Here is a 108,289-nt window from a genome sequence, read left to right on the forward strand (position 1 = left end):
CCACGCTGGCTTCACGTAGTGAATCCCCTCATGATGGGATTTGTGCAACAAAGCCGTACTACACCGAAAACACACCCTATGAGCAGTATGCGCATCAACTTGCTCAATCACTCGACCATTATGGCTTGCCACATCGTATAGAACCGATCCAGTCTCTTGGAAGTTGGGTTGCAAATACCGGTTTAAAAGCGGCTATCATCGAAAAGATATGGAACGAGAGTGATCGCCCTATCTGTTGGATTGATGCCGACGCCGAAATAATAAGGACTCCTAGTTTCGTATTTGGCCATCCGTTTGACGTCTCATTTGTTCGTCGATATGGCTGGTATGATCTAGCAGGCTTCATCTATTTGAATAAGTCGGAACCAGCTCGCCAGCTTATCACGGAGTGGGCGCGCTTGTGTCGCGAAAATCAACATGTGTGGGATCAAGTGTTGTTATCCCTCGCATGGTATCGAACTGCACAAAGTTTTGACCTGTCTAGCTATTTTTTGAATGATGGAATTTTTCGATTTCCCAGACCTTACATTCGAGATATTCGTGATAAAATATTTTATTATTCAGCAAATAAAAAAATCAAACCATTTATTAACCAAAAGCAAGCATCCCGAAAGCTAAAAGAGTTTATTAACTCTTCCCGAGATATTGGCAGGGAGTATACTTCTAACGATATAGGTGATGGCTTTAAAGTATCACTAGCGGAATTTAAACTTCAAGAAATAAAAGGTGTAACAAGCATCTTCCGTTGAGTGACAAATTTGCTTATACTGTGTAACGCAACAACGGTGAGCGACATAGGTCAATCTCACTTTATCCAGCCGCTAGGACATGCCTGAATGAAGAATAAAACTATTTTCAAAAGCAAGGCTGTTAGGTCAGGCAATTTCATTCAAGACACAATAAAGCGTTTGATTGAAAAGAAGCTCAATAAGATTTCAAATCAATATGCAATAAATAGTCACATTACAGCTATATTTGCTCACGACTTTGTGGGGAATCAGATAAATTTATATGGATGCTTTGAGCGAGATGATTTAGATGATCTGTTCGCTTTTCTTGAGCCATTATTAAGTAAAGAGCGCAAGGGAATTGCATTGGATATTGGTGCAAATATAGGAAACCATTCTATTTACTTCTCAAATATTTTTTCTCATGTGCGGGCATATGAGCCAAATCCTGAAGTCTATGATCTTTTGAAACTAAATATTCAGAAAAAAAATAATATAACTGCTTACAATTATGGCCTTGGGGAAGCCCGTGCGAGAGCTGAACTCATTGGTGTGGACGGAAACCGTGGTGGATCCTTTATAATGCGAGATAGCGCCGGAGCGAATGATAGAATTCCAATCCGATTGCAAACCCTGGACACTGTTCTGGACGATCTCGCAGAAGACATCACGTTAATCAAAATAGACGTCGAAGGCTACGAGGCTCAGGTGCTGCGAGGAGCTACAAATACGTTATGTAGACACCAACCAGTAGTCGTTTTCGAGCAACATCAAACCGAGTTTTGCGATGGATCAACCCCCAGCATTAATTTCCTCCGTTCGCTTGGCTATTCCATATGCTGGGCAGAGTACCCACGTGAACACACGAAATACTCACTAGTTCGCGAAATTAGAAAACTTTTGGACAAAATAAATCGGAGGCGACCAAACATAGTTTTTGGTTTGGATATACCGAAAAAATCACACTCTATGATGGTTGCCATCCCTAAACATTTGAAAGATTCTTTGGGGGTAACAGAGTAAACGATGAACGGTTTACTCTCGAGTAACGCGTATCTGTAGCGGTGATTTTTTGGAATTATATTCCTTCTGACGATTTGGCGGATCTTGTAACGATGAAATTGAAGAAATTTATCCAGTATAATGTGAGGCTTATTTTTAGAATAGTGAGATCTCTTCTTATAGGCCCTATTTTTGATGCTGCGGTTGTGCTTGTTCAAGTTAATAGAGGCTATATTTTTGAGGATTGGGTGCGTTTTCGGAAATTAAGGCGAAATACAGATATTGCGGTTTCACTCAAAGAAGCTGTTATGAGAAGGAAAACATACTTCTTCCATCCTCACGGAATTGTTATTGGTACAGAAAATTTTGGGAAGTATTGCGCATTTGCGCAAGGCGTAACTATTGGTTATAAAAAAGGCTTCCCAACACTCGGCAATCATGTGACCATGTATCCAAACAGTATGGTTCTAGGGCCAGTAAGTATCGGAAATAACGTTATTATAGGCTATCAATCAGTAGTGACTTCGAATATTCCTGATGGCCAGGTGTGGGCCGGTAATCCTGCTATCTACATCCGCGATATAGATCCGAGTAAGGATTTGGAGCCCAATAAGTACTTGATGATAGATGTGAACGGAGAAGTAGCGAGAGTCCCTTACATCGTGTACTCCGAATAAATTATTTCAAGTTTCGGAATCTAGCGGCCTTTATGGAAATGCAGTAGGTAGTAGTATATTTACAGTCAATATAATTTAGTAATTTTTGCGGCTAACTTCATGTGAGGGCTGAGTAGACATCTTTTAAGAAAGTTAAAGTTCTTAAATGGGGGATTGACAAAAACAAGTTACAGATCGGTAGTTGAGTGTGGTGGAATGCCGAGAGCTTGCCTTTGGGTTGCGTAACGTCATTTCAAATGGATCGGTTGTGTTGTTTCTGCGAATACTGTTTTTACGGATGAATTCGGTCGATGCTCATTGAGCTTCGTAGTTGGTGGCGGCGCATTGTTTTTAGATATAACAAAAAGGTGAAATGGGATGAAGATACCTAGTAAATTCCACCGCCGTTTGTCATTCAATCGGTATCGTAAGCGCTGGGGTGCTTTGCGCCATGTTCGTACTGAATATGATTTTGCAGCAATGAAAGAAAATGTTATTCAATTAGGCGATGCTGTGCAGACGCGTGGCTCGGAAAAATCGCTTGATCAACATTTGGATAATTTGCGGCGGGAATTTTCGAACCAGCCAGAATTGCTATGGCACCATGCAAAGTTGATTGTGTTAATCCGCCGTGAGTTTCAAATTCCCAAGATATATTCGGAGTTTCGGCTGCTTTGGGAGGAGGAGACTGATTTTCTTTGTGAACATTTGAACATGCGGTGGCTCATTGCGGCGAGCGATACATTTGCAGAACATGATGACGATATGGCTGTGCGTGGTGCGGCTATGGTCACTTCAGCGCTCGTGAACACTGTAAAGATGTACGAAAGTGAGCGACTACTTGGACATGCAGATGAATTGGCTCTCGATCCAAAATCAATGGAAAGGGTGCAAAAAGAGCTAGTTCCGCTCTTCGAAGGCATGTCATGCTTTACCGTCGGCACGGATGATACTCTCCGAAATATGCTGTGGCGACTTCAACCGTTTATGACTGTGCAACTTGCAGGATCAATTTTAGCCGAGATTTGGCGTAGGCTGCAAGTTGAAGATACAGTATTCAAACGTATGCGCGCTGTGCACACACGTGAGAAGACCCGTTGGTGGTAAGTCAGAATGAATCGTCTTAAAAATCGCTAGAACTGAGTTCAATCTCGCGGCATTCAGAAACATGTGCGTATCTGAGCTTGCGAATAGCCATGCGAAGTTGCGCAGTAACTCGACGAGCGCGAAAATGAAGCCCGCCTTTGTCTTTTGGCCCCAATTGGGCAATGTCAATCTGTGATACTGTCTGAAAATCGGATTGTATTCCGTACAGCGAAGCCCGGTCGAGCTGAACCGCACAGGCTGGTTCGATTTGAAAACTTTTTAGTTCGTATGACTTACATATCATTGCATCCGCGAGGGCGGTCTGTTTCCTCGAGCGCTCGACCAACTTGCGTGCACCGGAAGGCGAAAGGATATATGCTGCAGCGCCGCTTCTGTCCTGATACAAGCGCAATAAGGAGTGGCTTGGCCCCGACGATATCTTTTGCTTGGCCACGACCTTCTTGCGCTTCCGTACCTCGAGTGTAACGTGATCAAACGCACCTGTCGTAGCCAAATGCTGAAAAACAGTCTTTGTCTGGTGAGATAGCAAAGCATCATCTTCAAGGATGAGAGCACAGTGGTCATCGGTAGCGACTTGTTCCCATGCTGCTAGATGACTCAGAAAACAAGCTTTTTCGGTGTTCTTTAGCGGTCGCTCCCAGCTATTCCAATTAAGCTTGTATTTTGGGTCGGGAAGATCACTGGGCGTTACTGCTTCAATTCTTTGGAACGGTATAGACAGAGCTTCTAGCTGAGAGGACATGAAAGCCATTCGCTGCTTAGCAGTAGCAAGATTAATTACTATGCACCTCATGTCGAAACCGCTCTCCGATTTTTCTAAGCGACGATACGTATATCCTCGGCGTTCAAATGAAGGTGTCGTTTCAAGTTTCCCGCCCAGTGGCCATTAATACGCCTAACACGAAGATCGAACAGGTTCAAAGTTGAGTTTGCTGGAATTTCCTGTGACGGGCTTGCAACATCCCATTCCGCTTCCACGGCGCTTCCACAAGATCGCGGTTCACTAGTCACCAGAGACAGCTCACGTCTAAATATTTGATTCTAAGATAAAAGTGGTGAGCCGTACAGGATTCGAACCTGTGACCCGCTGATTAAAAGTCAGCTGCTCTACCAACTGAGCTAACGGCCCTCACTGGCGGGGTAGCTATCCGCCACTCTCGCAGTGGTCAACCCGGAATCATCACCTTTTTTGCCCATGGCTAGCAAAAGGTTCACGACAGGCGTATACGCCGCGCCATGCAGTCCACTTCTTTCCCTAATGGCCTGCCCTTCATGAAGATGCATGGGCTGGGCAATGACTTCGTCGTGATCGATGAGCGCGCCACTGGTCCGGTGGTCGACGCAGCCCTTGCTCGCGCGATCGGTGATCGGCATCGCGGGGTTGGTTTTGATCAACTCGCGGTCATTCGACACTCCGCGCAGGCGGATGTTGAGCTGGTCTTTTGGAACGCCGATGGCTCAACCGCCGGGGCCTGCGGGAATGCCACGCGCTGCATTGCGGCCTATGAAATGGGGCGTACGGGCACGGATACACTGACATTGCGCACGGAACGCGGCATCCTGTTTGCGCGCGATCTGGGGGATGGGATCACCTCGGTGAACATGGGGCCTCCGTTGCTGAACTGGCAGGACGTGCCGCTGGCGCGTGAAATGGATACACTGGAACTGCCGATCGAGGGCGGGCCCACAGCCACCGGTATGGGCAATCCCCACTGCACCTTTTTCGTTGAGGATGCCGAGGCCCTCGACCTCGCGGCCTTTGGTGCCGCCCACGAACATCACGAATTGTTCCCAGAGCGTACGAATGTGCAGATAGCGCACCTGATCGCGCCAGATCACCTGCGGATGCGCGTGTGGGAGCGTGGCGTGGGAATCACTTTGGCGTCTGGCTCTAGCTCGTGTGCGACGGCCGTCGCGGCTGCGCGGCGGGGCCTGACCGGGCGTCACGTGCGTGTCACCCTGGACGGCGGGGATATCGTGATCGACTGGCGCGACGATGGCGTCTGGATGTCCGGGGCCACTGCCCATGTGTTCAATGGGGTCTGGCTATGAACGCCCCGGTATTTTCCAACCACGGCTGCCGCCTGAACGCCTATGAAACCGAGGCGATGAAGGAATTGGCAACGCAAGCCGGCCTAAAGGACGCCGTGATCGTCAACACCTGCGCCGTCACCGCCGAGGCTGTGCGCAAGGCCCGCCAAGATATTCGCAAGCTGCGCCGCACCCATCCCGATGCCAAGATCATTGTCACCGGATGCGCGGCCCAAACGGCGCCCGAAAGCTTTGCCGCCATGGCAGAGGTCGACCACGTTGTCGGCAATACCGAGAAAATGCAGCCCCAAACATGGGCCGCCTTTGGGATTGGCGCGACCGAACAGGTGCAGGTCGATGATATCATGTCCGTCACCGAAACGGCGGGCCATCTGATCGACGGCTTCGGCACGCGATCCCGCGCCTATGTGCAGGTCCAAAACGGCTGCGATCACCGCTGCACGTTTTGCATCATCCCCTACGGTCGCGGCAATTCCCGCTCGGTGCCTGCGGGCGTTGTGGTTGAACAGATCAAGCGGCTGGTGGGACGCGGCTACAATGAGGTCGTTTTGACGGGCGTTGACCTGACTTCATGGGGGGCGGACCTGCCCAGCACGCCGAAACTCGGCGATTTGGTCATGCGTATCCTCAAGCTGGTGCCGGACCTGCCGCGCCTACGGATCAGCTCGATCGATTCGATTGAGGTGGACGAAAACCTGATGCAGGCCATCGCGACCGAGCCTCGCCTGATGCCGCATCTACACCTCAGCCTGCAACATGGGGCGGACCTGATCCTCAAGCGGATGAAACGTCGCCACCTGCGCGATGACGCGATCCAATTCTGCCAAGAGGCCCGCCGCCTGCGCCCCGGCATGACCTTTGGCGCCGATATCATCGCAGGCTTCCCGACCGAGACTGAGGCCCACTTTGCCGATAGCCTCAAGCTGGTTGAGGAATGCGATCTGACGTGGCTTCATGTCTTTCCCTATTCCGCGCGTGAAGGCACGCCAGCTGCCAAAATGCCCCCCGTGGATGGTCGCATTATCAAGGACCGCGCCGCTCGGCTGCGCGCCGCAGGGGATGCGCAGGTGCAAAAACATCTTGCGCACTGGGTGGGCACCACGCAGCCTGTGCTGATGGAAAACCCTCGTATGGGCCGCACGCCCCACTTCGCCGAAGTCACGTTTGATGCCGATCACCCTGAGGGGCAGATCGTGCAGGCGCAGATTACGGGTGCAGATGGCGCACAGCTTCGCGGGCAGGGCTGCTAGCGTTGCATCCCAATCCTGCCTTCCGCAAATCCAGTGATACGCGCAATCGGGACTACGCGCGGGAACGCGGATTTGGTGTTCTCAGCCTCAACGGATCTCACGGACCGCTGATCTCGCATGTCCCTTTTTTGCTGAACGCGGAGGGCGATAGCCTCGACCTGCATCTCGTCCGCTCCAACCCGATCCTGCGGCAGCTTAAGGACGGCGCGCAGCCCGCGGTAATCGCCGTGGCCGGCCCGGATGGATACGTCTCACCCGATTGGTACGAAGTCCCGGATCAAGCACCGACATGGAATTATGTCGCTGTGCATCTGCGCGGCACGCTCGATGTTTTGCCGCAAGAAGCCATGCACGAAATGCTGAACCGTCAATCAGCGCATTTCGAAGCACTCCTGCCGCATAAAACCCCTTGGACCACCGATAAAATGACGCCCGAGGTGCTGGAAAGTATGATGCGCCAGATCGTACCCTGCCGGATGGCCGTTACCACGACCGAAGGGACATGGAAGCTTAATCAGAACAAACCTGATGATGTGCGCCTGCGCGCCGCCGATCAGATGGAGGCCTTTGGCACCGGCTCAGAGGTCCGACTTTTGGCGGCTCTGATGCGCGGACCCTTTTCTCCGTAGGGACACCGCGCTAGCTTACCTCAGGATAAGATTTCCCAGGGAGGGGACATGAAACTTTTGGCGTCTGACGCATCGCCCTACGCGCGCAAAGTCCGCGTGGTGCTTTTGGAAACCGAACAAAGCGACGTAGAGGTCGTGGACACCAAAACCAACCCCATGGCCAACGTGCCCGAGTTGTCTGCGGCGAACCCTGTGGGCAAAATCCCCGCGCTTTTGCGCGATGAGGGGCCTGCACTGTACGATAGCCGCGTGATCAGCCGGTTCTTGAATGCCCGCGCCGACGGGGCGTTGTACCCCGATGCCCGCCTGTGGGAGACCCTGACCCTAGAGGCTACAGGTGACGCGATTATGGATGCCGCCATTGGCATCGTCTATGAACAGCGTCTTCGCCCCGCGGAGCTGCATTGGCCCGCGTGGTTTGACGCGCAATGGGGCAAGGTTGAGCGCGCCCTTGATGCGCTGGGCGCCCGTTGGATGAGCCACCTGCACGGTCCCGTTGATGCCGGCCACATCGCCGTTGGTTGCGCGCTGGGCTATCTGGACCTGCGCCATGCGGATCGGAACTGGCGCGCTGGGCGTGATGTGCTGGCCGCGTGGGAAAAGGATTTCGCCGCGCGCCCCGCCATGCTGCAAACCAAACCAGCATGAAGGACCAGCCGCACATGCGCGTCGAAGAAACCCACGATATCGCGGCCTGCCAGGCCATCCGCCGCGCCGTGTTCATCGAAGAACAGGGCGTCAGTGAGGCCGAAGAAATGGACGGTCTCGATGACGATTGCCATCACTACCTGTTGTGGGAAGGCGAAATCGCCATCGCCACACTGCGGGTCAAGCCGATGGATGAAACGGCGAAAATTCAACGCGTTGCCGTTCTCAAGGCGCATCGGGGCAAGGGGGCAGGCGCATTGTTGATGCAAACCGTCGTGCGCGAACTTCCCCAAGACGGATTTTCCAAGGCGGTCTTGGGCAGCCAAGTCACCGCGATCCCGTTTTACACCAAGTTAGGGTTTGCGGTTTATGGCCCCGTCTACGATGACGCCGGGATCGATCACCGTGAGATGGAAATGACGCTCGCACCCCCCGTTTGGGATTAAGTTACGACCGCTCCGCGACAATCGGGCGCACCTGCGCGCGTTTGTCCGCTGGGCACTGCTCGCTAGGTCCTGCTAGAAGGCACCAAATTTGGGCGCAAAGGGATTCCCGCGCGCCCTGTTTCGTTTGAACCGCTGGGGCGCGCGAGGCGTCCGGTACACAACACGGGAGATACCTACGTGTCACACGCAGACGATCAGACCGACACTCGTCGGGATTTTCTCTACTACGCCACCGCTGGTGTGGGGGCTGTCACGGTTGGCGCCGGGGTTTGGCCCCTTGTTAACCAAATGAACCCATCCGCGGACGTGCAGGCTCTGTCCTCCATCGAGGTGGACGTTTCGGGCGTTGTTGAAGGAACGCAGATTAGCGTTCTGTTCTTGGGCAAGCCCGTGTTCATTCGCCGCCGCACAGCCGAAGAAATCGAAGCTGCGCGCACCGTTGAGCTGGGCGACCTGCTTGATGGCGAAGCTCGGAACCGCAACATCAGCGGCGCAGACGCTGCCGATGAAAACCGCGCGCTGGATGAAACCGGCGAATGGCTGGTGATGATCGGGGTGTGTACGCACCTTGGTTGTGTACCAATCGGCGACGGTGCCGGCGACTACGGTGGGTGGTTCTGCCCCTGCCACGGGTCGCACTACGACACCTCAGGCCGGATCCGCCGTGGCCCGGCGCCCGAAAACCTGCCCATCCCCGTTGCGTCTTTCGTCAACGAAACAACAATTAAACTCGGTTAATCAGGGAGAAATACGACCATGTCCGGAATTCCCCACGACCACTACGAACCAACAACCGGCGGTGAAAAGTGGCTGCACAAGCGGCTGCCAATCGTAGGTTTGTTGTACGATACACTGATGCTGCCCACCCCCAAGAACCTCAACTGGATGTGGATCTGGGGCATCGTGCTGACATTTACGCTGGCACTGCAGATCATCACCGGTATCGTTCTGGTGATGCACTACACGCCCCATGTGGACTTCGCGTTCGCCTCCGTTGAGCACATCATGCGCAACGTGAACGGCGGTTGGGCACTGCGGTATCTGCACATGAACGGCGCGTCGCTGTTCTTTGTTGCTGTGTACCTGCACATCTTCCGCGGCCTCTACTACGGCTCGTACAAAGCACCCCGCGAAGTCACGTGGATCATCGGTATGCTGATCTATCTGTTGATGATGGGGACTGCGTTCATGGGATACGTGCTGCCATGGGGCCAGATGTCCTTCTGGGGCGCGACCGTGATCACCGGCCTGTTTGGTGCCATCCCGTTCATCGGTGAAGGCCTGCAAACATGGCTGCTGGGCGGACCCGCCGTGGACAACGCCACGCTGAACCGCTTCTTCTCGCTGCACTACTTGCTGCCGTTCGTGATTGCCGGTCTCGTGATCGTGCACATCTGGGCCTTCCACACCACGGGTAACAACAACCCAACCGGTGTCGAAGTCCGCCGCACGTCCAAAGCAGAAGCCGAAAAAGACACGCTGCCATTCTGGCCCTACTTCGTGATCAAAGACCTGTTCGCGTTGGCCCTGATCCTGGCTGTGTTCTTCGCCATCGTGGGTTTCATGCCCAACTACCTTGGCCACCCCGATAACTACATCGAAGCCAACGCTCTGGCGACGCCCGCACACATCGTGCCCGAATGGTACTTCTTGCCGTTCTACGCGATCCTGCGCGCATTCGATGACACGGTCTGGCTTGTGCAGCTTGTGGGCTTCCTCACAGGTGGCATCGTCGATGCGAAGTTCTTTGGTGTGGTTGCGATGTTCGGCGCGATCGTGGTGATGGCTCTGGTGCCATGGCTCGACACGTCCAACGTCCGCTCCGGCCGCTACCGCCCGATGTTCAAGTGGTGGTTCTGGATCTTCGTGGTGAACTTCGTGGTTCTGACTTGGGTTGGCGCAATGCCTGCCGAAGGCATCTACCCGGTCATCGCTCTTATCGGTGCAACATACTGGTTCGCCTACTTCCTCGTGATCCTGCCCCTTTTGGGTGTCCTCGAGAAGCCAGACGTTCAGCCTGCAACGATCGAAGATGACTTCAACGCCAAATTCAAGTCCTCGGATGGCAAAGACGGCGCTCCTGCCGCCTCGCCAGCCGAATAAGACAGGGGACTCTGACACATGTTCAAGAAACTTGCGATCACCGCAGCGGCGCTTACGGCCTTGGCAGGAACTCCTGCCATCGCCGCCGGTGGGGCTGGTTATGTGACCGACTACGCCTTCTCCTTTGAGGGTCCATTCGGTAAATTTGACCAAAACCAACTGCAACGCGGCCTCAAGGTCTACACCGAGATCTGCGCCTCCTGCCACGGCCTTCAGTACGTGCCTTTCCGCACACTGTCGGACGAGGGTGGCGTTGGTCTCCCCGAAGACCAGATGAAAGCCTACACCTCCAACTTCGAAGTCTGGGATTCGTCCCTGAACGACGGCGAAGGTGACTTCCGTCAGGCGGTTCCGTCCGACAACTTCCCCGCCGTGAACGGCGTTGGCGCACCTGACCTGTCGCTGATGGCAAAGGCACGCGCTGGTTTCCACGGCCCCTACGGCCTTGGTACGAACCAGTTGTTCAAAGGCATGGGCGGCGCGGAATACATCGCCTCCCTGCTGGCGGGTTACACCGGTGAGGAAAAAGAAGAAGCTGGCACTGTTTTGTACGAAAACAAAGCGTTCCCCGGCGGCTGGATTTCCATGGCCCCCCCACTTTGGGGTGACGACCTTGAGTTCGACGATGGTGCGGCAACGGACCTGGAATCGATCTCGCAGGACGTCTCCGCATTCCTGATGTGGACGGCTGAGCCCAAGATGATGGCACGTCAACAGATGGGTCTGACCTCTGTTCTGCTGCTGTCTTTGCTGACGGTTCTGCTCTACCTCACCAACAAACGCCTCTGGGCGCCGGTGAAGAAGAAAGCCAAAGCTGCTGGCCAACCCGCTGAATAAGCGCGTTAGTTATGATTGAAAAAGGGCGCGGGCTGGTCTCGCGCCCTTTTTTCATGTTGAGGGCCTGCTTGCTGCCCGCTAGACCAATGCTCGCAAAGGAGCACTGCCCATGTCGATGAATTCTTTCGGACATCTCTTCCGCGTCACCACTTGGGGCGAAAGCCACGGGCCCGCCTTGGGCGCCACGGTTGACGGCTGCCCCCCCGGTATCGCGGTGGATGAGGCGTTCCTTCAGCAGTGGTTGGACAAGCGAAAGCCCGGCCAGAACAAGAACACTACCCAGCGGAAAGAACCCGATGCCGTGCGTATCCTGTCCGGCATGTTTGAGGGCCGCACGACGGGTACGCCGATCCAACTGATGATCGAAAACACCGATCAACGGTCCAAGGATTACGGCGACATCGTCGAGAAATTCCGCCCCGGCCATGCGGACATCACCTATTGGCAGAAATACGGTATCCGCGACTATCGCGGGGGCGGTCGGTCCAGCGCGCGCGAAACGGCCGCGCGGGTGGCTGCTGGCGGTATTGCCCGCGCGGCCCTTGCGCAGATGGTGCCGGACCTGCAAATCACGGGCTACATGGTGCAGATGGGCGCGCTTGGCATTGATCGCGCGCAGTTCGACTGGGATGAAATCGACCGTAACGATTTCTGGTGCCCCGATGCGCAAGCCGCCAGCGCGTTTGAGGCGCATCTCGATTGGCTCCGCAAGGATGATCACAATTCCGTCGGCGCCGTGATTGAGGTCACTGCACGCGGCATGCCCGCCGGCCTCGGTGCGCCGATCTATGGCAAGCTGGACACCGATCTGGCCGCCGCGATGATGTCGATCAATGCCGTCAAAGGCGTTGAGATCGGTGAGGGCATGGCCGCAGCCGCCCTCACGGGTCGTGACAACGCAGATGAGATTTTCATGGGTCCAAACGGGCCGGAATACAGCTCAAACCACGCAGGCGGTATTCTCGGTGGGATCAGCACGGGCCAAGACGTCGTTGTGCGGTTCGCGGTCAAACCAACGTCGAGCATCCTGTCTGAGCGGCGCACAATCACCAAGTCCGGCGAAGAGACGACGATCATCACCAAGGGTCGCCACGACCCCTGTGTCGGCATCCGCGCTGTCCCCGTAGGTGAGGCGATGATGGCTTGCGTCCTGTTGGATCATATCCTGCTGCACCGTGGCCAAGTTGGCGAAAACCAAGGCGCGATTGGCTAGGTGCTAGGCGCGCATCCGGCTGACTTGTACGGCCAGAATACCGCCGGCGATCACAATAACGCCCACGGCGTCCGCGATGCCCATCCGCTCACCCAGCAATAGGGCCGCGACGACCACGCCAAAGAACGGGTTGAGAAAGTGAAATGTCGCGGCAGGTGTCGCGCCGATCCGGTCCACCAGCGTGAACCAAACCCACGTTGCGGCCAGCCCCGGCACCAGCGTCGTATAGGCAAGCGCCGTGATCAGGCGCGGGGTCCACGTGACGTCCCATGTCTCAAGCGCAAAGCCGAGCGGTGTCAGCACGGCAGAGCCCACCAGCATCTGCAAGCCCACGACCATCATCAAATTGCCGCCGCCCGACACGCCCCGCATCGCAAGCGTTGCGGCCGTCAACGCCATGACACCGATCAGGCAAAATACGATGCCCAGCATATCCGCGCCGCCTTGCACCCGCGTGCCCATAATCAAAGCAACACCTAATGTGCCCGCGATCAACCCGGCCACGCCGAGCGGGCGGGTGCGCTCTCCGAACAAGACCCAGATACAGACAGCGACCAGTAGGGGCATGACGCTTGCCACGATCGCGGCAAGGGACGCTTCGATCCACTGCATCGCCACAAAATTCAGGCCCAGATACAGCGCGTTTTGACAGATGCCGAACACGACGACCGCGGTCCATTGCCCGCGTGTCAGCCGCGCGGTCTGCCCCATGGCCAACGCCAAGGCCACACCAACACCACCCGAAATCGCGAACCGCAATGCCAGCGCCAGAATGGGCGGTGCCTCGGCCACGATGATCCGCGCCGACGTAAAGGCCGACGACCACATTAGCGCAAAGGCCAGCCCCAGAAAAAGTGCGCGAAAATCCATAGGTTTCTATCACATGGATATCTGCAAAGAAAAAGGGCCGCCCGAAGACGACCCTTAAATTCTACGCTCAAGAAGCGATTAGCCGTTCACGCTGTCTTTCAGCGCTTTGGCGATGGTCATTTTCACGACCTTGTCTGCGTCTTTCTTGAACTGCTCGCCAGTGGCGGGGTTGCGAACCATACGCTCGGGACGCTCACGGCAGGCGATTTTGCCGATGCCGGGCAGGGTCACTGCGCCACCGCCGGAAACTTCGGTCGTAATCAGTTCGCAGATTGCGTCCAATGCGGCGCCTGCGGACTTTTTGTCCGTGTCCATCTTCTCTGCCAATGCGGCCACAAGCTGGGTCTTTGTCATTGGTTTAGTTGCCATGTCGATCTCCTCAAAGCTTTAACCCTGGCGGTTGTTTCATATGATTCTAGCCGAATGATGTGGGGACACACAACAAGTTGTGTGCCCTGACCCCCAGTTTTCTACGTTATTTTGCCCTTTTAGAGGAAAGCGGTCTCTTCAAAGCTGCGCAATTTGCGCGAATGCAGCCGTTCGAGGGGCATTTCGCGCAAGCTCTCCATGGCGCGGATCCCAATCAGCAAATGCCGACTGACCTGCGACTTGTAGAAACTCGACGCCATTCCGGGCAATTTCAGCTCCCCGTGGAGGGGTTTGTCCGACACACACAGAAGCGTTCCATAGGGCACGCGAAAGCGGAAACCGTTGGCCGCGATGGTCGCGCTTTCCATATCCAGCGCGACGGCCCGCGACTGGCTCAGCCGCTTGACCGGGCCGGATGTCTCTCGCAATTCCCAGTTTCGGTTATCAATCGTGGCGACGGTGCCCGTGCGCATGATCCGCTTTAGCTCATACCCCTCCAGCTCGGTCACCTCGGCCACGGCGGTTTCCAGCGCGATCTGCACCTCGGCCAAGGCGGGGATCGGCACCCATACCGGCAGGTCATCGTCCAGCACGTGATCTTCGCGCAGATAGGCGTGCGCCAACACGAAATCCCCCAGCGATTGCGAATTTCGCAGCCCCGCGCAATGACCGACCATCAGCCAAACATGGGGGCGCAACACGGCAATATGGTCCGTCGCGGTTTTGGCGTTGGACGGGCCCACGCCGATGTTGACCAACGTAATGCCCGCCTCTTTGCCCCGCTTTAGGTGATAGGTCGGCATTTGGGGCATTTTGGCAGGCTCGGGCAGATCACCGTCGGGGTCCGTCAGGACCACGTTGCCCGGCCCCACCAGCGCGGTGTACCCCGACGCAGGGTCCCGCAGGGCCGCACGGGCATAGGCCACGAACTCATCCACATAGAATTGGTAGTTCGTGAACAGGACGTGGTTTTGAAAATGCTCCGCGTCGGTCGCGGTGTAATGCGCCAACCGCGCGAGCGAATAATCAATCCGTTGCGCCGTAAAGGGCGCCAGCGGTTTTGCACCATCCTCAAACGCAAAACCCACGCCATTGGCGATATCGTCGTTTGTGGTGCTTAGGTCCGGGACATCGAAAATATCCCGCATCAAAAACGGCAAAACCCCGTCTTGGGGCACGCTGAGGCTGTCGTCGTTTAGCACCGCAAAGTGGATCGGGATCGGTGTCTGCGACCACCCGATCCAGACGCCCACATCATGGTTTTTGATCAACAGCGCGATCTGCTGCGTCAGGTAATGCGCAAACAGATCGGGGCGGGTGATCGTGGTCGCATAGACCCCGGGTTCGGCCACATGCCCAAAGCTGAGGCGGCTGTCAGCATGCCCGTAACTGCGCGTTGTTAAACGAATTTCCGGGTAATAGGCGCGAAAACGGCAGCCGGGATCACCCTCCGCCGTGGCGCGGTTGAACGCGCCGTTCAAAAAACCGGTGGCCTCGGTGTAAAGCCGTTGAAGCTCGGCCACAGCGGCAGCAGGATCGGTGAAGCGTTTTGGCTCCGCGTCAGGCGGGCTAGAGATTTTGGTCGTCGCGCGGGGGGCGTTCATAGGGTCAATTCCGTAAGCTCAAATTTCGTGACATCCACCAGCCCAAGGTCACTGATCCGCAGGGCGGGGATGACCACAAGAGCCAGCAGAGAATGCTGCATATAGGCGTTGTTCAGGGTGCAGCCGCAGGCCTGCATCGCGGCCACCATGGCGTCTGCTTTGGCCGCGACTTCATGGGCGGGGCTGTCGGACATGAGGCCCGCGATGGGCAGTTCAACCAAGGCCAACTCGCGCCCGTCCTGCCACACGGTGACCCCGCCGCCGACCTGCGCAAGGCGGTTCGCGGCCAGTGCCATATCCGCGCGCGATGTGCCCACGACGATCATGTGGTGACTGTCATGCGCCACGGTTGAGGCCATCGCCATCGGCCCGCTATAGCCAAATCCTGCGACGAACGCGTTGCTCACGCCGCCCGTGCCTTTGTGCCGCTCCACAAGCGCGATTTGGCAAGTATCGCCCGTGCCCTCAATCAGGCCGTCGCGAACGGGTAGCTCGCGGATCAAGGCCTCGGTGGGGGCTTGGTTTTCGACCACGCCAATGACGCGGCAGGTGGCGGTTTCACCGCTGCCCGTGATCTCAAAATCCGGCGCAGTCAGGGGTTTACCCAGATGAACGGTGTTTCGCGCAGCTGTGGGCCAGTCGATATGCGGGCAGGTTGCGCGCAGCTGACCGCCCTCTGCCACGACCTCGCCGAGGGCGATGACCGTCTCAATCGGCAGCTCCTCCAGCGAGGAGGTCAGGATCAAATCTGCACGCCGCCCCGGCGCAATGGAGCCTAATTCCCGTTCCAGCCCGAAATGCGTGGCGGTGTTGATGGTGGCCATTTGCAGGGCGATCAATGGGTCGCACCCGCAGGCAATCGCGTGGCGCACAACCCTGTCCATATGCCCGTCATTCACCAACGTGCCAGAGTGGCAATCATCCGTGCAGAGGATGAAATTCCGCGGATCAAGGCCGCGCTCCGTGATTGCGGTGATCTGGCTCTCGACATCATACCACGCGGAGCCAAGCCGCATCATCGACCGCATCCCTTGGCGCACGCGGGCAACAGCGTCGTCCTCACAGGTGCCCTCGTGGTCATCCGCCGGACCACCCGCCGCATAGGCATGAAACGCAGGCCCCAAATCCGGCGAGGCATAGTGCCCCCCGATGGTTTTGCCCGCCCGCGCGGTCGCAGCCATTTCGGCCAGCATCTTGGGGTCGCCGTTCACGACGCCGGGAAAGTTCATCATCTCACCCAGACCAATGATGCCGGGCCACGCCATCGCCTCGGCCACGTCGTCCGGAGTGATCTCATGGCCGGTGGTTTCCAAGCCGGGCGCAGAGGGCGCGCAGGAGGGCATCTGGGTGAAAATGCTGATGGGCTGCAACAGCGCCTCATCATGCATCAAGCGCACACCGCTCAGGCCCAAAACATTCGCGATTTCATGGGGATCAGTGAACATAGAGGTCGTGCCGTGGGGGATGACCGCGGCGGCAAATTCAGCCGGGGTCAGCATCCCGCTTTCGATGTGCATATGGGCATCGCACAGGCCCGGAATGACATATTGCCCAGCCGCGTCGATCACGTGGGTATCTGGGCCAATACAATGGCTTGCATCGGGGCCGACATAGGCAAAACGCCCTTGCGCGATGGCAATGTCCCACTCAAGGATTTCACGGGTGTGCACGTTCACCACGCGGCCGCCACGGACCACGGTTTGCGCAGGTGTTCGCCCGGCGGCTACGGCGATTAATGTAGGGGCGCAGTCCGCCCAAGACGTAATATCTTTTGCTTGCATAACTTAGGCTGACACGGGCAGGCTAAAGGCGCAAGACGGGAGCGCGGCCAATGGACTATGATACGATCTCTGCCGAGGCGTTCGGTGCGGGTCTGCGTGGTTTCGGGATCAACCTTTTGGTTGTGGATGTCGCCGATGAGGTGGCGTTCTTGACCGAGGTGTTCGAGATGACCGCCCACCGCGTATCGGATGATTTCGCGATTTTGGTATCGGGGGGAACGGTGCTTCAGCTGCACAGTGATGGCACCTATCATGCTAACCCTTTGCTGGGTCTGGTGCCCGAAAATCCACCGCGCGGGGGCGGGGCGGAATTGCGGCTGTACGACATTGCGCCAGAGCCTGCGGTGGCCCGCGCGACGATTCGGGGCGACGTGGTTTTGCAGTCTCCGACGGACAAACCCCATGGTCTCTGCGAGGCTTACATTCTATCGCCCAGCGGGTACGCTTGGGTGCCATCAAGGCCCCTGAAAAACTAGGGCCACAATGTATACATTAATGTATACATTAAACGGGAGGAAAAACATGGACGGTGCCGGCGCGAATATCGGGAATTGGACGGAGCGGGTGGATATGGCTGCGGCCTTCCGCTGGACGGCTCGGATGGACATGCACGAGGGGGTGGCCAACCACTTTTCGCTGTCGATCAATGAGGACGGGTCCAAGTTTTTGATGAACCCGAACATGATGCATTTTTCGCGCATCCGGGCGAGCGATCTGATCGTCGTCGATGCAAACGACCCCGAGACATTGCAGGGCCCGAATGCCCCCGATGAAACGGCGTGGGGGTTGCACGGTGGGTTGCACCGCCTGTGCCCGCACGCGCGGTGCGCGATGCACGTCCATTCGCCCTATGCGACGGTTCTGGCCTGCCTCAAGGATCCGGTCCTGCCCCCGTTGGAACAGAACGCTGCAATGTTCTTTAACCGGATTGCGGTGGACCCTGCTTATGGCGGCTTAGCGCTAGAAGAAGAGGGCGCGCGCTGTGCCAAACTGTTGGACGACCCGCGCAAGAAGGTCCTCGTGATGGGCAATCACGGCGTGATGGTGATTGGCGACACCGTGGGTGAGACGTTTGGCCGGCTCTATTATTTTGAGCGCGCCTGCGCCAACTACATCCGCGCCCTGCAAACCGGTCAGCCGCTGAACATCCTGTCGGATGAGGTCGCAGAGAAAACCGCCCGTGAGATTGAAGAGTATTCCGGCGACGATGAGAAATTCTTGTCAGAGCTAAAGGCGCTTCTTGACGCAGAGGGCGATGCCTACGCGACTTAGCGGTTCAATTCTGCCGCGAAGTGGCGGATTATAACGATGATTTTTTCACCCGCGCGGAGGTCTGCGCGGGGTTAACAAGGAGCCTATTATGCATTTGAGAACGATTGCCGCCGCTACATTGACCGCCGGTGCGCTCAGCACCACTGCCGCATTCGCCGATTGCGGCGAGGTTTCGATCACCGAGATGGACTGGGCCTCTGCGGCGGTGGTTACATCGGTGGCGAGCTTCTTGATCCAACAAGGCTACGGCTGTGACGTGACCGTGGTGCCCACGACAACGGTGCCGGCCATGGCGTCCGTTGCGGAAACGGGCCAGCCTGACATTCTGACGGAATTGTGGACCAGCTACACTGAGGTTTATGACGACCTGATCGCCGAGGGCAAATTGACCGAAATGTCCAAAGTCCTGTCGGATGGCGGCGTTGAGGCATGGTGGGTCCCCGCCTATTTGGTGGAAGAACACCCTGAACTGGCCACGCTGGAAGGCATCCGCGCGAACCCCGAACTGGTCGGTGGGATGTTCCACGACTGTGTCACGGGCTGGGGTTGCGATGTGACAAACTTCAACAATCTCAAGGCCGCAGGGCTGGTTGATGCGGGCATTGAGCGGTTCAAGCACGGCTCCGGTGAGACCTTGGCCGCCGCATTGGCCGCCGCATATGAAGCGCGTGAGCCGTGGTTCGGCTACTACTGGGCGCCGACATCGGTGCTGGGTAAATACCCGATGGTTCAGGTCGAATTTCCGCCCTACGACGCGGAGATCCACACCTGCAACGGGCTAGAGGATTGCGCCACGCCGGGCCTTTCGGCTTATCCCCGCGCCAACGTCGTGACCGCCGCGACCACCGCATTCGCGGAGCGGGAGCCTGCGGTTGCGGAGTTCCTGACCAAAATGTCCTTTACCAACGCTCAGATGGGCGCAGTTTTGGCCGCTCAAGAGGCCGACAGCCTGTCAAACGAAGAGGCGGCGGTGTTGTTCCTGACGACCTACCCCGAGGTTTGGTCCGCATGGCTGAACGACGAGGCAAAGGCCAAACTGGCCGCGCTGATTAAGTAAGCGCGTGGCATACGAGGGGGTTTTTGACGCGCTGGGCCTGCGGGCCTGGTGCGATGCTGCGGGGGACAATGCGCCCCTGTCGATGGCCGATTTGTTGGCCAGCACAGGTGCGGAAAATGGGGGGGGCGGCGTGCCGTTCCCCTCGCTTGATGTGTTGCATGAGGCCTGCCCCCAGATCGCCCAAACCCGCGATGTGACCGCCGCGCTAGAGGACGGATTTCTAGCGATGCGGCCCGAGCTAAAGCTAGTGCTGGACCCGGTGACGCAGCCCCTTTCGTGGATGCTGGATAGCGCGTTGTGGTTTTTTACGAGCGTGCCGTGGTGGGTGCTGTTGCCGGCGTTGATCTATCTGGCGTGGGCTGTGTCGCGGTCCCGTGGGGTGACGCTGTTTGTGGCGCTATCGTTCTTGGGGCTTGGGGTGATTGACCACCTTGAGGTGGCGCTTGAGACGCTCTCGATTATCTTTGTTTGTACGTCGATATCGGTGGTCTTGGGCGTGCCCATCGGCATCGCGATGTCGCGCAGCAAAGCGGTGCAGCGGGGCATTTTGCCTGTGTTGGACCTGCTGCAAACGCTGCCGACGTTTGTGTATCTGATCCCGCTGATATTCCTGTTTTCGGTCACGGAATCAAAGCTGTATGGGATTGCTATTATTCTATACGCGATTGTCCCAGTGATCCGATTAACGGACCTTGGCATTCGTTTGGTGGACCGCGATGTGATTGAGGCGGCGGACGCCTTTGGCATGTCGCAGCGTCAAAAGCTGTGGAAAGTGCAACTGCCTCTCGCGCTGCCGAACATCATGGCAGGAGTGAACCAGACCATCATGATGAGCCTTGCGATGGTCGTCATTGCCAGCCTTGTATCCGCGCCAGGATTGGGTGTGCTGGTCCTGCGCGGCATTCGCAATCTAGAGCTTGGCGTGGGGCTGGTGGCGGGCATCGGCATCGTGTTGTTGGCGGTCATTTTGGACCGCACGTCCAAGGCGGCGTTGGCGCGTGTAGACCGGGCAGGAAAAGCTGAATGAGCATGCCGAAAATTGCCCTGCGCGGGCTGTACAAAATCTTTGGTCCCGATGACGCGGCGATGATGGCGCATATCCGTGCGGGCATGGGAAAGACCGAGCTTTTGGAGCAGCACAAACACGTGCTTGGGTTGCAGGATATCTCGGTCGATATGCAGCCCGGCGAGATCACGGTTGTGATGGGCTTGTCTGGCTCGGGCAAGTCGACGCTGATCCGCCATTTGAACCGGTTGATTGAGCCGACGGCTGGCGAAATCCTGTTGGATGGTGAGGACGTGACCGCGCTGGGTCCGGATGCGCTGCGCCAATTGCGCCAAAAACGCATGTCGATGGTGTTTCAGAAGTTTGCATTGCTGCCGCATCGGACGGTTCTGCAAAACGCGGCGACCGCGTTAGAGGTGCAGGGCGTCGACCGCCCGACCCGTGAGGCGGAGGCGCAAAAGTGGCTCAAACGCGTGGGGCTGGATGGCTATGAGGGGCGGTATCCCGCGCAGCTTTCGGGGGGGATGCAGCAGCGTGTCGGCATCGCGCGGGCGCTGACCTCAAACGCTGATATCATGCTGATGGATGAGGCGTTTTCCGCGCTGGACCCGTTGATCCGGACGGATATGCAAAACCTGTTGCTGGAGCTTCAGGTTGAGCTGCAAAAGACGATTGTCTTTATCACGCATGATCTGGATGAGGCCCTGAAGCTGGCGGATCATTTGGTGATTTTGAAGGACGGCGCGGTGGTCCAGCAGGGTGAGCCGCAGGGGATTCTGCTGGCCCCGGCTGATCCGTATATCGAGGATTTTGTGCGCGATATTAACCGCGCGCGGGTGCTGCGTGTTCGTTCAGTTATGGAGCCTGTGCAGGACCGCTCCTGTGCGGGTGACGTGGACCCGGACGACACGCTTGAGGCGTTGATTGCCCGCTCTGGCGGAGAGACAAGCCTATGCTACCGCGTTGTAAAAAATGGTGAAATTCTGGGTCAGATTGACATGCGGGATCTCGTGCGCGCCTTGGTGCCACGCGGGGTGACGGGGACCCATTAACCCCAAAAGTTACAGAAAACCGCCGCCGATCACGGACCTGAATTTTTTTCTTGATCGGTTTTGAAATTGGCCCCATATGCGCGATTATAGACGCCAACGCACGCGCCTCTGGCGAGGTGGGCATAGCACCCACGCGGTTACGTAGCGACGGTAACGTCTCTGTTTGGAAGTGAGCGGTCTGAGCCGGGGGAACCCGGAATGGCCGGGTCTGATTGGAGATGACCATGAACGCATACGTAGCCGACCTGTCGGGTCGTACCCCTATCCGTGCGCGCACCCGCGCCGAAACTTATATCGATACCAACAGTTTTGATCGCCCGACCCTTGTGGTGGACGTGGACGCGGTTGAGACGCAGTTTCGCGCGTTGGCGGCGGGCCTTGGGCGCGCGCATATCCATTACGCGGTCAAAGCGAACCCGCATGAAGCGATCTTGGCCCGTTTGGTTGCGCTTGGATCCGGGTTTGATGCGGCGTCACGCGGCGAGATTGCGATGTGCCTTGATGCCGGCGCGCGCCCTGACCAGATTTCCTTTGGTAACACGATCAAACGCGCCTCGGACGTGGCGTGGGCCCATGGTGTGGGCATCTCCTTGTTTGCCGCCGACGCAGAAGAAGAGCTTGAGAAAATCGCCGCCAACGCCCCGGGCGCGCGGGTGTATATTCGTGTGATCGTCGACAACCCAGAGGCTGATTGGCCCCTTTCGCGCAAGTTTGGCTGCGCAGCGGATAAGGTTTTGTCGCTGTTGGGTCATGCGCGGATGCTGGGGCTAGACCCGCATGGGCTGTCGTTTCACGTTGGTTCGCAAACGCGCGAGGCCCGCATGTGGGAGGGCACTTTGGATCAGGTGGCGGCCATTTGGCATCGTGCCTTGGGCGAAGGGTTTGCGTTGGAATTGTTGAACATTGGCGGTGGATTTCCTGCGTTTTACGGCCAAGACATTGAGGCCCCAACCGCCTATGCCGCCCGCGTGATGGAGCGTGTGACCGCTCGCTTTGGCGACGTGCCGCATATCATGGCAGAGCCGGGTCGCGGCCTTGTGGCAGAGGCCGGGGCGATTGCCGCTGAGGTGATGTTGGTGTCTCGGAAATCGGACGATGACCTGCACCGCTGGGTGTATTTGGACATCGGCAAGTTTTCAGGGCTGGCGGAAACCATTGATGAGGCGATCCGGTATCAATTCATCACGCCCCGCGATGGGGATGAGGTGGGGGCCTGTGTTTTGGCGGGGCCGTCGTGCGACAGCGCCGATGTGTTGTATGAAAACCGCCCGATCCAATTGCCGCTATCGCTGCAGGCGGGTGATAAGGTGATTATCCGCAATTGCGGGGCCTATACCTCGACCTACAGCTCGGTTGGGTTCAACGGGTTTCCGCCGCTGGATGTGGTTGTGATCTAGGCGAAGGCCGCCTCAAGCGCGATTTCGACCATGTCGCCAAAGCTTGATTGGCGCTCCTGCGAGGGGAGCGCCTCATGCGTCAGGAGGTGGTCCGAGACCGTTAGGACCGAAAGCGCGCGACATTGGTGGCGGGCGGCAAGGATGTAAAGTTCCGCCGTCTCCATCTCAACCGCGAGAATGCCGTGGCGGGTCATCTGCTCATTCAGGTCGGGGCGTTCATCGTAGAACGTATCAGAGCTATAGATGCCACCGACGTGGACGGTGCTGTTCTTTGCCTTGGCGGCGGTGTGGGCGGCGTTCAATAGGTTGAAATCGGCGCATGGGGCGAAGTTGAGTTCCTTGAAGATGGTCGAGGACGGGGTGGAAACCGTGCTTGCTGTCATCGCAAGGATCACGTCGCGCATGCGGACATTTTCTTGCATCGCGCCGGTTGAGCCGATGCGGATCAGCGTTTTGGCGTCGTAGGTGGTGATCAGTTCATTGGCATAGATCGAGAGGCTGGCCATACCCATGCCAGAGCCGTGGATCGTGACGGGGTTGCCGCGCCATGTGCCGGTATAGCCCAGCATGCCGCGCACCGCGTTGACCTCTTTGGGGGCGTCGAGAAAGGTCTCGGCGGCCCATTTGGCGCGCATCGGGTCGCCGGGCATCAGAACGGTTTCGGCGATATCGCCGGGTTGGGCGGAAATATGAGGGGTCATGGCGCGTCTCCTGTTGTTGGACCACCTCTAGCGGATTGCGCTAATCTGGCAAACAGGCCGCGAGGGCTTCGAAGCTTTGCTCGATGCTAAGGTGCCGCCCGTCGCCGAAAAACGCCTCCAACTTGGGGAGAGCGGCGATCGCTTGGTCCAGTTGAGGGTCGTTGCCCCGTTCATAGAGGCCGGATTGCACCATCATTTCGGCCCGATCATAGGCGCCAATAAGGCGGCGCGCTTGGCTGAGCAGGGCATTTTCCGGTTCGGTCGCGGCGTCGGGCAAGCACCGAGAGACGGAGCGCAGCACGTCAATCGCGGGGTATCGGCCCCGTTCTGCGATGTCGCGGTTCAGGAGGATGTGCCCATCAAGGAGCCCGCGCAGGATGTCGGCAACGGGTTCCTCCATGTCGGAGCCCGCGACAAGAACGGACATCACCGCCGTGATCATGCCCTGGCCCTTTGCGCCCGGTCCGGCCCGTTCGCTAAGCGCGGCGAGCGCGTGGGTCAGGCTGGGGGGGAAGCCGCGCATATTGGCCTCTTCGCCGGCGGAAACGGCCACCTCGCGGTAGGCTTCGGCAAAACGGGTGAGGCTGTCAGCAAGGAAGAGGACATGCGCGCCCTGATCGCGGAAATGTTCGGCGATGGTCATCGCGGTCCAAGCCGCGCGGCGGCGCAGGTTGGGGGCCATATCAGAGGTCGCGGCAACAATAATGCTCCGCTCCATTCCTTCGGGGCCGAGGGCTTTTTGGATGAATTCCTGTAGTTCGCGCCCGCGTTCGCCGATCAGCGCGATGACCGTGACATCGGCAGGCACACGTTTCGCCAGCCGCCCCAAAAGCGTTGATTTTCCTACGCCAGAGCCTGCAAAAAGGCCGATCCGTTGCCCTTTGGCCAAGGGGAGAAAGGTGTCCATGACGCCGACCCCGGTCTGGAGCCGTTCGCCCATGATCTGACGCGCGTGCGCGGGGGGCGCGGGCGCGTGGACGGATTTTGACAGGGGGCCCATTCTGACCGTTGAGCCATCCATCGGGACACCGAACGGGTCCAGCACGTGGCCAATCCAGCTGTTGTCCGGGGCCAAAAGCGGCGCGCCCAACAGTTTGACAGGGGTGCCAATCGCCACGCCGTCAAGCGATCCGTAGGGCATGATTGTCACGGTATCCTTGCTGAGCTGGGTGATCTCACCGTGGTGATTCTGTCCATGTTCCGCTGAAAAGCTGACCTCATCCCCCTGACGCGCGACCTTTGACAGCCCCGCAACCACAAGGGCGTTGGCGTTGATTTCAGTGACATATCCCAAATCATACACAGGCTTCAGGCGCGCGACTTCCTTGCGCAAGGTCGTGAAAAGCTCGGCGGTAACCATAATGATGTTTTCCGTTTGTTCCTTACTCTTTCTAAAGGAATCACAGTTAAGGCTTGGTTGAGATTAATCGGAGGAGAAGCCCCGATGCTTGAGAAAATTGGAATACTAAATCTAGCGACTGACAAAGCCCGCCATGCAGCGGCCCGTCAGGAAGTGGCGGCACGTAATGTCGCCAACGCCGACACCCCGGGGTATCGCGCCCGGGATGTGACTGAGTTCAAGGCTGAGCTTGATCCAGGCTTTCGGGCGCGTCGCACCCATCCTGCACATTTTGACTTTTCTGAGCCGCGTAATGAGTGGCGTGAGATCGACGCCGGTGGCGCGGCTGATCCCAATGGAAACAGCGTTTCCTTGGATGAAGAGGTGCTGCGATCCGTTCAGGCGGAGCGTGACCATAGCCGCGCTATCACCGTTTATCAGGCTTCGCTTGGCGTTTTGCGCGCCGGGCTAGGCCGTAGGTAAGGAGTTTAGATCATGGGTTTTTCCAACACACTTGAGGTTCTTGCGAGCGGCATGAAAAGCCAGTCCCAGCGGCTGCGCCATGTCTCTGAGAATATCGCGAATGCCGATACCCCCGGCTACCGCCGCAAGATGGTGTCGTTTGAAGCGATGGTGAAGGCTGGTGAGAAGTCTGGCGCGGTTCAGTTGGGGCCTGTGCAGTTGGATCAGAGCGACCTTCCAAAGGTGCATGACCCTTCCCATCCGTTGGCGAGCGAAACGGGCCATTATGACGGGTCCAACGTCGATCTGCTGATTGAATTGGCCGACGCCCGAGAGGCGCAACGGTCCTATGAAGCAAACCTCAAGATGTTTGAGCAGACACGCAAGATGTCGAACAAACTCAATGAGATAATGAGACAGTAAGGGGGAGATGAGAGATGGATATTCGTTCTTCTTTTGCGCAGCAAGCCTATGGCGCTGGGCGGTCAATTGCGCAGCCCAAGCCCCAAGAGCAAACGCCTGCAGGATCGGACTTTGCCAAGATCGCGCAGAACTTTGCGCAGACGGTTCAGCAGGGTGAGGCGCAGGCCCAAGCGGCCATGACAACCGGGGCCGACCCGCATGCTTTGGTCACCGCTTTGGCTGAAACCAGCCTTGCGGTCGAGACGGCCGTGACCGTCCGCGACAAGGTCGTCGAAGCCTATCAAGAAATCTTGAGGATGCCGGTATGAGGGGTCTGTTTCATGGATGAGTTTATCTTTTACGACACAATGCGGCAGGGGCTTTGGGCGGCACTTTTGATGTCCACGCCGATCCTGACCGTGGCCCTTGTTGTGGGTTTGATCATCGGCTTAGTCCAAGCGCTGACGTCTATTCAGGAAATGACCCTGACCTTTGTGCCAAAACTGGGGGCCATTATGGTCGTGTTTTGGGCGACAATGGGTTTCATGAGCACGGTCCTTACGGACTTTTTCGGGGATACGATCATTCCCCTGATTGTGAGCATCTGATGTCAGACGGGATTTATACCACGCTGACGCGGCAGTCCGGCCTGATGCGAGAAATGAGCATGGTGGCCAACAACATCGCCAACGCCTCGACGACGGGTTACCGCGCTGAGGGGCTGATCTTTTCGGAGCATGTGAAGGATTTGGGCGAGGGTCAGCCTTCGCTGTCCATGGCTACGGGCAACGGGCATGTCACCCGCTCGGTGCAGGGTGCGCTGAGCCAGACGAATGGCACTTATGATTTGGCCATCGAAGGGGATGGTTTTTTCCAAGTTGAGGGCCCCGAGGGCGAGATCCAACTGACCCGCGCGGGTGCGTTTTTGCCCAATGATGCCGGGGATCTTGTCACGCCCGAGGGCTTGCGGGTGTTGGATGCTGGTGGTGCCCCGATCTTTATCCCACCCGACGTGAGCGATGTGCACATCAGCAGTGATGGCACGCTTAGCGCGGATGGCCGGCTGCTGGCGCAGATCGGTTTGGTGATGCCCGAAGATATCAATTCTCTCGACCGGACGAATGGGGTGAGCTTCACGACCGACGGCGCCCTTGGGCCGGTTGAAAATGGGCGCGTCCTGCAAGGGTTTCTTGAGGGATCAAACGTCGACGCGGTCTCTGAGATTTCTCGGATGATCCAAGTGCAACACGCCTACCAGATGGGCCAAGGCTTCATGGAGCGGGAGGACGAGCGGATGCGCTCTGTGACCCAGCTCATTGGCCGATAGAAAAAGGAGACCAACATGCGTGCACTCCAAATCGCAGCCACGGGCATGAGCGCCCAGCAGACACGAGTTGAGGTGATTTCCAACAACCTCGCGAATATGAATACCACTGGTTATAACGCCCGACGGGCTGAGTTTGCGGACCTGCATTATCAACAGGTGACGCGCGCGGGCTCTATCGCCGCGTCTGACGGGACGGTTGTTCCCGCAGGTGTGCAGTTGGGGCTTGGTGTGCGGCCGACCGCTGTGACGATGAACGTGAACCAAGGGGCGCTGTCCGCAACGGGCGGCGATCTGGACCTCGCGATCGAGGGCAAGGGCTACATTGAAGTGACGCTGCCCTCGGGTGTGTCGGGGTTCACCCGCGATGGCGCGCTCAAGATGACGGGCGATGGTCAACTTGTCACGAGCGATGGCTACCCTGTGGTGCCCGACATCACGGTGCCCGAGGACACACAATCGCTATCGATTAACCCTGAGGGTGAGATTTACGCCTATTTCAACGACCGGACCGAGCCGGAGCTTTTGGGTCAGCTGACGCTTTCGGGGTTCTCGAACGAAAAGGGTCTTGAGGCGATTGGTGGCAATCTGTTCCGAGAGACCGGAGCGTCTGGCGCGCCATTGGTGGGCACGCCCGGCGAAAACGGGTTGGGGTCCTTTCGCCAAGGCTATCTTGAGGACAGCTCCGTCGATGCGGTGAAAGAAGTTACCGACCTGATCGAGGCGCAGCGTGGGTATGAGTTGAACGCCAAGGTCATCACTGCGGCGGATCAAATGCTTAGCGCGACAACGCAGATCCGGTGATGTCATGAAACTAATCTTAATGATGTTTGTCTTGTTAATGCCCGCCGCGGCCCGTGCGGATGCCGTGTTGGCGGCGATGACCATTCGCAGCGGTACGATCCTTACGGCGGATCACCTCAGCCTCAGCGAGATGACGTTGCCCGGCGCGGCCACCGACCCCAAGGCACTGATCGGGATGGAGGCGCGGGTGAACCTGTATGCGAACCGCCCCATTCGCCCCGAAGACGTTGGGCGCCCCACTTTGGTCGAACGCAACGCAATCGTGCCGCTGGTTTTCAACGCGGGTGGTCTTTTGATCACGACAGAGGGGCGCGCGCTGGGCGCCGCGGGTGTGGGGGAAACCTTGCGCGTCATGAACCTTGCCTCTCGAACCACTGTCTTCGGCACCGTGACTTCCGATGGTTCCGTCATCGTTAACCCCAACAGATTTTAATTGGACCTTCCCATGCTTTTGAAACGTTCCCTGCTTATCCTGTGTGCATTGTCTGTAACGGCCTGTGATCGCCTGTCCGAGGTGGGTAAGGCGCCGGAATTTACGCCCATTACGGGCGGTTATGAACACAGCGCCATGGTCAGCAACAGCTTTCCAGAGATGGCCGAGCAAAGGCCGGGTGTGCAGCGGGCCTCGCTTTGGTCCGGGGATCGGCAATCCCTATTGGGAGATCGTCGGGCCAGTCGCCGGGGCGATATCATGACCGTTGTAATTGAGATTAACGATCAGGCTGAGATTTCGAATAGCACGGATCGCTCACGCTCGGGTTCGGAGGCGATGGCGATTCCGCAGTTCCTTGGGTTGCCGCAGTTAATTGATCGTCAACTGCCGGGTGATGCGACCCTTGGCAATGGCGTGAATGCGAGTGGATCTAGCTCATCTTCGGGCGATGGGTCTGTGCGGCGCAATGAAAAGCTGACCCTGCGCGTGGCGGCGACGGTTGTTGATGTTCTGCCCAATGGGGTGGCCCGGATTGAGGGCTCGCAGGAGGTGCGCGTTAACTTTGAAGTCCGCGAGTTGCTGGTCAGCGGATTTGTGCGGCCTGAGGATATCTCACGGCAGAATGAGATCACCTACGACAAGATCGCTTCGGCGCGTATTTCCTACGGTGGTCGTGGGCAAATCTCTGACATGCAGCAGCCGCGCTATGGTCAGCAGGTTGCCGATATTCTCTTGCCGTTCTGAGGTTTGACATGATGAAATTCATTCTCCCGCTTTTGTTGGTGGTTCTTGGTGTCGGGGGCGGGGCGGCCGCCGGGTTTTTCCTTAAGCCTGCCCCGGTGGAGGTTGTCGACGAGGATGGTACGCATGATTGCCTGCCGTCAGAGACCACTCAGACGCTCAAGGCCGTAGAAGCTGAGACGCCATCGGAGTTGGAGTATGTTAAGCTTAACAACCAGTTCGTTATTCCAGTGCTGAAATCTGGTCGGGTGGCTGCGCTGGTGATCCTGTCGCTGAGTGTTGAGGTCAGCGGTGACCAGGATGCGACTGTCTATGAACGTGAGCCAAAGTTGCGCGATCTGTTCAATGAAGTGCTGTTTTTTCACGCCAATACTGGTGGTTTTGATGGCGTTTTTACGGATTTCAGCAAGATGGAGATGCTGCGAAAGGGTCTATCTGAGGCTGCGCACAAGGCGCTGGGAGGCACCCATGTTGGGGTGTTGATCACGGATATCGTGCGTCAGGACGCATAGGGCTTTAGGTCGTCGGCAGTGAACAGAAATGCTTTGCCAAAGCCGCCGTTCAGGAATGCGTCATCAATGCTAAAGCGGAACGCGATGAAGTCGGTGAAATCGAAATAGAGGGCTGATTTGGGCAGGTGGGTTAACCATGCGTCCCGGATGGTGGATTTATCGACGGGTTCAGGTTGGACGTGCAGGGTGGCCCGCGGTGCCGTCAATGCGTCGCCCTTGGCCGCGGGTTCCCCGACCAATAGGGCGCATTTTGCGCCGGATTGTAGGGCGGGTGTGTGCAGAGATAGCTCCGACACCAGTGTGACGAGGCCGTGCCCCGGCAGGCAGAGAAGTGCAATTCGGCTGGCCGATGGCGTTACGCGCTTGGGGTCTAGGTACGACAACACGCCATGCCGCATCTCCGCAAGCAACCTGTCCATGGTTGCGCGGGCATCGTCATCAACTGGGCGAAACGGGTCGGTCATACGAGAAAGATGGGCCACAGCCGCTACGCGGGCAAGCGGCAAACGTCTGATGCATATCAAAGACGTCTCTTTGGGGTCGATTATTGTGAGGGGACTAGAGAGAGGGATTGATCATGTACTCCAATATCCTTGTTCCAATCGCGTTTGACGATGAACGTGATGTTTCGCAGGCCTTGAACGTGGCGCGCAAATTGCTTGATGAGGGCGGCAAAATCACGGCGATTCACGTGCGTGAGCATCTGCCATCTTATGCGACCGAATACCTGACCAAAGAGCAGATGGAGGGAAATCGGGCTCAGCTGGTGAATGGATTACTCGAAAAAACCGGCAACAGCCCGGATATTGATGTGGTCGTGGTGGAGGGCCGCTCGGGCCATAGAATCTTGGAGGAGGCTGAGCGTCGTGAGGCGGATTTGATCGTGATCGCCTCGCATTGCCCGTCGGTCCAGGATTATTTCCTAGGCTCTACCGCTGCGCGTGTGGTCCGGCATGCGAAATGTTGCGTGCACGTTGTGCGCTAAAGGGCTGTGATTGGCCATCGGTACCTCTGGGCTTGAGCCGCCCTGACACCGCGCCTAAGCTCCGCCCAAATAGGGGAGGCGCAGATGGCAACGGGTACAAACATTCGCACATATTTTGAGGGCCGCTGGCATGACGGAGATGTGCCCGTTATGCGCGCGGCTGATCATGGTATGTGGCTTGGGTCTAGCGTGTTTGACGGCGCGCGGTGGTTTGAGGGGCGCGTGCCCGACCTTGCGGCGCATTGCGAACGGGTCAACCGATCCGCCGAGGCGTTGATGATCACGCCCACGGTTTCCCCCATAGATATGGTGCAGATCGTTGAGGAAGGGTTGAAATCCTACGGCCCCAATGACGCCGTTTATATCAGGCCAATGTATTGGGCGTTGGAGGGTGGCCCGCTGGGCGTTTTGCCCAAGATGGGTGCCACGGGGTTTGCGATCTGCCTTGAGCAAATTCCAATGGCCCCGCAGGACACGACCACGACCCTGACCACCACCCAATTCCGCCGTCCCGTCCTTGAGGATGCGGTGTGTAATGCCAAAGCGGGCTGCCTTTATCCAAACAATGCGCGCATGTTGGCTGAGGCTACGCGCAAAGGGTTTGGCAATGCGTTGGTCGCGGATGCCATGGGCAATGTGGCCGAAACCGCCACCTCAAACGTGTTCATGGTGCGTGACGGTGAGGTGTTCACCCCCATCCCCAACGGCACATTTTTGGCGGGCATCACGCGGGCGCGGCACATGGATAACCTGCGTCGTGATGGGGTTAAGGTGCATGAATGTGTGCTTAGCTTTGATGATTTTCGCAGCGCAGATGAGGTGTTTTTGACCGGCAATATGACCAAGATTACGCCGGTTACCGCGTTTGATGACGTCCCGTATCAAGTCGGCCCCATCGCCCGCCGCGCGCGTGAGTTGTATTGGGATTGGGCGCTGAGCGAGGCCTAGCCCGCGTATTTGCCATTGCCAGAGGTGGCCGGAGCATGCACAGTCCGAGCCGATCAATCGGGAGGATCCGATGCGCAAGTTTCTTGTTGTGCTCGACGACAGCCGTGAATGTTTGAATGCGATCCGCTTTGCCGCGATGCGCGCCGCCAATACGGGGGGCGGGGTCGAAGTGCTGGCCGTGATCCCGCCAGAAGAGTTTAACCACTGGATCGGCGTGGGCGATATCATGCGCCAAGAGGCGCGCGAACGGATTGAGGCACATTTCGAAGTGTTCGCCAAATGGATGCGGGACCGTCAGAATATTGATCCCGAGTTGGTCATCCGTGAGGGCGAAGTGTTCGATGAAATCCTCGCTCAGGTAAAGGCGGACACGGATATTGGGGTCCTTGTTTTGGGCGCTGGCATCGACAAAAACGGCCCCGGCCCGCTGGTGACACAACTGACGCGAATTGCGGGCAACCTGCCCATTCCCGTGACGATCGTCCCCGGTGAGATGTCGAAAGAGCAGCTAGAAGCTGTAACCTAAGTTAGAACCGTTCCAAATATCTTGACCTTTTGCCTTTGGATTTGCATATAAGAAGTCCAATCGAAGGAAGCTGCCCATGTTTATCCAAACGGAATCGACGCCAAACCCTGCGACCTTGAAATTTCTGCCCGGTCAGCCCGTGATGGACCTAGGCACTGCGGATTTCACCACTGCTGAGGCGGCACAGACCTCTCCGCTTGCGACCCGTTTGTTCGGGGTTGAAGGCGTGACGGGCGTGTTCTTTGGTACGGATTTTGTGACCGTGACCAAGGATGAGCCCGTAGAGTGGGACCATATCAAGCCCTCGATTTTGGGTGCGATCATGGAGCATTACCAGTCCGGCGCGCCCATCATGGAAGGCGATGCAGGCTCGGGCCACACGGATGTGGATCACGGTGAGGACACTGTAATTGTCGGCCAGATCAAAGAGTTGTTGGACACACGCGTGCGCCCAGCGGTGGCCCAAGATGGCGGTGATATCACGTTCCACGGCTTTGACCGGGGTGTGGTTTACCTGCACATGAAAGGCGCCTGCGCGGGCTGTCCGTCTTCAACCCTGACGCTCAAGATGGGGATTGAGAATTTGCTGCGCCACTACATCCCAGAGGTGCTGGAGGTCCGGCCCGTTGCCGTCTGACCCCCTTGTTTTAGGCTTTGACACATCGGCCGCGCATTGCGCGGCCGCTTTGCTTTGCGGTGACCGTGTTGTGGCCTCGGTTCACGAGGATATGGGTCGTGGGCAGGCAGAGCGCTTGATGCCTCTGCTCGAAGATGTCCTTGGACAAGGCGGCACGACATGGGCCGCGTTGGATGCGATCGGTGTGGGGACTGGCCCAGGAAATTTCACCGGTATCCGCATTTCTGTCGCGACGGCGCGGGGGCTTGCGCTGGGCCTAGGGTGCCCCGCGATAGGGGTGAACGGGTTTGATGCCTTGGCGTACGGCGCGCGTGATGTGAAAACATGGTGCGCCGTGCCGGCCCCACGTGATCACCTGTATTTGAGCGCCAACGCGGATTTGCCTGTGCGGCTTGCCCCTGTTTCGGATGCGGCGGATCGGACTGTTATTTGCGCCACGGACACCCCTGCCATGGCGGCGGCTGGCGTGCGAGTTATCGCGCCCGTGCATCCCATTGCCGAGGCTATAGCACGGGTTGCAATGGCGCGAATTGGACAAGAGGTATCGCGCCCGGTGCCACTGTATATTCGTCCTGCGGATGCGGCGCCTTCGCGCGAAGCGGCCCCCATTATTCTGCCATAATGATGACGCCCGAGGATATGGCGGCTTTGCATGCGCAGTGTTTTCAGGCCGCACCGCGACCATGGTCTGCGCAGGAATTTGCGGCCTACGCGCAGGATACGAACGTTTTGATCCGCTTCATTGAGGGCGGCTTTGGCGTGGTGCGCGTGATTGCGGATGAGGCTGAATTGCTCACGCTTGCGGTTGATCCAGCGCGGCGGCGGCAGGGTTTGGGCGATGCGTTGGTCCAGAGCCTTTGCACAGGTGCAAAGGTGGCGGGGGCGCAGGATATGTTCCTAGAAGTTGCCGCTGACAATGCCGCGGCTTGCGCGCTTTATTCCAAGCATGGCTTTGCGCGGGTGGGTCGTCGTCCTGCCTATTATGCGGGCACAGACGCATTGGTTCTGCGCCGGGCGATGTAACGGCACGTCGGTGGCGAAATTAGTCAAAAAGCAGTTGACCCTTCCCGGTTGCTGCGGCCTTATTCTGCGCATGCTCGCGAGGGGTGGCGCCCGTCTGGTTGCGCCCCCCGTTTGAAAACCTGGGAGATACACATGAACCTTAAGCAGAAATTTCTTGGCGCTGCTGCCATGCTTGCACTCACGGCGGGTGCCGCCGCTGCGGAGCCGGGCCTGATCATCGATCTGGGCGGTAAATTCGACAAATCCTTCAACGAAAGCGCGTTTAACGGCGCACAGCGTTGGGTGGCTGAGACCGGTGGCGAATACGTCGAAACCGAGCTTGCGAATGAGGCTCAGCGTGAGCAAACCATGCGCCGGATGGCCGAGCGGGGCGCGAACCCGATTGTCGTTCTAGGCTTTGCGAACGCCTCTGCGCTCAGCGAAGTGGCACCCGATTATCCCGACACTAACTTTGCGATCATCGACGTTGACTGGCTTGGTGATCTGCCAAACGTGCGCCAAATCGCGTTTTCCGAGCATGAGGGATCGTACCTTGTGGGTATGATGGCGGCAAAAGCGTCCGAGACCGGGACGGTTTCGTTCGTTGGCGGCATGGATGTTCCGTTGATCCGGAAATTCGCCTGCGGCTACGCCCAAGGTGTTCTGGCCGCGAACCCCGAGGCGACTGTGATCGCCAATATGACTGGCACAACGCCCACCGCTTGGAACGACCCGGTGCGCGGCGCCGAATTGACGCGCAGCCAGATCAGCCAAGGCGCAGATGTGGTTTACGCAGCGGCGGGCGGCACGGGTATTGGTGTGCTGCAAGCAGCCGCAGATGAAGACATTCTGTCCATCGGCGTCGATAGCAACCAAAACTTCCTGCACCCCGGTGAGGTTCTGACATCCATGCTGAAGCGCGTGGATAACGCCGTTTATGACGTGTTCTCTGCCGGTGCCGAAGGCTTTGAGGCTGGTGTCGTGCGGATGGACCTGTCCAACCGTGGTGTCGGCATCGCGCTTGACGGGTTCAACGAGGCCATCGTGCCGTTTTCCATGTTGTCAGAGGTGTATGCCGCCGCTGATCAGATCGTGAGTGGCGGGTTGACGGTGCATGACTACACCAGCGACGACAGCTGCCCCGTTTTGACGTTCTGATAGGGCATGTCTGACGTGCAAACTCTTCAACAGGGGCGGTCCGACGGGGCCGCCCTTGCTATTGAATTGAGGGGAATTTCCAAGTCCTTTGGCCCCGTGCAGGCCAACAAGGATATCTCAATTCAGGTCGCAAAAGGCACGATTCACGGGATTATTGGTGAAAACGGCGCGGGTAAATCCACGCTGATGTCGATCTTGTATGGGTTCTACAAAGCCGATGCAGGCGAGATTTTTGTCGGTGGTCAAAAGACCGCAATCCCCGACAGTCAGGCGGCGATTGCTGCGGGCATCGGGATGGTGTTCCAGCACTTTAAACTGGTTGAGAATTTCACAGTTTTGGAAAACGTGATCCTAGGTGCTGAGGAAGGCGGGCTGCTGAAGCCGTCCCTTGGCAAGGCGCGCAAACTGTTGGGCCAGCTGGCCAAAGACTATGAGATGGACGTTGACCCTGACGCGGTCATTGAGGACCTTTCGGTCGGTCTGCACCAGCGGGTTGAGATCCTGAAGGCGCTGTATCGACAGGCGGATATCTTGATTTTGGATGAGCCGACGGGTGTGTTGACCCCGTCTGAGGCAGATCATTTGTTTCGTATTCTCAAAGGGCTACGGGACCAGGGCAAGACGATTATTCTGATCACCCACAAGCTGCGTGAGATCATGGATATCACGGATACCGTGAGCGTGATGCGCCGCGGTGAGATGACCGCGACCGTTAAAACACGCGACACCAGCCCCGAGCAATTGGCGGAATTGATGGTGGGGCGCAAAGTGCTTTTGCGGGTCGACAAGGTGCCCGCCACCCCGGGCAAGACAGTGCTTGAGGTTGAAAACCTGAGGGTGCGCGACGCGCAGGGGGTTGAGCGGCTTAAGGGCGTGAGTTTGGACATCCGCGCGGGCGAGGTTTTGGGCATTGCTGGCGTGGCTGGCAATGGTCAGTCCGAGCTATTGGAGGTGCTGGGTGGATATGCCACCGGTGATGGTGTCGTTCGGCTAAATGGACAGGCGATTGATCTGTCTGGACGGTACTCTGACGGTCGGTCGCGCCGCGCGAGCGGCATTGCCCATGTGCCCGAGGATCGGCAGCGTGAAGGCCTGATCATGGACTATCATGCGTGGGAAAACACCGGTTTTGGCTACCATCACGATCCTGCGTACAGCAGCGGCATTTTCATGAATAATCGGGCTCTGAAGCAGGACACGATCGACAAGATGGAGCGGTTTGACGTGCGCCCGCCCAACCCGAATTTGCAGGCCAAAAGTTTTTCTGGCGGCAATCAGCAAAAGATCGTTGTCGCGCGTGAGATCGAGCGCAACCCGGACCTTTTGTTGATCGGTCAGCCGACGCGCGGCGTGGATATTGGGGCGATTGAGTTCATTCACAAGCAGATCGTTGCCCTGCGTGATGCAGGCAAGGCGGTGCTTTTGGTGTCGGTCGAGTTGGATGAAATTATGGCTCTATCAGACCGCATCGCAGTGATGTTTGACGGCCAAATCATGGGCGAACGTCTACCGTCCGAGACCAATGAGACAGAGCTTGGCCTGTTGATGGCTGGCGTTCAGCAGGGAGCCGCGTGATGCCCAAATGGGTGGATATCCTTTTGATCCCGCTGATCAATTTGGCTTTGGCCTTGTTCGTGTCCGGGCTGGTTGTGGCCTATATCGGTGAGAACCCGTTTGAGGCCGTTGCGATCCTTGTGAAGGGGGCCGTCGGGTCGCCCTATGGCTGGGGTTATACGCTATATTACACCACCAATTTCATCTTCACCGGGTTGGCCGTCGCCGTGGCATTCCATGCGCGGTTGTTCAACATCGGGGGCGAAGGCCAAGCGGGCCTTGGCGGGCTGGGCGTGGCGTTGGTGCTGTTGGCTTTGCCGTGGCCGCACTGGTCCATCGCGCTTTTGGCGGCGATGGTGGGGGCAATGGCGTTCGGCGCATTTTGGGCTGCGATCCCGGCATATTTGTTGGCCAAGCGGGGCAGTCACATCGTGATTACCACGATTATGTTCAACTTCATTGCCTCTGCGTTACTGGTGTATTTGTTGGTTAACGTGATTAAGGTCCCAGGCTCCATGTCGCCCGAGACTGCGCGGTTTGGCGTGTCATTGCCCAATGCAAATGACGTGTTGCCGTGGGTTGGGTTTCCCCGGTCAACGCCATTGAACGTTACATTCGTCGTGGCGTTGCTGGCCTGTGTTGCGGTTTGGGTTTTGATCTGGCGCACGCGATTGGGCTATGAGATCCGCGCCTACGGACATTCAGAACCTGCGGCCTTGTACGCAGGTATTTCGCCGGTTCGGATCATCATGGTGACGATGCTTATTTCGGGCGGATTGTCCGGGTTGATGGCGATCAATGCGGTCATGGGAGAGGCCGAACGGCTGGTCCTAGACCCTGTGCAGGGCGCGGGATTTGTGGGCATCGCAGTGGCGCTGATGGGGCGCTCGCATCCTGTTGGTGTTTTCCTCGCGGCGCTACTGTTTGGGATGTTGTATCAGGGCGGGGCCGAGTTGGAATTTGAACGCCCCGCGATCACCCGTGAGATGATTGTGGTTATTCAGGCTTTGGTCATTTTGTTTACCGGTGCGCTCGACAATATGGTGCGCTCTCCGGTTGAACGGTTCTTTGTGAACCTGAACAAGAGGGCCGCGTGATGGACCTGCTCGGAGTGCTTCAAATCTTGGACAGCACGGTGCGTATGGCGACACCTTTGCTGCTGGCGTGTCTTGCGGGATTGTTCTCAGAACGGGCTGGGATTTTCGACATCGGGCTTGAGGGCAAGATGCTGATGGCCGCGTTTTTTGCCGCCGCCTTTGCCGCCTTTACGGGCAATGTCTGGATCGGGCTTCTGGCGGCTATTGCAGCGTCGCTTGCTCTGTCGCTGTTGCACGGTTTGGCGTCCATTACCTTCCGCGGGAACCAGTTGATTTCGGGTGTTGCGATCAACTTTTTGGCGGCGGGTGTGACGGTAGTCATCGGGCAGGCGTGGTTTGATTTGGGGGGGCGGACCCCGGCCCTAGAGGGGGCAGGCCGGTTCCAAGAGGTGACGCTTCCCTTCGCAGACGCCTTGGCGCCAGTGCCGGTTTTTGGCCCCATCTATGCCGAGCTGATCTCAGGTCATTCACCCCTCGTTTACGTGGCGCTTTTGTTCGTTCCGCTTAGCTGGTGGGTCTTGTTTCGCACGCGGTTTGGCCTGCGCCTGCGCGCGGTGGGGGAAAACCCCGCAGCGGTGGATACCGCAGGTGTTTCGGTTGTTGCTTTGCGGTTCTATGCGGTTGGTATTTGTGGCGTTTTGTGCGGTATTGCAGGGGCTTATCTTGCGACCGGCCTTGCGGCGGGCTTCGTTAAGGACATGTCTGCCGGGCGCGGGTTCATCGCGCTTGCGGCGCTTATTTTTGCGAAATGGCGGCCGTGGTACGCGCTTTATGCGTGCTTGTTGTTCGGTTTCCTTGAGGCCATTGGAAACCGCTTCCAATCAATCGAACTGCTGGGTATCGCGGTGCCGTCGCAGTTCATGCAGGCGTTGCCCTATATCCTGACGGTTGTGATCCTCGCGGGTTTTGTGGGCAAGGCGATCCCGCCCCGCGCCGGAGGCGAACCTTATGTCAAAGAACGCTGAGGTACTGGCCGCGCAAATCCGCGCGATTGCAGGTGATGCGCCGGTACGGTTTGGGCTGATCCTCGGCTCTGGCCTTGGTCATCTGGCGGAGGCTGTGGACGGGGTCAGCATTCCGTATGCCGAGCTAAATGGCTTCCCGCACGCAGGTGTGTCCGGTCACTCGCCGCACCTTGTGATTGGTGAGCTGGAGGGGCAGCGCGTAGCGATCTTTGGCGGCCGGGCACACTACTATGAAAACGGACGCGGCGACGCGATGCGCTTGCCGCTTGAGGTGCTGAAGGCGCTTGGCGCTGAGGCCGTTTTGCTGACGAACGCGGCGGGGTCACTTCATCCAGAGATTGATCCCGGCGACATTATGTTGCTGTCGGACCACATTAACTTTTCTGGGCTGAATCCGTTAATTGGTGAGCCCACCGATGCGCGCTTTGTGCCGATGACGGATGCCCATGATACGACCCTAAGGGCGCAGCTGCGGTCAGCGGCGCAGGCGCAAGAAGTTGACTTGGCCGAAGGCGTCTACGCTTGGTATTCGGGCCCGTCATTTGAGACCCCCGCCGAAATCAGAGCCATTCATACGCTTGGGGCTGACGCTGTTGGCATGTCGACGGTGCCCGAAGTAATCCTTGCTCGGTTCTTGGGGCTGCGGGTGGCCGCGATCTCAACGATTACGAACAAGGCCGCTGGCCTGTCGAATGAAAAGATTAGTCATGAGCATACCAAGGCGATGGCTCCGCTTGGCGCGGCAAAGCTGGAAAAGGTCCTCCGACAGTTTTTGCGCAACCTTTAGGTCCAGTTTCTGCGGGCCCATCGTGCCACTTTCGAAATTGAGGCGCTGCGTCTCATTTTCCCGGTCGTTGGGTTTGCTTTTCATCCGGTAATCGGCTTTTAAGGGGAAAAGCCACGCCTGGTGGACCCAGCCAATGCAAATTTACCTGCCAATTGCCGAAGTTTCGGTGAACGCCTTCCTCCTTTTGGGATTGGGAGGGATCGTCGGAGTGCTGTCCGGCATGTTTGGCGTGGGCGGTGGGTTCCTTATGACGCCACTGCTGTTTTTCATCGGCATTCCCCCAGCTGTCGCCGTGGCGACTGAGGCGAACCAGATCGTCGCTTCGTCCTTTTCCGGGGTGTTGGCGCACCTGAAACGACAGACTGTCGACCTCCGAATGGGCGGGGTTTTGCTGGTTGGCGGCCTTGTGGGGGCAGCCGTCGGTGTGGAGGTTTTCACGCTTTTGCGCGAAATGGGCCAAGTCGATCTGCTGGTTAAGCTGTGCTACGTCGTCTTCCTGGGGCTTATCGGCGGCTTGATGTTCATCGAAAGCCTGCGCGCGATCCGACGGTCCCGGGCGCCCGGCACGACCAAGGTCATCCGCAAGCAGCGCACATGGATCCACGCGCTGCCGTTCAAGATGAAGTTCCGCACATCTGGTCTCTATATCTCGGTCATTCCGCCGCTTGTTGTGGGTGTTTTGGTCGGGATTTTGGCCGCGATCATGGGTGTTGGCGGTGGGTTCATCATGGTGCCCGCGATGATCTATATCCTTGGTATGCCGACAAAAGTCGTTGTTGGAACGTCGCTGTTCCAGATCATTTTTGTGACCGCGTTTACCACGCTGCTGCACGCGACGACGAACTACACGGTCGACATGATCCTTGCGGTTCTGTTGTTGATTGGCGGCGTGATCGGCGCGCAAATTGGTGCGCGGATTGGCGTGAAGCTGAAGGCGGAGCAGCTGCGTATCCTGCTCGCGATCATGGTGCTTGCGGTATGCGGCAAGCTGGCGCTGGATCTACTGCTGACACCGGCTGAAATCTACTCAATCGGGACGGGGGGGCACGGCTGATGCGCAGGCTGTTTGCCCTTCTTTGTCTATTGTTGCCCACGCAGGTTCACGCCTTTGCGGCTGAGGATGTCGTGGCCGACCTGAGCCAGAACCGCGTGTCGATTAACACCAGTTTTGATGGCTCTGAAATCCTCGTGTTTGGCGCGGTCAAACGGTCCCGCCCGGTGCCGGTTGGCACGCCCTCGCTTGAGGTGATCATCACCGTCAGTGGCCCGTCTGAGCCGGTTACCGTGCGGAAAAAAGACCGGCGTCTCGGGATTTGGGTTAACACGGAGTCGGTTGATATTGATGCCGCGCCAAGCTTTTACGCGGTCGCAACATCCGGTGCGCTGGGTGATGTGTTAACCGAGACCGAAGATCAGCGTCACAAGGTGTCTGTTGCGCGTGCCATTCGGTCCGTTGGCGCGCCTGCCTCAATTTCTGACGCGCAGTCCTTTACCGAAGCATTAATGCGTATTCGCGCCAATGATGAGCTGTATGTTACCTCCGAAGGCTCGGTCGAACTGGTACAAGAGACGCTGTTTAATACAGAAATTCGATTGCCCGCTAATCTGGTGGAAGGCGCCTATGAGACCCGGATTTTCCTAACCCGCGGGGGTGAGGTGACGGCCATTTACAATGATGTCATTGAGGTTAGCAAAGTCGGGCTAGAGCGTTTCATTTACAACCTCGCGCACGAACAGCCGCTGATTTACGGCCTGCTGTCATTGTTTATTGCGATTTCGGCGGGGTGGTTGGCCTCTGCGGTGTTCCGATTTATCCGTTGAAAATCAACGTTCTGCGTTAAATGTAAATATCGTTAACAGCCTGTTAATCCTTCAGCCTTAAAACCGAAAAACGGTTCATGGGAAAAGGCTTGGATGTTTGGAACAGCATTGGACTAGGCTTAGAGGCCAAAGGCTTCTTAATAAGGCGTTTTTACCCGCTTGGATCGTGTTTGGGGTCTTTTTGATCAGTTTTGCCTTCATCGAACGGCAAACGCATATCATTCATACACAGACAGAACGTGCGGAGGTGCTCAAATCCGTTGGTGAGGTGCAATCCAGAATGGAGGGCATCATTCATTCCGACCTACAGCTTTTGCGTGGCCTAGTCGCCAGCGTGTCACTGCATCCCGAGATGAACCAAGAGGAATTCAGCGCGCTCTCGCACCTGGTTGTTGATGGTAATGACGATTTCTACGGGATCGCGATTGCCCCCGATTTGATCGTCACGCTAATTCATCCGATCGAAAGGCATCAAAATGTTATCGGGCTGAATTTTAATGAAAATGCTGCAATTTCCCAGTTGGCTGAGCAGGCGCGTATCACGCGCGATCTGGTATTTTCGGGTCCGTTTGAGTTGCTGAAAAGTGGTGGCACAGGTTTCGCCGCGCGGTTCCCCATTTTTGTCGAACGCGACGGGGTCGAGGTGTTTTGGGGCATCGTTTCTAGCGTCTTAGATGAATATCACTTGTACGATCGTGCGGGGATTTTGGACCCTGAGCTAGGGTTGTCTTTCGCGATACGTGGACGAAACGGTCTAGGCGCCAGTGGTGATGTTTTTTTTGGCGATGAAGAGATTTTTAACTCTGATGCGGTACTCAGCACGATCAATCTGCCGGTGGGGTCATGGCAGCTTGCGGCTATTCCGCAGGCTGGCTGGTCCACGTCGCATTTTGCCAGCTGGTGGGTCCGTGTGCCTGTCATTTTGGTTGGGCTCTTGGTGCTTGTTCCCACATTTTTGATGTGCAGTATCTCACAGCAGCGAAACGTGATGGTCAAATCGCTGTCTCGCAACGAACGCCAGCTTCGTGACCAAGCCCAAGAGCTGAAAAAACTATCCACAGTGGTTGAGTCTGCGTCTGATAGTGTTGTGATAAATGACAAATTTGGCCGCATTCAATGGGTGAACAAAGCATTTACCGATATGACTGGCTACAGTTTTGAGGAAGCCGTGGGCCAAGATCCCGCGAACATCCTTGATGGGCCAGAAACCAATCGTGAGACAATCCGTCAAATCCACGAACACATCGAACGTGGCGAACCCTTCCGTACCGAAATTGTGAATTACGCTAAGGACGGGCGTAAATTTTGGATTGAGACATATTTGGTGCCGACGCGGGATGAAAAGGGTGAGCTGTTGTTCACCGCTGCCATTGAGCGAGATATCACCGCGACAAAGCGTCAGGAACACGAGCTCGCCGAGGCAAGGAATGTTGCCGAAAGGGCGACAGAAGCCAAATCCGCTTTTATCGCCACCATGAGCCACGAAATTCGCACGCCGATGAATGGAATCATCGGAATGTCTGAACTGCTAAAGGAAAGCAAGCTTCCGCCGGAGGCGCGTGGGCATGTCAAAATCGTGCATGAATCCGCTCAGTCGTTGTTGGCTATCATTAACGATATTCTCGATCTCTCTAGCCTTGAGGCCGGCAAGCTAGAAATCTCATCGCATGATTTTGACCTCAGAAAATGTATCGAAGGGGCCGTGGGGCTGGTGCGCGCGACAGCCCTGAACAAGGGATTGAAGATTGCGGTCGAGATGTCTGATGACCTCCCGTATTTTGTGTCTGGTGATGATGGGCGTATCCGTCAGATTATGCTGAACCTTCTCGGAAATGCGGTGAAGTTCACCTCCGAAGGTCAAATCACCTTGCGCGCAAATACTGACAAGAAAGACTCCCATCGATTACACATTGAGGTTGAGGATACCGGTATTGGCCTCTCGGATGAGCAGATACCCCATGTGTTCGACCGCTTTGCGCAGGCCGACGCAGGTATTGCGCGTAAATTCGGGGGAACAGGCCTTGGTTTGTCGATCGCTCGCCATTTGGTTCATCAAATGGATGGCGGGATTTCGGTGCGCTCGGCGCTGGGTAAGGGGACGTGCTTTTCCTTCACGATCCAAGTGGCGCCAGCGGTTGATGTACCGATCATTGAGGCCGTCGAACGCCCAATCGATCTGAGTGTTCTGCGGGGTCTGCGCCTGCTTTTGGTTGAAGACAACGGCACCAACCGCTTTCTCATTCACCGCTTTCTTAAGGATGCAGGGCTCGAGATTTGGGATGCAAAAGACGGGTTGGAGGGGATTGATGTCTTTGAGCAGGTCCAGCCTGACATTGTGTTAATGGATATGTCGATGCCCAAGCTGGACGGTGTCGAGGCGACGCGCCGCATTCGTGCGATGAACCTTCCGCAACCGCCGATTATCGCCCTTACGGCCAATGCGTTTGAGAGTGACCGTGAAGCATGTTTGAACGCAGGCATGAACGATTTCCTGTCCAAGCCGCTGCAAAAAAAGCAGTTATTGGCGACGCTTATTGAATGCCTCAAACATCACGAGAGGCATGTTGATATTCCACAGGCGCAGGCCGTGAATTAGCGTTTAGCGCACCATCCCAACGATCTCGTAGGTTTGTTTGAGGATCGGCTCAGAGAGTTCGCGGGCACGCTCCGCGCCGCGCGCAAGAATGCGGTCAATCTCGGCAGTGTCTTCCATCAAACGGCCCATTTCTGTGGAAATCGGGGCGAGTTTGTCCACGGCGATCTCGGCCAAGTCTTGCTTGAAGTAGCCAAACAATTTGCCCGCATTGGCCTCTACGACTGCGGCGGGGGTTTCTTCGGTCAAGGCGGCCCAGATGTTCACAAGGTTGCGCGCCTCTGGCCGCGCGCCGAGGCCATCCAGCGTTTCGGGCAGCGGATCGGGATCAGTCTTGGCCTTTTTGATCTTTTTCGCGATTTGGTCGGCCGTATCCGTCAGGTTGATCCGGGTCATGTCCGATGGGTCCGACTTTGACATCTTCTTGGTGCCGTCGCGCAGGTTCATCACCCGGGTCGCGGCCCCTTCAATCACTGGCTCAGTGATCGGAAAGAAATCTACGCCAAAGTCGTGGTTGAACTTGGCGGCGATATCGCGCGTCAGCTCAAGGTGTTGTTTTTGGTCCTCACCCACTGGGACGTGCGTTGCGTGATAAATCAGAATGTCAGCCGCCATGAGCGCGGGATACGCGAACAGCCCAAGGGACGCGCCTTCGGCATTTTCGCCTGCTTTGTCTTTCCATTGGGTCATGCGGCCCATCCAGCCCATGCGCGCCACACAATTGAAAATCCAAGCCAATTGCGCGTGCTCGGGGACTTGTGATTGGTTGAACAGGATCGATTTTTCGGGGTCGATCCCGCTAGCGATAAAGCCCGCGCACAATTCCCGCGTGTTGTGGCGCAATGCGGCAGGATCGTTCAGCACGGTCGTGATCGCGTGTAGGTCCACCATGCAATAAACAGTCTCGAACGAGCCTTCGTTTTGCATATCCACGAACCGCTTCATCGCGCCCAGATAATTGCCCAGCGTCAAACCGCCCGACGGTTGGATGCCGGAAAAAACGCGCTTGGTGAATTGGGCTTCGGACATGGTGGCCTCATGAAACGGATCGAAAGTGGTCCTTTCGCTTAGCGAGGCGGTGCTGGGGCGTCAACCAAAGGGGCAGGCTGCGACTGGTCTTGGGGGGCATTCCGCGCTAGGCGTTGGCCAACACTCGCACAGGACCCGTATGTATGAACGCCGATCCAAACGCCTCTCCCTTTCTTGATGTGCCGCGCACTGTTGTCGCCTTGGCGGCGGTTATCGGCGGGGTGGAGGGGATGTTTTCCCTCGCGCAGGCAGGATATTTGGGCGGAGATGGCGGCATCGGTTGGCGGATCAATGCCATCAGTGACTTCGGCTTTAGCGGCGAAATCCTGGATTGGATGATCACGACGGGGCAATTCCCGCTCGAACATTTGCGTCGGTTTGTGACCTACCCGTTCCTGCATCTCAGCTTCACGCATGTGCTGTTTTCGGTGGTGTTTATCCTGGCCATAGGCAAGGCGATTTCGGGTGCGTTCGGGGGATGGCGGCTACTGGCCGTGTTCTTTGGGGCCTCAATCTTTGGGGCGTTCGTCTACGGCTATCTGTTTGAATTCCTGACGCCCTTGGTCGGCAGCTACCCGGGCATTTACGGGTTGATCGGCGCGTTCACTTTTCTGTTGTGGGTGCGCGCACGCGTTATGGGTGAAGCCCCCATGAAGGCATTTTCTCTGATCGGTTTCCTGTTGGGTATTCAGCTTTTGTTCGCAGCACTTTTCGGATCAACCGGGGATTGGACGGCGGATTTGGCGGGTTTCGTCGCAGGCTTTGGGATGTCGTTTTTCTTGATCCCGGGCGGATGGGCCCGGTTGCGCGACAGCCTGCGCCGCTAGCGCCGTAACGCCGCCCGCAGTTCGCGCAACCGGAACGCGCCGCATAGCTGGCCCGCGATTGCGTATGTTGCGATGCCTACTGCGACCAAAATGGCCAAGCCGAGATACCGCCAACCGTCCATGCCCAGCACTGGGCCAAGGGTAATTTCGGCGAACCACAAGACTGCGCCCATGATGAGTGACGCAAAGATCACGCGCCAAATGCGGCCTTTGAATTGGGCGTCAAAGGTTGCGGCCTGCCCAATATCGCGGCTGCCGCGCCATAACAGCCAAACCATGCCCCATCCCGCGAGTGTGGTGCCAAGTGCAGCAGCCATGAACCCAATAAATGGGGCGAGGCCAATGGCGACAGCGGCGTTGATGAACAGTGAGATTACCGCATAGCGCAGGGGGGCTTTGGTGTCTTCGCGGGCGAAAAACAGGGGCTGAAACACCTTTTGCAGGACAAAAGCAGGCAGGCCCGCGCCATAAACGATTAGCGCGAGGGCGGTAAAGGCGGTGTCGTCGGCGTTGAAGGCTCCGCGCTCAAACAAGACGGACACGAGCGGGACAGCCAACACCACGAGGGCGACGGCTGCTGGAATGGTCAAAAGTAGGGCGAATTCGCCGGCGCGGGAAAACGCTTCTTGGCCGCCAGCTTCATCCTCGGCCCGGACACGGCGCGCAAGCTCGGGCAGGAGGACCACGCCGATTGCGACGCCCACAACCCCCAAAGGCAATTGGTATAATCGGTCGGCATAGGCCAGCCACGCGACCGCGCCTTCAAAATAGCTGGCGACTTGGCGACCGACTAACAGGTTGATCTGCATCACACCGCCTGCCAATGCGGCGGGCCCTGCGATAATGGCGAGCCGTTTAAGCTCAGGCGTTATGCGGGGGCGGCGGATCGTAAGCGTGTGGCCCGCCCGGCGTGCCGCCCAATAGACCAAGCCCAATTGGGCGATGCCGCCCACAGGCACGCACCATGCCAGCGCGATGCCGATGGCCGATGGTGTTGGCGTGCCAAAGACCGCCACACCCAGCATGCCCGCAATGAACACAAGGTTGAGCAAAACAGGAGCCGCTGCCGCCGCTAAAAACCGGCTGTTGGCGTTCAGTAGCCCTGATACCAGTGCAGCAAGTGAGATCATAAGGATGTAGGGAAACGCGATGCGCCCGTAGATCACCGCAAGAGAAAACCGTTCATCCGCTGCAAAACCAGAGGCCATGACCCAGACCAGCGCAGGCATGAACACCACGCCTAAAACGGAGAACACCGATAGGATGACGAATAACCCCGTGAACGCGTCGCGGGCAAAGTCATCCGCGTCCTCACCGCCCTCTAACTTTTTGGCGTACATCGGCACAAAGGCCATGTTGAACGCGCCTTCTGCGAAAAACCGGCGGAACATGTTGGGCAGCGAAAAGGCGATCAAGAACGCCTCGGCCATGCCGCTTGTGCCTAGAAACCGCGCGATAAAGATGTCGCGCATGAAGCCCAGCACGCGGCTGGCCATTGTCCAGCCTCCGACAGTCAGGAACCCTCTTAGCATGTCTTAGGCGCCCGCCCGTTCCTTGACGCGCGCAATCGCGGCGCGCAGTTTTTTCTCGAGATCGGCTTGTTTGGACTTGGAGTGTAGCTTGAGCCCGAACATGTCCTTTACGTAGAACACGTCCACCACCTGCGCGCCGTAGGTCGCGATGGTGGCGGTGGCGATGTAGATATTCGCGTCCGCGAGGGTGCGTGTCAGGTCATACAGCAGGCCGGGGCGATCGCGTGTATCGACTTCAACGATTGTGTAAATCTCTGAGCCTTCGTTATCGAAGGTGATCGACGTGGGCACCGCAAAGGGCCGCTCGCGCTTCTTGATTTCACGTCCCTGAAGCGCGTCAGAGGTGATGACCTCACCGCGCAGGGTATTTTCGATCATGCCGCGCAGGCGGGGCAGGCGGTTGGCCTCATAGGGGTGACCGTCACCGTCTTGCAGCCAGAACACCGACGTCGCGTATCCATCCTTAGAGGTAAACGTCCGGGCGTCGATGATGTTGGCCCCCACGAGCGACAGCGCACCCGCAAGCCGGGTGAACACGCCGGGGTGGTCTTCGTTGGCAAACAGCGCGCGGGTCGCATCGCGCTCCTCATCGGGTTCCAGCTCAACCTTGAATTCGTCGGCTGCAATGTCCTGCAACATATGGGCAAAGCGCACTTGCGCCCCGGTGGGCAGGCCCTGCCAATATGTGCCGTAGTGGCGCCCAATCTCGGCGCGGAGGCGCGTTTCGGTCCATGTGTTGGGCATCGCATCGCGGAACAATTTGCGGGCCTTGGCCTCACGGGTTTCGCGGTTCACGTCCTCTAGCCCGTTCTCTAGCGCGAGGGCGGTGGCACGGTGCAGGGCACGCAGCATCTGCGCCTTCCAATTGTTCCACACGTTGGGGCCAACGCCGCGAATGTCACACACGGTGAGTACAGTCAGCAGGTCGAGCCGCTTGCGCGTTTTGACGGCTTTGGCGAAATCACGCACTGTGCGGGGGTCGGAAATATCTCGCTTTTGCGACATGTCGGACATCAGCAGGTGATAACGCACCAGCCATTCGACGGTCTCGACTTCTTCTTTGCGCAAGCCAAAGCGGGGGGCCACTTGGCGGGCGATCTGTGCCCCAAGCACCGAGTGATCTTCGGGCCGTCCCTTGCCGATATCATGCAGCAGCATCGCCACGTACAGGACCCGTCGGTTAACGCCGTCCTTTAGGATGGATGAAGCCAGCGGCAGGTCATCGCGCAGCTCTTCACGCTCAATCTCTGCAAGATTTGAGATGACCTGTATCGTATGCTCATCAACCGTGTAGCTGTGATACATATTAAACTGCATCATCGCGACGATGGGCGCGAATTCCGGCAAGAACGCACCCAAAACGCCCAGTTCGTTCATGCGCCGCAGGGATCGTTCGGGATTGCCGTGTTTGAGCATCAGCCCAAGGAACAATTTGTTCGCCTCGGGTGTTTCGCGCATCCGCTGGTCAATCAGGTGCAAGTTGGCCGAGATCAGCCGCATCGTATCGGGGTGCAGTAAAAATCCAGTGCGCAAGGCCTCTTCGAACACGCGCAGCAGGTTCAGCGGGTCGGACAGAAACGCGGCCTCATCCTCAACGTTGATGCGTTCTTGGTGCAGCACGTAGGGGGCCTTTAGTTTCTTGGGGCGTTTGCCACGCAGGAACCCAAAGATGCCGGGCTTTGATTTCGTGTTGTCGGCCTCAAGTGCCGTGAGCACGATGCGCGTGAGCTCACCCACCTTGGTCGCGTGGCGAAAGTAGGCCTGCATAAAGTGTTCAACGCCGCGTCGGCCACCCCGGTCGGTATAGCCCAAGCGCGCGGCAACCTCGACCTGCATGTCGAAGGTCAGGTGATCGGCGGCGCGGTTTGTGACCAGATGCAGGTGACAGCGCACGGACCACAAGAACCGCTCTGCGGCTTCGAAGCTTCTGAACTCCTCGGGACGAAAGACGCCCAAATCCACAAGGTCTGCGGCGTCGCGCACGCCGTAGCGATACTTTGCGATCCAATACAGCGTCTGGAGGTCCCTAAGGCCGCCCTTGGCCTCTTTGACATTCGGCTCCAGCATATAACGCTGACCGCCTTGTTTGCGGTGCCGCTCGCTGCGTTCGATGAGCTTTCCTTCAACGAACTCAGGGATTGTCTGGGAAAACAACTCAGCCCACAGTCGGTCCCGCAGGTCCGTGGCCAAGGCGCCGCGTCCGCAGATAAGTCTTTGTTCTAGAAGTGCGGTGCGGATGGTCAAATCCTCACGCCCAAGGCGGAGGCAATCCTTTACGGTACGACTGGAATGTCCGACCTTCAGCTTCAAATCCCACAGTATGTAGAGCATGGATTCAATCACGCTCTCGACCCAGGGGGTCATTTTGTAAGGTGTGAGAAACAATAGATCGACGTCAGAATGGGGGGCCATTTCGCCGCGACCATAGCCGCCCACAGCCAGCACGGCGATCTGTTCGCCCTCAGTTGGGTGCGGGTTTGGGTGTAGGATGCGGGTGGCGACGTGAAACACGCATTCCACGATGCAATCCGTAAGGAAGCTGTAGGCATGGGTGACGCGGCGGGCGCGGCTTGGGTCGGCCTCAAACCCGGCGGCAATGGCGTCGCGGCCAAGGGTGCGGGCGTCGCCCAGTGTCTCAACGGTTGCCTTGCGGACCGCGCCGCTGTCGGGCGCGTTGGCAAGCGCTGTTTCGAGCGCGTCGAGCATTGGCTCTACGTCGAATATCCTGCGTGCCTCAACGATCAGGTCGCTGGGGGCAAGTGTGCTTAGGTCCCGCGGTAAACGGCGGGGGGCGGAGGTCTTAGAGACCCGGGGTTCCGAAACGTCTTGGGGCAGGGGAGATCACCTGAACTTGGCCGTCAATGATTTGCGCGATGGCTAAGGCACGTTCATTGGTGCCATCGGCTCGCAGTCGGAATACCCCGTTCACGCCCGCAAAGCCAGAGGGCTGCGTCAATGATGCGGGCCCGATTTCGCCTGCATCGCGGACGACAGCGCCAATCGCGGATATGCCGTCAAATGCGAGGCCCGCAAGGGGGTGCGGCGCACGGGCAAAGGCGGCTTGAAAACGGCTGTCGAATTGGGCTGAAAGCCCTTGGTCCGGTAGGGCGAACCACCCGCCCTGTAGCCCTGCGAGGCTGAGTGCCTCTGATGGGACATCCCAACGTGCGAGGCCCATGAACTGGACATCACCGGGTTGAATGCCGTTTTCGGGCAGAAGTTGCGCAAAGATCGGCAGCGCGCCGGAATAGGCCGAAGTGAAGAATACCGAATTGGCACCGGCCTCGCGGACAGCGTCGCGCACGATGGGCACGGCATTGAACACGCCCTCTTGCGACAGCTCATATGGGATCGCGGCCACAAGAGTTGCGCCTGATTTACCGACTGCAGATTGGACGGCAGCTCGGGCGATATTGCCCGCCGTATCGTTGGCATGCAGGACTGCCACGCGGTTGCGGCCTTGGGCTGTGGCGTAGCTGATCACGCGATCTGCGGTGTTTTCAAACGTGTTGCCAAGGACATAGACATTGCCCCCCGCGACGGAAGTGTTGTTGGAGAAACTCAGGACTGAGACGTTGTCGTTCGCCACCGCGACGCCAACTGCGGCGGCGACATCGGCATATAGCGGTCCAAGAATAACCTTGGCCCCGTCATCTACGGCGCGCGTGGCAGCGGCGGCCCCAATGGCTGCGTCACCCGCCGTTTCATATACTCTCAGGTCAAGGCGGACCCCTGCAAGATCACCGATTGCAAGGCGTGCGGCGTCCTCTAGGGCCTGTGCAACGACACTGTCACCGGCATTGGCGGAGCCGTAGGGCAACAAAATGGCAACCGGCACAGCACGATCGGGGGAAACCGCGCGGGAGCCCCCACCGGGGAAGTTGGCCTGACACCCCGCAACCGCCAGCGCACCCAAAACCAACATCGCGCATCGCGAAACACGAGAAAAAAGCCACCCCAACATGAGACCCACCCTTTGAATTAATGCGGGAATTCATCGAAATCCCATAGACCTTCCGTGGAAACTAGAGCCTATAGTCAGCCAAGTAAACGATGCGAAGGGAATTGAGCATGACGCGCGCCACATCGCCACTGAGCGCGAGCCTTGCCCCGGGGCTTTACCTTGTTGCCACGCCAATTGGTGCTGCGCGGGACATCACATTGCGGGGTCTCGATATACTGGGGGCGGCAGATATGATTGCAGCCGAAGATACGCGAACTGCGCGCAAGTTGATGGAATTGCATGGAATTTCACGCGATGGTCGCCAGATTGTAGCCTATCACGATCACAATGGTCCCACCGCGCGCCCCCGGTTGTTGGCAGCCTTGCAGGAGGGAAAATCCGTGGCCTACGTGTCAGAGGCAGGCACTCCCATGGTTGCGGATCCGGGCTATCAGTTGGTGCGTGACGCGCATGATGCGGATGTGCCGGTATTTGCGGCACCCGGTGCCTCGGCCGTGTTATCGGCCCTGTGCGTCGCGGGATTGCCAACGGATCGGTTCTATTTCGCAGGATTTCCACCGAACGCGGCCAAAGCGCGTGAGACGTTCCTGAAGGGGTTGAAGTCGATCCCGGGGACGCTTGTTTTGTATGAAAGCCCCAAGCGCATTAGCGAATTATTAAAAGCCTGTCTGATAGTTTTAGGGGATCGCGAATGCGCGTTATGTCGCGAGTTGACCAAGAAATTTGAAGAAACACGCCGTGGTATGATGTCTGACGTTTTGACCTCTGTGATCGATCACCCTCCGAAGGGAGAAATTGTTCTCGTGATTGGTGAGGGTGCTGCTGAGGTCGCCTCTGAGGGGGATATCGAAGCGGCGCTGCGCGAAGCTCTTCAAACGCTAAAAGTCAAAGAGGCGGCTGCGATGATCGCGGAGGATTTCTCGATTTCACGGAGGGATGCGTATCAGATGGCTTTGAAATTGGGCGATAAATGAGAAGTCTTACCAATTACCTTGCCGGTTTGGCCGCAGAGCAGTCGGTTGCCATTCGATACATTCGCGGCGGTCACACACTGTTGGGGCATCGCTGGCGTGGTATCGGGGGGGAGATTGACCTCATTTTTGAAAAAGCGGGCACCTGCGTTTTTGTCGAAGTCAAGAAAAGCAAAGCGTTCGCACGTGCTGCGGAAAGTCTAGGCCCTCGGCAGATCCAACGTCTTTTTGGTGCGGCGTCTGAATTCCTATCTGGTCAGCCGAAGGGTGATCTTACGCCATCACGGTTTGACGTGGCGCTAGTAGATCAATCTGGCCAAATAGAGGTCATCGAAAACGCACTGTGCGCTTAACGGCGTATACTTGTGCGTTGCGCGGCCCGTCCGACTGCGCCATCTAGGCAAAGATGTTTAAGTGGAGACGGACATGGCGCTGCGTGTAGCATTCCAGATGGACCCGATTACGGGTGTCGATATTAACGCGGATTCCAGCTTTCGACTGGCGCTAGAGGCTCAGGCCCGTGGGCATGAGCTGTTCTATTACCCACCAACCGCATTGGCGTATGATACAGGCCGCATCATGGCCCGTGGCCACGGAATGGAAGTCCGCAATGTGGTGGGCGATCATGTTACTCTGCAGCCTGAAACCGAGCTCGATCTTGCATCCATGGATGTGGTTTGGCTGCGCCAAGACCCGCCGTTCGACATGGGCTACATCACCACGACGCATGTGTTGGATCGCCTCAAGGGTGAGGCGCTTGTCGTGAATGACCCGACTTGGGTGCGGAACTGGCCGGAAAAGCTGATGGTTTTGGATTTTCCAGAACTGACACCACCAACGATGGTGACACGCGATTTGGAGACTTTGAAAGCCTTCCGTGCGCGGCATGGTGACGTCATTCTTAAGCCGCTTTATGGCAATGGCGGCGCGGGCGTGTTTCGCCTAACCCCCGAAGACCGTAATCTTAATTCGCTGCATGAGCTGTTTTCATCCGTGAACAATGAACCGCTTATTATGCAGAAATTTCTACCCGCCGTGAGTGCGGGGGATAAACGGATTATCCTTGTGGATGGGGAACCAATTGGTGCGATCAACCGTGTCCCTGCTGAGGGTGAAACGCGATCGAATATGCACGTTGGTGGGCGGCCTGAGCCGGTTGGAATGACCGACCGTGACCTTGAGATTTGTGCAGCCATTGGGCCAAAGTTGCGTGAAGCAGGTCAGATTTTTGTCGGGATTGACGTGATTGGCGACTACCTGACCGAGATTAATGTCACGTCCCCCACCGGCTTGCGGGAGCTTGAGGCATTTGACGGCGTCAATGGCGCGGCACTGATCTGGGATGCGATTGAGCGGAAGCTGGCGGACTAAACTTTAGGGGCGGCGACCAGTCGATATGATAACGCCTCACCTATGTGCGGGGTGTCGACATCAACGTCCCCTGCTAAGTCAGCGATGGTGCGCGAAACTCGCAGTACCCGGTGATACCCTCGCGCGCTGAGCGAAAACCGCTCCGTCGCGAGGTCGAGCATCGCTTGCCCGGCCTGTGTTGGGCGGCACACATCCATCAAGACTTCGCCCTCACAATCCGAATTGGTGTGGGTGTTGTCGATGCTGGCGTAGCGTTCAGTTTGGATCGCGCGGGCGGCGGCAACTCGCTCAGCCACTTGAGCGGAGCTATCGCCGGTTGGTTCACGTTTCAGTTCATCGGCTGGAACTTGTAGCATTTCAATCCGAAGGTCGAAGCGGTCGAGCAGCGGGCCTGAGATTTTTTCGATGTAGTCCGCGCCACAGATTGGGGCGCGGCCGCACGCGAGGTTTGCGTCATAGAGGTGTCCGCAGCGGCATGGGTTTGCGGCGGCGATCAGCAAAAACCGGCAGGGATAGCGGACATGCGCATTCGCGCGTGAGATGACGACTTCGCCATTTTCAAGGGGTTGGCGTAGCGATTCTAGTGTTTGGCGCTGGTATTCTGGGAACTCGTCCATGAACAAAACACCATTATGCGCGAGTGAGATTTCACCGGGTCCGGCGCCTTTGCCACCACCAACCAGCGCGGGCATTGAGGCTGTGTGATGCGGATCGCGAAAAGGCCGGGTTCGGGCAATGCCCCCTTCACCAAGCAGGCCTGCGATCGAGTGTACCATTGATGTTTCAAGCGCTTCGGCCGGTGTGAGGTCCGGCAAAATGGATGGCAACCGGGCCGCTATCATGGACTTTCCGCACCCCGGACTTCCGACCATTAGCAGGTGATGCCGGCCAGCGGCTGCAATTTCGAGCGCGCGTTTCGCACGGGCTTGGCCTCGAATATCGCGCAAATCGCGCTCATGCTGAATGGGTGCGAGGTGGGCGGGATGCGCCTGCGCGAGGGGTTTGGCTCCGGTGAAATGTGCCAGTAGCGCCGCTAAGCTAGACACGCCAAACACCCGCGTGGCGCCGACCCAAGCGGCCTCAGTGCTGCATTCTTCGGGGCAGTATAATTCTGTCTCAAGTGTGCCAGCCGTGACCGCGGCAGGTAGCGCACCCTTGATTGGGATCAGTTTGCCGGAAAGAGATAACTCTCCTAACGACATTATGCGCGCGACTTTATCCTGCGGGAGCATATCGATAGCAGCGAGGATCGCGGCGGCGATTGGCAGATCGAAATGCGCGCCTGATTTTGGCAGATCCGCTGGGGATAGGTTGATCGTGATTCGCTTGGATGGCATCGCCACATTCAAATGCGCGAGTGCGGCGCGCACTCGGTCCTTCGCCTCACTAATGGCTTTGCTGGGAAGCCCAACGATTGAGAATGACGGCAGCCCGGGCGCGAGCGCGCATTCTACCTTGACCGGCCGTGCGACCAATCCATCGAAAGCGACGGTGTATGTACTTGCGAGCATTGCGTCCCCTCGATGGCATCTTGGGACAGGATTAGCTGCAAGGTGTTTACGATTGGTAAAGCTTCATGAAGGCTGGCCATGCTTCTGGATCGGCGCATGTTTTGTCTCGGCAAGTTGCATTGCAAAAGCCAAAGACCCGTCCTCTAAGTTCAAGAAAATGGGTTACTGATCCACCGGAATATGGGCAGCTGTCATTCTCTGAGGGACCGTTTGCAACCGGCTGGGCAGAGAGCGATTTTGGCCCAGGCCAGAGTCCTTTGGGGAGGCCCTTGTCGTATTCGCTCAGCGTTCGATTACGTGCCTCACCCATGGCGCGCCAGCGGCGGAAGGCGGGGTCGTGTAAATGCGCGCTCACATACTCTGCGGCGGCTTGGTCGACTGGCAGCCCGTATCCCGCGATGCGAGCAGCGACAGGCGCATAGAAGGCATCAACCGCCCCATATTCGCCAAATAACCAAGGTCCCTGCCCACCTAGACTGCGCGCGTGATCCCACAGCATGACGATGCGTTTGATATCACGCATAACCGCCTCCGAAGGTCGAAAATCCTGCCATGTATGCCGCAAATTCATTGGGCAGTCACCGCGCAACGCCATGAAACCACTGTGCATTTCAGCCATGAGCGACCGCGCAGCACTTCGACTTTTGGGGTCTTCTGGAAGTAACGACAGCTCAGGGTGCGCCTCAATAATTCCTTCAAAGATCGCGAGGGAATCTGTCCAAACCGCCCCAGAATGCGCGCGCACTGTAGGGACGGTTGCCGCAGGAAACCACCGCTTCAGGTCTTCCGCAAACCTCGGTTGATAGAACTCGGTGGTGTGAATGTTCACAGGGATATCAAAGCGTTCAAACAGCAGCCAAGCACGCAGGCTCCAGCTTGAATACGATTTATCGCCGATCAAAAGGTCATATGTCATGAGCTTAGCATAGCCCTGTTAAATGCCGACGCGCCAATGATGTTTTTGCGGCATCTCTATCACGGATGGTGATTGGCGAAATCACCCTCGAATTTAGTGCCGTCCCATATGATCCGCGTGATCGAGAGCGGCTCAATTACCTGTCCAAGGGCCTCATATGGTGTGATGTTGAGCGCGCGCGCCCATTGCGTGAGGATCACCCCCATATGGGCAACAATAATAATGTCAGAATAGGTGCCCGTTAACACATCACAGCCAGCATTTACCCTTTCGGTGACGTCATTCCAGCTCTCGCCACCGGGTGCTTTTTGCGTGCCAGGGGCATCAAAGAAAGCGCGGCATTCGGGGCTGTCGATTGCGTCAAACGTTTGGTTTTCCCATTCGCCATAGTGAAATTCGCGAAAGCGTTTTTCATGCGAGAGCCGGGATCGCGTGCCTTGTATCGCGTCTGCGGTGGTCCGGGTGCGGAGCAGATCGCTGCTTATAATGGGCGCGTCAGGCAAAGCGGCGCTAACGCGCGCGATCTGATCGGCGTTGGACAGATCGGCTGGCAAATCGGTCCAGCCAACCATCGTCTTTGCATGGGTCGGGCCGTGACGTACCCACCAAAAACGGGTCATTGCGGGACCTCCGGCAGTGTTCCTTTGAGGGCAAAGGGCAGGCCCGACATAACGGCAATCACGCTGTCAGCTTGCCTTGCTGCTACTTGATTGAAACGCCCTTGGATGTTGCGAAATGCGCGCCCCATCGAGGTGTCTGGCACGATGCCTTGCCCCACTTCGTTGGTCACGATGACGAACGGCGTGGGTGACTGGCTAAGGGCACCTAACACCCGCGGGACTTCATCAGCGGGGTCGGCGTCCGCCATAATGATCGCCGTCAGCCACATTGTGGCGCAATCAATTAGGACGGCCTCATTCGGTGCCGTTGCGTGGATTGCAGCCACTAGATCAGTTCCCGTCTCAACGGTATCCCAGCCATCACCTGCACGGCTTGTGCGGTGCGCGCGGACTTTTTCCGCCATTTCATCATCCCAAATTTGTGACGTTGCGAAATATTTTTTCGGCAGGCCGGAACTGGCTATAAGTCGCTCTGCATAATCGCTTTTTCCAGATGCAGCTCCGCCAGTCACTAGGGTTAGTTTTGGTAAAATCAACATTAATTATGCCCCCTAGTGATCCAACGTCCTGTGCCTCCCGTATCACTTACAAAACCAAACCAACAGTCTTCAGGGGGCAATCATGGCCTTGGATTTCAACAGCGATACAACACTATCCCGTCGTGCGATGAAGGCAGAGCTGCTGGACGCCGAAACGGAATTGCAGCTGGCCTATGCGTGGCGCGATCAACGAGACGAGGCAGCCTTGCACCGGCTGATCACCGCGTACATGCGGCTCGCGATCTCGATGGCTTCGAAATTCCGCCGCTATGGAGCGCCGATGAACGACCTGATCCAAGAGGCTGGATTGGGTCTCATGAAAGCTGCCGACAAATTTGATCCCGACCGTGGAGTGCGCTTTTCGACCTATGCTGTGTGGTGGATTAAGGCCTCGATCCAAGACTATGTGATGCGGAATTGGTCGATGGTTCGGACCGGTTCGACGTCCTCGCAGAAGTCGCTCTTTTTCAACATGCGTCGCGTGCAAGCCCGTCTTGAGCGTGAGGCGCAATCCGCTGGCGAGAACCTAGACCGGCACCAATTGCGCCAGATGATCGCGACAGAGGTCGGTGTGCCGCTGCACGATGTTGAGATGATGGAAGGACGTTTGTCCGGCTCCGATTTTTCATTGAACGCGACGCAATCATCCGAGGATGAGGGTCGTGAATGGATCGATGCGCTTGAGGATGATGGCGCGCAAGCCGCTGAAACCGTAGAGCACCGTCACGACACCGATACTCTGCGGGAATGGCTGTTGTGCGCTCTCAACGCTCTTAATGAACGTGAACGGTTTATCGTGCGCGAGCGGAAGCTCCGCGATGCACCCCGGACACTCGAAAGTCTTGGCCAAGAGCTGAAGCTGAGCAAGGAACGAGTGCGCCAGCTTGAAGCCGCTGCTTTCACCAAGATGCGCAAGAGCCTCGAAGGTCAGTCCAAAGAGGTTCGAGCCTTTTTCGTATGATTTATAGCAATCTGTTGCTTGCTGGGGTCGCGTTGGCATGTGCAGGCGCGACCCTCTCTACGTCTGCGGGGGCGCAAGGTGACTGGATCGCGCGCTTGACTGATGCTGACGTGGCTTTGCTGGGCGAAATTCACGACAATCCGGAGCATCACATGCGGCAAGCAGAGGCCATTACGTCCCTTGCGCCAACAGCCGTCGTGTTTGAAATGTTGACGCCAGAGCAAGCCGAAATGCTGTCGGCGGGCTTGCCGGATCGGGCCGAAGATGTGGCCGAGTTGTTGGAGTGGAACGCCTCTGGCTGGCCGGATTACACGATGTATCATCCGGTCTTTGTTGCGGCGAATGATGCTGCAATTTATGGTGCTGCACTGCCTCGTGACCAAGTCCGTGCTGCAGTGTCTGGCGATATAACAGTCATTTTCGGTGATGGTGCCGACGCGTTGGGACTGCATCAACTGCTTGAGCCATCTGAACAAAAGGCCCGTGAGGCGATGCAAATGTCGGCGCATTGTGATGCGTTACCAGCCGACATGTTGCCCGGCATGGTCGCAGCGCAACGCTTGCGGGATGCACATTTTTCGCGTGTGACGCTCCAAGCGCTGGATGAAACGGGCGGCCCGGTTGTCGTCATCACGGGCAATGGCCACGCGCGCAAAGACTGGGGTATGCCGGTCTACCTCGCGGCAGCGGCGCCCGAGGTGACAGTGCGCACGCTTGGCCAGTTTGAAGACGCCCCCGCCGCGGACGCGCCATTTGACGTCACCCTTGTTTCAAGCGCGGCAGAGCGTCCCGATCCCTGTCTGGCCTTTCGCTGATCTTGCTCCTTGCGGCGGTGCAACGTAACGTCCAGCCAACTTAACTGCCGCGGAACGCCAGCCATCATGCTCCACAACAAGAAAATCCTCCTGATCATCGGCGGCGGTATAGCGGCGTTCAAATCCTTGGATTTGATCCGCCGCGTCCGAGAGCAAGGGGCCGAGGTTATCCCGGTTCTAACTCGCGCGGGTGAAGAATTCGTAACGCCCCTGTCAGTGTCCGCATTGGCGGCAAACAAAGTCTACCGCGATCTTTTTGACCTGACCGATGAGGCGGAGATGGGCCACATAGAGCTAAGCCGCGCTGCGGATTTGGTCGTGGTTGCGCCCGCTACTGCGGATCTGATGGCTAAAATGGCTCAGGGCTTAGCGAATGATCTGGCCTCTACGCTTTTGCTCGCGACGGATACGCCCGTGCTAATTGCCCCCGCGATGAATGTGAAAATGTGGGAACATCCTGCCTCGCAGCGCAATGTCGAGACGTTGATGGGGGATGGGATCGGTTTTGTGGGGCCGGACGATGGCACAATGGCCTGTGGTGAGTTTGGCCCGGGTCGGATGGCTGAAGTTCCTGATATTATTACAGCGATGCAAAGGTTCTTCATTGCGGGACCGCTGGCTGGGCGCAAGGTGCTTGTGACTTCTGGTCCGACGCATGAACCCATTGATCCTGTGCGCTATATCGCGAACCGCTCATCTGGTGCGCAGGGCGTGGCGATTGCTGGCGCGTTGCGGGACTTGGGTGCCGAGGTGGTCTTTGTGACCGGCCCGGCTGCCGTGCCGCCGCCGCATGGGGTGCAAGTTGTGCAGGTCGAAACGGCGGCTCAGATGCTGTTCGCGGTTGAGGCCGCACCAAAAGTTGACGCAGCGGTCTTTGCTGCCGCCGTCGCGGACTGGCGCGTGGACAACAGTTCAGCCCACAAGATGAAGAAAGACGGCAGTGGCAAGGCCCCGGCTTTGGCGTTTTCGGAAAATCCAGACATTCTGAAAACCGTATCTGGCTGGGGTGACAAACGGCCCAAGTTGGTCGTTGGCTTTGCTGCCGAAACGGATGACGTCGTCGCCAACGCGACCGCGAAACGGACCCGAAAGGGTTGCGACTGGATCGTGGCCAACGATGTCTCTCCCGAAACTGGGATTATGGGCGGTACGGAAAATGCGGTTACTTTGGTCACCGAAACCGGGACGGAGGCATGGCCCCGCATGAGTAAATCAGAGACCGCGCGCAAGCTGGCGGTTCGTATCGCAAAGGCCTTAGCATGAATGTTCGGATCGCGGTCGTGCGTGCAGATTGGGCGGACGCGTCTGTCGCTTTGCCCACCTACGCCACACAGGGGGCGGCTGGCGCCGATGTGCGCGCGAACTTCCCGGCCGAGCATCGCGAACAGGGTCACACCCTAGCGCCCATGAGCCGCGCAGTCCTGCCTACCGGGCTGCGCATCGCGATCCCTGAGGGATATGAGTTGCAGCTGCGCCCACGCTCTGGTCTTGCCTTCAAACAGGGGCTGACGCTGATCAACACACCCGGCACAATCGACAGCGATTATCGCGGCGATGTGGGTGTTTTGATGATTAATCTTGGGGATGAGCCAGTCACTATTGCGCACGGCGATAGGATCGCCCAAGCCGTGTTTGCCCCGTTGCATCGTGCCGAATTCGATCCGGTTGACGACTTGGACGATAGCGCGCGTGGCACAGGTGGTTTTGGCTCAACAGGGGTCCGCTGATATGATTTTGGTTCTTGGTGTTGCGGCTCTGATTTGGAGCATTGGGCATATTTTGCGGCTGCCGATGCAGGCGCGCTGGTTGATGTTGGGGCTTTTGTACATCGCCGTTCTTGGCCTGCAATTGGCGATGCCTGCTGGCACGCCATTGCGCGAGGCTACGGGCGGCAGTGCGTCCATGTGGTTGATCTTTGGCGGGCTGGTCGGGGTGATTTGGCTTTATCGTGAGGTGCTGAGCAAGCTGCGAGCTCGCGCCGACGAAACCCAGAAAAACATTGCCCAAGAACAATCGCCGCCCCCATCGGCTGGTATGTCTGAGGTTGAGCTGGAGCGGTATGCACGCCACATCGTGATGCGCGAAGTGGGTGGCCCCGGCCAAATGCGGTTGCGTGGGGCAAAGGTTCTGGTGGTTGGCGCAGGTGGTCTCGGCGCGCCTGCGTTGATGTATTTGGCCGGGGCGGGCGTTGGCACGATCGGTGTTATTGATGACGACATCGTCTCCCTGTCCAACCTTCAGCGGCAGATTATCCACACTGATGACCGCTCTGACATGCCCAAGGTTTTCTCAGCCGAGACGGCGATGAAAGCCCTGAATCCGCACGTCAATGTACGCCCCTATCAACGACGGCTGACCGCAGATATCGCCGAGGATTTGTTCGCGGATTACGATTTGATCCTTGATGGATCAGACAGTTTTGCCACGCGCCAAATGGTGAACGCCGCGGCCGTGGCCACGGGCACGCCCCTGGTCGCCGGTGCAATTTCCCAGTGGGAGGGGCAGGTGACGGTCTATGATCCCGCCGGTGGGTCTCCGTGCTTGGCATGTATTTTCCCGCAACCGCCTGCCGCAGGGCAAGCCCCATCCTGTGCTGAGGCCGGGGTGATCGGTGCATTGCCTGGTGTTGTAGGGTCTATGATGGCTCTAGAGGCGATCAAAGAGATCACCGGCGCTGGTGAGACGCTGCGCGGTAAGATGTTGATTTATGACGGTCTATACGCCGAAACGCGCAGCATCGGCATCAAGCGCCGCGCGGATTGCGCCTGCTGCGGAAACATCTGAACCATCACATCTGCGACATCCTGTCGTTCCCTCTATTCTTGGGATAAAGTTTGGCCTATCTGATATTTCAGAAATTTCTGAAATTACTGTGTGGTGGAAAAAGATGAAAATGGCGCCTCTTCTTCAAGAGTTCGTTCTCCACTTTGGTGAGATGGGCAGTCGTTGGGGGATCAACCGAACGGTTGGCCAAATCTACGCAGTTTTGTTCCTGTCGAAAACGCCGCTCAACGCTGAGGAGATTACCACTGCACTGGGCATTAGCCGCTCAAATACGTCCATGGGATTGAAAGAGTTACAGGCATGGAACCTTGTCCGCCTGCGCCACCTGCCCGACGATCGGCGTGATTATTTTACCACCCCCGATGACCTGTGGGAGATCGTCCGTACCCTCGTCGCAGAGCGGAAAAAACGCGAAATCGATCCGACCCTGACCAAGCTCCGTGAACTGGAAATGCAGGGCGCACAGGGCGATCCCTACGCCGAAGCGCGCATCGCTGAGTTGCGCGAGTTGATTGAGATGATGTCCACCTTCTATGAGGACATGAACCGGCTTGAGACTGAGCGTTTGGTTCAATTGATGACGCTCGGCGCCAAACTGGGCGGGTTGGTCGAAAAAACCAGCCGCCTAAACCCATTTACCCGCACCAAAGGCTAGACACATGATGGACACCCTCCTTCTGTCGCGCATCCAATTCGGCGCGAATATCTCGTTTCACATTCTGTTTCCTACGATCACCATCGCGATGGGTTGGATGCTGTTGTTCTTTAAACTGCGCTTCCAATGGACTGGTGATGAAAAGTGGATGGAGGCGTATCGCTTCTGGGTGAAAATCTTTGCCCTAAGCTTTGCCATGGGGGTCGTTTCCGGCATTACGATGTCGTTCCAATTTGGTACGAACTGGCCAGGATTTATGGAGAAGGTCGGCAATATCGCGGGGCCGCTACTGGCTTATGAGATCATGACCGCGTTCTTCCTAGAGGCGGTTTTCATCGGCATCATGCTTTTTGGGGCGTCTCGCGTGCCGGTTTGGCTGCACACAACCGCCACGTTCCTCGTGGCCTTTGGGACCACGGTCTCAACGTTCTGGATCATCGTGTTGAACTCTTGGATGCATACGCCTCAAGGGTTTGAAATGATTGATGGCGTGGCGCACGCGACCGATTGGTGGGCGATCATTTTCAACCCCTCAATGCCATACCGGTTTGTGCACATGCTGCTTGCATCTGGGCTGACGGTATCCTTCCTGATCGCAGGGATTAGTGCGTTTCGCTACCTTTTGGGGGATCGGTCGCGCAGCGTTGCGGCGACACTGCGCACGGGGCTAGTCTTTGGTGCGCTGCTCATCCCCGTTCAAATCCTTGCAGGTGATTTTCATGGACTGAACACGCTGGAACACCAGCCCGCCAAGGTTGCCGCGATGGAGGGCAACTGGGATACGCGCTCTAACGTGCCGCTGGTGGTGTTTGGCCTTCCGAATGAGGAAACACGGACCAATGATTTCGCGATTGAGATCCCGAACCTTGCGTCGATCATCCTGACCCACAAGGCCGATGGTGTTGTGCCCGGCCTGAATGATTTTGTCGCGGAGGACGGCACGATTTTGCACCCTCCGGTGGACAAAGTATTCTGGTCGTTCCGCGTTATGGTTGGCACGGGCATGGCGATGCTGCTGCTAAGCTGGGGTACGCTGGCCCTGATGGCGCGGCGTGATGATCTGGGCCGACGGTTTCAGACTGGCTGTATTCCCACGCCGATCTTGCTGTTCATGGTGCCCTTCGCCTTTTCGGGCTGGGTCGCGACATTGGCAGGCTGGTACACCACCGAAATCGGCCGTCAGCCATGGCTGGTTCAAGGCGTGATGAGCACGGCCGAGGCCGTGGCCGACGTGCCCGCGCCGATGGTTCTCGGCACATTGATCGCTTACCTCGCGATTTATGCGGCATTGCTAACTGCCTACATTAGCGTAATTTTCTACCTCGCGACCAAAGCGACCAAGGGCGACAGCATCCGTATGGCGGTGCGTGGTTCTGGTGAGGCGCAGGTCAAAATCCTGACCCCGGCGGAGTGACCCAACATGTCCATTTTTGATGATCCATCCGTATGGTTGCCGCTCGTTTTTGCGGGGCTTATGGGGCTTTCGATCCTGATTTATGTGGTGCTGGATGGCTTTGATCTGGGCGTCGGCATTCTGTTTCCCTTTGCGGAGGACGCCGAAAAAGACCGCATGATCGCGTCCATTGGCCCGTTCTGGGATGCAAATGAGACATGGCTCGTTCTAGCCGTTGGGCTGCTCTTGGTGGCGTTTCCATCGGCGCATGGGACTATTTTGACGGCGCTATATTTACCCGTTTTCGTCATGCTCGTGGGTTTGATCCTGCGCGGCGTCGCCTTTGAGTTCCGGGCCAAGGCGCGGGCCAAACGCAAGGATATGTGGAACCGCTTCTTTTGGATCGGCTCGACCATGACCTCGCTGGCGCAGGGCTACATGTTGGGCATCTACATCATGGGCTTGCAGCAAACGTGGCTGACGATGGCATTCGCACTCGTGACGGCAGTGTTCCTGACGGTTGGATATAGTTTCATCGGGGCCGCGTGGTTGATCCTCAAAACTGAAGGCGCGTTGCAGCGCAAAGCAGTCGCTTGGGCCAAAGGGGGCGTCTGGGGGCTGGTGCTCGGGTTTGGGGCGATCTCGCTCGCGTCTCCCGCGGTATCGCCACGCATTTTCGAAAAGTGGTTCAGCTTTCCCGAGGCGGTCTACCTCGCGCCGCTGCCGCTGATGTCGTTGATATTGGTGGGTGTGCTGTGGTTCTCGCTCCGTCGTCTGCCAGCCCAAAACGACCACTGGTCGTGGGTGCCGTTTGTGACGTCCTGTGCCTTGTTTGTGTTGGCTTTTGTTGGACTGGCCTACAGTTTTTACCCCTATGTGGTGCCCGAACAGATCACGATCTATGAGGCCGCCTCGGCACCTGAATCCCTGATGATCATTCTCATCGGTGCTTGTGTGGTGGTGCCGACGATCCTTGCCTACACTGTCATGGCCTATGTGATTTTTCGCGGCAAAGCGACCGAACTGCGATATGACTGAGCGCGCGCAATAATGCACACCGGCTATATATTCTGAATAGTTGCGTTTGTTTTCAAACATGCCAAATGAAGGGGAAGCAACCCAACTCACCAAAGGCTTCCCCATGACCCAGACTGTTTTGCACATTGATAGCTCTATCCGCGCCGAAGGCTCCGTTAGCCGCGCGCTGTCGCAAAAAATCACATCTCGTTTTGAGGGCGCGACTGTCCTGCGCCGCGATCTGGCGGATGGCGTACCGCTGATTGATGGGGCGTGGATCGGCGCGAACTTCACCCCGGCTGCCGACCGTACGGATGAGCAAAAAGCCGTGCTGGCCACCTCAGACGCGATGGTGGCAGAACTTCAAGCCGCCGACGTGATCGTCATCGGGACGCCGATTTACAACTTTTCGGTGACTGCGGCGATGAAGGCTTGGATCGATCTCGTCGCCCGAGCTGGCGTGACGTTCCAGTACTCCGAAACGGGCCCCAAAGGTCTGCTGACCGGCAAACGCGCAATTATCGCAATCGCTTCGGGTGGTACGCCCGTCGACAGTGAGATCGACTTTGCTGGCCGCTACATCCGCCACATCATGGGCTTCATCGGGATCACCGATGTTGAGTTTGTGAAAGCTGACAGCCTAGGCAACGGCGGCGATGAAAAGATCGCGGAAGCGAACGCTCAGGTCGACAAAATCGCAGCCTAAAAATCAGCTGTGACGTCCGGCAGGTTCAGAGCGTGGACAAGGTCCCGCACTTCCTGCCGGGCGGCAATATTGGACATGTTCATGTTGGCGATACCAATGTCGCGCAGGTCCAAAAGGGTCATGCCGCGGGGAAATAGCTCGCGAAAGATCACCCGCTCGGTAAAGCCGGGGGCAACGCGAAAACCGATGCGCTTGGACAGTTGATCCAATGCCTCACCCACTTTGCGTTTGTTGTGCATCTGCTGTGCGCCCAAACGGTTCCGCAGCACCAGCCAGTCAATCGGCTTTAGCCCCGCTTTTGCGCGCAGTTGCCGTGCGTGCCAGACCATTTCAGAATAGACCGAAGGCCCCTCAATCTTGTTGGTATCCGGGTCCACTTTGGCCAGTAGGTCAAAGTCGACAAAGCTGTCGTTCAGTGGGGTGACCAGCGTGTCTGCCAGCGAGTGGGCCACCTGGCTCAACCGCGTGTGCGAGCCCGGACAATCGATCACAATAAAGTCGCTGTCTTTTTCCAGCTCAGCCACCGCAAGTGACAGAGATTTGTCGAACGGGTTCTCATTCTCATTCAACGTCGCGCGATCCACCTTGGGCAGTTCGATAAAGCGCGGCGTGGGCAGAGTGACGCCGTTTTTCTCACCATAAGACAGGCGGTTTTCCATGTATCTGGTGAAACTCTTCTGGCGCAGATCCAGATCAAGCGCGCCAACGCGTTTGCCCATCCGGGCAAGAGCCGTGGCCATATGCATGCAGGAGGTGGACTTACCCGAGCCGCCTTTTTCGTTACCGAATACGATGATGTGTGCCATGCGGGCGTTTCCCCAAGATATGCTTATCAGCCACTATAGGTAGGAAGTGCAGGCGGGGGAAGCGGCTGCACAGTCAGATTACGTCGCTTTTTGTCGGCTTTAGGCTGGGAATGCCGAAAAGAGCCTGCCAGCCTATGACTATTGCACGCCTTTGGAGGGTAACGTCATGGCCAACGCCTTCACCGAGTTTCTACATGATACCAAGCTGACGGACATTCCACCCCAGATGCAGGCCCTTGGTCGGCAGTGGTTGTTGGATTTGTTGGGGGTCGCGGCCGCAGGCACGCAGACAGAGCTGTCGCGGGTGATCCATCGTCATGCCACGGCGCATTTCGGGCCGGGGGCGAAATCGGCGACGGTGCTGTTTGACGGTCGCGCCGCGAGCGCGCCGGGGGTGGCCTTAGCAGGGGGCTGCACAATTGATGCCGTGGACGCCCACGATGGGCACAAGCTGACCAAGGGCCATACGGGCTGCGGTGTGCTACCGGCCCTTGCCGCCCTCAGCGAGGCCGAAGGGATGGAGGATGACCAAGAGTTCCTTGCGGCGTTTATTGTGGGCTATGAACTCGCGACCCGTGCAGGCATCGCGCTGCACCGAACAGCCAGCGATTATCATACCTCGGGGGCTTGGGTTGCGGTGGGTGTGGCGGGCCTTGGCGCACGCGCGATGGGGCTGACGGCGGATCAGACGCGCCATGCCATCGGGATTGCCGAATACCACGGGCCGCGCAGCCAGATGATGCGGGTGATTGATCACCCTGCCATGCTCAAGGACGGATCAGGATGGGGGGCCATGTCCGGGGTTTCGGCTGCCTATTTGGCGGCAGACGGGTTCACCGGTGCGCCCGCGATAACGGTTGAAGGTGGGGATGTGCAGGACCTGTGGCAGAGCCTTGGCCATCGGTGGTGCATCGCGGAGCAGTATTTCAAACATTTCCCAGTCTGCCGTTGGGCGCAGCCCCCGGTACAGGCGGTTCTTGATGTGCGTCGCGCACATGGGCTGCGATCTGAGGTTGTGGATCATATCGCGATCGAGACCTTTCATCACTCTAAGCGGCTTGCTACGCGGGACCCCAAAACCACCGAAGAGGCGCAATATTCGACGGCCTTTCCCGCCGCCGTCGCCCTTGTTCGGGGGCGGGTAGACCCGGCAGATGTGGCCGATGCGGCACTAAACGACCCAGAAATCGCGCGGATCGCGCAGGGCATGCGGATCGACGAAGACGCGGGCTTTACCGCAGCGTTCCCCGAGCGTCGGATCGCGCGGGTGACGATTGTGCTAAAGGATGGGCAACGCCTGACATCAGCGGACACAGAGGCCCCGGGCGACCCGGAAAACCCTGTTAGCAACGCAGACGTCCGGGCGAAATTCCATGCCTATGCAGAACCCGTTCTAGGCAAGAACCGAGCCAGTGTGGTTGAGGCGGCAGTGGATGGTTTGGGCAAAGGTAGTGGGCTAGGCGCCCTGCGCGCCGCAATCCTGCCAGCACCATAGTCCCCAACGCAAAACGCCGCCCCAAAAAGGGACGGCGTTTCGTTAATCCGAGGATCAGGCGTCTTAGAAGCCCAGACCTGCGTATTTGTTCTTGAACTTGGACACGCGGCCGCCGGTGTCCATCAGGCGCGAGTTGCCGCCAGTCCATGCAGGGTGCACGGAGGGGTCGATGTCGAGCGCCAGCTGGTCGCCTTCGGCGCCCCAAGTGGATTTCATTTCTACAACAGTACCGTCCGTCATTTTGACGTTGATCGTGTGGTAGTCGGGGTGGATCTCTTTTTTCATGACAAAAGCTCCTTACGCGTCTGCGGATGCGCTTTTGGGCGCTTTGTAGTTGGTCACTTCGGCGATCCGTGCGGACTTACCGCGACGCGAACGCAAGTAGTACAGCTTGGCGCGACGGACGCGGCCACGGCGTACAACAGTGATGCTTTCGATGTTTGTCGAGTGCAGGGGGAACACACGTTCCACGCCTTCACCGAAGGAAATCTTGCGCACGGTGAACGAGCCAGCGATGCCGGAGCCGTTCTTGCGGGCGATGCAGACGCCTTCGTAGTTCTGCACACGAGTACGTGTGCCTTCGGTCACTTTAAAACCGACGCGGATGGTGTCACCGGCTTTAAAATCCGGAATGTCGTTGCCGAGCGCAGCGATTTGCTCCGCTTCGATTTGTGCGATCACGTTCATGATACGCTCCTATGCTGATCCCCGTTTTTCGGGAAATATTGGCGCGTCCTCAGAGCTCTTGGTCTTCGCCCGGGTCCCTATCGTGATCTTCACAATAAGCCCGCCAGAGGTCAGGTCGTCGTTGCTTCGTCAGCCTTTCGGCCATGTCCGTCCGCCAGTCAGATATCCGGGCGTGGTGCCCCGAGAGAAGAACCTCAGGAATGTCACGCCCCTGCCAGGTGGCCGGTTTCGTATATTGGGGGTGTTCGAGCAGACCGTGCGAGAACGATTCGTCCTCGGTGGAAGCCTGATTCCCAAGTACGCGCGGTATAAGGCGGACGGTGGCATCGATCAAGGCCTGTGCCGCGATCTCACCCCCGGTCATGACGAAATCACCCAAAGACACCTCTTGGATGCCGTAATGTTCCAAAACGCGCTCATCCACGCCTTCAAACCGGCCGCACAAAAGCGTGACGCCGGTACCTTCGGACAGGCGCTGCATCATGGCTTGATCCATGGGTTTGCCCCGGGGGCTGAGATAGATGATTGGCGCGTCCCAACCGCGTTGGGCATGCTCAATCGCGGGTCCGACAACATCGGGGCGCAGCACAAGACCTGCGCCGCCGCCCGCAGGTGTGTCATCCACATTGCGGTGTTTCGTCAGCCCAAAAGTGCGCAGATCAATTGTTTCAAGCGCCCAAAGGCCTTTTTGCAGGGCCGTGCCCGTCAGGCTTTCGCCCAAAACGCCGGGGAAGGCGCTTGGGAAAAGGGTGATGATCTTGGCGGTCCATGCGCCCTTAAGGCGCGGCGTATCCGTCACAAGCGCGCGTGGCTTGAGGCTAGCCGAGATTGATAGCCGCCCGTGGGATTTGGTGGGCCGAGGGCGGGCGAGGTCTGGCTTGTCGGGGTCACTCATGGCGGGTCTCAATATGCTTGGGCGTCAGACGCGCCATGGCTTGGGGGCGTTAGGATTTGGGCGCGTCGTCGTCTTCGTCGTTGTCGTCAAACAGCCCGGCAGGTGGGTCAATCACCACCCGGCGCGCGGCCAGATCAACAGTGGGCACGACCGCTTGGGTGAATGGAACCAGTATGGTGCCCGGGCCCTTGATTGGACGAAGCTCTAGGATATCGCCAGCGCCGTGGTCATGCACCGCATGGATACGGCCTAGCGTTTCGCCGCCCGTGTCCACGGCTGTGATGCCAATCAGGTCGCTATAATAATATTCGTCATCGGGCAGTTCGGGCAGGGCGCTCCGGGGGGCCCATAGCTTTTGTCCGCGCAAGCCATCAGCGGCTTCCTTGGATTTGACGCCAGACAGGCGCACTGCATAGCCGCCCTTTACGGGCCGCGTGACCGTGAGGGTGTATGTGCGACCCTCATCATCGGTGAGCGTGCCGTAATCGCCAATGGCCGATGGGTCGGCGCAAAAGCTTTTGACCCGCGCTTCGCCGCGCACGCCGTAGGACCCCGTGATCGCCCCCAGACAGACTTTGTCCTTCATCGCTCCAGCACCTCCAGCGCCGTTGACCGGTCTTCCCAGCCGAGTTGTTCTAATTCGGGTGTCTCATCCACGGTCTCGGGCCAGCCAACGCATAGGTAGGCCACAAATGCCCAATCCGCAGGCACATCCAGATCGCGGGTTAGTTTGTCAGGGTCTAGGACCGAAACCCACCCCATGCCAAGGCCCTTTGCGCGGGCCTCAAGCCAAAAGAGGGTCAGGGCCGAAACCACCGAATACCGAAGCATTTCGGGCATGGTCGCGCGGCCCAGACCTTTGCCTTTGAGGCCGGTTTCGTCGCAAAACACAGCCAATTGCACCGGCGCCTCGCGCATGCCCGAAAGCTTGAGCGAGGCGTAGGTGTCAGCATCTGCCCCATCGTAGGTCGCCAGCGCATCTGCATTGGCAGCCTCAAAATTGGCAAGGGCTGCGGCCCTTGCCTGCGGGCTTGCCACGCGTACGATCCGCCAAGGCTCCGAGAGGCCAACAGAGGGGGCAAGCCGAAACGCATCCAGCGCCTCGGCCAGCAGATCCTCTGGTACCGAGTCCGTGCGAAAGCGGCGCACATCACGGCGCCACTTCAACAGGTCCCGGAATTCCTCTTGGAACGCCTGCGAAAACGTCCGCATCTGCCTTACTCGGCAGCAGCTTCCTCAGCGGGTGCGACAGCAGCTTCGGCGGCCTCAGCAGCTTTGGCAGCTTTTTCTTCAGCGCGTTCCTGAGCGGCTTTGCCCGGTGTACCCTTCTTGGGGTTGTTACGCTCTTTCTTGGGCAGCACGTCGGCGGCTTCCAGGAAACGCGACACGCGGTCGGTAGGCTGGGCGCCTTGGCTCAGCCAGTGCTGAACGCGTTCCATGTTCATTTGCACGCGCTCTTCGCTGTCTTTGGGCAGCAGTGGGTTGTATGTGCCGAGTTTCTCGATGAAGCGGCCATCACGCGCCATGCGGCTGTCAGCAGCAACAATGCGGTAGAAGGGGCGCTTTTTGGAACCGCCGCGGGCGAGCCGGATTTTCATAGCCATGGTGTTTCTCCTATCAATGGCGTTTGCAGACGAATGTGTCTGCTATTTCTGGTGTTCTTCGTGGTGTCGGATGACTTCCTGAATGATGAAGTTCAGGAATTTCTTGGCAAACTCGGGGTCCAGATCGGCCTCGGTCGCAAGGGCTTCGAGCCGAGCGATCTGCGTGGCCTCACGGGCCGGATCGCTGGGCGGCAGGTCGTGAGTGGCTTTGAGCCGCCCCACAGCCTGCGTGTGTTTGAACCGCTCGCCCAGCGTGTAGACGAGGATGGCATCGAGCCGGTCGATGCTGCCGCGGTGCTCTGCAAGCACTTCGGCGGCGCGGGTTACGACGTCATTAGTCAAGAGCAAAGCCTTTCGGTTTGAAGGTCGGATCTGCGTAGTGTTCGATTTCCATCTCGATCCCATGGGCCAGACGCGTGTTATCCAGTTCGGCTCGGGACGGGTGGCGATAGACGACATCGTTGCCATCAACGCTTTGGGCATCTCTGTCGCGACAAGCCCCCAGACGCTCCGCCAACCGGATGCTGTCTAGGTTCTTTGGGTCCAGATAGCTAACGGCGTTTTCCCAACCAGCTTGGCGATAGAAATAGTCGCGCGCGGCATGGGTGGCTTCGAGCGCATAGCCCTTACCTGCGACTTGAGGCCAGATCATCCACGCCAATTCGGCTTGGGGCCATTTGGCGGGCTGCCAGCCACCGGCCATGCCCAAGGTGTGATCCGTCTCACGGTCATGGATCATCCACATGCCAAAGCCGCGAATTTCCCAATGCCCGATTTCAGCAGCATAGAGCATCCAACTTTCGTAGTCGTTCAACGGCCCGCCCATGAAACGCGCGCGGTAGCTGGTGAATGTGGCTTTGAAGTTTGGGTAATCTTCAGCCTGCGGGCCGCGCAGCTCTAGGCGGCGGGTGCGCAGAACGGGGATATCACGGTGACCCATCGATTATCCTCCGACCTTGGGGTGGCGGTAGATGGTCAGTGTGCCTAGGCGCGCGTGCGTGAACGTACCCTCGGGCGTGCAGCCGAGGCGCGTGGCCACGCGGGCAGATGCATCATTGCCAATCGCCACAAGGCTGATCGCTGTGTCCCAGCCAAGCGTCTCATAGGCATAGCTGCGCGCAGCCTCAGCCGCCTCAGTCGCGTAGCCTTTGCCGGTCGCGCCCTCGAAAAGGTCCCAGCCGATTTCCGGCTCAGGCCAACCCAGGGGGGCCCATAGCCCGACGCAGCCGATACATGTGTCGCTGCCCGTCTCGGTCACGGCCCAACGGCCAAAGCCATTCAAGGTCCAGTGCCCGATTTCGCCCGCGAGCGTACGCCAGGATTGCTCTGCGTTCATGGGGCCGCCCACAAAGGAAGAGCGGTCATCGGCATAGAACGCGGCGAACGCCTCGGCGTCTTGGGGGCCAAGCGCGCGCAGTGTCAGGCGGTCAGTGGTGAGGGTCGGTGCAATCATCCGCGCGGTCCCCAATATCTGTATGTGCGATTACCGTTCAGAGTGCCCCGGTGTTTGGCACCCAACCGCTCGGCCAACGCAATGGCACGGGTGTTGCTGGCGTGGATGTAGCTGACAAGCTCGGGCAGATGCAGCGTGTCGCGTGCATGCAAAAGAGCGGCTTGGCTTGCTTCGTGCGCATAGCCATGGCCTTCGCCTGCCTCGGTAAACATAAAGCCCAATTCGTGGGCCTCATCCCCGGGTTCGGTCCCGATCCGGACAAACCCGATGGGCACGCTATCGGAGGTCACGGTCCAGATGCCGTGGCCGCGCAGGACCCAAGTTGCGCACATCTGGGCATAGTCGGCCCATGCCTCGGCGCGCGTCTTGGGGCCACCCAAATGCTTGCCGCGCTCAGAACAGGCGATGCTCGCGTAGACCTCAAAGTCATCAAGGTTGGGTGCGCGCACGGACAAACGCTCAGTCGTCAGGACCGGCAACGTGGCCGAGGTGAAAAATGCCTGTTCATAGCCACGCGGGGTGACGGGGATGTGCGTCAGAACTGTCATACGGTGCACCAATGGCGCGGGGCAGCGTGTGCCGTTTGCCCAAGGGGCGGGCGCAAAATCAGGTTTATTGAGAGGGCTGACATACTCACAGGCCGAGCGCCTCTGGGGACGCGCCGCTTAGGACAGGGCGCGTAAATGTGCGGTCATAGCGACGAATGCAGCCTGTCTCGCGGGCGTGGGCATAGGCACGCTGACATGCGGGGTCGTTAGTCATTTGGCTGCGGTAGTCTTCGTATGCTGCAAGCGACGGAAATGAGAACATAGCCCAAGCTCGGTCATTCGCACCCTCGTGAGGCAGGAAGTAGCCATGATGCGTGCCACCCATCGTGTTCACCAAATGGATCCATGCTTTTGCATAGACCTCAAAGGCGGACACCTGATCAGGATCGATCTCATATGTGATCGTGCAGGTGATCATTTCTTTTTGCCAAAACCACTCAGGCCACTTGGCAATCCGCCCATACCGCCGGGCATTCCGGGCATGCCCTTCATGGCGCCCAGTTGTTTGCTGGCAGCTTCCAGCGCGGCGGGGTCCATCTGGCTGGGGTCTGGCATACCGCCACCCTTGCCCATCATGGCGGCCATGGCTTTCTTCATCATGCCGCCTTTGCCCATCTTTTTCATCATGTCCGCCATCTGGCGGTGCATCTTCAGCAACTTATTCAGCTCAGAGACCTCAAGGCCTGCACCCGCCGCGATCCGCTTTTTGCGGGACGCTTGCAGGACCGCAGGGTTGGCGCGCTCTTTCTTGGTCATCGAGTTGATCAGAGCGACCTGCCGTTTGAGGATGCCGTCATCCATCCCGGCTTTGTCCATCTGCTTGGCCATTTTGCCCATGCCGGGCATCATGCCCATGACGCCTTCCATGCCGCCCATCTTTTGCATCTGCTCCAGCTGGCCCTTCAGGTCGTTCATGTTGAACAGGCCCTTTTGGAAGCGCTTCATCATGCGCTCTTGGGCCTCGATCTCCATGGTTTCCTGCGCCTTCTCGACCAGCGCGACGATGTCGCCCATGCCAAGAATGCGGTCCGCGATGCGCGAAGGCTCAAAGGTTTCGATGGCGTCCATCTTTTCGCCAAGACCGACGAAACGGATGGGCTTGCCGGTGATGGCCCGCATAGAGAGGGCCGCGCCGCCGCGACCGTCACCGTCCATCCGGGTCAGAACAACACCGGTAATCCCGATTTGGCCGTCGAAGTTTTCGGCCGTGTGGACCGCGTCTTGACCGGTCAGGCCATCAACCACGAGTAGCGTTTCACGTGGGTTCGCCACGTCGCGGACAGCTTCAACCTCAGCCATAAGCTGTTCGTCGATCGACAGGCGCCCGGCGGTGTCGAGCATATAGACATCAAACCCACCCAAGGTGGCCTGCTGCTTGGCGCGCTTTGCGATTTGAACGGGGGTCTCGCCCTTGACGATGGGCAGGGTCTGAACGCCGATCTGGGTGCCAAGGATCGCCAGCTGTTCCATTGCGGCGGGACGGTTTACGTCGAGCGATGCCATCAGCACGCGCTTGCCCTCACGCTCGGTCAGGCGCTTGGCCAGCTTTGCGGTGGTGGTGGTCTTACCCGAACCCTGTAGGCCGACCATCAGGATCGGCGCGGGCGGGTTGTCGATCTTTAGCTCGCCAGGGTCCCCTTCGCCCGAGAGCGTGTTGATCAGCTCATCGTGGACGATCTTGATGACCTGCTGGCCGGGGGTCACGGATTTGGTGACGGCGGCGCCGGTGGCCTTGGCCGTCACGGCTTTGACGAAATCGCGCGCGACGGGTAGCGAAACGTCGGCCTCTAGCAGGGCGACACGGACCTCACGCATGGCGGTGCGGACGTCATCCTCTGAGAGCGCGCCTTGTTTGGTAAGACGGTCAAAGACACCGGACAGGCGTTCAGAGAGGTTTTCAAACATGCCCACAGGCCCCTTATTCTCGATCAATTGCCCCAAACATATGGAGCCGCAGCGCAATACACAAACGCCCCCACGGGCGTAACACGCTGGTGGAGGGCGATCCTTGGCACATAGCCGCAGGACCGGAAGGCAAGCTTCCGGGTATGGGTGGCGTGTACGCCGCGCGAGGGTGGGAGTCAACCAAAGGTGCGGGACCTGGTTAAGTGCGTGGCCTTCGGAGCGTATATTTTGTGGACCCTCTGGCCCAGAATCAAAAAGGGCGCCTCGGTTGAGACGCCCTTTTCCATCCGCAGCGAAAGAATCGCTTAGACGATTTCGATGTTAACCGCGCTCTCGCGGCCATCACGGCCAGCTTCAAGCTCAAAGGTAACTTTTGTGTTGTCTGGCAGTTCGCGCAGGCCGGAACGCTCAAGAGCGGAGATGTGAACGAATACGTCCTTGCCGCCATTTTCAGGAGCGATAAAGCCGAAGCCTTTGGTTGTGTTGAACCATTTTACGGTGCCGTTGGCCATTCCGTGTCTTCCTTATATCATGTTGCCCGCATAAGGCGGCAACCCGGCTGTGTATGCACAAGATCGAATGCGCTGTAGCCGATAGACTGGAGACAGGGTCGATAGAGATAACGTAGCCCCTACCGCATGACAGGTTGACGCGGAGGCGTAAAGTGGTTTCGTGAATCTTTACCCGGCGTGCTTAATACTTCGGCAAAATTCCGCGGCGATTACCGTTGTTTCCTGCGTAAATGAACGCAATAGTCGTTTTTGTGTGAACTGTGTGGAGGGTAGCACAATGGCGTTTAACGATTGGGACGAGGTGCGTACCGCATTTCAGGTGGCCCGCAAGGGTACCGTGAGTGGGGCGGCTCAGGTGCTGGGCGTGCACCATGCGACCGTCATCCGCCACATTGATAGTCTTGAGGAAAAGCTGGGTGCCAAGCTGTTTCAGCGCCATGCGCGCGGCTACACCCCGACTGAGGCAGGTGCCGACCTGTTGAACGTTGCCCAAAGTACCGATGATCAGTTGAACCAATTGGCCAGTCGTATCCGTGGACGCGGCGATCAGGTCACCGGGGATTTGGTAATCACATCGCTTGCCGTTCTTGCGCCGCTTGTTTCACCCGCGCTGGCGGCATTTCAGGATGAGCACCCCGAGGTCACAATCAAGTTCCTGACGGATGAGCGGTTGTTCCGGCTCGAATACGGGGAGGCCCATGTCGCGATTCGTGCAGGCAACCCACCCGATCAGCCCGACAATGTGGTGCAGAACTTTTACACGCAGCAGTTCGGTCTTTATGCCTCCAAAGAATATGTCGCGCGCTACGGTAAACCGACGAGCTTTGAGAACTTGGCCCACCACAAATTCATTGGCAGTGCCGATGAAACGCCGCGCGCTCCGTTCTTTGTGTGGCTGCATGATAATGTGCCCGCTGAAAACATTACATATAAGGTGAACCAGATCACAGCCATGCGCCCAGCGATTGAAGCGGGGCTGGGGATTGGCTTTGCTGGTGTATGGGACCGGAATGAGGCGGACGGCCTTGTCCAAGTCTTTGCGCCGATCCCTGAGTGGGAATCAAAGTTGTGGCTGGTGACGCACGTGGACTTGCACCGGACGCCAAAGGTGCAGACGTTCGTTCGCTTTCTCAAAGATTACGCCAAGTCCTGGCCGGCCTAATCCGCGTCGGGCAGCTCAGTCTGCAAGAAACGCTCAAACGCGTCTAGGTTCACGGCTTCGAACTGGCCAAAACTTTGCATCCATACGGACGCATCGCGCAGGGCCTCTGGCTCTAACTTACACCATTTGACCCGACCGCGTTTCTCCTGCGTGATCAGGCCTGCGCGGGTCAGGATCATCAGATGCTTGGATACCGCAGCCAGCGACATTTCGAACGGTTCGGCCACGTCCGTCACGGCCATGTCGTCCTCTAACAGCATCGCAAGGATTGCGCGGCGTGTGGGGTCCGAGAGGGCCGAAAATATCGTGTCGAGAGCATCACTCATACACTCTCCCTGCCAGCAGCGCGGGGCGTAAGCAATGTCCAATCACGCGATTATCAACCAGACCGTTGAATATGCCGCAGCCGATATTGAGGGTGCGACAGGATGGTCATTTTGAGCAAAACGCTATTATATCAGTGACTTAATGATTTCGTATGTGCGTTGACTCTCTCGTCGCCTCTGATAGCTTCCGCTCAATCTTCTGGGGGGTTGGTGCGCATGTCCGAAGGACCTGATCCAAACCGACTGGCTGAACTTGAGGCGCGCATCAAAGCCGCCAAGGGTGACGCAGGCGCCGATCACATGGAAGAGCACTATTCGCAGGCGCAACACGCATGGCGGATGGTGACGGAGCTGGTCGCGGGTCTCGGGATTGGTTTCGGAATAGGATACGGGCTCGATGCGCTGATGGGGACAGCCCCATTGATGATGTTGATCTTCACCATTCTAGGCCTTGTGGCCGGTGTAAAGGTGATGATCAAAACGGCGCAAGAGCTTCAGGATGAAAACATGGCGCGGTCTTCGGACGCGCAGGATGAGAGCGAAGGGAAGTAGTCTTGGCAGACGCAACTGACAGCGGAGTCGCATTCGACTTCAAACCGATGGATCAGTTTATCGTCAAGCCGCTCGGCGGGTCGGCAGGTGATCCTGTGAGCATGCTGACGATCACCAACGCAACGCTGTGGCTTGGTATTTCGGTTCTTGCGATCATCGCTCTGTTCGTTTTGGGCACCAGAGGCCGGGCGATCATCCCGTCGCGGACACAATCCGTCGCGGAGCTTGCCTACGGTTTCGTGTACAAGATGATTGAGGACGTCACCGGTAAAGACGCCGTCAAATACTTCCCCTACATCTTCACGCTGTTTGTGTTCATTTTGTTCTCGAACTTCCTCGCACTGATCCCGATGTCGTTCTCGCCCACGTCGCAGATCGCCGTCACCGCGGTGCTTGGTTTTTCGGTGTTCTTCGTCATCACGGCGATTGGCTTCATCAAAAACGGCGTCAGCTTCCTGAGCCTGTTCTGGGTATCGTCGGCGCCACTCGCGCTGCGCCCGGTCTTGGCTTTGATCGAAGTGATCTCTTACTTCGTGCGGCCTGTTAGCCACTCTGTCCGTTTGGCAGGCAACGTACTTGCCGGGCACGCAGTTCTAAAGGTGTTCGCAACCTTTGCGGCGTCTGTTCTGGTCGCACCAGTGGCGATCCTCGGCGTGGTTGGCATCTTCGCACTCGAAATTCTCGTGTCAGCGATCCAAGCCTACGTCTTCACTATTCTGACGTGCGTGTACCTCAAGGACGCACTTCACCCGCATCACTAAGAACGTTCAGCAGGAAATCCTGCTGCGCATACGACTAACTTCCAATCGTAAGGAGAATACTCATGGAAGGTGAACTCGCACACATCGGCGCAGGTATTGCTGCACTCGGTACTGGTCTGGCTGCAATCGGTGTTGGCAACGTTGCTGGCAACTTCTTGGCCGGCGCACTGCGCAACCCATCTGCTGCTGGCGGTCAAACTGCCACGCTCTTCATCGGCATCGCTTTCGCAGAAGCACTGGGGATCTTCTCGTTCCTCGTCGCTCTGCTTCTGATGTTCGCCGTCTAAGCACTTCAGGTATCCTTACGCGCGGTGGGGCATTTGTTTGCCCCACCGTTGACAGAGGTTTCCCCTAGGAGAGCCCAATGGCAACCGAGACCACTACATCCACAAGCGCTTGCGTGGACGCCTCCGGCGGCGCAATCGGGATGCCCCAACTGTGCCCAGATTGGTTCACAAACCAGATTTTTTGGTTGGTGATTGCCCTTCTGGCTATCTTCTTCGTGCTGTCGAAGATCGCTCTGCCCCGCATCGCTGCGGTTTTGGCCGAACGCTCGGGCACGATTTCAAATGATTTGGCATCCGCCGAAGACCTGAAGCGCAAAGCTGTTGAGGCTGAAGAAGCCTACAATAAGGCTCTGGCTGACGCCCGTGCCGAAGCGCAGAGCATCGCCGCCCAAACCCGTGCCGAGATCAAGGCCGATTTGGATGATGCCATCGCTAAGGCCGACGCTGAGATTGCCGCCAAAGCTGCCGAAGGTGAGGCAAAGATCGCCGAGATCCGCGCCGGAGCCATGGAAAGCGTATCTGAGGTGGCCAAAGACGTCGCGGCAGAGATCGTGACAGCTCTTGGCCAGACAGCAGATGCAAAGACCGTCGGCGATGCCGTCGCGGCCCGGCTGAAGGGATAAGACCATGAAACGTATGAGTGTTCTTATCACCCTGTTGGCAACAACGCCTGCTTTCGCAGCGAAAGGTCCGTTCTTTTCGCTTGGAAACACAGACTTTGTTGTGACCATCGGTTTCCTCGTGTTCCTCGGGGTGCTGGTGTACTTCAAAGTCCCCGGCATGCTGATGGGTTTGCTGGATCAGCGCGCTGCTGGCATCCAGTCCGACCTTGATGAGGCCCGCGCGCTCCGCGAAGAGGCTCAGTCCATCCTCGCCGAGTATGAGCGCAAGGCCGCTGAGACCAAGGATCAAGCCGAAGCCATCGTTAAGGCGGCCCGCGAAGAAGCGGCGGCCGCTGCCGAGCAAGCAAAAGCTGACTTGGCCACCTCCGTGACGCGCCGTCTGGCCGCTGCGCAGGACCAAATCGCGAGTGCTGAGGCATCTGCCGTTAAGGAAGTGCGTGACACTGCCGTGACCGTGGCAATTGCTGTCGCCGGTGAAGTTGTTGCCAAGCAGCTCAAAGCCGCTGACGCAAACGCAATGATCGCTGACTCGATCAAATCGGTTGGCGCCAAGCTGCACTAAGCACGACCTACAAGAATTCAAAACGCGTCCCGCCAGCCAGCGGGGCGCGTTTTGCGTTTATGGAGAGTGTTTAGGTGCCGCGCGGTTTTGCACGAAGGGTTGGGTCCGCCTGTGTCGGGTCCTCTGGCCACGGATGGCGCGGATACCGACCGCGCATGTCCTTGCGCACGTCGGCGTAGGACGTCGCCCAAAACCCCGGAAGGTCTTGGGTCACTTGAACGGGCTTTTGTCCTGGCGACAAGAGGACCATCCGCAGCGGTGTTTGGTTTGGCCCCGTGCAAGGGTGCCGCGTTTCGCCAAACACTTCTTGTAGCCGCAAGGACACCTCGGGGGTGCCGCTGGAGTAATCGATTGGCACTTGGCGTCCCATTGGTGAGGTATAATGCGCAGGAGCAAGTTGGCCCATGCGCTGGCTGTCCTCCCAGCCCAACCATGCGGTCAGGGCCTCAGTCGGGTCGAACTGCTTGAGGTCAGCCGCGGTGCGTTTGCCGCTCAGATAGGGCAGGGCCCAGTCCTCCAACGTTTCGATCAGAGCTTCGTCCGATACATCCCGAACCTGTGAAATGGCGATCCGTGCGCGGAGCCGTTTCGCTTTGGGTGACCAGTTGAGACAGTCCAGTCCCAGATCGCGGATGCCGTCCAGCAAGGCCTCTGCGATGTTCTCAGACGGGGCTTCGGGCCATGTTTGGTCATTAAGGACCAGCGCCATGAACCGTTCCTGCCGTCGCGCTTGGACCCGGCGCGCACGGGCATCCCATTGGCAAACGTTTTGCCACGCGATGGCGTCCCCGTGGGTGGCGCGCAGTTCAGCCTCGCTGAGCGCGAGAGCTTGACGCACACGTGCTTCGCGGCGGTCACCATCTACGTCTAGGGCCACGATAAGTCGCGCCGTTGATAGGCTATCGCCTACCTCCATTTTAGCACCGGCGCCGCCTGACAGGTGCCACCGGGGGGCATCGCCTGTGCGGCGCAACCCAATCCTATCGGGATAGGCGCGGGCGGCCTGTTGAGCAGGGCTTTGGCCCGCCTCTCCGGCCTCAAATCTTTGCAACCGTTTAGCTTCTTTGCGGAGGCGGCTCAGCGCGGGATCCGCCCGGCCCGAGTTGATTGCGTCTAGTCGCGCCTGCGTATCAACCCCTGCGCCATGAAGCGGGTCTCGGTCTGACAGAAGTGCGGCGAGCGTCGCGCTCCCTGTCCCACCGGTTAGAACCATGTGGCCCAAACGTGGGTGTAGCGGCAGCTTGGCCAAGGCGCGGCCATGTTCTGTGATCTGGCCATCGCGGATTGCACCGAGGGAGGCCAACAAGGCTTGTGCCTCCCGCAGCGCGCCCTCGGGTGGTGGGGTCAAAAACGCCAAGCCAGTGCCATCTGGCGCGCCCCATAGCGCAAGGTTGAGCGCGAGATCCGACAGATCGGCCGCTGCTATCTCCGGCGGTGGAAATGCCGCCAGCGCGCCCTCTTCGCCCTTGGTCCAGTGGCGGTAGCAGGTGCCAGCGGCAACACGGCCCGCACGTCCGGCGCGCTGGGTGGCCTCAGCCTTGGTGACGCGTTCGGTTACCAACCGGCTCATGCCACGGGACGGGTCGAACCGTGCCCGCCGTGCGCGTCCACCGTCGACCACCACGCGAATGTCTGGCAGCGTCAGCGACGTCTCGGCTATCGCCGTAGACAGCACCAAATGACGGCCAGTTTTCGGGGAGCGGGTCGCGGCCTGTTGGTCCTTGAACGGCATCGCACCGTAAAGTTTGTGCAGCGTGACATCAGATGGCAGGGGTCCCAGTGCTTGGGCCACTTTGTTGATCTCTCCGACTCCGGGCAGAAAAACGAGGCAGGAGCCTTCGGAAACCTCTTCCAATGCGCGGTTCACCAACCCCGCCATTGCGGCCTCATATCGCTGGCCTTGGGGCACGGGGCGGTCGCGGTGGCGGATATCCACCGCATACGCGCGGCCCTCTGCCGTGAGGATTGGGGCATCGTCCAGCATCGCGGCGACGGGGGCTGCGTCCAGCGTGGCGGACATCACTACGATCTGCAGGTCATCACGCAGCGCGCCCCGGACCTCCCACGTGAGCGCGAGGCCTAGATCCGCCGTCAGGGAGCGTTCATGGAATTCATCAAAGATGACCACATCGACACCCGGCAGGTCGGGATCGGATTGGAGCATCGCTGTCAGAATGCCCTCGGTGATAACCTCGATCCGGGTCGATCTAGATACCTGCGCATCGCCGCGCATCCGATAGCCGACGGTTTGGCCCAAAGGCTCCCCCAGTGTTTCGGCCATCCGGGCGGCGGCCCCCCGTGCCGCGAGGCGACGAGGTTCAAGCATCAGGATTTTACCCGCAACATCCGGCAACAAAGCCAGCGGCACACGCGTGGTTTTCCCAGCACCCGGTGGGGCCTGAAGCACAGCGCGCCCAGTGCTGCGCAACGCAGCGCGCAGATCAGGCAGAATGGTGTCGATCGGAAGGTTGGTCATCGGCGGCGCAGCACGGCGTCTCCGTATACTGTGGGCACGCGGACTTCGGTCACCCGTAGTTTGTCCGCCATCGGCTGTAGCCTCAGGGTCATTGGAAAGACTGAGCGTTCTGCCAAATCCTCAGGTGAGAAACCGCCCAATCGCGTGTATTCGCCCGTGCACGTCGCGGTTCCGTCCGGCTGTACCGTTGGCGCGCCAAGTGTCAGCTGCGTCCTGCGGCGGCCATCAAACAAGGTTAGGCTGGTGTTACAGGCGCTCTCGCGGGGTTGGTCACGCAGGACCGCGAAGATCGCGGTCAGCGGATCAATAGTGCCGCCTTGGGTTGCGGGATCAAGGTCATATTGGGCGCGGCCGCGTGGTGGGGTGATCTGAGGTGGTCGGGGCACGCCCGCGCTGTAACTCATCTCTGCGCGGGCCTTTCGGCCCCGGCGGTCTGTATCTTGGCTGTAGAAGCTGGGGCGGAAGCCATTGGGCGTTACGGTGCCGCGCGCGGTGGCGTCATAGCGAAACGTCAAAAGGGCCGCGACGATCCCTGTGCTTTGGACCTTCCCGGCCACGGCATATCGCCCACCGGCCTGTTCGGCCTTAAACACCAACTGTCCCGCAGGAATACCGCGTAGGATCACGTCGAAACGGCCCTCATCCACCTGCTGGGCGTGCAGGGGCAGGCCTAGCAGGCCAAGAACAAGGGCAATCGCGAGGGTGTGTCGCATCAAAAGCGTTCCTTTCGCCGTGCAGACGCACTGGACTTTCTGGGGTCAGACAAGGCAGGTATCTCCGGAAGGGTCAACCAAAAGGCCCGTGAACTGGGCGAAAGCCTGCCGCAAAGGACATATTTCGTGAACGACGCCGATCTTGCGCCTGATCCGCTGTTGGAGCCCGTTTTGCAAGGGCAACGCCGGTCATTGGCCCGTGCGATTACCCTTGTCGAAAGCACGCGGCCCGATCACCGCCGCCGCGCAACCGCCCTGTTAGAGGCGCTGCGTGGCCATGGGCGCGAAAGCCTGCGCATCGGGCTGTCGGGGACGCCGGGCGTCGGTAAATCCACGTTCATTGAGGCCTTTGGCCTAATGCTGACAGGGCAGGGACTTCGCGTTGCCGTTTTGGCGGTGGACCCGTCTAGCACCCGCTCGGGTGGCTCGATCTTGGGCGACAAAACCCGGATGGAGCGGCTGTCGCGGGACCCGCTGGCGTTTATTCGGCCCTCGCCTTCGCTGTCACATCTGGGTGGGGTGTCGCGTCGTACCCGTGAAGCGGTCGCGCTGTGTGAGGCTGCTGGGTTCGATGTCGTGTTGATTGAGACTGTGGGCGTGGGCCAGTCCGAAACGATGGTCGCTGAAATGTGCGACCTGTTCACTTTGCTGATGGCGCCTGCGGGCGGGGATGAATTGCAGGGCGTCAAACGCGGAATCATGGAGATCGCGGATCTGATTCTGGTGAACAAGGCCGACGGTGACTTGAAACCTGCTGCCAGTCGCACCGTTGCGGATTACGCAGGCGCATTGCGGCTGTTGCGCAAACGGGCGCAGGACCCTGAGGGCTTTCCCAAGGCGTTGCCGGTTTCCGCATTGGCCGAAGAAGGGCTGGCGGGCGCATGGGCCGATATGCAGCAACTCGCAGAGTGGCGTCGCGCTGAAGGGCATTGGGCCAAACGTCGTGCGGCACAGGCAACCCATTGGTTTGAAGAAGAAGTTCGTAGCGGTTTGTTGGCGCAACTGACGGATAATCCGCGAGCACGCGGTGAAATGGCCGCTTTGGCGGCGCAAGTGTCCGAGGGGCAGCAGTCACCAGATGCGGCCGCCGCGCTGATGTTGGCGTATTTGCGGGGTGAATCGCTTGACAGCCCCCCGCAGAGAGCCTAGTACCGCGCGAACCGCGGGGCCATCAGGCCCCTGCTTTCTATCTGAATTGTATATAACTGAGGTTGGGCCATGTCGCGCGTCTGTGAACTCTCCGGTAAAGGGCCGATGTCTGGCAACAACGTCAGCCACGCCAACAACAAAACAAAGCGTCGGTTTTTGCCGAACTTGAACGACGTAACGCTCCAGTCCGAGACACTCGGTCGTGGCGTAAAGCTGCGCATCTCGGCTTCTGCCCTGCGCACCGTCGATCACCGTGGTGGCCTTGATGCCTACCTCGCGAAAGCCAAAGACGTTGAACTGTCCGACAAAGCGCTGAAAATCAAAAAAGAGATCGCAAAAGCCTCTGCCTAAGAGAGCCTGCGATTGATGCAAGAGCCTCGGGGTTGCCCGGGGCTTTTTGCGTTTTGGGGTGGCGTGTTGCGGCAAGCCGCCCGGTATAGGGAAAACGTCAGCACGACGGCTCTAGCCGCAGCGTCGTTCGGCAAGGGACGCAAAGTCCCGCCAACGCTGCCAGAGTCGCTCATCACTTGTACGGTTTGATTGTCGGGTGTCTTGGGCCAGTTGCGGGTCCGCGAAGAACTGCGCCGTGCGCCGCTGTTCGTTGCGCCGCAATGACGCGTCAGCCACCCCTTGAATGCATGCACATAAGGCGCGACTGGCCGCTGCGCGATCAGATTGAAGGCAGGCGCGTTCAATAGGGCCTGCATACGTGAGAGAGGGGAGGACCGCTAGACAAGCGGCGAGCATCCAAGATTTCATCATAGCCTCATACCGCATCGCCCCTACTACTGGGGCCTACGCGGAAATGATGTCAGAAACCTTAATTCGGCTCAACATCTGCGGTGCAAACGGATCTGCACCGCAGGCGTGTCGTTTTCTATGCGGCGGATTTACTGCGACCGCCACCGGAGGGGCGTTTATTGCGACGTGGACCGCCAGGCTTGCCCTGTGGTTTGGGTTTGCCAGCCTTGGGTGCGCCACCTTTAGCCGGGCCGCGCCCTTGACCACCGGGGCCACCACGGCGTCCGCCGCCACTGCGACCCGAAGGCTTGGCGGCATCCCCATGCGAGGGTTCCCAACGACGGCCAGAGGCCACGGGGATGTCTAGCTTGATGACTTTTTCAATGTCTTTCAGGCAGCCGATCTCATCGGGGGCACAAAATGCAATGGCCGCACCATCACGTCCAGCCCGTGCCGTACGGCCGATGCGGTGAACATAGTTTTCGGCCACGTTGGGCAGATCGAAGTTGTAAACGTGGCGCACGCCGGGAATGTCGAGACCACGGGCCGCCACATCAGTGGCCACCATGATCATGGCTTCTTCAGCTTTGAATGCCTCAAGCGCGCGAGTACGTTGCCCTTGGGATTTGTTGCCGTGCACCGAAACAGCCGTAAAGCCCGCGTTCACGAGGCTTTTCATCAACTTCTCTGCGCCATGCTTGGTTCGGGAAAACACGAGCGCGAGTTCCTTGCGGTGCTCACCCAACAACTCAATCAGGAGTTTGGATTTTTCAGCCTGCGCGATGAAGTGAATTTTCTGCGTCACCTTGTCGGCGGTCTTGCCGGGGGGCGAAACCTGTACGCGGACAGGATTGGTCAGGTACTTGCCAGCAATTTCTTCCATCTGCTTGGGCATTGTGGCCGAAAACAGCATGGTCTGACGTTGCGCGGGCAGTAGCGACGCGATTTTGCGAAGTGCGTGGATAAAGCCGAGATCTAGCATTTGGTCCGCTTCGTCCAGCACGAGGAACTGGGTTTCATCCAAGCGCATCGCCTTGCGATCCAGCAGATCGAGCAGGCGACCGGGGGTCGCGACCAACAGGTCGGCACCACGCTCTAGGCGTTTGACCTGTGGCCCAAGGCCGACGCCGCCCACAACCAGCTGTACCTTCAGGTGTGAACCTTCGGTGTAGGCGCGCAGGTTGTCGGTGATCTGCTTGGCCAGTTCGCGCGTTGGCGCAAGGATCAAACCGCGCACAGTTTTCGCCTCTGGCTTAGTGCCCGCGGTCAGAAGCGCGTGGATCATCGGCAGGCCAAAGGCTGCCGTCTTGCCAGTGCCGGTCTGCGCAAGGCCCATTACATCCTTGCCGTTCATGGCATGGGGAATGGCTTGGGTCTGAATGGGGGTTGGCTGTGTGAGGCCTTGATCAGCCAGCGCACGTGTGAGGCGGGGCGCAAGGCCCAGCATGTCGAAATCCATCAACGGTATCCTTAGATGTCGGACGTCTTCTCCGACACCGAGCGCCACATGGCACTCTCGGGAGACGTGATTGAGTGGCCCTAATGCGGCAGCGCAGCGATTATGTCAACAGATACTGGACCGCGTAGAGGGTCACGATCCCGCTGACGATGGCCCCGATGACGTTCTTGGTCAGGATGCCAACCGCAAGTGCAGCCCCCGCCGCGCTAAGCCGCGCAGGGTCGGATTGGCCCCCGGTTGCGGCGGGCCACAAGACCAAAGGCGCAATCAACCCGGGCATCACCGCGACGGCTGTATATCGCAGGTGCCGTAGCAGCCATGCAGGCATCTCGCGGTCGCCAACAAGTCCAATGAAAACAAATCGAAGCCCGAACGTCCCCAAAGCGAGGCAGACGATGATGAGCCAGATGGTTGGGGTTGAATAATTCATCGCCGACGCTCCAACCAAAGCTCAGACTGCGCGCCTGCAATCATTGCGAAAACGGCCGCGATAATCAGCCCGAGGTTGTAGGGCACCCAGACAAACGCCAACGCGAGGGCTGCGGAAATGACGGCTGCAATGACGTGGGGTAAGGTGCGCAACGCAGGTGCGATAATCGCAAGGAATGTGATCGGAACCGCAAAGTCGAGGGCATATTCCGGCGGGATGGCCATGCCCAAAACCGCCCCTGCATAGGTTGAAATATACCACATTGGGGCGACTGTGCTGATGCTTCCGACGAAAAAGGCGACCTTTTCCGGGATCGTCAGATTGGGCCTGCTTTCGTATTCGTTGATTGAACAGGCGTAGCTTTGATCCACGCACAGATAGGCGATAAAGGCCCGTTGCCACAGCGGGGCTGCCCCCAAATGCTGGGCAAGCGATGCCGAATACATCGCCATGCGCAGGTTCACGGCCAGCGCCGATATGATCACGATGATCGTTGGCGCCTGTTCGGTCATCAACTGAACAGCGGTGAACTGAGCGGCCCCGGCAATCACAAGGACCGAGAACGCCATGACCTCTAACAGGGGTAACCCGGCTTCGGTCCCGACAACGCCGAAAAGCGCCCCAAATGGGACGATAACCAACAGAAATGGCGCGCCCGCGCGAAAGCCGCGCCAGTATGCTGTTTTCGGGTTGGAAATTGCCATGAAACGCCCCAAAGTTGTGCCTCAGTCGGCGCAGTTGCGTCCGGTGTACGCACCCACCTTCGGAGAAACAAGCGCATGATTATTGCCCCCGATCCTTCTTTGCCGCGGCTCACGCGGGCCGTCGTTGGGCGTGATCAGACCGGGGCTGAGGTCGATCTGCGCGTGGTCGAAGAACGCCCCCTGACGATTTACCTCAATAGCCGTGAAATCGTGACCTCGATGACGATTGGGGATTATCCCGAATACTTGGGGCTTGGGTTTTTGGTGAACCAAGGGATGGTTGGCCCGGATGATGTTGTGACGGGTGTTGACTACGACGAAGAGCTCGAAGTTGTCGTTGTGCGCACTGAGGTTGAGACGAACCACGAAGCCAAACTGGCCCGCGCCACCCGCACAAGCGGTTGCGCTGTAGGCACCGTTTTTGGCGACATGATGGAGGGGTTAGAGGGTCTGGAGCTGCCAGCCACACAGGTGCGGACCTCGGACCTGTATTCCCTGTCAAAGGCGATCAATCAGATGCCCTCACTCTACCTAGATGCGGGTGCGATCCATGGCACGGTTCTGTGCCAAGGTGACCAACCCTTGGTCTATATGGAGGATGTTGGCCGCCACAATGCGGTGGATAAAGTCGCGGGTTGGATGAGGTCCACAGGAACGCCTGCGGGTGACAAGACGCTCTATACGACCGGGCGCCTTACGTCCGAGATGGTGATCAAATGCGCATTGATGGGCATCCCGGCGCTTGTGTCCCGGTCGGGCTTTACCGCTTGGGGTGTTGAAATCGCCCAAGAGATTGGTCTGACCGTTGTGGGTCGTCTACGCGGGCAGCGGTTTGTGTGCCTTAGCGGGGCGGAGCGGTTGGTATACGATGCTGATCTCAGCGCGGTTTCGGACGAAAGCAGCAAGCATCGCCGCAAGGGAGCACAGTCATGATCCAACCTCATGGGGTGATCCTTGCGGGTGGTTTGGCCACACGTATGGGCGGCGGTGACAAAGGTCGCCTCGGCGTCGGTGGGCGCAGTTTGTTTGCTCGTGTTATTGACCGGCTAGAGCCGCAGGTTGACCGCATTGCCCTGAATGCCAATGGCGACGCGACCCGGTTTGCTGATCTGGGCTTGCCGGTTCTGCCCGATAGCGTGGATGGGTTCGTGGGTCCCCTCGCGGGTGTTTTGGCTGGGCTGGAATGGGCTGCCGAAACAGGCGCGCCGCATATCGTGACGGCTGCTGCTGATACGCCCTTTTTCCCCGCTGATCTGGTGCCGCGTCTATTGCTTGCTGCAGGTCCCGAGGGTGTGGCCCTTGCTGCGACCCGGGATGAGGATGGTAAGCTGTGGCACCAACCGACGTTTGGGCTGTGGCCCACTGCGTTGCGCCATGATCTGCGTGCAGCTCTCGAGGGAGGGCTCCGCAAAGTGCTGCACTGGACCGACCGCCACGGCGCTGGCATGGCCGAGTTTCCGGTCACAGGGCTTGATCCGTTTTTCAACATCAACACGCCAGATGACCTTGCGACGGCTGAGGCCGCCCTATGAAGCACTATGGCATTACGGGCTGGAAAAACTGCGGCAAGACCGGGTTGATGGAGCGATTGGTCACCCATTTCACGGGCCAAGGTCTGCGCGTGTCGACGATTAAGCATACGCACCATGCGGTCGACCTTGAGGTCGCGGGTACTGACACGCATCGTCACCGTGTGGCCGGGGCGGATCAGGTGATGCTGGCCTCTGCCAGTCGCTCCGCGCTGCTGACTGAACATAGCGACGCGCCTGAGCCGGAATTGCGTAATCTCTTGGCGCAGATGGCGCCCGTTGATTTGGTGCTGGTTGAAGGGTTCAAGTCCAGTGATCATCCCAAGGTTGAGGCGCACCGCGCCGCCGCGGGCACGTCCGCACTGTTGGCCGAGACCAACACGACCATTCGGGCCGTGGCCAGCGACAGCAACCCTAGCGCGTCCGTGCCAGTGTTTGACCTCGATGATACGGCGGCCATTGCGGCGTTCATTGCACAGGATCTGGGCCTTTGACCTATGATCTGGTGATCGCGGTTGATTGGTCCGCACGGGCCAAGCCGGGGCCAAAGGCTCCGACCAAAGACAGTATCTTTATCTGTGCCGGACGGCCCGGTGAAATCACGCACCCCGTTTATTGTCGCACCCGAATGGACGCGATGGCACATATTTATACCCTCCTGGATGCCGCCCTCGCAGCAAAGGAACGGGTGTTTTTGGGCTTTGATTTCGCCTTTGGCTATCCCGATGGTTTTGCCGAAACGCTGACGGGCCAGCGCGGCGCGCTTGCCGTGTGGGATTGGCTTGCGGAACGCGTGTTTGATGCGCCTGACAATGCCAACAACCGTTTTGAGGTCGCTGCGGAAATGAACCGCGCCTGTTCTGGTGTTGGTCCCTTTTGGGGGTGCCCTGCGCAGGTTGACCTCCCGGACTTACCGGCCAAAGGCACGGCGCGTCACGGGCATGGCATGGCCGAACGTCGTCGTGTTGAGGCCAACATCCGCAGCGCGCAGCCCGCGTGGAAGCTGTTCACAACGGGTTCGGTCGGCTCTCAAAGCTTGCTTGGGCTGCCGCGGCTTGCAGCACTCCGGGCGCGGTACGGTGATGACCTATCGGTTTGGCCCCTGCAAAGCGGGTGGCAGGCACCCAAGGCCGCAATCACTGTGGCTGAGATCTATCCGTCGATGCTGGCCCCAAGCGATCCCGGAGCGTTGGCCTCGGAATACCCGGGCGCTGGCTATGACATCCTCGATGCCGCGCAGGTCCGTTGGGTGGTTGAGGCGATCCTGACTGCCCAAGCAAATGGTACGCTTGAGGGGTGGTTCCATGGCGAGGGCGACCCGGCCGAGGAGGGGTGGATTTTTGGGGCAAACGCAGCGCGTGCGCCGGTGGCGCCGCCCCTTAAGAACGATTGCTTTGCTCTACCGCCCGGCGTGCACTGGACCCCCGTGGACGAGGCGTTGGACCACCTGCGCGATGGGTTAAGCCGAGTTGTAGCCGCGGAGGTCGTGGAGCTTGAGCGCAGCCTAGGTCGTGTTCTGGCTCAAGATATTGTCGCCCTGCGGGACAACCCACCGACTGCGAATGCGGCCGTTGATGGCTACGGCTTTGCCCATGCCTCGGGCGCGCTGCGGATGCCGCTGGTGGATGGGCGTGCGGCGGCTGGTGTGCCCTATGAGGGGATCGTACCCCCCGGGCATGCGGTGCGCATTCTGACAGGTGCACCCGTGCCTGCGGGTGTGGATACGATCGTGATGCAAGAGGACGTCGCGCTGGATGCGGGTGCCTTGCACCTTTCCGCGCTGCCAAAGCCCGGCGCAAATATTCGCCGCGCGGGTGAGGACCAAAAAGCCGGCGCGCCGATTTTCGATGCGGGTCACGTTGTCCGCGCACCGGATTTGGCGACGCTATCGGCGCTTGGCCACGGCAGTGTTCCGGTTTGGCGGCGCCTGCGTGTGGGTGTGCTGTCTACGGGCGATGAGCTGGCTGCCCCCGGCGCGGCCGTGGCACCTGCGCAGATTTATGATGCGAACGGCCCTATGCTGCGTGGTTTGATCGCGGGTTGGGGGATGGAGGCTGTCCATTTGGGCCGTGCCCCTGATGATCGCGATGCCTTGCGCACGCTGCTGAATGATGCGGCCAGTCGGTGCGACGCGATCCTGACGTCTGGCGGCGCCTCGGGCGGGGATGAGGACCATATGTCCGCACTCCTGACTGCTGAGGGGCAGCACACTCTATGGCGCATTGCGGTAAAGCCGGGGCGTCCGCTTGCGCTGGGTCTGTGGCAGGGCGTGCCGCTGTTCGGTCTGCCCGGCAACCCGGTTGCTGCCTTTGTTACGGCGGCCATCTTTGCCCGCCCTGCGCTGGCCGTGCTTGCAGGCGCGGGTTGGCGCACACCACGGCCCACGTCGCTGCCCGCGCAATTCACCAAGGGCAAAAAAGCAGGACGCCGCGAATTTTTGCGCGCGAAAATCACGCCCCAAGGGGTTGAGGCCTACTCATCCGAAGGATCGGGCCGGGTGTCGGGGCTGTCTTGGGCGGATGCGTTGATCGACCTGCCGTCGGACGCGCTGGAAATCCAGCGCGGCGACATGGTGCGAGTGCTGCCCTACGACGCGCTTTTGCGGCTATAGCAAACCGCGCCGCTGGATTTCACACTCCAGTAGGCGTTTTTCGGTGATTTCGCTGTCTAACGGCGCGAATGTGACGGCTTGCATCTCAGAATAAAGGTGCAGGATTTCTGCATCGCCCTTGCCGGTTTCCAGCGCGTTGAGCGCGCTGCGCACATTGATGGCATCGGTATCAATGCCACTGGCGCGTGCTGCGGTCACCCGCGCGTTTTCATTCATTTGCACCGCTTCAAGGCCACCTTTACAAAGGTTGCCCACAAAGGTCTTGCGGATGATCGATCCGTTTAGGTCCGCCTCGGTGGTTACAGCCAGACCATCGACACCGGTACTGACGGTTGAAACCACTGCGATACCCGTCCCGACCAGGGCAGCAGTAAGCACCACCCAGTCCAGCGTCAGCGCGCCGGCATCGTCATTTAGGAAGTCGCGAAAAAACATAATAAGCCACTCGTTAAGGTTAATGTCCTTTCAGCATAGCGGCTGAGGTTGGCAAAATTTGGGCACTTTGGCCGGTCTTTGCGAATTATATCGGGATCATTAGGTCCTGAATGAGCAACAAAGCGCAGTTTCTGCACCCATTATGTCATTAATTTGCCAGTGAGCGCGCCGGACCTCTAGCTGCTCATTTACCTTAAAAATAGGTTAACGGGCGCCTCAAAAACACGCCCGTTGACTGTGTCAGCCCCTTACAGGTTGTCGGGGTGCGGCATGCCCATAACGTGATAGCCGCCATCAATATGCACGACTTCACCTGTGGTGCAGGCCCCCATCTCAGATGCGAGGTAGACGGCTGTGCCGCCCACAGCCTCAAGCGTCGCGTTGGAACGGAGCGGTGCGTTTTGTTCGGTATGCCGATAGGTTTTGCGCGCGCCACCGATGGCCGCCCCCGCAAGGGTTTTCATCGGGCCGGGCGATAGGGCGTTCACGCGGATCCCGTCGGGGCCCAGATCAGCGGCAAGATAGCGAACAGATGCCTCAAGCGCTGCCTTGGCCACGCCCATCACGTTGTAGAACGGCGTGACGCGTTGCGAGCCATCAAAGGTCAGCGTGAGCAATGTGCCGCCATTGGGCATCATTTCAGCGGCCCGGCGGGACACTTCGATGAACGAATAGCAGGAGATATCGAGCGAATTTTTGAAGTTCGACCGACTGGTGTTGACGAAGCGGCCCGTCAGTTCCGACTTGTCCGAGAACGCGATGGCATGGACGAGGAAGTCGAGGCTGCCCCAGCGATCTTTGAGGGTGTCAAAGGCGGCGTCGAGTGACGCATCATCGGTGACGTCCGCATCCACAAGGATGTCTGAGCCCAATGACGCGGCAAGCGGTGCGACCCGTTTGCCAAAGCCTTCGCCTTGGTACGTGAACGCCAGCTCGGCGCCTTGCTCTGCCATGGCCTTGGCGATGCCCCACGCGATGGAGCGCTCGTTCGCGACCCCCATGATCAGGCCTTTTTTGCCGTCCATCAGTCCCATGGTGTCTCCTTTTTCACTATTTAGAGTGAGCGGTAGGGGACGGGCGCGGGGCGGTCAAGCTTTGGGCGGCATTTGGCGGGTGGGCACGCCGATAGGCCGCGCCCAAGCTGGGCACGGCGCGCGGTGGTTAGCGGAGCGCTTAGTCGCGGTGCTTGGAGATGATGACCGTGCCGTTGGTGCCGCCAAAGCCAAACGAGTTCGACAAGATCGAGTCGATCTCAGCGTTTTCCTTCAGCTCGGTGTTGATCTCGGCAGGGGCGAGGTTTTCGTCCAGATCGTTGACGTTGATCGAGGGCGCGATGAAGCCCTTGTTCATCATGATCATGGAATAGATCGCTTCCTGCACGCCGGTCGCGCCGAGGCTGTGACCTGTCATGGATTTGGTCGAGCCGACCGGGGGCGTGTTGCCCTCGCCCCAGATGTTGCGGCAGGCCACGATTTCTTTGATGTCGCCCACAGGGGTCGAGGTGCCGTGGGCGTTGATGTACCCGATGGAGCGGTCCTCAGGCAGTGTGCTCAGGGCCAAACGCATCGCACGTTCCCCGCCCTCACCGGAGGGGGCAACCATGTCATGGCCGTCGGATGTTGCGCCGTAGCCGGTAACTTCGCCGTAGATTTTGGCGCCACGGGCAATCGCGCGTTCGCGTTCCTCTAGGACCACAACACCGGCGCCGCCGGCGATGACAAAGCCATCGCGGGTGCTGTCGTAGGGGCGGGATGCGGTTTCGGGGGCGTCGTTGTATTTGGACGACATGGCGCCCATTGCGTCGAACAGGCACGAGAGGGTCCAATCGACTTCCTCACCGCCGCCGGCAAATACGATATCCTGTTTGCCGAATTGGATTTGCTCGGTCGCGTTGCCCATGCAGTGCAGCGATGTGGTGCAGGCGGACGTGATCGAATAGTTCACGCCCTTGATCTTGAACGGCGTCGCAAGACACGCCGAGTTCGTGGACGACATGCAGCGCGTGACCATGAAGGGGCCCATGCGCTTGGGGCTGCCTTTGTTGATCACGGTGTCAAAGGCGGTAAAGAAGTTTGAGGTCGATGGCCCACCGGACCCCATCACAAGGCCTGTGCGCTCGTTCGAGACTTCGTTTTCCGCCAAGCCGCTGTCTGCAATCGCGCGTTCCATCGCGATGTAGTTGTAGGCTGCACCCGGCCCCATGAACCGCAGCTGCCGCTTGTCGATGTTTTCGGCCAAGTCGATGTCCGGCACGCCGTGAACTTGGCTGCGGAACCCATGCTCGGCATAGGATTCTGAGAATGTGATACCGGACTTGCCTGCGCGCAGGCTCGCTTCAACCTCATCGGGCGTATTGCCAATGGGGGACACGATGCCAATACCTGTGACAACAACTCTACGCATGGGGTTCTCCTCGATCCGGTCGCATTTGTGTTTAGGCGAGGGGTCGTGGAGGAGCAAGGCCCGGGTGATCTAAAGGTTGGTGTGCGGTACGCAGAAACAAGTCACCCGCAGGCTTGCGGGTGACTGAAAGGATGCGAATTGTCGGTGATGCCGCAGGCGCGTTAAGTCTCGCTCAGCGCGACTTTCATGTCTTTGACCTGATAGATCACTTCGCCATCGGCCTCGACGATGCCGTCAGCTACGCCCATGGTCAGGCGGCGCGTTTGGATCGCTTTGGTGAAATGCACGTGGTATTTCAGCATCTTGCGGTCAGGGCGCACCATGCCCGTCAGTTTGACCTCACCTACGCCAAGCGCATAGCCGCGTCCCTGCCAGCCGCGCCAGCCAAGGTTGAAACCGGTCAGCTGCCACAGCCCATCCAGACCCAAACAGCCGGGCATGATTGGATTGCCGGGAAAGTGACAGTCAAAGAACCAAAGGTCTGGTGTGATGTCGAATTCTGCAATCACGTGGCCCTTGCCGTGCGGTCCGCCGTCACCCGAAATCTCGGTGATCCGGTCCATCATCAGCATGGGCGGAGCGGGCAACTGGGCATTGCCAGGGCCAAACAGCTCTCCGCGTGAGCATTGCAGGAGGGCTTCCTTGTCGAAAGAACTGGGGAAATCGGCCATGGTCAATCCTTCGAATGTGTCGCGATTAACCGGGCTTAGCATTCAAGGTTTGGGGTCCGCAAGGGCGCGTGCTACTCCCCGTTGTGTGCGTCAGTGCGCCCGGCACAGCCCCATTGAAAATTGGTCGCAACTCGCACTATATTAAGGTTATGGAGAAAACGGACATTAAAATGGCCCCTGAAGCGCTGACACGCGGAGCAGACTGGCTTTCGGGCGCGGGGCTACGACCAACGCGCCAGCGCGTGCTTTTGGCTGGTATTCTGGTGGGTGACGGGGCGGATCGTCATGTCACTGCCGAATGGCTGCACGATGCGGCGGGCCGTGTGGGTGACAAAGTTTCGCTCGCGACAGTCTATAACACGCTGCGGGCTTTCTCTGATGCGGGGTTGGTGCAGGAAATCACTGTTGACGGCACGGGCTCCTACTTTGACACACGCACCGAAGATCACCCGCATTTCTACTGGGAGGGGAGCAATTCCCTCACGGATGCCAGCGCGGATGAATTGCAGATCGCGCGCCTGCCATCTCCCCCCGAAGGGATGGAGATCGCGAAGGTCGATGTCGTCATTCGGTTGCGCCCCAAAGCGAACTAGCCGCTTGGGGTCATGTAGGCGATTTGCGCGCCGAACGGATCCTTTAGAATTGTCATGCGTCCGACACCCTGCACCTCAAAGGGTGGCTGGATGATTGTCGCACCGGCGGCTTCTGCCTCGGCGGCCGTGGCGTCTACGTCCTGCACCCCGATATAGCTGAGCCAATAGGGTTCAACGTCCTCCATCCCTTCGGGCATGCCCATGATGCCCGCCACCATCGTGTCGCCGATCCGTGCGACGTGGTAGGGGCCCGTGCCCATATCAACCTCTTCAACGGTCCAGCCCGCGGTTCGGTTGTAATACGCGGCTGCGGCGTGGGGGTCCGAGGTCATCAATTCGGTCCAAAGGATCGTTCCGGGAATAAATGTCATGGCAATCTCCTAATGTGATGGGAATGTATCACATCTCGTGGCTTGAGTGTGGGCTTTGCGCGATGCAATGTGTGCACCTTGAGGGAGCACACGATATGCCAATCACAACTTGTATCTTTGATGCCTACGGAACTCTGTTCGACGTGGCATCCGCCGCACGCGAGGCCGCAGCGGAACCCGAATTCGCCATGATTGCGGAGACGTGGCCAACCATCGCGAACGACTGGCGGCTGAAGCAGCTGCAATACACGTGGTTGCGGGCCATCACCGGTGAGCACACAGATTTCTGGGAAGTCACCGGCAACGGTTTGGACTGGGCGCTAGAACGCGCGGGTCTTGCGGGTGAGGCGGCATTGCGCGAACGCCTCATGGCGCTTTACTGGGAGCTGTCCGCCTATCCAGAGGTGCCCGGCATGTTGGATACGTTGACATCAGCGGGCTTCAAAACGGGCATCCTGTCCAACGGCTCGCCCGAGATGCTGGCCGGTGCGGTCAAATCCGCCGGGATCGCGCGGCACTTGGACCACGTGCTGAGCGTAGAAAGCGTCGGCATCTTCAAGCCCGCGCAGGCGGTGTACGACATGGTCGGCACAGCATTCGATTGCGCCCCAAACGAGGTTTTGTTTGTGTCGTCCAACGGCTGGGACGTGGCGGGGGCAACCGGCTATGGGTTCAACACCGTTTGGGTGAACCGCGCCGCCGAACCCGTGGACCGCCTGCCGCATCGGCCCGCCCATGTGTTGGACGATCTGACCCCCATCCCTGATCTTGCAAGGACGTTCTAAGCATATGCCCGAATTCACAACATCCGATGGCTTGACCTTGCACTACACAGATGAGGGGGCTGGTACGCCGATCCTTTGTCTGGCTGGGCTGACGCGCAACGGCACCGATTTTGACTACGTTGCCCCCTATCTGGATGGGGCACGCTTGATCCGTCTGGACTATCGCGGGCGGGGCAAAAGCGGCTGGGCCAAGGATTGGAGCACGTATTCTATCCCGGTTGAGGCGCGCGATGTGCTGGAGCTTTTGGATGAACTGGCCTTGGATGAGGTGGCGATTTTGGGCACCTCGCGGGGCGGTTTAATTGCCATGGCGTTGGCCGCGACCGTGCCGGACAAATTGTTGGGTGTTTGCCTGAACGACATCGGCCCTGAAATCGCCGAAAGCGGGATGGAGGACATTCGCGATTACCTCGGCATTCCGCCCACAGCCAAAACGTATGAGGACGCAGTTAAGGTCCGCGCCAGCCTTCTGCCCGGGTTCGACGATGTCCCCGAGGAGCGTTGGCGCGAGGAGGTCGAGAAGCACTATGTCGAGACCGAGGAGGGGCTTGGCCTGAACTACGACCCAAGTCTGCGCGATGCGATCCTTGAGGCAGGCGCGCAACCCATTCCCGACCTTTGGCCGCTGTTTGACGCGCTGACGCCTTTGCCCTGCTGCCTGATCCGTGGGGCTAATTCGAACTTGCTCACGGCCGAAACGGCCGCCGAAATGCAGGCGCGTAACCCCGACATGATCTATGCCGAAGTGCCCAAGCGCGGCCATGTGCCCTTTTTGGATGAAGCTGAGGCGCTGGATGCCCTGAACGAATGGATGATGCTGCTATGAGCGATTTGACCATGATCCGCGCCGCAGCGGAGCGGCTGAAGGGCCATGCCCGCGTCACGCCTTTGTTGAACTCGGCCTTCTTGGATGAGATCGCTGGCCGGCGTGTGTTCGTAAAGGTCGAGGCCTTGCAGCACACTGGTAGCTTCAAGTTCCGCGGCGCATGGTCGGCGGTTTCGGCCCTGTCGGAAGCCGAGCGTTCCAAGGGGATTTTGGCCTTTTCATCGGGAAACCACGCGCAGGGTGTCGCTATGGCGGCGCGCAGTCATGGGGTGCCTTGCGTCATCATTATGCCTGCCGACGCTCCTCGTGTGAAAATTGAAAACACCCGTGCGCTGGGCGCTGAGGTGGTGCTTTATGATCGGGACACTGAGGACCGGGATGCCATTGGCGCGCGCCTCACGGTTGAGCGTGGCATGACCCTCGTGAAACCGTTTGATGAGCCGTTGGTGATCGCTGGCCAAGGCACCTGCGGGCTAGAGATCGCGGCTCAAGCGGCTGAGCTGGGTGTCACCCCGCAAGAGGTGTTGGTGTGTTGCGGTGGCGGTGGGCTGACCTCTGGCATCGCGCTGGCGCTTGAGGCGGAGATGCCCGGTGTAACCGTTCGTCCCGTGGAGCCTGAGTTTTTCGATGACGTCACCCGCAGCCTTGCGACGGGCACGATCCAGCGCAATGCGCGCAGCTCTGGCTCTTTGTGTGACGCGATCATCACTCCGCAACCTGGTGATATTACATTTCCAATTCTGCAACGCTTGTGCGGCCCCGGCATCGTTGTGCCCGAGGATGATTGCCTGCGGGCAATGGCGTTGGCGTGGGATCGGCTCAAGGTGGTGCTGGAACCCGGCGGGGCAATCGCGCTTGCGGCCGCTTTGTTCCACAGCGAAGGCACGTCTGATATCGTGGCCGTTGCCTCCGGTGGTAACGTGGACCGAGACGTGTTTGTGAACGCGCTAGAGCGGTTTGGCTAGCGTGCGCCTGCCGGGCCGCTGACCCGTAGGCCCATCGCATAAATTGCTCCCGCAACCGCCATCAAAACCGCGGCGGCCATGAACGGCGCACCGGGTAAAAAGACTGGCGTTGTGGGGGCGGTGAACCGCCAAAACACTTGGGTAAAGACCAATGGGGCCACGATCATTCCGATCGCATTGATTGAAGACATAACCCCCTGCAATTCACCCTGTTGGTTATCAGCGGCCCGTTGCGACATCACCGATTGCAGGGCAGGTGCCACAACCGCGCCAAGGGCTGACAGCGGCGTCAGCGCAAGCAGGAGCCAGCCGCTGCCGATGAACGTGATGACCGACAGCATCACAGCGTTGTACCAAAGGAACACATAGACTGTGCGCATTTCCCCTAGACGGGCGATGATCACGCGGATCAACCCGCCTTGGACCAGCGCCATTGATATGCCGTAGCAGGCCAGCGAAATGCCCACCATGCGCGGCCCCCAATCAAACGCGGCGCTGGTGTAATAAGCCCAGACCGCTGGGTAGACCATGTTCGCGATCTGGTAGAAAAAATAGCATGCAAGCAAGATCCCCACACCGGGGATAGCGGTGACATATTTCAGCGCGCCAAACGGGTTTGCACGTTTGATCTGAAACGGGCGGCGGGTACGATCCGTGACGGTTTCGGGCAGGATCAACAGCCCATAGAGAAAGTTCGCACCCGCGAGGATTGCGGCGGCGACGAACGGCGCGCGGGGTCCTAATTCTGCTAACAGCCCGCCAAGAACGGGGCCAAGGATAAATCCTATCCCGAAACAGGCCGAGATCAGACCAAAGTTCGCGCTTTTCTTTTCAGGGGCTGAGATGTCGGCCATGTAGGCAATCGCAGTTGCGTGGGTGGCGGCGGCGATCCCGCCAATGATCCGCCCAATGAGCAGCCAGCCCAACGTGCCCGCCAGTGCCATGATGACATAGTCCAAACACAGCACTGCCGTTGAAATGAGCAACACCGGGCGCCGTCCAAACCTGTCCGAGAGCGACCCAATTGTAGGCGAAAACAGGAATTGCATCACGGCATAAACGGCCGACAAAACGCCTCCCCAAAGGGCGGCCTTGGCGACATCTGATGCGCCAACCTCCATCAGCAAATCGGGCATGACCGGTAGGATCAGGCCGATCCCCATGGCGTCTAAAACAACGGTCACTAGGATGAAGTATACAGGGGCCTTCGCGGATGCGGCGGGTTTGGTCATGATCGAATATTGCCCCTGTCGCGGGCATGTGCGTTCCGCGTGTTTCGGCTGATGTGTCAATGCAGCCTTACACCTCTACAGCGGTTTCACGCAAGTGCCGGGTATGGCGGAAAAAGTTGGCTAATCCGACACTCAGGCGTCGCTAAAGGACAATCGAGCGGATAGGGACGTGCCAACGTGCGAGAAAAGAACAGGAGCCTTGTGATGGCAAAAATCAAAGCCGCTGTGTGCCATGAATTCGGTACGTCCCTTCAGATCCAAGAGGTAGATCTACGCACCCCAGAAGCCGGTGAGGTTGAGGTCACGCTTGAGGCCTGTGCGATCTGTTTTTCAGACATCTCCTTCATGGATGGTGGTTGGGGCGGAACGCTGCCAGCGGTGTTTGGGCATGAAGCTGCGGGCCGCATTACAGCCGTGGGCGCCGATGTGCGCGGCTACGAAGTGGGGCAGGCAGTCTTGGTCACGCTGATCCGGTCCTGTGGGACCTGCGCATCCTGTGCGTCAGGTGTGCCGGTGCAATGTGCCGACCCGGATGCGTCCGAGCCGCTCAGCCTCGAAGGCGCGCCTTTGCACGCGGCGATGAACTGCGGTGCCTTTGCGGAAAAGGTCGTTGTAGATTCATCGCAGCTTGCCGCGATCCCGGATGATATGCCTATGGATGCGGCCAGCCTGTTGTCCTGTGGCGTCGTGACGGGCTTGGGCGCGGTGGTGAACACTGCCCAAGTACGGCCGGGCCAAGTGGTTGTTGTGATCGGCGCCGGCGGCGTGGGGTTGAACGCGATCCAAGGCGCGCGGATCAGCGGTGCCTCGCGGATCGTGGCCGTAGACATGACGGAGGAAAAGCTCGCGGATGCCCGCGAATTTGGCGCAACAGACGGCATTTTGGCGACAGACCCCGCCCCATGGGACCGTTTGGCTGAGTTGACGGGCGGGCGGATGGCGGATGCGGTCTTTGTGACCGTCGGCGCGATCCCCGCCTATGATGCGGCGCCCAAATACCTCGCGCGGAGCGGTGGTGTTTACATGGTGGGCATGCCCCATGAGGGCGAACATATGACGATTGAGCCAGGCAATATCGCGGCCTATGGGCAGTCCTTGGTTGGTACAAAAATGGGAGACGTCGTGCTCGCACGCGACATTCCTTGGCTGGTTGAAATGTACAACCAAGGGCGGTTGAAGCTGGATGAGTTGGTTTCCAGGCGCTATCCGTTGGAAGACATCAATGCTGCGATTGCCGACACAAAGGCCGGAGCGGCCCGCCGCAACGTGATTGTGTTCAAATGAAACTCGCTGATCTTGAGATTTTCGTCGTGGCCCCCCCCGCACCGGGTTGGGGTGGCCAATACTGGATTTTCCCTAAACTAACGACGGCCTGTGGGATCGTGGGGTATGGGGAATGCTACGCCTCTACGGTTGGGCCAGAGGTCATGCGTGCCGTGATCGAGGACGTGTTCGCGCGGCATATGCAGGGCGAAAATCCAGAGAACCTCGAAAAAATGTTCCGCCGTGTCTATTCCAGCGGCTTTACGCAGCGGCCCGATCCGACGGTCATTGGTGCGTTTGCCGGGCTCGAAATCGCCTGCTGGGACATTCTGGGCAAGGCGCGGGATCGGCCTGTTTGGGCACTGCTCGGTGGGCAGATGAACGATCGTTTGCGCGCCTATACCTATCTGTATCCGCAGCCGGGGCAGGCTTTGCCAGAATTCTGGACCTCGCCCGAAATGGCGGGTGAGGCGGCAATCGCAATGGTTGAGCAGGGCTATACGGCCGTTAAGTTCGACCCCGCGGGCCCCTATACAATGCGCGGCGGCCACATGCCGGCGATGTCCGATATCTCGACGTCGGTGGCGTTCTGCAAAGCCATCCGTGAGGCCGTGGGCGACCGCGCTGATCTTTTGTTCGGGACGCACGGGCAGTTCAGTGTTGCGGGTGCGATCCGTCTGGGCCAAGCGATTGAACCCTATAGCCCGCTATGGTTCGAAGAACCCATCCCGCCGGATGCGCCGCTGGATATGGCCCGCGTTGCACAATCGGTGCGCATTCCGGTGGCGACCGGTGAGCGGCTGTGCACCAAGGCCGAGTTTGCGACGCTCTTGCGTGCGGGTGCCGTTGAGATCCTGCAACCCGCTTTGGGGCGTTTGGGCGGTATTCTTGAAGCCAAGAAGCTAGCGGCCATCGCCGAAGTCTTTACCGCGCAGATGGCACCGCATTTGTATGCAGGGCCTGTGGAATGGGCCGCGAATGTGCATCTGGGCGTCTCGATCCCGAACCTTCTGATGGTCGAAAGCATTGATACTCCGTTCCATAACGCGCTGATCAAGAACACTGTAAAGGTTGAGGGTGGGTTTGTGCCTGCGCCCCAAGCCCCCGGTCTGGGCATCGACTTTGATGAAGATCTTGCGCGGGCGCATCCGTGGACGGGCACGGGCCTGCACCTGAACATGCAGGATGCGCCTTGCGACTACGTTAATGGCAACAGCTTTGCGGGTGGCGCGCCGGTTAAGGAGTAAATCCTAGCGCGCTTGCTCGTGCTCAAGCCGCTTGCGGGCGATCAGCTCGTGCTTGTCGGCCTCGGTCTGGTCCTTAAGGCAGGTCAGAACGAAGGTCAGATGCGCTTCGACGGCGGCTTGGGCTGCGTCTGGATTGCGGGCTTGAAGCCCGTCGTTGATCGCGCGGTGTTGGTCCAGCAACAGTTCACGCGTGGCGCGCTGCTTGAACATCACGGTGCGGTTGTAAAACACGCCTTCGCGCAAAAGATCCATCATCGAACGCATCATATGCAGCATGATGACGTTGTGGCTCGCCTCAATGATCGCGAGGTGAAATTCCGCATCAAGGGTGGCTTCATCAGTCGGGTTTCGCTTGGTGTGGGCGGCTTCCATCTTTTTGAAAACGGTATCAACCACGGCCAAATCCGTATCCGAGCCAAGGCGGGCGGCGCGGGCGGCTGCCAGCCCCTCCATGTCGCGGCGAAACGCGATGTAGTCAAAAACGGCGGCGTCGTGGCTGGCAAATAACTTGACCAGTGCAGGTGAAAACGCTGAACCCAAGACATCGGCCACATAGATGCCTGCACCCGCTTTGGCCGATAGCAATCCGCGCTCCTGCAATTCGCCCACGGCTTCGCGCAGCGAAGGACGCGATACGCCAAGCCGTTCAGATAACTCACGTTCTGACGGTAGTCGGTCTCCCGGGCGCAGGATGCCGCGCAGGATCAAATCCTCAATTTGGCGCACCACGGCTGTCGACAAACGCTCGGATTCGATTTTGGCAAAAGGCACGGGCATACTCCTGAATTGGCGAAAGAATATGACCGCGCGGGAGCCTTTGCAACCATTGGGGGCTAGGCGGTTGGCTGAATAACGATCTCCACCCGGCGGTTAAGCGCCTTGCCGTCCTCCGTTAGGTTGGTGGCAATGGGGTCTTCCTCTCCAAAGCCTTGGGGGATGACGCGCGATGGGTCGACGCCGCTTTCGTACAGCACGCTGGCCACCGCCGTGGCCCGCCGCGCGCTGAGCGCGAGGTTGTACTGCGAGGTACCCGTGCTATCGGTGTGGCCCTGCACCTCGACCACACTGTTTGGGTACTGTTGCAAGTTATCCGCCAGCGCCTGCAAATCGCCGACAAGGCCCGGGGCCACAATCGCGCTGTCAGTGGCAAATAGGATGTCTTGCGGTAGGGTCACGATCAGCTCGGACCCGGTGTTTTCGATGCGGACGTCGGGGTTGTCCAATTGCGCCTCTAGATCGCGGGCCTGACGGTCCAACGTTTGGCCAATGGCTGCGCCAACACCTGCGCCAATGGCCCCACCGATGACCGCACTTTTGAGCCGATCATCATCATTTGTGAGGCCCGCTGCTGCCGCCCCAAGGATGGCCCCAATGGCCGCGCCGCTTTTGGTGCGTTCACCGTTGCGAACCGGCTCATTTGAGATCGGGCCAGAGGTACATCCCGCCAAAGCAATCGCACTGACGGAAATAAGAACAAGAAACTTGGAAAAACTGCGCATAGATCACCTGTGATTTTTCATCAGTTTGCCGAGGTGCCACGATCTTTGCCAGTTAATTTCCGCGAATGCGCGAGGAAGTGATCATGCTGATTCCAATTTGGCCGTTTCAAACGCAAGCATCGCGCGTTTGACGGGCAGGCCCCAGTGGTAGCCGCCCAAACCGCCCGATTTGCGCAGGGCGCGATGGCAAGGGATCAGCCATGAAATAGGGTTCCGGCCGACTGCGGTCCCCACCGCGCGCACGGCCTTGGGGTTGTCGATAGCCTGCGCGATTTCGGAATAGGTTGTGACGTGGCCCGAGGGAATTTTTAGCAGGGCTTCCCACACTTTGATCTGAAACGGCGCGCCGATCAGGTACAAGGGCGCTGTCCCGCCCTCGACCTTGCCAAAGGCCGCATCGACCCAAGGGCCCAGCCGCATGGGGTCTTCGACGAATGTCGCCTTGGGCCAGCGGGATTTTAGGTCGGCAAAGGTCGGCTCGGCTCCGGTTTCGGCCCCGAAGCCCATGCCGCAAATGCCACGGTCTGTCCCCATTACAAGGGTCGGGCCAAAGGGGCTTTCGAACCAGCCCCAAAAGATGGTGAGCCCCGCGCCCCCAGCGGCGTAATCACCGGGAGCCATCGCCTCCCACCGGACAAAAAGGTCGTGCAATCGCCCGCTGCCCGACAGCCCGATGGTTGCCGCCGTTTCCAGTGTGGTGTGGCGCGCCCGCAAAAGCGTTTTGGCGTGGTCTAGCGCAAGGTATTGCCCATACCGCTTTGGGCTGAGCCCCGCCCATTGCGAAAACACCCGTTGCAGGTGCGCGGGGCTCATCCCCAATTCCCTGGATAGGTCTTCAAGCCGGATGCCCGCACCCTGTGCGTCGATGATGTCTAGCGCACGGCGCACAACGCCGTAGTGGTAAGTTTCCTCGGGGGTGTCGGTCATGGCGGTCTCCTTGCGGGAAACTTTAGGGTGCTTGGCCCGCCACCGCGACCCGAACCTTGCGCATTACCGCACCTTTTGTCGCGAATGATTTGCCGCGGGCTTGGCAGGCTGGGCCGGGTGGGGCATAGACATCGGATGGCAAAGCAGATGGACTACAACACCCTTACCCAGATTTTTGAGCGGTTTCAGGCCCATGAGGCGGAACCCAAGGGTGAGCTTAACCACACCAACGCCTACACGCTTGTGGTGGCCGTGGCGCTGTCGGCGCAATCGACGGACGTTGGCGTCAATCGCGCCACGCATGAGTTGTTCAAGGTGGCCGATACTCCGCAAAAGATGCTCGACCTTGGCGAAGAGGCCCTGATTGAGCATATCAAGACGATCGGCCTGTACCGGAACAAGGCCAAGAACGTGATGAAGCTGAGCCGCATCCTCGTGGATGACTACGGCGGTGAGGTTCCATGTTCCCGCGCGGCCCTTGTGTCGTTGCCCGGTGTGGGGCGTAAAACGGCGAATGTTGTGCTGAACATGTGGTGGGGGCATCCATCGCAGGCCGTCGACACCCATATATTTCGCATTGGCAACCGGACGGGCATTTGCCCCGGCAAGGATGTCGATGCTGTGGAACGCGCGATTGAGGACCATGTCCCCGTGCCCTTCCAACACCACGCCCATCACTGGCTGATTTTACACGGCCGTTATATCTGCAAAGCGCGTAAGCCGATGTGCCAAACCTGCATCATCCGCGACCTTTGCCCCTATGAGGACAAGACCCAATGAGCCAATTTGACGTCATCGGCATCGGCAATGCGATTGTGGACGTAATCTCAACCGCGCCTGATACGTTTCTCGACCAGATGGGGATCGAGAAGGGGATCATGCAGCTGATTGAGCGTGACCGTGCCGAGTTGCTTTATGCTGCGATGGATGGTCGGGTTGAGACCCCGGGCGGATCGGTGGCCAACACGATTGCGGGCATTGGCGCGCTGGGCCTCAAGACCGCGTTCATCGGCAAGGTAAAGGATGACGCCTTGGGCCAGTTCTATGCCGATGCGTTGGCGCAGTCGGGCACCGCGTTTCCCAACCCACCCAAGGGTGTTGATCTGCCGACCTCACGCTCGATGATCTTTGTGTCGCCTGATGGTGAGCGGTCGATGAACACCTACCTCGGTGCGGGGGCGGATCTGTCGTCTCAGGACGTGCCAGAGAACGTGTTTGCGGGCGGTGGTTTGTTGTTCCTTGAGGGATATCTGTTCGACAAGGATGAGGGGAAAACCGCGTTCTCTGAGGCCGCGAAGGATATGAAAGCCGCCGGTGGGCGCGCCGCGATTACCCTGTCGGACCCGTTCTGCGCCGACCGTCATCGCGATGATTTTCAGCGCCTCATCGCTGAGGACATGGATATTGCTATCGGCAACGATCAGGAGTGGATGACGCTCTATGAAACTGACGATCTGAAGGCGGCACTGACTAAGGCCGCAGCCGTGTGTGACATCGTCGCCTGCACCCGCTCCGGTGAGCCGGTTTGGGTCTGGGCCAATGGTGCGCAGATCGAAGTGCCGGTCAAAACCATCACCCCGGTCGATGCGACAGGCGCGGGCGATCAGTTCGCGGCGGGCTTCCTCTATGGTCTGTCGACGGGCAAAGACCTTGAGACGGCCGCGAAAATGGGTGTCATCTGTGCGCACGAAGTGATTGGCCACATTGGACCCCGCCCCGAGGTGGATTTGCTCGCGGTGTTCAAGGAACAAGGCCTCGTTTGATCGGGCCGTCGGACCCACCCACATTGTTTGCTAATTGAGAGACCCGGATGCCTTATACCTACGACACCCAGAACATTTTTGCCAAAATCCTGCGCGGTGAAATTCCCAATAGCACTGTGATGGAGACCGAGCATACGCTCGCCTTCAACGACATTACCCCGCAGGCGCCGCACCACGTGCTGGTCATCCCGAAGGGTGCATATGTTTGCTATGATCACTTTGCGCTCGAAGCATCAGAGGCTGAGATCGTCGATTTCACCCGCACCATCGGTAAACTCTGCGCCCAACTGGGCGTTCAACCGGGTGAGGGCGGCAACGGGTTCCGGCTGATCACCAACGCAGGTGAAGACGCCATCCAAGAGGTGCCTCACATGCACATCCACCTTGTGGCTGGGCGCGGTCTTGGGCGTATTTTGCAGCCCGCAGGCTAGAGCCGTTTAGTCAAACGTTCCGGTCACGCGCCCTAACAACATAAAGGCGCGGGCCGTGCGGGTATTGCCCAGCTGGGTCAATTCCACGTCGGTCATGCGCGGCTCTGCTTGCGCGAGCGTGCGGTCAAACTGGCGCAAGAAGTGATGCACAGTGTCCTTGAACACAGGGTCCGAGCGCATCCGCCCCGCACAAAGCGTGAGCGAGGACCGGTCCCGGATACCGCCCAAAGACGCAATTTCACGACCGCGTTCGCCTTGCGCAAATTGGCGCCAAATTTCGGGGCGCGCACGGTCTGGCGTGAGGTCATCCATATAGATGCCTTCTTGGCTCATTAGGGTCAGCACGTCTTGGGCTGCGTTGATCAACCGCGCCGCAGCCCGGTCCTTGAGAGCGCGGCGGAGGGTGCGAAAGCCCTCTTTGTCTTTCTCGTTTTCGGGGAAATTCACGGCGCGAATAAATTCACCCATCGTGAGCGGATCACCTGCGGGCAGAGCCTCTGCAGGGGTGCCCAATGCGAGGGGCGGTTGATCGGTGATCTCCATCTGTGGGGCAGCTTCGGCTGTTACCTCGGGGGTTGCTGGCTCCGGGGCTGCTGTTCGGGCCATGCCTGCGATTGCGGCTTCAGCCCGCTCCTGCGCCTTGGAGATCGAATCGATTTTGGCTTCCATCGAGCGTTTGATCGACATACCCGCCATCTGCTGCTGCTCAACATAGGCGTGACGCATCCCGTCGATGGCGGCCTGAAGACGTGCGCTTTCTTCGCGCATGGTGCGCGCGGTACGCGCCGCAGACGCCCCGATCCAAATCACGGCCAGCGGTAGGATGACGCCAACCATGGTCATCAAAGACGTCAGTGGGGCTTCCTCGCCGCCTGCGGCAGACTCAACCGTTAGATAAAAGTAGCTGACGACCAGCACCCACAGGATGCTCAGCACAATGGCCACGATCTCAATGGTTGAGATCAGGCTCGGGGCATCGCGCTGGCTATAGGTGTTAAGCCCCATTGATGCGATTCGCTTCGCGGCCCCAGAACCAGTGCCAGTGTCATCACTGGTTGGTTTTGGCGGCTGTGGGGCTGAGCTGGTCATAGGAAGCGCCTATTTGAATGCGACGGTCAGGATTTCGTAGTCTTTGACGCCGCCGGGTGTGCGCACCTCGACGCTGTCGCCTTCTTCCTTGCCGATCAGGGCGCGGGCGATGGGCGATTTGATGTTCAGCAGGCCGTTTTCGATGTCAGCCTCGGTTTGACCCACAATCTGATAGGTTTTTTCCTCGTCGGTTTCCTCGTCCACGATGGTGACGGTCGCGCCAAATTTGATGGCGCCCGACAGGGTGGCGGGATCAATCACCTCAGCCAGACCAATGGTGCCCTCAAGCTCCTTGATGCGGCCTTCAATGAACGACTG

General features: G+C 58.5%; 124 protein-coding genes and 1 tRNA gene (1 of these 125 cut by a window edge). 77 read left to right on the forward strand and 48 right to left on the reverse strand.

The window, feature by feature from the left end; genetic code table 11:
- The 4 genes from THS5294_RS18400 to THS5294_RS14450 all read left to right on the forward strand — a co-directional run.
- The coding region (locus tag THS5294_RS18400; protein ID WP_158508605.1) for a hypothetical protein at positions 1-749 on the forward strand (749 nt) is incomplete at its 5' end.
- Between the two features lie 87 nt (positions 750-836).
- Positions 837-1,751: an FkbM family methyltransferase gene (locus THS5294_RS14440; protein ID WP_058124313.1), complete on the forward strand. Its 915-nt coding sequence runs from the start codon at positions 837-839 to the stop codon at positions 1,749-1,751.
- 92 nt (positions 1,752-1,843) lie between these two features.
- Positions 1,844-2,407: an LbetaH domain-containing protein gene (locus THS5294_RS14445; protein ID WP_058124314.1), complete on the forward strand. Its 564-nt coding sequence runs from the start codon at positions 1,844-1,846 to the stop codon at positions 2,405-2,407.
- Between the two features lie 357 nt (positions 2,408-2,764).
- Positions 2,765-3,493: a hypothetical protein gene (locus THS5294_RS14450; protein WP_072936603.1), complete on the forward strand. Its 729-nt coding sequence runs from the start codon at positions 2,765-2,767 to the stop codon at positions 3,491-3,493.
- Between the two features lie 16 nt (positions 3,494-3,509).
- Here THS5294_RS14450 and THS5294_RS14455 read toward each other — a convergent pair whose 3' ends face one another.
- Positions 3,510-4,286 carry a glycosyltransferase family 25 protein gene (locus THS5294_RS14455; RefSeq protein ID WP_072936602.1) on the reverse strand — a complete coding sequence of 259 codons (777 nt, stop codon included), beginning with the start codon at positions 4,284-4,286 and terminating at the stop codon, positions 3,510-3,512.
- 260 nt (positions 4,287-4,546) lie between these two features.
- A tRNA-Lys gene (locus THS5294_RS14460) sits at positions 4,547-4,622 on the reverse strand.
- A 107-nt stretch (positions 4,623-4,729) separates the two neighbouring features.
- On the opposite strand from THS5294_RS14460, the gene dapF reads away from it, so the two are divergent.
- The 9 genes from dapF to aroC all read left to right on the forward strand — a co-directional run bounded on the left by dapF (position 4,730) and on the right by aroC (position 12,671).
- Positions 4,730-5,545 carry a diaminopimelate epimerase gene (dapF, locus tag THS5294_RS14465; RefSeq protein WP_058124316.1) on the forward strand — a complete coding sequence of 272 codons (816 nt, stop codon included), beginning with the start codon at positions 4,730-4,732 and terminating at the stop codon, positions 5,543-5,545.
- Complete coding sequence (mtaB, locus tag THS5294_RS14470; RefSeq protein WP_058124317.1) at positions 5,542-6,795, forward strand: tRNA (N(6)-L-threonylcarbamoyladenosine(37)-C(2))-methylthiotransferase MtaB; 1,254 nt, start codon at positions 5,542-5,544, stop codon at positions 6,793-6,795. The genes dapF and mtaB overlap by 4 nt, the downstream gene beginning before the upstream one ends.
- Positions 6,796-6,797: 2 nt before the next feature.
- Positions 6,798-7,424 (forward strand): FMN-binding negative transcriptional regulator, encoded by a 627-nt coding sequence (locus tag THS5294_RS14475; protein WP_058124318.1) that lies wholly within the window; start codon positions 6,798-6,800, stop codon positions 7,422-7,424.
- Between the two features lie 48 nt (positions 7,425-7,472).
- The gene (locus THS5294_RS14480; RefSeq protein WP_038004040.1) at positions 7,473-8,072 is read left to right on the forward strand and encodes a glutathione S-transferase family protein; all 600 of its coding nucleotides are present in this window, start codon (positions 7,473-7,475) and stop codon (positions 8,070-8,072) included.
- Positions 8,073-8,086: 14 nt separating this feature from the next.
- Positions 8,087-8,518 (forward strand): GNAT family N-acetyltransferase, encoded by a 432-nt coding sequence (locus THS5294_RS14485; protein ID WP_058124319.1) that lies wholly within the window; start codon positions 8,087-8,089, stop codon positions 8,516-8,518.
- A gap of 177 nt (positions 8,519-8,695) precedes the next feature.
- Positions 8,696-9,256, forward strand: coding sequence for a ubiquinol-cytochrome c reductase iron-sulfur subunit (gene petA, locus THS5294_RS14490; protein ID WP_038004043.1), 561 nt, complete (start codon positions 8,696-8,698; stop codon positions 9,254-9,256).
- Positions 9,257-9,274: 18 nt separating this feature from the next.
- Positions 9,275-10,621 (forward strand): cytochrome b, encoded by a 1,347-nt coding sequence (petB, locus tag THS5294_RS14495; RefSeq protein WP_038004045.1) that lies wholly within the window; start codon positions 9,275-9,277, stop codon positions 10,619-10,621.
- An 18-nt stretch (positions 10,622-10,639) separates the two neighbouring features.
- Complete coding sequence (locus THS5294_RS14500; protein ID WP_038004046.1) at positions 10,640-11,458, forward strand: cytochrome c1; 819 nt, start codon at positions 10,640-10,642, stop codon at positions 11,456-11,458.
- 109 nt (positions 11,459-11,567) lie between these two features.
- Complete coding sequence (aroC, locus tag THS5294_RS14505) at positions 11,568-12,671, forward strand: chorismate synthase (RefSeq protein ID WP_058124320.1); 1,104 nt, start codon at positions 11,568-11,570, stop codon at positions 12,669-12,671.
- 3 nt (positions 12,672-12,674) lie between these two features.
- Here the strand turns inward: aroC and THS5294_RS14510 are convergent, their stop codons facing one another.
- The 4 genes from THS5294_RS14510 to ade all read right to left on the reverse strand — a co-directional run bounded on the left by THS5294_RS14510 (position 12,675) and on the right by ade (position 17,295).
- Entirely contained in the window at positions 12,675-13,541 is an 867-nt protein-coding gene (locus THS5294_RS14510; protein WP_058124321.1) for a DMT family transporter, read from the reverse strand.
- Positions 13,542-13,619: 78 nt separating this feature from the next.
- Positions 13,620-13,910 carry an HU family DNA-binding protein gene (locus THS5294_RS14515; RefSeq protein WP_038004049.1) on the reverse strand — a complete coding sequence of 97 codons (291 nt, stop codon included), beginning with the start codon at positions 13,908-13,910 and terminating at the stop codon, positions 13,620-13,622.
- A 119-nt stretch (positions 13,911-14,029) separates the two neighbouring features.
- Positions 14,030-15,514, reverse strand: a complete 1,485-nt coding sequence (locus tag THS5294_RS14520; protein WP_038004050.1) for an AMP nucleosidase — start codon at positions 15,512-15,514, stop codon at positions 14,030-14,032.
- A complete protein-coding gene (gene ade / locus THS5294_RS14525; protein ID WP_058124322.1) occupies positions 15,511-17,295 on the reverse strand; it encodes an adenine deaminase in 1,785 nt (594 codons plus the stop codon). The genes THS5294_RS14520 and ade overlap by 4 nt, the downstream gene beginning before the upstream one ends.
- Positions 17,296-17,345: 50 nt before the next feature.
- On the opposite strand from ade, the gene THS5294_RS14530 reads away from it, so the two are divergent.
- The 6 genes from THS5294_RS14530 (at position 17,346) to THS5294_RS14555 (ending at position 23,079) form a co-directional block, all read left to right on the forward strand.
- On the forward strand, positions 17,346-17,771 hold the full coding sequence (locus tag THS5294_RS14530; protein ID WP_058124323.1) for a VOC family protein: 426 nt from the start codon (positions 17,346-17,348) through the stop codon (positions 17,769-17,771).
- A 46-nt stretch (positions 17,772-17,817) separates the two neighbouring features.
- Positions 17,818-18,567 (forward strand): class II aldolase and adducin N-terminal domain-containing protein, encoded by a 750-nt coding sequence (locus tag THS5294_RS14535; protein WP_058124324.1) that lies wholly within the window; start codon positions 17,818-17,820, stop codon positions 18,565-18,567.
- An 88-nt stretch (positions 18,568-18,655) separates the two neighbouring features.
- Complete coding sequence (locus tag THS5294_RS14540; RefSeq protein WP_081945916.1) at positions 18,656-19,624, forward strand: glycine betaine ABC transporter substrate-binding protein; 969 nt, start codon at positions 18,656-18,658, stop codon at positions 19,622-19,624.
- A gap of 4 nt (positions 19,625-19,628) precedes the next feature.
- Positions 19,629-20,651, forward strand: coding sequence for an ABC transporter permease (locus THS5294_RS14545; RefSeq protein WP_058124326.1), 1,023 nt, complete (start codon positions 19,629-19,631; stop codon positions 20,649-20,651).
- Complete coding sequence (locus tag THS5294_RS14550) at positions 20,648-21,682, forward strand: quaternary amine ABC transporter ATP-binding protein (RefSeq protein ID WP_058124327.1); 1,035 nt, start codon at positions 20,648-20,650, stop codon at positions 21,680-21,682. The genes THS5294_RS14545 and THS5294_RS14550 overlap by 4 nt, the downstream gene beginning before the upstream one ends.
- Before the next feature lie 224 nt (positions 21,683-21,906).
- On the forward strand, positions 21,907-23,079 hold the full coding sequence (locus THS5294_RS14555; protein ID WP_058124769.1) for a type III PLP-dependent enzyme: 1,173 nt from the start codon (positions 21,907-21,909) through the stop codon (positions 23,077-23,079).
- Here THS5294_RS14555 and deoD read toward each other — a convergent pair.
- On the reverse strand, positions 23,076-23,780 hold the full coding sequence (gene deoD / locus THS5294_RS14560) for a purine-nucleoside phosphorylase (protein WP_058124328.1): 705 nt from the start codon (positions 23,778-23,780) through the stop codon (positions 23,076-23,078). The two genes, THS5294_RS14555 and deoD, sit on opposite strands and share 4 nt — an antisense overlap.
- Positions 23,781-23,820: 40 nt before the next feature.
- Positions 23,821-25,140: a FliI/YscN family ATPase gene (locus tag THS5294_RS14565; RefSeq protein ID WP_058124329.1), complete on the reverse strand. Its 1,320-nt coding sequence runs from the start codon at positions 25,138-25,140 to the stop codon at positions 23,821-23,823.
- 84 nt (positions 25,141-25,224) lie between these two features.
- Here THS5294_RS14565 and THS5294_RS14570 point away from each other — a divergent pair, with 84 nt between their 5' ends.
- Genes THS5294_RS14570 through THS5294_RS14610 form a run of 9 tightly spaced genes read left to right on the forward strand, consistent with a single transcriptional unit; the run spans position 25,225 to position 29,797 of the window.
- Positions 25,225-25,602 carry a FlgB family protein gene (locus THS5294_RS14570; RefSeq protein ID WP_058124330.1) on the forward strand — a complete coding sequence of 126 codons (378 nt, stop codon included), beginning with the start codon at positions 25,225-25,227 and terminating at the stop codon, positions 25,600-25,602.
- A gap of 9 nt (positions 25,603-25,611) precedes the next feature.
- On the forward strand, positions 25,612-26,004 hold the full coding sequence (gene flgC / locus THS5294_RS14575; protein ID WP_116904364.1) for a flagellar basal body rod protein FlgC: 393 nt from the start codon (positions 25,612-25,614) through the stop codon (positions 26,002-26,004).
- Between the two features lie 14 nt (positions 26,005-26,018).
- On the forward strand, positions 26,019-26,312 hold the full coding sequence (gene fliE, locus THS5294_RS14580; protein WP_058124331.1) for a flagellar hook-basal body complex protein FliE: 294 nt from the start codon (positions 26,019-26,021) through the stop codon (positions 26,310-26,312).
- A 12-nt stretch (positions 26,313-26,324) separates the two neighbouring features.
- Entirely contained in the window at positions 26,325-26,591 is a 267-nt protein-coding gene (locus tag THS5294_RS14585; RefSeq protein WP_058124332.1) for a flagellar biosynthetic protein FliQ, read from the forward strand.
- Positions 26,591-27,310, forward strand: a complete 720-nt coding sequence (locus THS5294_RS14590; RefSeq protein ID WP_058124333.1) for a flagellar hook-basal body complex protein — start codon at positions 26,591-26,593, stop codon at positions 27,308-27,310. Before THS5294_RS14585 ends, THS5294_RS14590 begins: the two co-directional genes overlap by 1 nt.
- 15 nt (positions 27,311-27,325) lie before the next feature.
- Entirely contained in the window at positions 27,326-28,111 is a 786-nt protein-coding gene (flgG, locus tag THS5294_RS14595; protein ID WP_038004067.1) for a flagellar basal-body rod protein FlgG, read from the forward strand.
- A gap of 4 nt (positions 28,112-28,115) precedes the next feature.
- The gene (gene flgA / locus THS5294_RS14600; protein ID WP_058124334.1) at positions 28,116-28,544 is read left to right on the forward strand and encodes a flagellar basal body P-ring formation chaperone FlgA; all 429 of its coding nucleotides are present in this window, start codon (positions 28,116-28,118) and stop codon (positions 28,542-28,544) included.
- Between the two features lie 12 nt (positions 28,545-28,556).
- On the forward strand, positions 28,557-29,288 hold the full coding sequence (gene flgH / locus THS5294_RS14605) for a flagellar basal body L-ring protein FlgH (RefSeq protein ID WP_058124770.1): 732 nt from the start codon (positions 28,557-28,559) through the stop codon (positions 29,286-29,288).
- 8 nt (positions 29,289-29,296) lie between these two features.
- A complete protein-coding gene (locus tag THS5294_RS14610; protein ID WP_058124335.1) occupies positions 29,297-29,797 on the forward strand; it encodes a hypothetical protein in 501 nt (166 codons plus the stop codon).
- On the opposite strand, the gene THS5294_RS14615 is transcribed toward THS5294_RS14610, so the two are convergent.
- Positions 29,785-30,321, reverse strand: a complete 537-nt coding sequence (locus THS5294_RS14615) for a pyridoxamine 5-phosphate oxidase (RefSeq protein ID WP_233486495.1) — start codon at positions 30,319-30,321, stop codon at positions 29,785-29,787. The two genes, THS5294_RS14610 and THS5294_RS14615, sit on opposite strands and share 13 nt — an antisense overlap.
- A gap of 53 nt (positions 30,322-30,374) precedes the next feature.
- Here THS5294_RS14615 and THS5294_RS14620 point away from each other — a divergent pair, with 53 nt between their 5' ends.
- From THS5294_RS14620 to THS5294_RS14685, 14 genes are all read left to right on the forward strand, one after another.
- Entirely contained in the window at positions 30,375-30,782 is a 408-nt protein-coding gene (locus tag THS5294_RS14620; RefSeq protein ID WP_058124337.1) for a universal stress protein, read from the forward strand.
- A gap of 84 nt (positions 30,783-30,866) precedes the next feature.
- Positions 30,867-31,730: a branched-chain amino acid aminotransferase gene (locus THS5294_RS14625; RefSeq protein ID WP_058124338.1), complete on the forward strand. Its 864-nt coding sequence runs from the start codon at positions 30,867-30,869 to the stop codon at positions 31,728-31,730.
- 70 nt (positions 31,731-31,800) lie between these two features.
- Positions 31,801-32,256 carry a universal stress protein gene (locus THS5294_RS14630; protein WP_038004075.1) on the forward strand — a complete coding sequence of 152 codons (456 nt, stop codon included), beginning with the start codon at positions 31,801-31,803 and terminating at the stop codon, positions 32,254-32,256.
- Between the two features lie 76 nt (positions 32,257-32,332).
- Positions 32,333-32,893, forward strand: a complete 561-nt coding sequence (locus tag THS5294_RS14635; protein WP_038004076.1) for a NifU family protein — start codon at positions 32,333-32,335, stop codon at positions 32,891-32,893.
- Entirely contained in the window at positions 32,883-33,515 is a 633-nt protein-coding gene (gene tsaB / locus THS5294_RS14640; protein WP_058124339.1) for a tRNA (adenosine(37)-N6)-threonylcarbamoyltransferase complex dimerization subunit type 1 TsaB, read from the forward strand. The genes THS5294_RS14635 and tsaB overlap by 11 nt, the downstream gene beginning before the upstream one ends.
- Positions 33,515-33,916 carry a GNAT family N-acetyltransferase gene (locus THS5294_RS14645; RefSeq protein ID WP_233486496.1) on the forward strand — a complete coding sequence of 134 codons (402 nt, stop codon included), beginning with the start codon at positions 33,515-33,517 and terminating at the stop codon, positions 33,914-33,916. Before tsaB ends, THS5294_RS14645 begins: the two co-directional genes overlap by 1 nt.
- A gap of 132 nt (positions 33,917-34,048) precedes the next feature.
- Positions 34,049-35,053 carry a BMP family lipoprotein gene (locus THS5294_RS14650; RefSeq protein ID WP_038004079.1) on the forward strand — a complete coding sequence of 335 codons (1,005 nt, stop codon included), beginning with the start codon at positions 34,049-34,051 and terminating at the stop codon, positions 35,051-35,053.
- Between the two features lie 6 nt (positions 35,054-35,059).
- Entirely contained in the window at positions 35,060-36,628 is a 1,569-nt protein-coding gene (locus tag THS5294_RS14655) for an ABC transporter ATP-binding protein (protein WP_038004081.1), read from the forward strand.
- Positions 36,628-37,704 carry an ABC transporter permease gene (locus THS5294_RS14660; protein WP_058124340.1) on the forward strand — a complete coding sequence of 359 codons (1,077 nt, stop codon included), beginning with the start codon at positions 36,628-36,630 and terminating at the stop codon, positions 37,702-37,704. Before THS5294_RS14655 ends, THS5294_RS14660 begins: the two co-directional genes overlap by 1 nt.
- On the forward strand, positions 37,704-38,669 hold the full coding sequence (locus tag THS5294_RS14665; RefSeq protein WP_058124341.1) for an ABC transporter permease: 966 nt from the start codon (positions 37,704-37,706) through the stop codon (positions 38,667-38,669). Before THS5294_RS14660 ends, THS5294_RS14665 begins: the two co-directional genes overlap by 1 nt.
- The gene (locus THS5294_RS14670; RefSeq protein ID WP_058124342.1) at positions 38,653-39,456 is read left to right on the forward strand and encodes a purine-nucleoside phosphorylase; all 804 of its coding nucleotides are present in this window, start codon (positions 38,653-38,655) and stop codon (positions 39,454-39,456) included. The genes THS5294_RS14665 and THS5294_RS14670 overlap by 17 nt, the downstream gene beginning before the upstream one ends.
- Positions 39,457-39,589: 133 nt before the next feature.
- Entirely contained in the window at positions 39,590-40,510 is a 921-nt protein-coding gene (locus THS5294_RS14675; protein ID WP_038004087.1) for a sulfite exporter TauE/SafE family protein, read from the forward strand.
- Positions 40,510-41,277, forward strand: a complete 768-nt coding sequence (locus THS5294_RS14680) for a TIGR02186 family protein (protein ID WP_082645050.1) — start codon at positions 40,510-40,512, stop codon at positions 41,275-41,277. The genes THS5294_RS14675 and THS5294_RS14680 overlap by 1 nt, the downstream gene beginning before the upstream one ends.
- A gap of 181 nt (positions 41,278-41,458) precedes the next feature.
- Entirely contained in the window at positions 41,459-43,873 is a 2,415-nt protein-coding gene (locus THS5294_RS14685) for an ATP-binding protein (protein ID WP_133244396.1), read from the forward strand.
- A 3-nt stretch (positions 43,874-43,876) separates the two neighbouring features.
- Here the strand turns inward: THS5294_RS14685 and trpS are convergent, their stop codons facing one another.
- Complete coding sequence (gene trpS, locus THS5294_RS14690) at positions 43,877-44,899, reverse strand: tryptophan--tRNA ligase (protein WP_058124345.1); 1,023 nt, start codon at positions 44,897-44,899, stop codon at positions 43,877-43,879.
- 143 nt (positions 44,900-45,042) lie between these two features.
- Here trpS and THS5294_RS14695 point away from each other — a divergent pair, with 143 nt between their 5' ends.
- A complete protein-coding gene (locus THS5294_RS14695) occupies positions 45,043-45,726 on the forward strand; it encodes a rhomboid family intramembrane serine protease (protein WP_038004092.1) in 684 nt (227 codons plus the stop codon).
- On the opposite strand, the gene murJ is transcribed toward THS5294_RS14695, so the two are convergent.
- The 3 genes from murJ to THS5294_RS14710 all read right to left on the reverse strand — a co-directional run bounded on the left by murJ (position 45,723) and on the right by THS5294_RS14710 (position 51,222).
- Positions 45,723-47,258 carry a murein biosynthesis integral membrane protein MurJ gene (gene murJ, locus THS5294_RS14700; RefSeq protein WP_058124346.1) on the reverse strand — a complete coding sequence of 512 codons (1,536 nt, stop codon included), beginning with the start codon at positions 47,256-47,258 and terminating at the stop codon, positions 45,723-45,725. The genes THS5294_RS14695 and murJ overlap by 4 nt on opposite strands.
- Before the next feature lie 3 nt (positions 47,259-47,261).
- The gene (locus tag THS5294_RS14705; RefSeq protein ID WP_233486497.1) at positions 47,262-49,964 is read right to left on the reverse strand and encodes a [protein-PII] uridylyltransferase; all 2,703 of its coding nucleotides are present in this window, start codon (positions 49,962-49,964) and stop codon (positions 47,262-47,264) included.
- A 94-nt stretch (positions 49,965-50,058) separates the two neighbouring features.
- Positions 50,059-51,222: a penicillin-binding protein activator gene (locus THS5294_RS14710; RefSeq protein ID WP_233486498.1), complete on the reverse strand. Its 1,164-nt coding sequence runs from the start codon at positions 51,220-51,222 to the stop codon at positions 50,059-50,061.
- A 107-nt stretch (positions 51,223-51,329) separates the two neighbouring features.
- Between THS5294_RS14710 and rsmI the strand changes: the two genes are divergently transcribed.
- The 3 genes from rsmI (at position 51,330) to gshB (ending at position 53,564) form a co-directional block, all read left to right on the forward strand.
- A complete protein-coding gene (gene rsmI, locus THS5294_RS14715) occupies positions 51,330-52,196 on the forward strand; it encodes a 16S rRNA (cytidine(1402)-2'-O)-methyltransferase (RefSeq protein WP_116904361.1) in 867 nt (288 codons plus the stop codon).
- Entirely contained in the window at positions 52,193-52,546 is a 354-nt protein-coding gene (locus THS5294_RS14720) for a YraN family protein (protein ID WP_058124349.1), read from the forward strand. Before rsmI ends, THS5294_RS14720 begins: the two co-directional genes overlap by 4 nt.
- A 79-nt stretch (positions 52,547-52,625) precedes the next feature.
- The gene (gene gshB, locus THS5294_RS14725; RefSeq protein ID WP_058124773.1) at positions 52,626-53,564 is read left to right on the forward strand and encodes a glutathione synthase; all 939 of its coding nucleotides are present in this window, start codon (positions 52,626-52,628) and stop codon (positions 53,562-53,564) included.
- On the opposite strand, the gene THS5294_RS14730 is transcribed toward gshB, so the two are convergent.
- Genes THS5294_RS14730 through cobU form a run of 4 tightly spaced genes read right to left on the reverse strand, consistent with a single transcriptional unit; the run spans position 53,561 to position 57,150 of the window.
- Positions 53,561-55,075 carry a YifB family Mg chelatase-like AAA ATPase gene (locus THS5294_RS14730; RefSeq protein WP_058124350.1) on the reverse strand — a complete coding sequence of 505 codons (1,515 nt, stop codon included), beginning with the start codon at positions 55,073-55,075 and terminating at the stop codon, positions 53,561-53,563. The two genes, gshB and THS5294_RS14730, sit on opposite strands and share 4 nt — an antisense overlap.
- A 46-nt stretch (positions 55,076-55,121) precedes the next feature.
- Positions 55,122-55,991, reverse strand: coding sequence for a glutathione S-transferase (locus THS5294_RS14735; RefSeq protein WP_058124351.1), 870 nt, complete (start codon positions 55,989-55,991; stop codon positions 55,122-55,124).
- Positions 55,992-56,050: 59 nt separating this feature from the next.
- On the reverse strand, positions 56,051-56,611 hold the full coding sequence (locus THS5294_RS14740) for a histidine phosphatase family protein (RefSeq protein ID WP_058124352.1): 561 nt from the start codon (positions 56,609-56,611) through the stop codon (positions 56,051-56,053).
- Entirely contained in the window at positions 56,608-57,150 is a 543-nt protein-coding gene (gene cobU / locus THS5294_RS14745; RefSeq protein WP_058124353.1) for a bifunctional adenosylcobinamide kinase/adenosylcobinamide-phosphate guanylyltransferase, read from the reverse strand. The genes THS5294_RS14740 and cobU overlap by 4 nt, the downstream gene beginning before the upstream one ends.
- Before the next feature lie 82 nt (positions 57,151-57,232).
- On the opposite strand from cobU, the gene THS5294_RS14750 reads away from it, so the two are divergent.
- The 9 genes from THS5294_RS14750 to THS5294_RS14790 all read left to right on the forward strand — a co-directional run bounded on the left by THS5294_RS14750 (position 57,233) and on the right by THS5294_RS14790 (position 65,481).
- On the forward strand, positions 57,233-58,111 hold the full coding sequence (locus THS5294_RS14750; RefSeq protein WP_058124354.1) for an RNA polymerase factor sigma-32: 879 nt from the start codon (positions 57,233-57,235) through the stop codon (positions 58,109-58,111).
- A 95-nt stretch (positions 58,112-58,206) separates the two neighbouring features.
- On the forward strand, positions 58,207-58,926 hold the full coding sequence (locus tag THS5294_RS14755) for a ChaN family lipoprotein (protein WP_306434246.1): 720 nt from the start codon (positions 58,207-58,209) through the stop codon (positions 58,924-58,926).
- A gap of 66 nt (positions 58,927-58,992) precedes the next feature.
- The gene (gene coaBC, locus THS5294_RS14760) at positions 58,993-60,189 is read left to right on the forward strand and encodes a bifunctional phosphopantothenoylcysteine decarboxylase/phosphopantothenate--cysteine ligase CoaBC (RefSeq protein WP_058124356.1); all 1,197 of its coding nucleotides are present in this window, start codon (positions 58,993-58,995) and stop codon (positions 60,187-60,189) included.
- On the forward strand, positions 60,186-60,653 hold the full coding sequence (dut, locus tag THS5294_RS14765) for a dUTP diphosphatase (RefSeq protein ID WP_058124357.1): 468 nt from the start codon (positions 60,186-60,188) through the stop codon (positions 60,651-60,653). Before coaBC ends, dut begins: the two co-directional genes overlap by 4 nt.
- Before the next feature lies 1 nt (position 60,654).
- Entirely contained in the window at positions 60,655-61,710 is a 1,056-nt protein-coding gene (locus THS5294_RS14770) for a HesA/MoeB/ThiF family protein (protein ID WP_058124358.1), read from the forward strand.
- A 109-nt stretch (positions 61,711-61,819) separates the two neighbouring features.
- Positions 61,820-62,365, forward strand: coding sequence for a GbsR/MarR family transcriptional regulator (locus THS5294_RS14775; protein WP_233486499.1), 546 nt, complete (start codon positions 61,820-61,822; stop codon positions 62,363-62,365).
- Positions 62,366-62,369: 4 nt separating this feature from the next.
- Entirely contained in the window at positions 62,370-63,779 is a 1,410-nt protein-coding gene (locus THS5294_RS14780) for a cytochrome ubiquinol oxidase subunit I (RefSeq protein ID WP_212733577.1), read from the forward strand.
- Between the two features lie 6 nt (positions 63,780-63,785).
- On the forward strand, positions 63,786-64,796 hold the full coding sequence (locus THS5294_RS14785) for a cytochrome d ubiquinol oxidase subunit II (RefSeq protein ID WP_058124359.1): 1,011 nt from the start codon (positions 63,786-63,788) through the stop codon (positions 64,794-64,796).
- Positions 64,797-64,899: 103 nt separating this feature from the next.
- Complete coding sequence (locus THS5294_RS14790; RefSeq protein ID WP_058124360.1) at positions 64,900-65,481, forward strand: FMN-dependent NADH-azoreductase; 582 nt, start codon at positions 64,900-64,902, stop codon at positions 65,479-65,481.
- On the opposite strand, the gene THS5294_RS14795 is transcribed toward THS5294_RS14790, so the two are convergent.
- The gene (locus THS5294_RS14795) at positions 65,478-66,287 is read right to left on the reverse strand and encodes a division plane positioning ATPase MipZ (protein ID WP_038004119.1); all 810 of its coding nucleotides are present in this window, start codon (positions 66,285-66,287) and stop codon (positions 65,478-65,480) included. The two genes, THS5294_RS14790 and THS5294_RS14795, sit on opposite strands and share 4 nt — an antisense overlap.
- Positions 66,288-66,453: 166 nt before the next feature.
- Here THS5294_RS14795 and THS5294_RS14800 point away from each other — a divergent pair, with 166 nt between their 5' ends.
- Positions 66,454-67,782: an MmgE/PrpD family protein gene (locus THS5294_RS14800; protein WP_058124361.1), complete on the forward strand. Its 1,329-nt coding sequence runs from the start codon at positions 66,454-66,456 to the stop codon at positions 67,780-67,782.
- 63 nt (positions 67,783-67,845) lie between these two features.
- On the opposite strand, the gene rpmE is transcribed toward THS5294_RS14800, so the two are convergent.
- The 13 genes from rpmE to THS5294_RS14865 form a co-directional block, all read right to left on the reverse strand.
- A complete protein-coding gene (gene rpmE, locus THS5294_RS14805) occupies positions 67,846-68,067 on the reverse strand; it encodes a 50S ribosomal protein L31 (RefSeq protein ID WP_038004121.1) in 222 nt (73 codons plus the stop codon).
- A 12-nt stretch (positions 68,068-68,079) separates the two neighbouring features.
- On the reverse strand, positions 68,080-68,469 hold the full coding sequence (gene rplS, locus THS5294_RS14810; protein WP_038004122.1) for a 50S ribosomal protein L19: 390 nt from the start codon (positions 68,467-68,469) through the stop codon (positions 68,080-68,082).
- A 49-nt stretch (positions 68,470-68,518) separates the two neighbouring features.
- Positions 68,519-69,364, reverse strand: coding sequence for a tRNA (guanosine(37)-N1)-methyltransferase TrmD (trmD, locus tag THS5294_RS14815; RefSeq protein ID WP_058124362.1), 846 nt, complete (start codon positions 69,362-69,364; stop codon positions 68,519-68,521).
- Between the two features lie 49 nt (positions 69,365-69,413).
- Positions 69,414-69,950 carry a ribosome maturation factor RimM gene (rimM, locus tag THS5294_RS14820; RefSeq protein ID WP_058124363.1) on the reverse strand — a complete coding sequence of 179 codons (537 nt, stop codon included), beginning with the start codon at positions 69,948-69,950 and terminating at the stop codon, positions 69,414-69,416.
- The gene (bluB, locus tag THS5294_RS14825; RefSeq protein ID WP_058124364.1) at positions 69,947-70,576 is read right to left on the reverse strand and encodes a 5,6-dimethylbenzimidazole synthase; all 630 of its coding nucleotides are present in this window, start codon (positions 70,574-70,576) and stop codon (positions 69,947-69,949) included. Before bluB ends, rimM begins: the two co-directional genes overlap by 4 nt.
- A gap of 5 nt (positions 70,577-70,581) precedes the next feature.
- Positions 70,582-70,968, reverse strand: a complete 387-nt coding sequence (gene rpsP, locus THS5294_RS14830) for a 30S ribosomal protein S16 (RefSeq protein WP_058124365.1) — start codon at positions 70,966-70,968, stop codon at positions 70,582-70,584.
- 42 nt (positions 70,969-71,010) lie between these two features.
- Positions 71,011-71,310 (reverse strand): chorismate mutase, encoded by a 300-nt coding sequence (locus THS5294_RS14835; RefSeq protein ID WP_038004128.1) that lies wholly within the window; start codon positions 71,308-71,310, stop codon positions 71,011-71,013.
- Complete coding sequence (locus THS5294_RS14840) at positions 71,303-71,908, reverse strand: GNAT family N-acetyltransferase (protein ID WP_058124366.1); 606 nt, start codon at positions 71,906-71,908, stop codon at positions 71,303-71,305. The genes THS5294_RS14835 and THS5294_RS14840 overlap by 8 nt, the downstream gene beginning before the upstream one ends.
- 3 nt (positions 71,909-71,911) lie before the next feature.
- A complete protein-coding gene (locus THS5294_RS14845) occupies positions 71,912-72,421 on the reverse strand; it encodes a GNAT family N-acetyltransferase (protein ID WP_058124367.1) in 510 nt (169 codons plus the stop codon).
- Positions 72,418-72,969 (reverse strand): GNAT family N-acetyltransferase, encoded by a 552-nt coding sequence (locus THS5294_RS14850; protein WP_058124368.1) that lies wholly within the window; start codon positions 72,967-72,969, stop codon positions 72,418-72,420. Before THS5294_RS14850 ends, THS5294_RS14845 begins: the two co-directional genes overlap by 4 nt.
- Positions 72,970-73,054: 85 nt before the next feature.
- On the reverse strand, positions 73,055-73,387 hold the full coding sequence (locus tag THS5294_RS14855) for an NIPSNAP family protein (RefSeq protein WP_058124369.1): 333 nt from the start codon (positions 73,385-73,387) through the stop codon (positions 73,055-73,057).
- Positions 73,384-74,874 carry a signal recognition particle protein gene (gene ffh / locus THS5294_RS14860; protein ID WP_058124370.1) on the reverse strand — a complete coding sequence of 497 codons (1,491 nt, stop codon included), beginning with the start codon at positions 74,872-74,874 and terminating at the stop codon, positions 73,384-73,386. Before ffh ends, THS5294_RS14855 begins: the two co-directional genes overlap by 4 nt.
- A gap of 305 nt (positions 74,875-75,179) precedes the next feature.
- Positions 75,180-75,386, reverse strand: coding sequence for a cold-shock protein (locus tag THS5294_RS14865; RefSeq protein WP_038004137.1), 207 nt, complete (start codon positions 75,384-75,386; stop codon positions 75,180-75,182).
- A 277-nt stretch (positions 75,387-75,663) separates the two neighbouring features.
- On the opposite strand from THS5294_RS14865, the gene THS5294_RS14870 reads away from it, so the two are divergent.
- A complete protein-coding gene (locus THS5294_RS14870; protein WP_038004140.1) occupies positions 75,664-76,548 on the forward strand; it encodes a LysR family transcriptional regulator in 885 nt (294 codons plus the stop codon).
- Here THS5294_RS14870 and THS5294_RS14875 read toward each other — a convergent pair.
- The gene (locus THS5294_RS14875) at positions 76,545-76,874 is read right to left on the reverse strand and encodes an ArsR/SmtB family transcription factor (RefSeq protein ID WP_058124371.1); all 330 of its coding nucleotides are present in this window, start codon (positions 76,872-76,874) and stop codon (positions 76,545-76,547) included. The genes THS5294_RS14870 and THS5294_RS14875 overlap by 4 nt on opposite strands.
- A 216-nt stretch (positions 76,875-77,090) precedes the next feature.
- Between THS5294_RS14875 and THS5294_RS14880 the strand changes: the two genes are divergently transcribed.
- The 5 genes from THS5294_RS14880 to THS5294_RS14900 all read left to right on the forward strand — a co-directional run bounded on the left by THS5294_RS14880 (position 77,091) and on the right by THS5294_RS14900 (position 79,659).
- On the forward strand, positions 77,091-77,426 hold the full coding sequence (locus THS5294_RS14880; protein ID WP_058124372.1) for an AtpZ/AtpI family protein: 336 nt from the start codon (positions 77,091-77,093) through the stop codon (positions 77,424-77,426).
- A 47-nt stretch (positions 77,427-77,473) separates the two neighbouring features.
- Positions 77,474-78,187 carry a F0F1 ATP synthase subunit A gene (locus tag THS5294_RS14885; protein WP_052068246.1) on the forward strand — a complete coding sequence of 238 codons (714 nt, stop codon included), beginning with the start codon at positions 77,474-77,476 and terminating at the stop codon, positions 78,185-78,187.
- 62 nt (positions 78,188-78,249) lie between these two features.
- Complete coding sequence (locus THS5294_RS14890; protein WP_038004146.1) at positions 78,250-78,474, forward strand: F0F1 ATP synthase subunit C; 225 nt, start codon at positions 78,250-78,252, stop codon at positions 78,472-78,474.
- A gap of 77 nt (positions 78,475-78,551) precedes the next feature.
- Entirely contained in the window at positions 78,552-79,097 is a 546-nt protein-coding gene (locus tag THS5294_RS14895; RefSeq protein WP_038004147.1) for a F0F1 ATP synthase subunit B', read from the forward strand.
- Between the two features lie 4 nt (positions 79,098-79,101).
- On the forward strand, positions 79,102-79,659 hold the full coding sequence (locus THS5294_RS14900) for a F0F1 ATP synthase subunit B (protein WP_038004148.1): 558 nt from the start codon (positions 79,102-79,104) through the stop codon (positions 79,657-79,659).
- Between the two features lie 70 nt (positions 79,660-79,729).
- Here the strand turns inward: THS5294_RS14900 and hrpB are convergent, their stop codons facing one another.
- Both hrpB and THS5294_RS14910 read right to left on the reverse strand, forming a co-directional pair.
- Entirely contained in the window at positions 79,730-82,135 is a 2,406-nt protein-coding gene (gene hrpB, locus THS5294_RS14905; RefSeq protein WP_058124373.1) for an ATP-dependent helicase HrpB, read from the reverse strand.
- On the reverse strand, positions 82,132-82,848 hold the full coding sequence (locus THS5294_RS14910) for a DUF3108 domain-containing protein (protein WP_058124374.1): 717 nt from the start codon (positions 82,846-82,848) through the stop codon (positions 82,132-82,134). The genes hrpB and THS5294_RS14910 overlap by 4 nt, the downstream gene beginning before the upstream one ends.
- Before the next feature lie 126 nt (positions 82,849-82,974).
- Here THS5294_RS14910 and meaB point away from each other — a divergent pair, with 126 nt between their 5' ends.
- Together meaB and rpmB are read left to right on the forward strand one after the other, a co-directional pair.
- Positions 82,975-83,997: a methylmalonyl Co-A mutase-associated GTPase MeaB gene (gene meaB / locus THS5294_RS14915; protein WP_081945920.1), complete on the forward strand. Its 1,023-nt coding sequence runs from the start codon at positions 82,975-82,977 to the stop codon at positions 83,995-83,997.
- 69 nt (positions 83,998-84,066) lie between these two features.
- Positions 84,067-84,348 carry a 50S ribosomal protein L28 gene (rpmB, locus tag THS5294_RS14920; protein WP_038004153.1) on the forward strand — a complete coding sequence of 94 codons (282 nt, stop codon included), beginning with the start codon at positions 84,067-84,069 and terminating at the stop codon, positions 84,346-84,348.
- Between the two features lie 526 nt (positions 84,349-84,874).
- On the opposite strand, the gene THS5294_RS14925 is transcribed toward rpmB, so the two are convergent.
- From THS5294_RS14925 to THS5294_RS14935, 3 genes are all read right to left on the reverse strand, one after another.
- Positions 84,875-86,197 (reverse strand): DEAD/DEAH box helicase, encoded by a 1,323-nt coding sequence (locus THS5294_RS14925; protein ID WP_058124375.1) that lies wholly within the window; start codon positions 86,195-86,197, stop codon positions 84,875-84,877.
- A 100-nt stretch (positions 86,198-86,297) separates the two neighbouring features.
- Positions 86,298-86,627, reverse strand: a complete 330-nt coding sequence (locus THS5294_RS14930) for an AzlD domain-containing protein (protein WP_058124376.1) — start codon at positions 86,625-86,627, stop codon at positions 86,298-86,300.
- Positions 86,624-87,331, reverse strand: coding sequence for an AzlC family ABC transporter permease (locus tag THS5294_RS14935; protein ID WP_058124377.1), 708 nt, complete (start codon positions 87,329-87,331; stop codon positions 86,624-86,626). Before THS5294_RS14935 ends, THS5294_RS14930 begins: the two co-directional genes overlap by 4 nt.
- Before the next feature lie 75 nt (positions 87,332-87,406).
- Here THS5294_RS14935 and THS5294_RS14940 point away from each other — a divergent pair, with 75 nt between their 5' ends.
- Genes THS5294_RS14940 through THS5294_RS14955 form a run of 4 tightly spaced genes read left to right on the forward strand, consistent with a single transcriptional unit; the run spans position 87,407 to position 91,471 of the window.
- Positions 87,407-88,264: a formate dehydrogenase accessory sulfurtransferase FdhD gene (locus tag THS5294_RS14940; RefSeq protein ID WP_058124378.1), complete on the forward strand. Its 858-nt coding sequence runs from the start codon at positions 87,407-87,409 to the stop codon at positions 88,262-88,264.
- Positions 88,261-88,863: a molybdenum cofactor guanylyltransferase MobA gene (mobA, locus tag THS5294_RS14945; protein WP_058124379.1), complete on the forward strand. Its 603-nt coding sequence runs from the start codon at positions 88,261-88,263 to the stop codon at positions 88,861-88,863. Before THS5294_RS14940 ends, mobA begins: the two co-directional genes overlap by 4 nt.
- Positions 88,860-89,354, forward strand: coding sequence for a molybdopterin-guanine dinucleotide biosynthesis protein B (mobB, locus tag THS5294_RS14950; RefSeq protein ID WP_058124380.1), 495 nt, complete (start codon positions 88,860-88,862; stop codon positions 89,352-89,354). The genes mobA and mobB overlap by 4 nt, the downstream gene beginning before the upstream one ends.
- Positions 89,351-91,471, forward strand: a complete 2,121-nt coding sequence (locus THS5294_RS14955) for a molybdenum cofactor synthesis domain-containing protein (protein WP_058124381.1) — start codon at positions 89,351-89,353, stop codon at positions 91,469-91,471. The genes mobB and THS5294_RS14955 overlap by 4 nt, the downstream gene beginning before the upstream one ends.
- Here THS5294_RS14955 and THS5294_RS14960 read toward each other — a convergent pair.
- The 4 genes from THS5294_RS14960 to fabA form a co-directional block, all read right to left on the reverse strand.
- Positions 91,466-91,906 (reverse strand): hypothetical protein, encoded by a 441-nt coding sequence (locus THS5294_RS14960; RefSeq protein ID WP_058124382.1) that lies wholly within the window; start codon positions 91,904-91,906, stop codon positions 91,466-91,468. The genes THS5294_RS14955 and THS5294_RS14960 overlap by 6 nt on opposite strands.
- A 248-nt stretch (positions 91,907-92,154) precedes the next feature.
- A complete protein-coding gene (locus tag THS5294_RS14965) occupies positions 92,155-92,940 on the reverse strand; it encodes an enoyl-ACP reductase FabI (RefSeq protein WP_038004167.1) in 786 nt (261 codons plus the stop codon).
- A gap of 139 nt (positions 92,941-93,079) precedes the next feature.
- A complete protein-coding gene (gene fabB / locus THS5294_RS14970) occupies positions 93,080-94,309 on the reverse strand; it encodes a beta-ketoacyl-ACP synthase I (protein ID WP_038004168.1) in 1,230 nt (409 codons plus the stop codon).
- A gap of 161 nt (positions 94,310-94,470) precedes the next feature.
- On the reverse strand, positions 94,471-94,980 hold the full coding sequence (gene fabA / locus THS5294_RS14975; protein WP_038004170.1) for a bifunctional 3-hydroxydecanoyl-ACP dehydratase/trans-2-decenoyl-ACP isomerase: 510 nt from the start codon (positions 94,978-94,980) through the stop codon (positions 94,471-94,473).
- 170 nt (positions 94,981-95,150) lie between these two features.
- On the opposite strand from fabA, the gene irrA reads away from it, so the two are divergent.
- Complete coding sequence (gene irrA, locus THS5294_RS14980; RefSeq protein WP_038005066.1) at positions 95,151-95,573, forward strand: iron response transcriptional regulator IrrA; 423 nt, start codon at positions 95,151-95,153, stop codon at positions 95,571-95,573.
- Here the strand turns inward: irrA and THS5294_RS14985 are convergent.
- Complete coding sequence (locus THS5294_RS14985; protein WP_052068199.1) at positions 95,570-95,944, reverse strand: VOC family protein; 375 nt, start codon at positions 95,942-95,944, stop codon at positions 95,570-95,572. The two genes, irrA and THS5294_RS14985, sit on opposite strands and share 4 nt — an antisense overlap.
- Positions 95,945-96,039: 95 nt before the next feature.
- Here THS5294_RS14985 and THS5294_RS14990 point away from each other — a divergent pair, with 95 nt between their 5' ends.
- Genes THS5294_RS14990 through THS5294_RS15000 form a run of 3 tightly spaced genes read left to right on the forward strand, consistent with a single transcriptional unit; the run spans position 96,040 to position 98,520 of the window.
- Complete coding sequence (locus tag THS5294_RS14990) at positions 96,040-96,729, forward strand: haloacid dehalogenase type II (RefSeq protein ID WP_058124383.1); 690 nt, start codon at positions 96,040-96,042, stop codon at positions 96,727-96,729.
- A gap of 4 nt (positions 96,730-96,733) precedes the next feature.
- Positions 96,734-97,555 carry an alpha/beta fold hydrolase gene (locus THS5294_RS14995; protein WP_038004172.1) on the forward strand — a complete coding sequence of 274 codons (822 nt, stop codon included), beginning with the start codon at positions 96,734-96,736 and terminating at the stop codon, positions 97,553-97,555.
- Entirely contained in the window at positions 97,552-98,520 is a 969-nt protein-coding gene (locus tag THS5294_RS15000) for a threonine ammonia-lyase (protein WP_058124384.1), read from the forward strand. The genes THS5294_RS14995 and THS5294_RS15000 overlap by 4 nt, the downstream gene beginning before the upstream one ends.
- Here the strand turns inward: THS5294_RS15000 and THS5294_RS15005 are convergent.
- The gene (locus tag THS5294_RS15005) at positions 98,517-99,752 is read right to left on the reverse strand and encodes a TCR/Tet family MFS transporter (RefSeq protein WP_058124385.1); all 1,236 of its coding nucleotides are present in this window, start codon (positions 99,750-99,752) and stop codon (positions 98,517-98,519) included. The two genes, THS5294_RS15000 and THS5294_RS15005, sit on opposite strands and share 4 nt — an antisense overlap.
- 204 nt (positions 99,753-99,956) lie before the next feature.
- On the opposite strand from THS5294_RS15005, the gene THS5294_RS15010 reads away from it, so the two are divergent.
- The gene (locus THS5294_RS15010) at positions 99,957-101,036 is read left to right on the forward strand and encodes a zinc-binding dehydrogenase (protein WP_058124386.1); all 1,080 of its coding nucleotides are present in this window, start codon (positions 99,957-99,959) and stop codon (positions 101,034-101,036) included.
- Entirely contained in the window at positions 101,033-102,262 is a 1,230-nt protein-coding gene (locus tag THS5294_RS15015; protein WP_058124387.1) for a mandelate racemase/muconate lactonizing enzyme family protein, read from the forward strand. Before THS5294_RS15010 ends, THS5294_RS15015 begins: the two co-directional genes overlap by 4 nt.
- A gap of 3 nt (positions 102,263-102,265) precedes the next feature.
- On the opposite strand, the gene THS5294_RS15020 is transcribed toward THS5294_RS15015, so the two are convergent.
- From THS5294_RS15020 to THS5294_RS15030, 3 genes are all read right to left on the reverse strand, one after another.
- A complete protein-coding gene (locus tag THS5294_RS15020; RefSeq protein WP_038005071.1) occupies positions 102,266-103,033 on the reverse strand; it encodes a FadR/GntR family transcriptional regulator in 768 nt (255 codons plus the stop codon).
- A gap of 62 nt (positions 103,034-103,095) precedes the next feature.
- On the reverse strand, positions 103,096-103,761 hold the full coding sequence (locus THS5294_RS15025) for a YiaD family glycine zipper/OmpA-like lipoprotein (RefSeq protein WP_058124388.1): 666 nt from the start codon (positions 103,759-103,761) through the stop codon (positions 103,096-103,098).
- Positions 103,762-103,842: 81 nt separating this feature from the next.
- Positions 103,843-104,688, reverse strand: coding sequence for a methylated-DNA--[protein]-cysteine S-methyltransferase (locus tag THS5294_RS15030; RefSeq protein WP_058124389.1), 846 nt, complete (start codon positions 104,686-104,688; stop codon positions 103,843-103,845).
- Positions 104,689-104,823: 135 nt separating this feature from the next.
- Between THS5294_RS15030 and nth the strand changes: the two genes are divergently transcribed.
- The 3 genes from nth to THS5294_RS15045 are packed head-to-tail and all read left to right on the forward strand — an operon-like array spanning position 104,824 to position 106,882.
- Positions 104,824-105,468 carry an endonuclease III gene (nth, locus tag THS5294_RS15035; protein ID WP_058124390.1) on the forward strand — a complete coding sequence of 215 codons (645 nt, stop codon included), beginning with the start codon at positions 104,824-104,826 and terminating at the stop codon, positions 105,466-105,468.
- Positions 105,465-106,451 carry an adenosine kinase gene (locus THS5294_RS15040; RefSeq protein WP_058124391.1) on the forward strand — a complete coding sequence of 329 codons (987 nt, stop codon included), beginning with the start codon at positions 105,465-105,467 and terminating at the stop codon, positions 106,449-106,451. Before nth ends, THS5294_RS15040 begins: the two co-directional genes overlap by 4 nt.
- Before the next feature lie 47 nt (positions 106,452-106,498).
- Complete coding sequence (locus THS5294_RS15045) at positions 106,499-106,882, forward strand: HIT domain-containing protein (RefSeq protein WP_058124392.1); 384 nt, start codon at positions 106,499-106,501, stop codon at positions 106,880-106,882.
- A gap of 6 nt (positions 106,883-106,888) precedes the next feature.
- On the opposite strand, the gene THS5294_RS15050 is transcribed toward THS5294_RS15045, so the two are convergent.
- The gene (locus tag THS5294_RS15050) at positions 106,889-107,971 is read right to left on the reverse strand and encodes a hypothetical protein (RefSeq protein ID WP_072936599.1); all 1,083 of its coding nucleotides are present in this window, start codon (positions 107,969-107,971) and stop codon (positions 106,889-106,891) included.
- A 9-nt stretch (positions 107,972-107,980) separates the two neighbouring features.
- Positions 107,981-108,289, reverse strand: the 3' portion of a protein-coding gene (gene greA, locus THS5294_RS15055; RefSeq protein ID WP_038004190.1) for a transcription elongation factor GreA. It continues 162 nt past the right edge of the window; 309 of the gene's 471 nt are visible here — the last part of the coding sequence; its start codon lies beyond the right edge, outside the window; its stop codon occupies positions 107,981-107,983.

The organism is Thalassobacter stenotrophicus, assembly GCF_001458315.1.
In the GTDB taxonomy this organism is placed as follows: Bacteria; Pseudomonadota; Alphaproteobacteria; order Rhodobacterales; family Rhodobacteraceae; genus Thalassobacter; species Thalassobacter stenotrophicus.

What these genes read in the sequence shown, in the direction of transcription:
- THS5294_RS15050 (WP_072936599.1), bottom strand. Translation starts at nt 107,971, where the DNA reads ATGACCAGCTCAGCCCCACAGCCGCCAAAACCAACCAGTGATGACACT.
- THS5294_RS14510 (WP_058124321.1), bottom strand. Translation starts at nt 13,541, where the DNA reads ATGGATTTTCGCGCACTTTTTCTGGGGCTGGCCTTTGCGCTAATGTGG.
- THS5294_RS14840 (WP_058124366.1), bottom strand. Translation starts at nt 71,908, where the DNA reads ATGGGTCACCGTGATATCCCCGTTCTGCGCACCCGCCGCCTAGAGCTG.
- rplS (WP_038004122.1), bottom strand. Translation starts at nt 68,469, where the DNA reads ATGAACGTGATCGCACAAATCGAAGCGGAGCAAATCGCTGCGCTCGGC.
- dapF (WP_058124316.1), top strand. Translation starts at nt 4,730, where the DNA reads ATGCAGTCCACTTCTTTCCCTAATGGCCTGCCCTTCATGAAGATGCAT.
- THS5294_RS14925 (WP_058124375.1), bottom strand. Translation starts at nt 86,197, where the DNA reads ATGGATTTCGACATGCTGGGCCTTGCGCCCCGCCTCACACGTGCGCTG.
- THS5294_RS14500 (WP_038004046.1), top strand. Translation starts at nt 10,640, where the DNA reads ATGTTCAAGAAACTTGCGATCACCGCAGCGGCGCTTACGGCCTTGGCA.
- THS5294_RS14665 (WP_058124341.1), top strand. Translation starts at nt 37,704, where the DNA reads ATGGACCTGCTCGGAGTGCTTCAAATCTTGGACAGCACGGTGCGTATG.
- ffh (WP_058124370.1), bottom strand. Translation starts at nt 74,874, where the DNA reads ATGTTTGAAAACCTCTCTGAACGCCTGTCCGGTGTCTTTGACCGTCTT.
- THS5294_RS14695 (WP_038004092.1), top strand. Translation starts at nt 45,043, where the DNA reads ATGAACGCCGATCCAAACGCCTCTCCCTTTCTTGATGTGCCGCGCACT.
- THS5294_RS15025 (WP_058124388.1), bottom strand. Translation starts at nt 103,761, where the DNA reads ATGCGCAGTTTTTCCAAGTTTCTTGTTCTTATTTCCGTCAGTGCGATT.
- THS5294_RS14440 (WP_058124313.1), top strand. Translation starts at nt 837, where the DNA reads ATGAAGAATAAAACTATTTTCAAAAGCAAGGCTGTTAGGTCAGGCAAT.
- THS5294_RS15040 (WP_058124391.1), top strand. Translation starts at nt 105,465, where the DNA reads ATGAGCCAATTTGACGTCATCGGCATCGGCAATGCGATTGTGGACGTA.
- THS5294_RS14535 (WP_058124324.1), top strand. Translation starts at nt 17,818, where the DNA reads ATGGACGGTGCCGGCGCGAATATCGGGAATTGGACGGAGCGGGTGGAT.
- THS5294_RS14610 (WP_058124335.1), top strand. Translation starts at nt 29,297, where the DNA reads ATGATGAAATTCATTCTCCCGCTTTTGTTGGTGGTTCTTGGTGTCGGG.
- THS5294_RS14770 (WP_058124358.1), top strand. Translation starts at nt 60,655, where the DNA reads ATGATTTTGGTTCTTGGTGTTGCGGCTCTGATTTGGAGCATTGGGCAT.
- flgA (WP_058124334.1), top strand. Translation starts at nt 28,116, where the DNA reads ATGAAACTAATCTTAATGATGTTTGTCTTGTTAATGCCCGCCGCGGCC.
- THS5294_RS14885 (WP_052068246.1), top strand. Translation starts at nt 77,474, where the DNA reads ATGGATCAGTTTATCGTCAAGCCGCTCGGCGGGTCGGCAGGTGATCCT.
- THS5294_RS14855 (WP_058124369.1), bottom strand. Translation starts at nt 73,387, where the DNA reads ATGATCACCTGCACGATCACATATGAGATCGATCCTGATCAGGTGTCC.
- THS5294_RS14480 (WP_038004040.1), top strand. Translation starts at nt 7,473, where the DNA reads ATGAAACTTTTGGCGTCTGACGCATCGCCCTACGCGCGCAAAGTCCGC.
- THS5294_RS14910 (WP_058124374.1), bottom strand. Translation starts at nt 82,848, where the DNA reads ATGCGACACACCCTCGCGATTGCCCTTGTTCTTGGCCTGCTAGGCCTG.
- THS5294_RS15045 (WP_058124392.1), top strand. Translation starts at nt 106,499, where the DNA reads ATGCCTTATACCTACGACACCCAGAACATTTTTGCCAAAATCCTGCGC.
- cobU (WP_058124353.1), bottom strand. Translation starts at nt 57,150, where the DNA reads ATGTTGATTTTACCAAAACTAACCCTAGTGACTGGCGGAGCTGCATCT.
- fabA (WP_038004170.1), bottom strand. Translation starts at nt 94,980, where the DNA reads ATGGCCGATTTCCCCAGTTCTTTCGACAAGGAAGCCCTCCTGCAATGC.
- THS5294_RS14930 (WP_058124376.1), bottom strand. Translation starts at nt 86,627, where the DNA reads ATGAATTATTCAACCCCAACCATCTGGCTCATCATCGTCTGCCTCGCT.
- THS5294_RS14485 (WP_058124319.1), top strand. Translation starts at nt 8,087, where the DNA reads ATGCGCGTCGAAGAAACCCACGATATCGCGGCCTGCCAGGCCATCCGC.
- mobA (WP_058124379.1), top strand. Translation starts at nt 88,261, where the DNA reads ATGATCCAACCTCATGGGGTGATCCTTGCGGGTGGTTTGGCCACACGT.
- THS5294_RS14780 (WP_212733577.1), top strand. Translation starts at nt 62,370, where the DNA reads ATGATGGACACCCTCCTTCTGTCGCGCATCCAATTCGGCGCGAATATC.
- mobB (WP_058124380.1), top strand. Translation starts at nt 88,860, where the DNA reads ATGAAGCACTATGGCATTACGGGCTGGAAAAACTGCGGCAAGACCGGG.
- rpmE (WP_038004121.1), bottom strand. Translation starts at nt 68,067, where the DNA reads ATGAAAAAAGAGATCCACCCCGACTACCACACGATCAACGTCAAAATG.
- rpsP (WP_058124365.1), bottom strand. Translation starts at nt 70,968, where the DNA reads ATGGCTATGAAAATCCGGCTCGCCCGCGGCGGTTCCAAAAAGCGCCCC.
- THS5294_RS14720 (WP_058124349.1), top strand. Translation starts at nt 52,193, where the DNA reads ATGAGAAGTCTTACCAATTACCTTGCCGGTTTGGCCGCAGAGCAGTCG.
- THS5294_RS14895 (WP_038004147.1), top strand. Translation starts at nt 78,552, where the DNA reads ATGGCAACCGAGACCACTACATCCACAAGCGCTTGCGTGGACGCCTCC.
- THS5294_RS14660 (WP_058124340.1), top strand. Translation starts at nt 36,628, where the DNA reads ATGCCCAAATGGGTGGATATCCTTTTGATCCCGCTGATCAATTTGGCT.
- trpS (WP_058124345.1), bottom strand. Translation starts at nt 44,899, where the DNA reads ATGTCCGAAGCCCAATTCACCAAGCGCGTTTTTTCCGGCATCCAACCG.
- dut (WP_058124357.1), top strand. Translation starts at nt 60,186, where the DNA reads ATGAATGTTCGGATCGCGGTCGTGCGTGCAGATTGGGCGGACGCGTCT.
- THS5294_RS14655 (WP_038004081.1), top strand. Translation starts at nt 35,060, where the DNA reads ATGTCTGACGTGCAAACTCTTCAACAGGGGCGGTCCGACGGGGCCGCC.
- THS5294_RS14530 (WP_058124323.1), top strand. Translation starts at nt 17,346, where the DNA reads ATGGACTATGATACGATCTCTGCCGAGGCGTTCGGTGCGGGTCTGCGT.
- THS5294_RS14740 (WP_058124352.1), bottom strand. Translation starts at nt 56,611, where the DNA reads ATGACCCGTTTTTGGTGGGTACGTCACGGCCCGACCCATGCAAAGACG.
- THS5294_RS14645 (WP_233486496.1), top strand. Translation starts at nt 33,515, where the DNA reads ATGATGACGCCCGAGGATATGGCGGCTTTGCATGCGCAGTGTTTTCAG.
- THS5294_RS14790 (WP_058124360.1), top strand. Translation starts at nt 64,900, where the DNA reads ATGACCCAGACTGTTTTGCACATTGATAGCTCTATCCGCGCCGAAGGC.
- fabB (WP_038004168.1), bottom strand. Translation starts at nt 94,309, where the DNA reads ATGCGTAGAGTTGTTGTCACAGGTATTGGCATCGTGTCCCCCATTGGC.
- THS5294_RS14630 (WP_038004075.1), top strand. Translation starts at nt 31,801, where the DNA reads ATGCGCAAGTTTCTTGTTGTGCTCGACGACAGCCGTGAATGTTTGAAT.
- THS5294_RS14800 (WP_058124361.1), top strand. Translation starts at nt 66,454, where the DNA reads ATGGCCAACGCCTTCACCGAGTTTCTACATGATACCAAGCTGACGGAC.
- THS5294_RS14775 (WP_233486499.1), top strand. Translation starts at nt 61,820, where the DNA reads ATGGCGCCTCTTCTTCAAGAGTTCGTTCTCCACTTTGGTGAGATGGGC.
- THS5294_RS14935 (WP_058124377.1), bottom strand. Translation starts at nt 87,331, where the DNA reads ATGGCAATTTCCAACCCGAAAACAGCATACTGGCGCGGCTTTCGCGCG.
- rpmB (WP_038004153.1), top strand. Translation starts at nt 84,067, where the DNA reads ATGTCGCGCGTCTGTGAACTCTCCGGTAAAGGGCCGATGTCTGGCAAC.
- THS5294_RS14880 (WP_058124372.1), top strand. Translation starts at nt 77,091, where the DNA reads ATGTCCGAAGGACCTGATCCAAACCGACTGGCTGAACTTGAGGCGCGC.
- murJ (WP_058124346.1), bottom strand. Translation starts at nt 47,258, where the DNA reads ATGCTAAGAGGGTTCCTGACTGTCGGAGGCTGGACAATGGCCAGCCGC.
- THS5294_RS14960 (WP_058124382.1), bottom strand. Translation starts at nt 91,906, where the DNA reads ATGTTTTTTCGCGACTTCCTAAATGACGATGCCGGCGCGCTGACGCTG.
- trmD (WP_058124362.1), bottom strand. Translation starts at nt 69,364, where the DNA reads ATGAGTGACCCCGACAAGCCAGACCTCGCCCGCCCTCGGCCCACCAAA.
- petB (WP_038004045.1), top strand. Translation starts at nt 9,275, where the DNA reads ATGTCCGGAATTCCCCACGACCACTACGAACCAACAACCGGCGGTGAA.
- THS5294_RS14590 (WP_058124333.1), top strand. Translation starts at nt 26,591, where the DNA reads ATGTCAGACGGGATTTATACCACGCTGACGCGGCAGTCCGGCCTGATG.
- THS5294_RS14515 (WP_038004049.1), bottom strand. Translation starts at nt 13,910, where the DNA reads ATGGCAACTAAACCAATGACAAAGACCCAGCTTGTGGCCGCATTGGCA.
- THS5294_RS14845 (WP_058124367.1), bottom strand. Translation starts at nt 72,421, where the DNA reads ATGATTGCACCGACCCTCACCACTGACCGCCTGACACTGCGCGCGCTT.
- THS5294_RS14555 (WP_058124769.1), top strand. Translation starts at nt 21,907, where the DNA reads ATGAACGCATACGTAGCCGACCTGTCGGGTCGTACCCCTATCCGTGCG.
- hrpB (WP_058124373.1), bottom strand. Translation starts at nt 82,135, where the DNA reads ATGACCAACCTTCCGATCGACACCATTCTGCCTGATCTGCGCGCTGCG.
- THS5294_RS14865 (WP_038004137.1), bottom strand. Translation starts at nt 75,386, where the DNA reads ATGGCCAACGGCACCGTAAAATGGTTCAACACAACCAAAGGCTTCGGC.
- THS5294_RS14625 (WP_058124338.1), top strand. Translation starts at nt 30,867, where the DNA reads ATGGCAACGGGTACAAACATTCGCACATATTTTGAGGGCCGCTGGCAT.
- THS5294_RS14890 (WP_038004146.1), top strand. Translation starts at nt 78,250, where the DNA reads ATGGAAGGTGAACTCGCACACATCGGCGCAGGTATTGCTGCACTCGGT.
- THS5294_RS14990 (WP_058124383.1), top strand. Translation starts at nt 96,040, where the DNA reads ATGCCAATCACAACTTGTATCTTTGATGCCTACGGAACTCTGTTCGAC.
- THS5294_RS14705 (WP_233486497.1), bottom strand. Translation starts at nt 49,964, where the DNA reads ATGCTCGACGCGCTCGAAACAGCGCTTGCCAACGCGCCCGACAGCGGC.
- THS5294_RS14735 (WP_058124351.1), bottom strand. Translation starts at nt 55,991, where the DNA reads ATGACATATGACCTTTTGATCGGCGATAAATCGTATTCAAGCTGGAGC.
- flgG (WP_038004067.1), top strand. Translation starts at nt 27,326, where the DNA reads ATGCGTGCACTCCAAATCGCAGCCACGGGCATGAGCGCCCAGCAGACA.
- THS5294_RS14565 (WP_058124329.1), bottom strand. Translation starts at nt 25,140, where the DNA reads ATGGTTACCGCCGAGCTTTTCACGACCTTGCGCAAGGAAGTCGCGCGC.
- THS5294_RS14900 (WP_038004148.1), top strand. Translation starts at nt 79,102, where the DNA reads ATGAAACGTATGAGTGTTCTTATCACCCTGTTGGCAACAACGCCTGCT.
- THS5294_RS14795 (WP_038004119.1), bottom strand. Translation starts at nt 66,287, where the DNA reads ATGGCACACATCATCGTATTCGGTAACGAAAAAGGCGGCTCGGGTAAG.
- THS5294_RS14680 (WP_082645050.1), top strand. Translation starts at nt 40,510, where the DNA reads ATGCGCAGGCTGTTTGCCCTTCTTTGTCTATTGTTGCCCACGCAGGTT.
- THS5294_RS14710 (WP_233486498.1), bottom strand. Translation starts at nt 51,222, where the DNA reads ATGTTGGGGTGGCTTTTTTCTCGTGTTTCGCGATGCGCGATGTTGGTT.
- THS5294_RS14450 (WP_072936603.1), top strand. Translation starts at nt 2,765, where the DNA reads ATGAAGATACCTAGTAAATTCCACCGCCGTTTGTCATTCAATCGGTAT.
- THS5294_RS14875 (WP_058124371.1), bottom strand. Translation starts at nt 76,874, where the DNA reads ATGAGTGATGCTCTCGACACGATATTTTCGGCCCTCTCGGACCCCACA.
- THS5294_RS14620 (WP_058124337.1), top strand. Translation starts at nt 30,375, where the DNA reads ATGTACTCCAATATCCTTGTTCCAATCGCGTTTGACGATGAACGTGAT.
- THS5294_RS15000 (WP_058124384.1), top strand. Translation starts at nt 97,552, where the DNA reads ATGAGCGATTTGACCATGATCCGCGCCGCAGCGGAGCGGCTGAAGGGC.
- THS5294_RS14585 (WP_058124332.1), top strand. Translation starts at nt 26,325, where the DNA reads ATGGATGAGTTTATCTTTTACGACACAATGCGGCAGGGGCTTTGGGCG.
- deoD (WP_058124328.1), bottom strand. Translation starts at nt 23,780, where the DNA reads ATGACCCCTCATATTTCCGCCCAACCCGGCGATATCGCCGAAACCGTT.
- mtaB (WP_058124317.1), top strand. Translation starts at nt 5,542, where the DNA reads ATGAACGCCCCGGTATTTTCCAACCACGGCTGCCGCCTGAACGCCTAT.
- THS5294_RS14985 (WP_052068199.1), bottom strand. Translation starts at nt 95,944, where the DNA reads ATGACATTTATTCCCGGAACGATCCTTTGGACCGAATTGATGACCTCG.
- THS5294_RS14870 (WP_038004140.1), top strand. Translation starts at nt 75,664, where the DNA reads ATGGCGTTTAACGATTGGGACGAGGTGCGTACCGCATTTCAGGTGGCC.
- flgH (WP_058124770.1), top strand. Translation starts at nt 28,557, where the DNA reads ATGCTTTTGAAACGTTCCCTGCTTATCCTGTGTGCATTGTCTGTAACG.
- THS5294_RS15005 (WP_058124385.1), bottom strand. Translation starts at nt 99,752, where the DNA reads ATGACCAAACCCGCCGCATCCGCGAAGGCCCCTGTATACTTCATCCTA.
- THS5294_RS14445 (WP_058124314.1), top strand. Translation starts at nt 1,844, where the DNA reads ATGAAATTGAAGAAATTTATCCAGTATAATGTGAGGCTTATTTTTAGA.
- THS5294_RS15015 (WP_058124387.1), top strand. Translation starts at nt 101,033, where the DNA reads ATGAAACTCGCTGATCTTGAGATTTTCGTCGTGGCCCCCCCCGCACCG.
- nth (WP_058124390.1), top strand. Translation starts at nt 104,824, where the DNA reads ATGGCAAAGCAGATGGACTACAACACCCTTACCCAGATTTTTGAGCGG.
- THS5294_RS14675 (WP_038004087.1), top strand. Translation starts at nt 39,590, where the DNA reads ATGCAAATTTACCTGCCAATTGCCGAAGTTTCGGTGAACGCCTTCCTC.
- THS5294_RS14455 (WP_072936602.1), bottom strand. Translation starts at nt 4,286, where the DNA reads ATGAGGTGCATAGTAATTAATCTTGCTACTGCTAAGCAGCGAATGGCT.
- THS5294_RS14650 (WP_038004079.1), top strand. Translation starts at nt 34,049, where the DNA reads ATGAACCTTAAGCAGAAATTTCTTGGCGCTGCTGCCATGCTTGCACTC.
- THS5294_RS14850 (WP_058124368.1), bottom strand. Translation starts at nt 72,969, where the DNA reads ATGACAGTTCTGACGCACATCCCCGTCACCCCGCGTGGCTATGAACAG.
- THS5294_RS14785 (WP_058124359.1), top strand. Translation starts at nt 63,786, where the DNA reads ATGTCCATTTTTGATGATCCATCCGTATGGTTGCCGCTCGTTTTTGCG.
- THS5294_RS14995 (WP_038004172.1), top strand. Translation starts at nt 96,734, where the DNA reads ATGCCCGAATTCACAACATCCGATGGCTTGACCTTGCACTACACAGAT.
- THS5294_RS14670 (WP_058124342.1), top strand. Translation starts at nt 38,653, where the DNA reads ATGTCAAAGAACGCTGAGGTACTGGCCGCGCAAATCCGCGCGATTGCA.
- irrA (WP_038005066.1), top strand. Translation starts at nt 95,151, where the DNA reads ATGGCCCCTGAAGCGCTGACACGCGGAGCAGACTGGCTTTCGGGCGCG.
- THS5294_RS14520 (WP_038004050.1), bottom strand. Translation starts at nt 15,514, where the DNA reads ATGAACGCCCCCCGCGCGACGACCAAAATCTCTAGCCCGCCTGACGCG.
- THS5294_RS14940 (WP_058124378.1), top strand. Translation starts at nt 87,407, where the DNA reads ATGATTATTGCCCCCGATCCTTCTTTGCCGCGGCTCACGCGGGCCGTC.
- rimM (WP_058124363.1), bottom strand. Translation starts at nt 69,950, where the DNA reads ATGAAGGACAAAGTCTGTCTGGGGGCGATCACGGGGTCCTACGGCGTG.
- THS5294_RS14550 (WP_058124327.1), top strand. Translation starts at nt 20,648, where the DNA reads ATGAGCATGCCGAAAATTGCCCTGCGCGGGCTGTACAAAATCTTTGGT.
- ade (WP_058124322.1), bottom strand. Translation starts at nt 17,295, where the DNA reads ATGCAAGCAAAAGATATTACGTCTTGGGCGGACTGCGCCCCTACATTA.
- THS5294_RS14730 (WP_058124350.1), bottom strand. Translation starts at nt 55,075, where the DNA reads ATGCTCGCAAGTACATACACCGTCGCTTTCGATGGATTGGTCGCACGG.
- aroC (WP_058124320.1), top strand. Translation starts at nt 11,568, where the DNA reads ATGTCGATGAATTCTTTCGGACATCTCTTCCGCGTCACCACTTGGGGC.
- THS5294_RS14750 (WP_058124354.1), top strand. Translation starts at nt 57,233, where the DNA reads ATGGCCTTGGATTTCAACAGCGATACAACACTATCCCGTCGTGCGATG.
- THS5294_RS14965 (WP_038004167.1), bottom strand. Translation starts at nt 92,940, where the DNA reads ATGGGACTGATGGACGGCAAAAAAGGCCTGATCATGGGGGTCGCGAAC.
- THS5294_RS15010 (WP_058124386.1), top strand. Translation starts at nt 99,957, where the DNA reads ATGGCAAAAATCAAAGCCGCTGTGTGCCATGAATTCGGTACGTCCCTT.
- THS5294_RS14635 (WP_038004076.1), top strand. Translation starts at nt 32,333, where the DNA reads ATGTTTATCCAAACGGAATCGACGCCAAACCCTGCGACCTTGAAATTT.
- coaBC (WP_058124356.1), top strand. Translation starts at nt 58,993, where the DNA reads ATGCTCCACAACAAGAAAATCCTCCTGATCATCGGCGGCGGTATAGCG.
- THS5294_RS15030 (WP_058124389.1), bottom strand. Translation starts at nt 104,688, where the DNA reads ATGACCGACACCCCCGAGGAAACTTACCACTACGGCGTTGTGCGCCGT.
- THS5294_RS14570 (WP_058124330.1), top strand. Translation starts at nt 25,225, where the DNA reads ATGCTTGAGAAAATTGGAATACTAAATCTAGCGACTGACAAAGCCCGC.
- rsmI (WP_116904361.1), top strand. Translation starts at nt 51,330, where the DNA reads ATGACGCGCGCCACATCGCCACTGAGCGCGAGCCTTGCCCCGGGGCTT.
- bluB (WP_058124364.1), bottom strand. Translation starts at nt 70,576, where the DNA reads ATGCGGACGTTTTCGCAGGCGTTCCAAGAGGAATTCCGGGACCTGTTG.
- fliE (WP_058124331.1), top strand. Translation starts at nt 26,019, where the DNA reads ATGGATATTCGTTCTTCTTTTGCGCAGCAAGCCTATGGCGCTGGGCGG.
- THS5294_RS14540 (WP_081945916.1), top strand. Translation starts at nt 18,656, where the DNA reads ATGCATTTGAGAACGATTGCCGCCGCTACATTGACCGCCGGTGCGCTC.